The organism is Pseudomonas sp. 3MA1 (assembly GCF_029237275.1).
Taxonomy (GTDB): Bacteria; Pseudomonadota; Gammaproteobacteria; order Pseudomonadales; family Pseudomonadaceae; genus Aquipseudomonas; species Aquipseudomonas fluorescens_AP.
Genome location: NZ_JAACFX010000001.1, coordinates 1 through 113,842 on the forward strand (window position 1 = coordinate 1; position 113,842 = coordinate 113,842).

Annotated in this window: 97 protein-coding genes and 1 pseudogene (1 of these 98 cut by a window edge); 57 read left to right on the top strand and 41 right to left on the bottom strand. The window is 64.2% G+C overall.

Annotated elements, in window-relative coordinates; translation table 11 throughout:
- Positions 1-43: 43 nt before the first annotated feature.
- Entirely contained in the window at positions 44-1,504 is a 1,461-nt protein-coding gene (gene mltF / locus GWQ44_RS00005; protein ID WP_016967831.1) for a membrane-bound lytic murein transglycosylase MltF, read from the bottom strand.
- Between the two features lie 287 nt (positions 1,505-1,791).
- Between mltF and purL the strand changes: the two genes are divergently transcribed.
- Positions 1,792-5,688 (top strand): phosphoribosylformylglycinamidine synthase, encoded by a 3,897-nt coding sequence (gene purL, locus GWQ44_RS00010; RefSeq protein WP_275926384.1) that lies wholly within the window; start codon positions 1,792-1,794, stop codon positions 5,686-5,688.
- 5 nt (positions 5,689-5,693) lie between these two features.
- On the top strand, positions 5,694-6,005 hold the full coding sequence (locus GWQ44_RS00015) for a YqfO family protein (protein ID WP_016967836.1): 312 nt from the start codon (positions 5,694-5,696) through the stop codon (positions 6,003-6,005).
- 98 nt (positions 6,006-6,103) lie between these two features.
- Here GWQ44_RS00015 and nagE read toward each other — a convergent pair whose 3' ends face one another.
- The 7 genes from nagE to GWQ44_RS00050 form a co-directional block, all read right to left on the bottom strand.
- Positions 6,104-7,810 (bottom strand): N-acetylglucosamine-specific PTS transporter subunit IIBC, encoded by a 1,707-nt coding sequence (gene nagE, locus GWQ44_RS00020; RefSeq protein WP_275926385.1) that lies wholly within the window; start codon positions 7,808-7,810, stop codon positions 6,104-6,106.
- A 22-nt stretch (positions 7,811-7,832) separates the two neighbouring features.
- The gene (gene ptsP, locus GWQ44_RS00025; protein WP_275926386.1) at positions 7,833-10,358 is read right to left on the bottom strand and encodes a phosphoenolpyruvate--protein phosphotransferase; all 2,526 of its coding nucleotides are present in this window, start codon (positions 10,356-10,358) and stop codon (positions 7,833-7,835) included.
- 28 nt (positions 10,359-10,386) lie between these two features.
- On the bottom strand, positions 10,387-11,409 hold the full coding sequence (locus GWQ44_RS00030) for an SIS domain-containing protein (protein ID WP_275926387.1): 1,023 nt from the start codon (positions 11,407-11,409) through the stop codon (positions 10,387-10,389).
- Entirely contained in the window at positions 11,390-12,496 is a 1,107-nt protein-coding gene (gene nagA / locus GWQ44_RS00035) for an N-acetylglucosamine-6-phosphate deacetylase (protein ID WP_103741010.1), read from the bottom strand. The genes GWQ44_RS00030 and nagA overlap by 20 nt, the downstream gene beginning before the upstream one ends.
- Positions 12,497-12,525: 29 nt before the next feature.
- Positions 12,526-13,257, bottom strand: coding sequence for a GntR family transcriptional regulator (locus GWQ44_RS00040; RefSeq protein WP_016967538.1), 732 nt, complete (start codon positions 13,255-13,257; stop codon positions 12,526-12,528).
- Positions 13,258-13,531: 274 nt separating this feature from the next.
- A complete protein-coding gene (locus GWQ44_RS00045) occupies positions 13,532-14,035 on the bottom strand; it encodes a L,D-transpeptidase family protein (RefSeq protein ID WP_047301939.1) in 504 nt (167 codons plus the stop codon).
- A gap of 49 nt (positions 14,036-14,084) precedes the next feature.
- Entirely contained in the window at positions 14,085-14,636 is a 552-nt protein-coding gene (locus GWQ44_RS00050; RefSeq protein WP_016967537.1) for an NUDIX hydrolase, read from the bottom strand.
- Positions 14,637-14,782: 146 nt separating this feature from the next.
- Here GWQ44_RS00050 and GWQ44_RS00055 point away from each other — a divergent pair, with 146 nt between their 5' ends.
- The 5 genes from GWQ44_RS00055 to purT all read left to right on the top strand — a co-directional run bounded on the left by GWQ44_RS00055 (position 14,783) and on the right by purT (position 18,054).
- Positions 14,783-15,382: a CoA pyrophosphatase gene (locus tag GWQ44_RS00055; RefSeq protein WP_016967536.1), complete on the top strand. Its 600-nt coding sequence runs from the start codon at positions 14,783-14,785 to the stop codon at positions 15,380-15,382.
- Positions 15,383-15,438: 56 nt separating this feature from the next.
- Positions 15,439-15,963, top strand: a complete 525-nt coding sequence (locus GWQ44_RS00060) for a gamma carbonic anhydrase family protein (RefSeq protein ID WP_275926388.1) — start codon at positions 15,439-15,441, stop codon at positions 15,961-15,963.
- On the top strand, positions 15,960-16,175 hold the full coding sequence (locus GWQ44_RS00065; RefSeq protein ID WP_275926389.1) for a DUF1289 domain-containing protein: 216 nt from the start codon (positions 15,960-15,962) through the stop codon (positions 16,173-16,175). The genes GWQ44_RS00060 and GWQ44_RS00065 overlap by 4 nt, the downstream gene beginning before the upstream one ends.
- A gap of 130 nt (positions 16,176-16,305) precedes the next feature.
- Positions 16,306-16,773, top strand: a complete 468-nt coding sequence (locus GWQ44_RS00070; RefSeq protein ID WP_047301943.1) for a VUT family protein — start codon at positions 16,306-16,308, stop codon at positions 16,771-16,773.
- Between the two features lie 99 nt (positions 16,774-16,872).
- Positions 16,873-18,054 carry a formate-dependent phosphoribosylglycinamide formyltransferase gene (gene purT / locus GWQ44_RS00075; RefSeq protein ID WP_047302181.1) on the top strand — a complete coding sequence of 394 codons (1,182 nt, stop codon included), beginning with the start codon at positions 16,873-16,875 and terminating at the stop codon, positions 18,052-18,054.
- A gap of 77 nt (positions 18,055-18,131) precedes the next feature.
- On the opposite strand, the gene GWQ44_RS00080 is transcribed toward purT, so the two are convergent.
- The 3 genes from GWQ44_RS00080 to GWQ44_RS00090 form a co-directional block, all read right to left on the bottom strand.
- Positions 18,132-19,448 (bottom strand): MFS transporter, encoded by a 1,317-nt coding sequence (locus GWQ44_RS00080; protein WP_275926390.1) that lies wholly within the window; start codon positions 19,446-19,448, stop codon positions 18,132-18,134.
- A gap of 322 nt (positions 19,449-19,770) precedes the next feature.
- Positions 19,771-21,000, bottom strand: coding sequence for a transporter associated domain-containing protein (locus tag GWQ44_RS00085; protein WP_199009935.1), 1,230 nt, complete (start codon positions 20,998-21,000; stop codon positions 19,771-19,773).
- A gap of 9 nt (positions 21,001-21,009) precedes the next feature.
- On the bottom strand, positions 21,010-21,813 hold the full coding sequence (locus tag GWQ44_RS00090) for an inner membrane protein YpjD (RefSeq protein WP_199009933.1): 804 nt from the start codon (positions 21,811-21,813) through the stop codon (positions 21,010-21,012).
- 217 nt (positions 21,814-22,030) lie between these two features.
- Here GWQ44_RS00090 and ffh point away from each other — a divergent pair, with 217 nt between their 5' ends.
- The 6 genes from ffh (at position 22,031) to GWQ44_RS00120 (ending at position 26,106) form a co-directional block, all read left to right on the top strand.
- Positions 22,031-23,407, top strand: a complete 1,377-nt coding sequence (gene ffh, locus GWQ44_RS00095; protein WP_047301950.1) for a signal recognition particle protein — start codon at positions 22,031-22,033, stop codon at positions 23,405-23,407.
- Positions 23,408-23,656: 249 nt separating this feature from the next.
- A complete protein-coding gene (rpsP, locus tag GWQ44_RS00100) occupies positions 23,657-23,908 on the top strand; it encodes a 30S ribosomal protein S16 (protein ID WP_007927680.1) in 252 nt (83 codons plus the stop codon).
- Between the two features lie 5 nt (positions 23,909-23,913).
- Positions 23,914-24,450 (top strand): ribosome maturation factor RimM, encoded by a 537-nt coding sequence (gene rimM, locus GWQ44_RS00105; protein ID WP_016967527.1) that lies wholly within the window; start codon positions 23,914-23,916, stop codon positions 24,448-24,450.
- Positions 24,432-25,205 (top strand): tRNA (guanosine(37)-N1)-methyltransferase TrmD, encoded by a 774-nt coding sequence (gene trmD, locus GWQ44_RS00110; RefSeq protein ID WP_016967526.1) that lies wholly within the window; start codon positions 24,432-24,434, stop codon positions 25,203-25,205. Before rimM ends, trmD begins: the two co-directional genes overlap by 19 nt.
- Positions 25,206-25,250: 45 nt before the next feature.
- Positions 25,251-25,601 (top strand): 50S ribosomal protein L19, encoded by a 351-nt coding sequence (rplS, locus tag GWQ44_RS00115; RefSeq protein WP_009047143.1) that lies wholly within the window; start codon positions 25,251-25,253, stop codon positions 25,599-25,601.
- Between the two features lie 91 nt (positions 25,602-25,692).
- Positions 25,693-26,106 (top strand): acyl-CoA thioesterase, encoded by a 414-nt coding sequence (locus tag GWQ44_RS00120; RefSeq protein WP_275926391.1) that lies wholly within the window; start codon positions 25,693-25,695, stop codon positions 26,104-26,106.
- A 64-nt stretch (positions 26,107-26,170) separates the two neighbouring features.
- On the opposite strand, the gene GWQ44_RS00125 is transcribed toward GWQ44_RS00120, so the two are convergent.
- On the bottom strand, positions 26,171-27,973 hold the full coding sequence (locus GWQ44_RS00125; RefSeq protein ID WP_275926392.1) for a sodium:proton antiporter: 1,803 nt from the start codon (positions 27,971-27,973) through the stop codon (positions 26,171-26,173).
- A gap of 107 nt (positions 27,974-28,080) precedes the next feature.
- On the opposite strand from GWQ44_RS00125, the gene xerD reads away from it, so the two are divergent.
- The 5 genes from xerD to GWQ44_RS00150 all read left to right on the top strand — a co-directional run bounded on the left by xerD (position 28,081) and on the right by GWQ44_RS00150 (position 33,392).
- Positions 28,081-28,977: a site-specific tyrosine recombinase XerD gene (xerD, locus tag GWQ44_RS00130; protein ID WP_016967523.1), complete on the top strand. Its 897-nt coding sequence runs from the start codon at positions 28,081-28,083 to the stop codon at positions 28,975-28,977.
- Positions 28,978-29,127: 150 nt separating this feature from the next.
- Complete coding sequence (locus tag GWQ44_RS00135; protein ID WP_047301958.1) at positions 29,128-29,859, top strand: thioredoxin fold domain-containing protein; 732 nt, start codon at positions 29,128-29,130, stop codon at positions 29,857-29,859.
- Between the two features lie 135 nt (positions 29,860-29,994).
- Complete coding sequence (locus GWQ44_RS00140; RefSeq protein ID WP_275926393.1) at positions 29,995-31,299, top strand: homoserine dehydrogenase; 1,305 nt, start codon at positions 29,995-29,997, stop codon at positions 31,297-31,299.
- Positions 31,300-31,403: 104 nt separating this feature from the next.
- Complete coding sequence (gene thrC / locus GWQ44_RS00145; RefSeq protein WP_016967520.1) at positions 31,404-32,813, top strand: threonine synthase; 1,410 nt, start codon at positions 31,404-31,406, stop codon at positions 32,811-32,813.
- Between the two features lie 291 nt (positions 32,814-33,104).
- Entirely contained in the window at positions 33,105-33,392 is a 288-nt protein-coding gene (locus tag GWQ44_RS00150; protein WP_020372559.1) for a DUF3509 domain-containing protein, read from the top strand.
- Between the two features lie 168 nt (positions 33,393-33,560).
- On the opposite strand, the gene GWQ44_RS00155 is transcribed toward GWQ44_RS00150, so the two are convergent.
- The gene (locus GWQ44_RS00155; protein WP_275926394.1) at positions 33,561-34,412 is read right to left on the bottom strand and encodes a TIGR02285 family protein; all 852 of its coding nucleotides are present in this window, start codon (positions 34,410-34,412) and stop codon (positions 33,561-33,563) included.
- Between the two features lie 76 nt (positions 34,413-34,488).
- Positions 34,489-35,688, bottom strand: a complete 1,200-nt coding sequence (locus GWQ44_RS00160; protein WP_179597958.1) for a CaiB/BaiF CoA-transferase family protein — start codon at positions 35,686-35,688, stop codon at positions 34,489-34,491.
- 305 nt (positions 35,689-35,993) lie between these two features.
- Between GWQ44_RS00160 and GWQ44_RS00165 the strand changes: the two genes are divergently transcribed.
- The 6 genes from GWQ44_RS00165 to GWQ44_RS00190 all read left to right on the top strand — a co-directional run bounded on the left by GWQ44_RS00165 (position 35,994) and on the right by GWQ44_RS00190 (position 46,206).
- Positions 35,994-36,614 (top strand): YjfI family protein, encoded by a 621-nt coding sequence (locus GWQ44_RS00165; RefSeq protein ID WP_275926395.1) that lies wholly within the window; start codon positions 35,994-35,996, stop codon positions 36,612-36,614.
- 15 nt (positions 36,615-36,629) lie between these two features.
- On the top strand, positions 36,630-37,325 hold the full coding sequence (locus tag GWQ44_RS00170; protein WP_042940758.1) for a PspA/IM30 family protein: 696 nt from the start codon (positions 36,630-36,632) through the stop codon (positions 37,323-37,325).
- 66 nt (positions 37,326-37,391) lie between these two features.
- The gene (locus GWQ44_RS00175) at positions 37,392-38,033 is read left to right on the top strand and encodes an OB-fold-containig protein (RefSeq protein WP_275926396.1); all 642 of its coding nucleotides are present in this window, start codon (positions 37,392-37,394) and stop codon (positions 38,031-38,033) included.
- Positions 38,034-38,069: 36 nt separating this feature from the next.
- On the top strand, positions 38,070-40,145 hold the full coding sequence (locus GWQ44_RS00180; protein WP_016963965.1) for a flotillin family protein: 2,076 nt from the start codon (positions 38,070-38,072) through the stop codon (positions 40,143-40,145).
- A gap of 187 nt (positions 40,146-40,332) precedes the next feature.
- Positions 40,333-45,477 (top strand): DNA repair ATPase, encoded by a 5,145-nt coding sequence (locus GWQ44_RS00185; protein WP_275926397.1) that lies wholly within the window; start codon positions 40,333-40,335, stop codon positions 45,475-45,477.
- Positions 45,478-45,516: 39 nt separating this feature from the next.
- A complete protein-coding gene (locus GWQ44_RS00190) occupies positions 45,517-46,206 on the top strand; it encodes a phospholipase D-like domain-containing protein (RefSeq protein ID WP_275926398.1) in 690 nt (229 codons plus the stop codon).
- A gap of 706 nt (positions 46,207-46,912) precedes the next feature.
- Here the strand turns inward: GWQ44_RS00190 and GWQ44_RS00195 are convergent.
- On the bottom strand, positions 46,913-48,694 hold the full coding sequence (locus GWQ44_RS00195) for a hypothetical protein (protein WP_275926399.1): 1,782 nt from the start codon (positions 48,692-48,694) through the stop codon (positions 46,913-46,915).
- Positions 48,695-48,941: 247 nt separating this feature from the next.
- Between GWQ44_RS00195 and GWQ44_RS00200 the strand changes: the two genes are divergently transcribed.
- Positions 48,942-49,229, top strand: coding sequence for a hypothetical protein (locus GWQ44_RS00200; RefSeq protein ID WP_275926400.1), 288 nt, complete (start codon positions 48,942-48,944; stop codon positions 49,227-49,229).
- A gap of 95 nt (positions 49,230-49,324) precedes the next feature.
- A pseudogene (locus GWQ44_RS00205) lies at positions 49,325-49,927 on the top strand (phospholipase D-like domain-containing protein); the annotation flags it as partial.
- Between the two features lie 29 nt (positions 49,928-49,956).
- Here GWQ44_RS00205 and GWQ44_RS00210 read toward each other — a convergent pair.
- Positions 49,957-51,687 (bottom strand): hypothetical protein, encoded by a 1,731-nt coding sequence (locus GWQ44_RS00210; RefSeq protein ID WP_275926401.1) that lies wholly within the window; start codon positions 51,685-51,687, stop codon positions 49,957-49,959.
- Positions 51,688-51,774: 87 nt separating this feature from the next.
- Complete coding sequence (locus GWQ44_RS00215; protein WP_275926402.1) at positions 51,775-53,511, bottom strand: hypothetical protein; 1,737 nt, start codon at positions 53,509-53,511, stop codon at positions 51,775-51,777.
- 219 nt (positions 53,512-53,730) lie between these two features.
- Here GWQ44_RS00215 and GWQ44_RS00220 point away from each other — a divergent pair, with 219 nt between their 5' ends.
- From GWQ44_RS00220 to GWQ44_RS00235, 4 genes are all read left to right on the top strand, one after another.
- Positions 53,731-54,273 carry a YaeQ family protein gene (locus tag GWQ44_RS00220; protein ID WP_011059467.1) on the top strand — a complete coding sequence of 181 codons (543 nt, stop codon included), beginning with the start codon at positions 53,731-53,733 and terminating at the stop codon, positions 54,271-54,273.
- Positions 54,274-54,330: 57 nt separating this feature from the next.
- Complete coding sequence (gene recJ, locus GWQ44_RS00225; protein ID WP_016963971.1) at positions 54,331-56,040, top strand: single-stranded-DNA-specific exonuclease RecJ; 1,710 nt, start codon at positions 54,331-54,333, stop codon at positions 56,038-56,040.
- 537 nt (positions 56,041-56,577) lie between these two features.
- Complete coding sequence (locus GWQ44_RS00230) at positions 56,578-56,880, top strand: hypothetical protein (RefSeq protein ID WP_275926403.1); 303 nt, start codon at positions 56,578-56,580, stop codon at positions 56,878-56,880.
- Positions 56,881-56,894: 14 nt separating this feature from the next.
- On the top strand, positions 56,895-58,001 hold the full coding sequence (locus GWQ44_RS00235; protein WP_103741027.1) for an NADH:flavin oxidoreductase/NADH oxidase: 1,107 nt from the start codon (positions 56,895-56,897) through the stop codon (positions 57,999-58,001).
- Between the two features lie 224 nt (positions 58,002-58,225).
- Here the strand turns inward: GWQ44_RS00235 and GWQ44_RS00240 are convergent, their stop codons facing one another.
- A complete protein-coding gene (locus tag GWQ44_RS00240; protein ID WP_275926404.1) occupies positions 58,226-59,845 on the bottom strand; it encodes a glucan biosynthesis protein D in 1,620 nt (539 codons plus the stop codon).
- Between the two features lie 201 nt (positions 59,846-60,046).
- Here GWQ44_RS00240 and GWQ44_RS00245 point away from each other — a divergent pair, with 201 nt between their 5' ends.
- Entirely contained in the window at positions 60,047-60,580 is a 534-nt protein-coding gene (locus GWQ44_RS00245; protein WP_275926405.1) for a GNAT family N-acetyltransferase, read from the top strand.
- Here GWQ44_RS00245 and GWQ44_RS00250 read toward each other — a convergent pair.
- The 10 genes from GWQ44_RS00250 to GWQ44_RS00295 form a co-directional block, all read right to left on the bottom strand.
- Positions 60,577-61,770 carry a DUF418 domain-containing protein gene (locus GWQ44_RS00250; protein ID WP_179597936.1) on the bottom strand — a complete coding sequence of 398 codons (1,194 nt, stop codon included), beginning with the start codon at positions 61,768-61,770 and terminating at the stop codon, positions 60,577-60,579. The genes GWQ44_RS00245 and GWQ44_RS00250 overlap by 4 nt on opposite strands.
- A 184-nt stretch (positions 61,771-61,954) precedes the next feature.
- Positions 61,955-62,965: a hypothetical protein gene (locus tag GWQ44_RS00255; protein ID WP_275926406.1), complete on the bottom strand. Its 1,011-nt coding sequence runs from the start codon at positions 62,963-62,965 to the stop codon at positions 61,955-61,957.
- A 35-nt stretch (positions 62,966-63,000) separates the two neighbouring features.
- Positions 63,001-63,411, bottom strand: a complete 411-nt coding sequence (locus GWQ44_RS00260; protein ID WP_275926407.1) for a hypothetical protein — start codon at positions 63,409-63,411, stop codon at positions 63,001-63,003.
- Positions 63,412-63,609: 198 nt separating this feature from the next.
- Complete coding sequence (locus GWQ44_RS00265; protein WP_275926408.1) at positions 63,610-65,034, bottom strand: gamma-aminobutyraldehyde dehydrogenase; 1,425 nt, start codon at positions 65,032-65,034, stop codon at positions 63,610-63,612.
- Positions 65,035-65,073: 39 nt separating this feature from the next.
- Positions 65,074-65,883 (bottom strand): ABC transporter permease, encoded by an 810-nt coding sequence (locus GWQ44_RS00270; RefSeq protein ID WP_047301992.1) that lies wholly within the window; start codon positions 65,881-65,883, stop codon positions 65,074-65,076.
- On the bottom strand, positions 65,873-66,817 hold the full coding sequence (locus tag GWQ44_RS00275) for an ABC transporter permease (RefSeq protein ID WP_016963988.1): 945 nt from the start codon (positions 66,815-66,817) through the stop codon (positions 65,873-65,875). The genes GWQ44_RS00270 and GWQ44_RS00275 overlap by 11 nt, the downstream gene beginning before the upstream one ends.
- 1 nt (position 66,818) lies before the next feature.
- Positions 66,819-67,856: an ABC transporter ATP-binding protein gene (locus tag GWQ44_RS00280; RefSeq protein WP_016963989.1), complete on the bottom strand. Its 1,038-nt coding sequence runs from the start codon at positions 67,854-67,856 to the stop codon at positions 66,819-66,821.
- Between the two features lie 124 nt (positions 67,857-67,980).
- Positions 67,981-69,132 (bottom strand): putative ABC transporter substrate-binding protein YdcS, encoded by a 1,152-nt coding sequence (gene ydcS / locus GWQ44_RS00285; protein WP_275926409.1) that lies wholly within the window; start codon positions 69,130-69,132, stop codon positions 67,981-67,983.
- Between the two features lie 89 nt (positions 69,133-69,221).
- Positions 69,222-70,712 carry a gamma-aminobutyraldehyde dehydrogenase gene (locus GWQ44_RS00290; protein ID WP_275926410.1) on the bottom strand — a complete coding sequence of 497 codons (1,491 nt, stop codon included), beginning with the start codon at positions 70,710-70,712 and terminating at the stop codon, positions 69,222-69,224.
- Between the two features lie 106 nt (positions 70,713-70,818).
- Positions 70,819-71,733 (bottom strand): LysR family transcriptional regulator, encoded by a 915-nt coding sequence (locus GWQ44_RS00295; protein WP_016967741.1) that lies wholly within the window; start codon positions 71,731-71,733, stop codon positions 70,819-70,821.
- Positions 71,734-71,923: 190 nt separating this feature from the next.
- On the opposite strand from GWQ44_RS00295, the gene GWQ44_RS00300 reads away from it, so the two are divergent.
- The 8 genes from GWQ44_RS00300 to GWQ44_RS00335 all read left to right on the top strand — a co-directional run bounded on the left by GWQ44_RS00300 (position 71,924) and on the right by GWQ44_RS00335 (position 81,348).
- Positions 71,924-72,649, top strand: coding sequence for a tellurite resistance TerB family protein (locus GWQ44_RS00300; RefSeq protein WP_275926411.1), 726 nt, complete (start codon positions 71,924-71,926; stop codon positions 72,647-72,649).
- Between the two features lie 211 nt (positions 72,650-72,860).
- Positions 72,861-74,483 (top strand): methyl-accepting chemotaxis protein, encoded by a 1,623-nt coding sequence (locus tag GWQ44_RS00305; RefSeq protein ID WP_199010506.1) that lies wholly within the window; start codon positions 72,861-72,863, stop codon positions 74,481-74,483.
- Positions 74,483-75,019, top strand: a complete 537-nt coding sequence (locus GWQ44_RS00310) for a chemotaxis protein CheW (RefSeq protein ID WP_275926412.1) — start codon at positions 74,483-74,485, stop codon at positions 75,017-75,019. The genes GWQ44_RS00305 and GWQ44_RS00310 overlap by 1 nt, the downstream gene beginning before the upstream one ends.
- Positions 75,016-76,296 (top strand): CheR family methyltransferase, encoded by a 1,281-nt coding sequence (locus tag GWQ44_RS00315; RefSeq protein WP_275926413.1) that lies wholly within the window; start codon positions 75,016-75,018, stop codon positions 76,294-76,296. The genes GWQ44_RS00310 and GWQ44_RS00315 overlap by 4 nt, the downstream gene beginning before the upstream one ends.
- On the top strand, positions 76,293-76,982 hold the full coding sequence (locus GWQ44_RS00320; RefSeq protein WP_047302009.1) for a chemotaxis protein CheW: 690 nt from the start codon (positions 76,293-76,295) through the stop codon (positions 76,980-76,982). The genes GWQ44_RS00315 and GWQ44_RS00320 overlap by 4 nt, the downstream gene beginning before the upstream one ends.
- The gene (locus GWQ44_RS00325) at positions 76,979-79,291 is read left to right on the top strand and encodes a hybrid sensor histidine kinase/response regulator (protein WP_275926414.1); all 2,313 of its coding nucleotides are present in this window, start codon (positions 76,979-76,981) and stop codon (positions 79,289-79,291) included. The genes GWQ44_RS00320 and GWQ44_RS00325 overlap by 4 nt, the downstream gene beginning before the upstream one ends.
- The gene (locus GWQ44_RS00330) at positions 79,288-80,298 is read left to right on the top strand and encodes a chemotaxis response regulator protein-glutamate methylesterase (RefSeq protein ID WP_016967769.1); all 1,011 of its coding nucleotides are present in this window, start codon (positions 79,288-79,290) and stop codon (positions 80,296-80,298) included. Before GWQ44_RS00325 ends, GWQ44_RS00330 begins: the two co-directional genes overlap by 4 nt.
- 48 nt (positions 80,299-80,346) lie before the next feature.
- Positions 80,347-81,348 carry a PleD family two-component system response regulator gene (locus GWQ44_RS00335; RefSeq protein WP_016967768.1) on the top strand — a complete coding sequence of 334 codons (1,002 nt, stop codon included), beginning with the start codon at positions 80,347-80,349 and terminating at the stop codon, positions 81,346-81,348.
- Positions 81,349-81,366: 18 nt separating this feature from the next.
- Here the strand turns inward: GWQ44_RS00335 and GWQ44_RS00340 are convergent, their stop codons facing one another.
- On the bottom strand, positions 81,367-81,885 hold the full coding sequence (locus GWQ44_RS00340; RefSeq protein ID WP_275926415.1) for a hypothetical protein: 519 nt from the start codon (positions 81,883-81,885) through the stop codon (positions 81,367-81,369).
- 291 nt (positions 81,886-82,176) lie between these two features.
- On the opposite strand from GWQ44_RS00340, the gene prfB reads away from it, so the two are divergent.
- The 7 genes from prfB (at position 82,177) to GWQ44_RS00375 (ending at position 88,950) form a co-directional block, all read left to right on the top strand.
- A protein-coding gene (gene prfB / locus GWQ44_RS00345; protein ID WP_103741041.1) for a peptide chain release factor 2 occupies positions 82,177-83,272 on the top strand; the annotation gives its coding sequence in 2 pieces (ribosomal slippage) (positions 82,177-82,248 and positions 82,250-83,272; 1,095 coding nt in all).
- A 115-nt stretch (positions 83,273-83,387) separates the two neighbouring features.
- Positions 83,388-84,890, top strand: coding sequence for a lysine--tRNA ligase (lysS, locus tag GWQ44_RS00350; RefSeq protein WP_016967765.1), 1,503 nt, complete (start codon positions 83,388-83,390; stop codon positions 84,888-84,890).
- A 105-nt stretch (positions 84,891-84,995) separates the two neighbouring features.
- Entirely contained in the window at positions 84,996-85,712 is a 717-nt protein-coding gene (locus GWQ44_RS00355; protein ID WP_016967764.1) for a TetR family transcriptional regulator, read from the top strand.
- An 87-nt stretch (positions 85,713-85,799) separates the two neighbouring features.
- Positions 85,800-86,345, top strand: a complete 546-nt coding sequence (locus GWQ44_RS00360) for a hypothetical protein (protein ID WP_199010510.1) — start codon at positions 85,800-85,802, stop codon at positions 86,343-86,345.
- Positions 86,346-86,380: 35 nt separating this feature from the next.
- Positions 86,381-87,658 (top strand): flavohemoglobin expression-modulating QEGLA motif protein, encoded by a 1,278-nt coding sequence (locus GWQ44_RS00365; RefSeq protein WP_275926416.1) that lies wholly within the window; start codon positions 86,381-86,383, stop codon positions 87,656-87,658.
- Positions 87,659-87,712: 54 nt separating this feature from the next.
- The gene (locus tag GWQ44_RS00370) at positions 87,713-88,627 is read left to right on the top strand and encodes an alpha/beta hydrolase (RefSeq protein WP_275926787.1); all 915 of its coding nucleotides are present in this window, start codon (positions 87,713-87,715) and stop codon (positions 88,625-88,627) included.
- Positions 88,624-88,950 carry a hypothetical protein gene (locus GWQ44_RS00375; protein WP_016967760.1) on the top strand — a complete coding sequence of 109 codons (327 nt, stop codon included), beginning with the start codon at positions 88,624-88,626 and terminating at the stop codon, positions 88,948-88,950. The genes GWQ44_RS00370 and GWQ44_RS00375 overlap by 4 nt, the downstream gene beginning before the upstream one ends.
- 112 nt (positions 88,951-89,062) lie before the next feature.
- On the opposite strand, the gene GWQ44_RS00380 is transcribed toward GWQ44_RS00375, so the two are convergent.
- The 3 genes from GWQ44_RS00380 to GWQ44_RS00390 form a co-directional block, all read right to left on the bottom strand.
- Positions 89,063-89,851 (bottom strand): OmpA family protein, encoded by a 789-nt coding sequence (locus GWQ44_RS00380; RefSeq protein WP_016967759.1) that lies wholly within the window; start codon positions 89,849-89,851, stop codon positions 89,063-89,065.
- Between the two features lie 50 nt (positions 89,852-89,901).
- Positions 89,902-90,315 carry a DUF4398 domain-containing protein gene (locus GWQ44_RS00385; protein ID WP_016967758.1) on the bottom strand — a complete coding sequence of 138 codons (414 nt, stop codon included), beginning with the start codon at positions 90,313-90,315 and terminating at the stop codon, positions 89,902-89,904.
- A 285-nt stretch (positions 90,316-90,600) separates the two neighbouring features.
- Positions 90,601-90,945 carry a pilin assembly protein gene (locus GWQ44_RS00390; protein ID WP_275926417.1) on the bottom strand — a complete coding sequence of 115 codons (345 nt, stop codon included), beginning with the start codon at positions 90,943-90,945 and terminating at the stop codon, positions 90,601-90,603.
- A 204-nt stretch (positions 90,946-91,149) separates the two neighbouring features.
- Between GWQ44_RS00390 and ppc the strand changes: the two genes are divergently transcribed.
- From ppc to GWQ44_RS00425, 7 genes are all read left to right on the top strand, one after another.
- Complete coding sequence (gene ppc / locus GWQ44_RS00395; RefSeq protein WP_275926418.1) at positions 91,150-93,780, top strand: phosphoenolpyruvate carboxylase; 2,631 nt, start codon at positions 91,150-91,152, stop codon at positions 93,778-93,780.
- Between the two features lie 289 nt (positions 93,781-94,069).
- Positions 94,070-94,717 carry an adenylate kinase gene (gene adk / locus GWQ44_RS00400; RefSeq protein WP_016967755.1) on the top strand — a complete coding sequence of 216 codons (648 nt, stop codon included), beginning with the start codon at positions 94,070-94,072 and terminating at the stop codon, positions 94,715-94,717.
- Positions 94,718-94,807: 90 nt separating this feature from the next.
- Positions 94,808-95,482 carry a tRNA (adenosine(37)-N6)-threonylcarbamoyltransferase complex dimerization subunit type 1 TsaB gene (gene tsaB / locus GWQ44_RS00405; RefSeq protein WP_275926419.1) on the top strand — a complete coding sequence of 225 codons (675 nt, stop codon included), beginning with the start codon at positions 94,808-94,810 and terminating at the stop codon, positions 95,480-95,482.
- A gap of 186 nt (positions 95,483-95,668) precedes the next feature.
- Positions 95,669-95,965, top strand: a complete 297-nt coding sequence (locus GWQ44_RS00410; protein ID WP_275926420.1) for a hypothetical protein — start codon at positions 95,669-95,671, stop codon at positions 95,963-95,965.
- Positions 95,962-96,822 (top strand): DUF72 domain-containing protein, encoded by an 861-nt coding sequence (locus GWQ44_RS00415; RefSeq protein ID WP_047302186.1) that lies wholly within the window; start codon positions 95,962-95,964, stop codon positions 96,820-96,822. Before GWQ44_RS00410 ends, GWQ44_RS00415 begins: the two co-directional genes overlap by 4 nt.
- 33 nt (positions 96,823-96,855) lie before the next feature.
- A complete protein-coding gene (locus GWQ44_RS00420; protein ID WP_275926421.1) occupies positions 96,856-97,686 on the top strand; it encodes an isocitrate lyase/phosphoenolpyruvate mutase family protein in 831 nt (276 codons plus the stop codon).
- A 13-nt stretch (positions 97,687-97,699) separates the two neighbouring features.
- A complete protein-coding gene (locus GWQ44_RS00425) occupies positions 97,700-98,398 on the top strand; it encodes an extensin family protein (RefSeq protein ID WP_275926422.1) in 699 nt (232 codons plus the stop codon).
- Positions 98,399-98,406: 8 nt separating this feature from the next.
- On the opposite strand, the gene GWQ44_RS00430 is transcribed toward GWQ44_RS00425, so the two are convergent.
- A complete protein-coding gene (locus GWQ44_RS00430) occupies positions 98,407-99,024 on the bottom strand; it encodes an energy transducer TonB (protein WP_275926423.1) in 618 nt (205 codons plus the stop codon).
- A gap of 94 nt (positions 99,025-99,118) precedes the next feature.
- Between GWQ44_RS00430 and GWQ44_RS00435 the strand changes: the two genes are divergently transcribed.
- Entirely contained in the window at positions 99,119-99,901 is a 783-nt protein-coding gene (locus tag GWQ44_RS00435; protein ID WP_016967748.1) for a class I SAM-dependent methyltransferase, read from the top strand.
- 127 nt (positions 99,902-100,028) lie between these two features.
- Here GWQ44_RS00435 and GWQ44_RS00440 read toward each other — a convergent pair whose 3' ends face one another.
- Positions 100,029-100,664: a TetR/AcrR family transcriptional regulator gene (locus tag GWQ44_RS00440; protein ID WP_016967747.1), complete on the bottom strand. Its 636-nt coding sequence runs from the start codon at positions 100,662-100,664 to the stop codon at positions 100,029-100,031.
- 93 nt (positions 100,665-100,757) lie between these two features.
- On the opposite strand from GWQ44_RS00440, the gene GWQ44_RS00445 reads away from it, so the two are divergent.
- Together GWQ44_RS00445 and GWQ44_RS00450 are read left to right on the top strand one after the other, a co-directional pair.
- A complete protein-coding gene (locus GWQ44_RS00445) occupies positions 100,758-101,846 on the top strand; it encodes an efflux RND transporter periplasmic adaptor subunit (RefSeq protein WP_047302025.1) in 1,089 nt (362 codons plus the stop codon).
- A 5-nt stretch (positions 101,847-101,851) separates the two neighbouring features.
- A complete protein-coding gene (locus GWQ44_RS00450; RefSeq protein WP_275926424.1) occupies positions 101,852-104,908 on the top strand; it encodes an efflux RND transporter permease subunit in 3,057 nt (1,018 codons plus the stop codon).
- Positions 104,909-105,122: 214 nt separating this feature from the next.
- On the opposite strand, the gene GWQ44_RS00455 is transcribed toward GWQ44_RS00450, so the two are convergent.
- Genes GWQ44_RS00455 through plsB form a run of 3 tightly spaced genes read right to left on the bottom strand, consistent with a single transcriptional unit; the run spans position 105,123 to position 108,792 of the window.
- A complete protein-coding gene (locus GWQ44_RS00455; RefSeq protein ID WP_016967744.1) occupies positions 105,123-105,812 on the bottom strand; it encodes a DUF4197 domain-containing protein in 690 nt (229 codons plus the stop codon).
- Between the two features lie 24 nt (positions 105,813-105,836).
- A complete protein-coding gene (locus GWQ44_RS00460; protein ID WP_275926425.1) occupies positions 105,837-106,235 on the bottom strand; it encodes a YbaY family lipoprotein in 399 nt (132 codons plus the stop codon).
- 52 nt (positions 106,236-106,287) lie between these two features.
- A complete protein-coding gene (gene plsB / locus GWQ44_RS00465) occupies positions 106,288-108,792 on the bottom strand; it encodes a glycerol-3-phosphate 1-O-acyltransferase PlsB (RefSeq protein WP_103741050.1) in 2,505 nt (834 codons plus the stop codon).
- A 259-nt stretch (positions 108,793-109,051) separates the two neighbouring features.
- On the opposite strand from plsB, the gene GWQ44_RS00470 reads away from it, so the two are divergent.
- A complete protein-coding gene (locus tag GWQ44_RS00470; RefSeq protein ID WP_011059510.1) occupies positions 109,052-109,261 on the top strand; it encodes a cold-shock protein in 210 nt (69 codons plus the stop codon).
- Between the two features lie 97 nt (positions 109,262-109,358).
- Here the strand turns inward: GWQ44_RS00470 and GWQ44_RS00475 are convergent, their stop codons facing one another.
- From GWQ44_RS00475 to GWQ44_RS00490, 4 genes are all read right to left on the bottom strand, one after another.
- Positions 109,359-109,736: a hypothetical protein gene (locus GWQ44_RS00475; RefSeq protein WP_016962568.1), complete on the bottom strand. Its 378-nt coding sequence runs from the start codon at positions 109,734-109,736 to the stop codon at positions 109,359-109,361.
- Positions 109,737-109,823: 87 nt separating this feature from the next.
- Entirely contained in the window at positions 109,824-110,633 is an 810-nt protein-coding gene (locus tag GWQ44_RS00480; protein ID WP_016962569.1) for a putative RNA methyltransferase, read from the bottom strand.
- Entirely contained in the window at positions 110,633-111,784 is a 1,152-nt protein-coding gene (gene dapE / locus GWQ44_RS00485) for a succinyl-diaminopimelate desuccinylase (RefSeq protein ID WP_016962570.1), read from the bottom strand. The genes GWQ44_RS00480 and dapE overlap by 1 nt, the downstream gene beginning before the upstream one ends.
- A 234-nt stretch (positions 111,785-112,018) precedes the next feature.
- On the bottom strand, positions 112,019-113,842 hold the 3' portion of the coding sequence (locus GWQ44_RS00490) for a glycosyltransferase (protein ID WP_047302032.1). 768 nt of this gene lie beyond the right edge of the window; 1,824 of the gene's 2,592 nt are visible here — the last part of the coding sequence; its start codon lies beyond the right edge, outside the window — the gene reads right to left on this strand; the stop codon is at positions 112,019-112,021.

Below are 113,842 nucleotides of genomic sequence, written 5' to 3' on the forward strand. Positions count from 1 at the left end.
TCCTACGCAGTCTCTGTAGGAGCCGGCTGGCCGGCGAAGGCTTTTAGAGCGGTGGATTGTCTTCCGTCGGCTTGGTCTTGTTGACCCCGGGCACGTGCAGGTTGCCCTCGGCGACCTGATCGCCTTCCAGCTGCGGCTGGGTTACCCAGGTCAGGATGTCGTAGTAGCGGCGGATGTTGGCGACAAAGTGCACCGGCTCGCCGCCCCGGGCGTAGCCGTAGCGGGTCTTGCTGTACCACTGCTTCTGCGACAGCCGTGGCAGCATCTTCTTCACATCCAGCCATTTGTTCGGGTTCAGGCCTTCCCGTTCCGCCAGCTTGCGGGCGTCGTCCAGGTGGCCGGTGCCGACGTTGTAGGCGGCGAGGGCGAACCAGGTGCGGTCCGGCTCCTCGATCTTGTCGTCCAGCTGTTCCTTGATATACGCCAGGTACTTGGCCCCGCCGCTGATGCTCTGCTTGGGGTCCAGGCGGTTGGACACGCCCATGGCCTGGGCGGTGTTCTGGGTCAGCATCATCAGCCCGCGCACGCCGGTCTTGGAGGTGACCTCGGCCTGCCACATGGATTCCTGGTAGCCCACGGCCGCCAGCAGGCGCCAGTCGAGCTTCTCCTGCTTGGCCGAATTCTTGAAGTGTTTCTCGTACTTGGGCAGGCGCTGCTGCAGGTGTTGGGCGAAGGTGTAGGCACCGACATAACCGAGCACGTCCACGTGGCCGTAATAGCGGTCCTTGAGGCGTTGCAGGGTGCCGTTCTTCTCCACCTTGTCGAGGAAGCTGTTGATCTCGTTGAGCAGGCTGTTGTCATCGCCGGCGGCGACCGCCCAGCTCTGACTGCGGGCATCCCCCAGGTCGAAGGCGACCCGCACATTGGGGAAGTACACCTGGTTCATCGCCAGTTCGTTGGAGTCCACCAGAGTCAGGTCGATCTGGCCTTCGTCCACCATGCGCAGCAGGTCGACGACTTCGACGGCGTCCGACTCTTCGTATTCGATGCCGGGGTACTTGAGCTTGAGCTGTGCCAGTTGTTCGGCGTGGCTGCTGCCCTTGAGCACCATGATGTGCTTGCCCACCAGGTTCTGTTCACTGGTGGGGCGGGACTGGCCGTTGCGATAGATGATCTGCGGGGTGACTTCCAGATAAGGGTGGGAAAACCGCACCTGCTGCTTGCGCTGCTCGCTGCTCACCAGGCCGGCGGCAGCCAGCACCGGGCCTTTGGGCTGGCCCAACTGGTCGTACAGGTCGTCGAGATTGTCGGCCGTCTCGATCTTCAGCTCCACGCCCAGATCGTCGGCAAAGCGCTTCACCAGCTCGTATTCGAAGCCGGTTTCGCCGTTGCGGTCCTGAAAGTAGGTGGCGGGGCTGTTACGGGTGATCACCCGCAGCACACCATCCTCCTTTACGCGCTCAAGGGTGCTGGGTTTTTCAACGCAGGCGCCGAGCATCAGGAAGAGTCCGGTTACGATGAGCCACTTGGCGCAGCGCGGACGTAAAGCCATAGGGGAAAACATTGGCGCAGTATACGCAAAGGATAACGGCCGCCATATCTCGACAGCGAAGGGCTTGTCTGCTAGCCAGCGTCGGCCTGGGCTGGAGGCCTCAAGAATGGGGCCTCGGTGGTCAATGTGACGATTAAAATAACCCGCGGCAATGACCCTGATGAGCCTTTGTTACAGGGCGCCGGGGCCGGGCCGACGTCCGGGCGCCACCCGGGGTTGGGTTTCGAGTGCCGATGGCAACGGTTTACGTTAGAATGCACGGCCTCAAAGCACACCCCCTTCCCGAGGCTGTCCCGAAGATGTTGATCCTGCGCGGCGCTCCTGCCCTTTCTGCCTTTCGCCACAGCAAACTCCTTGAACAACTGAGCCAGAAGGTTCCAGCTGTCACTGGCCTGTATGCTGAATTCGCTCACTTCGCCGAGGTTACCGGCGTCCTGACCGGCGACGAACAGCAGGTGCTTGCGCGCCTTCTGAAGTACGGCCCCAGCGTTCCGGTACAAGAGCCGAGCGGTCGTCTGTTCCTGGTCCTGCCGCGTTTCGGCACCATCTCGCCCTGGTCGAGCAAGGCCAGCGACATCGCCCGTAACTGTGGCCTGGCCAAAGTCCAGCGCCTGGAGCGCGGTATCGCTTTCTACGTGACCGGCGAGTTCAGCGATGCCGACGCCCAGTCGATCGCCGATGCCCTGCACGACCGCATGACCCAGATCGTGGTGGCCAACCTGGAGCAGGCCGCCGGCCTGTTCAGCCACGCCGAACCCAAGCCACTGACCGCCATCGACATCCTCGGCGGTGGCCGTGCCGCGCTGGAAAAAGCCAACAGCGAACTGGGCCTGGCCCTGGCCGAAGACGAAATCGATTACCTGATGAACGCCTTCCAGGGCCTCAAGCGTAATCCCCACGACATCGAACTGATGATGTTCGCCCAGGCCAACTCCGAGCACTGCCGTCACAAGATCTTCAACGCCAGTTGGGACATCGACGGCCAGAGCCAGGAAAAAAGCCTGTTCGGCATGATCAAGAACACCTATCAGATGCACAGTGAAGGTGTGTTGTCCGCCTACAAGGACAACGCCGCGGTGATCGTCGGTTCGGTTGCCGGGCGTTTCTACCCGAACCCTGAAACCCGCCAGTACGGCGCGGTGCAGGAGCCGGTGCACATCCTGATGAAGGTCGAGACTCACAACCACCCGACCGCCATCGCGCCGTTCCCGGGGGCTTCCACCGGTTCCGGCGGCGAGATCCGCGACGAAGGCGCCACCGGCCGCGGCGCCAAGCCGAAAGCCGGCCTCACCGGCTTCACCGTGTCCAACCTGCAGATCCCGGGCTTCGAACAGCCGTGGGAAGTGCCCTACGGCAAGCCCGAGCGTATCGTCAACGCCCTCGACATCATGATCGAAGGCCCCCTGGGCGGCGCTGCGTTCAACAACGAATTCGGCCGTCCGGCCCTGACCGGTTATTTCCGTACCTTCGAGCAATCCATTACCACCCCGCGTGGCGATGAAGTTCGTGGTTACCACAAGCCGATCATGCTGGCCGGCGGCATGGGCAACATCCGTGACGAGCACGTGCAGAAAGGCGAGATCACCGTCGGCTCCAAGCTGATCGTGCTCGGCGGCCCGGCCATGCTTATCGGCCTGGGCGGCGGCGCCGCTTCCTCCATGGCCACCGGCACCAGCTCGGCGGACCTGGATTTCGCTTCGGTACAGCGTGAAAACCCTGAGATGGAGCGCCGTTGCCAGGAGGTCATCGACCGTTGCTGGCAGCTGGGCGAGAACAACCCCATCAGCTTCATCCACGACGTCGGCGCCGGCGGCCTGTCCAACGCCTTCCCGGAGCTGGTCAACGATGGCGGCCGCGGTGGTCGCTTCGAACTGCGCAACATCCCCAACGACGAGCCGGGCATGGCCCCGCACGAAATCTGGTCCAACGAATCCCAGGAGCGTTATGTCCTGGCGGTGGGCGCGGCGGATTTCGAACGCTTCAAGGCCATCTGCGAGCGCGAGCGCTGCCCGTTCGCGGTGGTCGGCGAAGCCACTGCCGAGCCACAGCTGACCGTGACCGACAGCCACTTCGGCAACAGCCCGGTGGACATGCCCCTGGAAGTGCTGCTGGGCAAGGCCCCGCGCATGCACCGTTCGGCGGTTCGTGAAACCGAGCTGGGCGACGATTTCGATCCAAGCACCCTGGACATCGCCGAGAGCATCGAGCGCGTTCTGCATCACCCGGCTGTGGCCAGCAAGAGCTTCCTGATCACCATCGGCGACCGCACCATCACCGGCCTCGTGGCCCGCGACCAGATGGTCGGCCCGTGGCAGGTGCCGGTGGCCGACGTGGCCGTGACCGCCACCAGCTTTGACGTCTACACCGGTGAAGCCATGGCCATGGGCGAGCGCACGCCGCTGGCCCTGCTGGATGCCCCGGCGTCCGGCCGCATGGCGATCGGCGAAACCCTGACCAACATTGCGGCCTCGCGGATCAACAAGATCAGCGACATCAAGCTCTCCGCCAACTGGATGTCCGCTGCCGGCCACCCGGGTGAAGACGCGCGCCTGTACGACACGGTCAAGGCGGTGGGCATGGAGCTGTGCCCCGAGCTGGGCATCACCATCCCGGTGGGCAAGGACTCGATGTCCATGGCCACCCGCTGGAACGAAGAGGGCGTGGACAAGAGCGTCACCTCGCCGCTGTCGCTGATCGTCACCGGCTTCGCGCCAGTGGCGGACATCCGTCAGACCCTGACCCCGCAACTGCGCATGGACAAGGGCACCACCGACCTGATCCTGATCGACCTCGGTCGCGGTCAGAACCGCATGGGCGCCTCGATCCTGGCCCAGACCCACGGCAAGCTCGGCAAGCAAGCGCCGGACGTCGATGACGCCGAAGACCTGAAAGCCTTCTTCGCGGTGATCCAGGGCCTCAACGCCGACGGTCACCTGCTGGCCTACCACGACCGTTCCGATGGCGGTCTGCTGGTCACCGCCCTGGAAATGGCCTTCGCCGGTCACTGCGGTCTGAACCTGAGCCTCGACGCCGTGGCGGAAAACGCCGCGGAAATCGCCGCCATCCTGTTCAACGAAGAACTGGGTGCGGTGATCCAGGTGCGTCAGGACGCGACCCCGGACGTGCTGGCCCAGTTCAGCGCTGCCGGCCTGGGCGACTGCGTGGCGGTGATCGGCCAGCCGATCAACAACGGTGAAGTAAGCATCTCCTACAACGGCGAAAGCGTGTTCGCCGGCCAGCGCCGTCTGCTGCAGCGTCAGTGGGCGGAAACCAGCTACCAGATCCAGCGCCTGCGGGACAACGCCGAGTGCGCCGAGCAGGAGTTCGACGTCCTGCTGGAAGAAGACAACCCGGGCCTGAGCGTCAAGCTGGGCTTTGACGTTAACCAGGACATCGCCGCGCCTTACATCAAGAAAGGCGTGCGTCCCCAGGTGGCGGTGCTGCGCGAGCAGGGCGTCAACGGCCAGGTGGAAATGGCCGCGGCTTTCGACCGCGCCGGCTTCAACGCCATCGACGTGCACATGAGCGACATCCTCGCCGGTCGTGTCGACCTCAACGACTTCAAGGGCATGGTTGCCTGCGGCGGCTTCTCCTACGGCGACGTACTGGGCGCCGGTGAAGGCTGGGCCAAGTCGGCGCTGTTCAACAGCCGCGCGCGGGATGCCTTCCAGAGCTTCTTCGAGCGGACCGACAGCTTCACCCTGGGTGTGTGCAACGGTTGCCAGATGATGTCCAACCTGCACGAGCTGATCCCGGGCAGCGAATACTGGCCGCACTTCGTGCGCAACCGCTCCGAGCAGTTCGAAGCCCGGGTGGCCATGGTCCAGGTCCAGGAGTCGAACTCGATCTTCCTGCAGGGCATGGCCGGTTCGCGGATGCCGATCGCCATCGCCCACGGCGAAGGCCATGCGGAATTCGAAAGCGAAGAGGCGCTGCTGGAAGCCGATCTGTCCGGCTGTGTGGCCCTGCGCTTCGTCGACAACCACGGCAAGGTCACCGAGCGTTACCCGGCCAACCCGAACGGCTCGCCGCGCGGGATCACCGGCCTCACCAGCCGCGACGGTCGCGTCACCATCATGATGCCGCACCCTGAGCGGGTATTCCGTGCCGTGCAGAACTCCTGGCGTCCGGATGACTGGAACGAAGACGCGGCGTGGATGCGCATGTTCCGCAACGCTCGCGCCTGGGTGAACTGAGGCCGATGTACAAGCTCAGCTTCTTCGTGCCTCCCAGCCATGTGGAGTTGGTCAAGAGCGCCGTATTTGCCGCCGGTGGCGGACGTATCGGCGCTTATGACCAATGCGCCTGGCAGGTGCTCGGCCAGGGCCAGTTTCGCCCGTTGGACGGCAGCCAGCCGTTTCTCGGGCAGACCGGTCAGGTGGAGCGAGTGGAGGAATGGAAGGTCGAGCTGGTGGTGGCCGATGAACTGATTGCTGATGCAGTGGCGGCCCTCAAGCAGAGCCACCCCTACGAGACGCCGGCTTATGAAGTCTGGCGCCTGGAAGCGTTCTGAGGTTATCCACCGATAAAAAGCCCGCTGCACCGGAGACGGTCAGCGGGTTTTTTTGTGGACCTTCGCCTGCAGGCGAAGGCTTGCCGGCGAAGGAGTCGTCAGACTCCCGCCTCCACCTTCCTGTGCAGCAGCGTTTGCAGAGCAGCCTGCAATCCCCCGGCCTTCTCGCCGATCAGCACGTGCCAGACATCCCCCTCCACGCGCCGCGCTCCCTGGCAGCCCAGGCCCTTGAGGGCCGACTCCGACAGGCTGCGGCTGTCGCTCAACTGCACCCGCAACCGGGTCAGGGCGACGCAATCGCTCTGCAACAGATTGTCCCGACCGCCCAGGGCGTTGAGCCATTGCTGGGCTTCCTGGGTGGAGACTTGGATCGACCGGGGCGCCTCGGCAGGTGCCGCTGGCGCCGCGGCTTGGGCGGCCGTCGGCAGCGCCAGACGAATCTGGTCGGCGATACTGTCGGCCATCGGTCCCACCACCACCTGCAAGCTGCCGCCCTTGCCGGGGCGCACCACGGCCAGGGCGCCCAGGGCTTTCAATTCGGCGTCCGCGGCCAGGTTGCGATCCGCCAGTTCCAGGCGCAGGCGCGTGGTGCAGGCGCCGACGGTGATCAGGTTGCGCGCGCCGCCCAGGGCCTTGATATAGGCCGCGGCGCGCTGATCGGCGTCGAGTTCGCTCTTCTCCCCGGTGGGGCTGTCTTCGCGCCCCGGGGTCTTGAGGTTGAAGCGGCGGATGCAGTAGTCGAACACCAGGTAGTACACCACCGCATACAGCAGCCCCACCGGAAACACTTTCCAGCCATTGGTGGAACGTCCCCAGCCTAGGGCCATGTCGATGGCGCCGCCGGAGAAGGTGAACCCCAGGTGGATGTTCAAGAGGTTGGTCAGGGCCATGGCCAGGCCGGTGAGCAGCGCATGCACCAGATACAGCAGCGGGGCGAGGAACATGAAGGCGAACTCGATCGGCTCGGTGACCCCGGTGAGGAACGAAGTCAGGGCCATGGACAGGAAGATCCCGCCCATCACCTTGCGCCGCTCCGGCAGGGTGTTGCGGTACATCGCCAGGCAGGCGGCGGGCAGGCCGAACAGCATCATCGGGAACATCCCGGTCATGAACTGGCCGCCTTTCGGGTCGCCGGCGAAGTAGCGGGTCAGGTCGCCGGTGACCACCGCGCCGGTGCTCGGGTCGGTGAAGCTGCCGAAGATGAACCAGGCCATGTTGTTGAGGATGTGGTGCAGGCCGGTGACGATCAGCAGGCGGTTGAACACGCCGAAGACAAAGGCGCCGAAGCTGCCGCTTTCCAGCAGCAACTGGCCGAAGCTGTTGATGCCGTGCTGGATCGGCGGCCAGATCAGGCCGAACACCAGCCCCAGGCCCACCGCGCTAAAGCCGGTGGCGATGGGCACGAAGCGCCGGCCGCCGAAGAACGCCAGGTATTCCGGCAGCTTGATGTCCTTGAAGCGGTTGTACAGCGCGCCGGCCATCAGCCCGCTGATGATCCCGGCCAGCATGCCCATGTTGATGCTGGCGTCCAGCACCTTGAGGGTCGAGATCATCACCAGGTAGCCGATGGCCCCGGCCAGCCCGGCGGTGCCGTTGTTGTCCCGGGCAAAGCCCACGGCGATGCCGATGGCAAAGATCAGCGCCAGGTTGCCGAAGATCGATTGCCCGGCATCGTGGATGATGGCGATGTTCAGCAGGTCGGTGTCGCCCAGGCGCAGCAGCAGGCCGGCAATCGGCAGGATGGCGATGGGCAGCATCAGGGCGCGGCCGAGGCGTTGCAGGCCCTCGATGAAGTACTGGTACATGGCGTCTCTCCTGGAGTTCTTGTTATGGGTTCAGGGGCCAGTGCCGAGCGCAGGCCTCGCGCACCGCGCCGGCACCCGGGAGGTCGAGCAGCGGCCGGCTCAGCCGGCGGCACGCGGCGGCATCCAGCTGGCGCACCCGGTCCTTGATTTCACCCACCTGCGGCGGGCTCACCGACAGTTCGTGCACGCCCAGGCCGATCAGCACCGGGGTGGCCAGGGGATCGGACGCCAGGGCGCCGCAGACGCCGACCCAGCGTCCATGGCGTTCGGCACCGGCGCAGGTCTGGGCGATCAGCCGCAGCAGGGCCGGGTGCAGGGCGTCGACCCGTGCTGCCAGTCCGGCGTGGTCACGGTCCATGGCCAGGGTGTACTGGGACAGGTCGTTGGTGCCGATGGACAGGAAGTCGGCGTGTTCCGCCAGTTGCTCGGCCATCAGGGCCGCGGCCGGCACCTCGATCATCACCCCCAGCTCCGGCTGCTGGGCAAGGCCCAGTTCGGCGGCGAGCTGATCCAGGCGCTGACGGATGTGCAGCAGCTCGGCCACTTCGGTGACCATCGGCAGCATCACCCGGCAGCGTTGCACCGGACTGACCTGCAGCAGTGCGCGCAGTTGCTGCTCCAGCAGTTCCGGCCTTGCCTGGGCCAGGCGGATGCCGCGCAGGCCCAGCACCGGGTTGGCTTCCACCGGCAATGGCAAGTAATCCAGCTGCTTGTCGCCGCCGACATCGATGGTGCGGATGATCACCGGCTTGTCGCCCATGGCGTCCAGAACTGCCTGATAGGCCTTTAGCTGCTCGGCTTCATCGGGGGCGGTCTGCCGATCGACGAACAGGAACTCGGTGCGCAGCAGGCCGACGCCATCGGCGCCACCCAGGTGGGCGTCCCGGGCTTCGGCGCTGGAGGCGACATTGGCCGCCACTTCGATCGGCTGGCCGTCCCGGGTCAGGGCCGGACCATGGGCTTGTTGCTGTTGCCGTTCGCGGCGTTGACGCCGGGCTTGCGCGGCTTGCCGCACCTGGGCGATGCGTTGCGGGTCTGGCGCCAGTTCCAGGCGGCCGCCATCGGCATCCAGCACCACGGTTTGCCCACCCTCGATTTCAAGCAGCTCCGGGCCCAGGGCCACCAGGCAGGGCAGGCCCTTGCCCCGGGCGAGGATGGCCACGTGGGAGGTGGCGCCACCGGCGGCCATGCACAGGCCGGCCACGCCCTGGGCGCTGAGTTGCAGCAGGTCGGACGGGGTCAGCTCCTCGGCGGCGACCAGAGCCCCGGGCGGCAGGTCGTAATGCCAGGCTTCGCCGAGCAAGGCCCGCAGCACCCGTTGTTGCAGGTCCCGCAGGTCGTTGGCGCGCTCGGCCAGCAGCGGATTGTCCAGTTGTTGCAGGACCTGGCACTGCTCGGCAATCGCCGCGCTCCAGGCATGGGTGGCGGCGCGTCCCTGGGCGATGGCCGCGTCGGCCGCGTCCAGCAGGGTCGGGTCTTCCAGCAGTCCCAGGTGGGCGTTGAAGATGTCCTGCTCCTGCTGGTCGTGGCGTTGCCGGGCCTGTTCCAGGGTGCGCAGGATTTCCCCGCGCACCTGCTCCAGGGCCGCGTTCAGGGCTTGTCGTTGCGGCTCGGGCTGATGCTGGCCGCGGTCCGGGGGGAGCTCCATGGCGTTGAGCCGCAGCAGGGGGCCGCAGACCAGCCCGGGTGCCGCGCACACGCCGTGCAACACGCCATCCTCGCGGGCCGGGCGCGGCACCTGGAGCGCCGCTGTGGGCGCAGCGGCGTGGACATCGTCCGCCAGGGCGCTGCCGAGGGTCTTGAGCAGCGCCTGCAAGGCGGCCTGGCAATCGTCGCCCTGGCAACTGACTTGCACTTCATCCTGTTCGCCGATGCCCAGGCCCATCAGGGCGATCAGGCTGGTGCAGGGCGCGCTTTTGTTCTTGAAGCTCAACTGCGAGTGGCTGCTGAATGCCGCCGCGGTCTGGCGCACCAGGGCGGCTGGGCGAGCGTGCAGCCCGCCGCGGTGGGCGACCCTGATCCGGGCGCTGGCCTGCTCGCCGGCGTCGGTCCGGGAAAGCTCCGGCCCGGCGGCATCCGTGCGGCGGCTGATATGCAGCAGCGGCTCGCCGACCTTGACCGAGGACAGGTCCAGGTGGCGCAGGTCGAAGTGTTCGCCGTTGGTCAGGATCATCAGGCTGATCAGGCTCCGGCAGTGCTGCGCCACATGGTCCAGGTCAACCCGCAGCAGGGGCTGGCCGGCGCTGACTTGCTGGCCTTGTTCCACCAGCAGGGCGAAGCCTTCGCCTTGCAGTTCAACGGTGTCCAGGCCCAGGTGCAGCAGCCACTCGGCACCGTTGGCGGCCCGCAGCGTCACGGCATGGCCGGTGCGCGCGATCTGGATCACTTGCCCGGCACAAGGGGCGTGCAGGGTGTCGTCGAGCGGGTCGATGGCAATCCCGTCACCCATGGCGCCACTGGCGAACACCGGGTCGGGGACGCTGTGCAGCGGCAGGACAGGCCCGCTGAGGGGGGCACTGAGCGTCAGGTCGTTATTGTTGTTGTGCATGGCGCAGTACTCATCGATCAAAGGTGGCTTAGTGCGTGCGGGTCACTTTGCTCAGGTGACGCGGCTGGTCCGGGTCCATGCTGCGGGCCTCGGCCAGGCCGGCGGCCATCACATAGAAGCTCTGGATCGCCAGGATCGGATCCAGCGCCGGGTGTTCGGCGCGGTTCAGGGTCAAGTCGCGCTCGCCGATGTCATCCGGCGCCGCCAGCAGCACCTTGGCGCCGCGCTGGCGCATGTCGGCGGCCAGGCTCAGCAGGCCGCCCTGTTCGGCGCCCCGGGGGGCGAACACCAGCAACGGGTAGTCGTGGTCGATCAGGGCCATCGGGCCATGGCGCACTTCGGCGCTGCTGAAGGCTTCGGCCTGGATCGCCGAGGTTTCCTTGAGCTTGAGCGCCGCTTCCTGGGCGATAGCGAAGCCGGCACCACGGCCGATCACCATCAGTCGCTGGCAATCGCGCAGGGCGTTGACCGCCAGGTTCCAGTCCTGGGTTGCGGCCTGCTGCAAGCCTTCGGGCAGGGCCAGGCCGGCCTCCAGCAGGTGGCTGTCCTCGTTCCAGTGACCGATCAGCCGGGCGCTGGCGCTGAGGGTGGCGATAAAGCTCTTGGTCGCGGCCACGCTCTGCTCGGTGCCGGCGAACAGCGGCAGGGAGAATTCGCTGGCGGCTTCCAGCGGGCTGTTTTGTGCGTTGACCATGGCCACGCTCAGGGCCCCGCGCTTGCGCAGCAGGCGCACGCTGTTCACCAGATCCGGGCTCTGGCCCGATTGCGAGAAGGCGAACACCGCCTGGCCGCTGACCCGCAAGGGCGCTTGCTGCATGGTCACCACCGACATCGGCAGCGAGGCCACCGGGATGCCCACCTGTTGCATGGTCAGGTAGGCGAAGTAGCTGGCGGCATGGTCGGAGCTGCCCCGGGCCACGGTCATGGCCACTTGTGGCGGCTGGCGTCGCAGGCGGCCGGCGACCTCGACCAGGAACGGGTCCAGGTGCTGCAACTGGCTGCTGACGGCGGTGTGCGAGGACAGGGCCTCTTCAAGCATTTTTGAAGTCAATGTCTTCTCCTTCGACCATGACGGCGGTCAGTGTGAGTGCGCGGTCCAGGCGCACGCTGTCGGCCCAGCTGCCGGGTTGCAGGCGGCCGCGTTCAGGGATGCCGAGGTAATCGGCGGGAAATTGCGACAGGCGCTGGGAGGCTTCGGCCAGGGGCAAGCCGATCTTCACCAGATTGCGCAGGGCCTGGTCCATGGTCAGGGTGCTGCCGGCCAGGGTGCCGTCGGCCAGGCGCACGCCGCCCAGGCACTTGGTCACGGTGTGGCTGCCCAGCTGGTACTCGCCGTCGGGCATGCCGGCGGCGGCGGTGGAGTCGGTGACGCAATACAGGCACGGGATCGAGCGCAGGGCCACGCGCATGGCGCCGGGGTGTACGTGCAGCAGGTCGGGGATCAGTTCGGCGTACTGGGCATGGGCCAGGGCCGCACCGACAATCCCGGGCTCGCGGTGATGCAGCGGGCTCATGGCGTTGTACAGGTGAGTGAAGCTGGTGGCGCCGGCGGCGAGGGCGGCCACGCCTTCTTCGTAGCTGCCCAGGGTGTGGCCGATCTGCATGCGCACGCCGCGGGCGCTGAGTTCACGGATCAGGGCGTCGTGGCCGGCGATTTCCGGGGCGATGGTGATCACCCGGATGGGCGCCAGTTGCAGGTACTTCTCCACTTCCGCCAGGAGCGCGGTGTGGGCGAAGTTGGGTTGGGCGCCGAGCTTGCCGGGGTTGATGTAGGGGCCTTCCAGGTGCACGCCGAGCACCCGGGCACAGCCCTTGGGGCGGTGTTCGGCGTAGACCCCGAGCTCGGCCAGGACCTGGCTGATTTCCGCGCTGGGGGCGGTCATGGTGGTGGCCAGCAGCGCGGTGGTGCCGAAACGCAGATGGGTGCGGGTGATGGTTTCGAAGGCCGGGCGGCCTTGCATGATGTCCTGGCCGCCACCGCCGTGGACGTGCAGGTCGATAAAGCCCGGCAGCAGGTAGGGCAGGTCATTGTCCGCCGGGTCGCAGGGGCTGCCTTCGATGGCGACGACCTTGCCGTGCTCATGGATCAGGCGGCCACGGACCCAGCCTTGGGGCGTGAGGATGTTGTCTTCGGACATGGGCGTTTCTCTGGCTCCAGGGGGCGGATTCAGCGTCGCAGTTCGGCGACGAAGTCGTAGTAGTCGTTGCGGCAATAGGTGTCGGTGACTTCGATCGGCGTGTTGTCTTCCAGGTAGCCGACCCGGGTCATCAGCAGCATGGCGGTGCCGGGGGCAATGCCCACCAGGGCGGCGAATTCGTCCGAGGCATTGATTGCCTGGATGTGCTGCAGGGCCCGGACCACCGGGCGGCCGATGCTGTCGAGGTACTCGTAGAGCGAGTCACCGACCGCCTCGGGCTGGGCAATGATGCTGGCCGGCAGGGTGCTCATCTCGATGGCCATGACCGCGTCGTCGGCTTTGCGCAGGCGCTTGAGCCGCGCCACCTTGTCGTTGGGCGACAGGCCGAGGCGGATCAGCTCTTCGTGGGTCGGCGGGGTGAGGGTGCGTTCCAGCCACTGCGAGCCGGGGACGAAGCCTTTGAGGCGCAGCATCTCGCTGAAGCCGGAAAGGCGCGACAGCGGTTGTTCGAGGCGTGGCGTGATGAAGGTGCCCGAGCCCTGGCTGCGACGAATCAGGCCTCGTTCGAGAAGCACTTCCAGGGCCTTGCGCGCAGTCACCCGGGAGATGCCCAGCAGTTCGCTGAGGTTGCGTTCCGAAGGCAGTGCCTGCTCGGCTTTCCATTGGCCGGAGTGGATCGCGGCTTCCAGGTTGCGGGCCAGTTGCAGGTACAGCGGGGTCGGCTGGGAATCGTCGGGACGCAGGGTCAGGAGGTGATTCATCTGTAGGTTTTCCGATGCGGTTATGAGGTTGTTGTCGCCCGGTAATGCCGAAAAACTAATACCACTTAAATACCATGTCAACGCCACCTATCCGGTGGAGGTGCAGTAAATCCGGCGCTTTCGGGGTGCTTGGGAGGATAAAGGATTGAAGTGGTATTAGGCAGGTCTGGCCGCGAAGGCTATAGGTCGAGGTGGCGACCCGCGGCAGGTCGCCAAGTGGTATGCGCGCCCGGGGAGGGCGGCGGGGGGAGAAATATTTTTTGCCGGGCGGCGGTTAAGGGCGGATTTCGATCAGCGTGCCGTCTTTCACCAGGCCCCAGACCTCGCGCATGTCGACGTTGCGCATGGCGATGCAGCCATCGGTCCAGTCCAGGGTGTGGAAGTACTGCTCGGGGAACTCTTCGGTGTCCGGGGTGCCGTGGATCATGATCATGCCGCCGGGATTGACCCCTTCGCGACGCGAGCGGGCGGCATCGGTGATGTTCGGGTAGGAGATGTGCATGGCCAGGTTGTAGCGGTCGCTGGTCTTGCGCCAGTCGAGCCAGTAGAGGCCTTCGGGAGTGCGTTTATCGCCTTCCATGAGCTTGGGCCCCTTGGGCTTCTTGCCCAGGGAGATCCGGTAGGTTTTCAGGGGCTTGCCGCCATTGATCAACTGCAGTTGATGGGCGGACTTGAGCACCAGGACCTTTTCGATGACCTTGCCGTCCAGGGTTTCCACCGTGGAGGCCTGAGACAGAGTGACGACGGAACAGCACAGCAGGGCAAGCAACCAGCGCATTGACACGATATCCCCAGGCGCGCACGGAGTCCGTGCACGTTTTTATTGTTTAACTGATGGCAGGCTGAGAGAGCGGCGGAATGGATTCGGAGCGAACGGCATAAGCCTGTGCCCGCCGGTCAGCGAAGAAGCATTCTAAGGTACGACCGACGGTGCGAAAAGCCAGCTCGGACCAAGGGATATCGGCTTCGTCGAACAACTGCACTTCCAGGCTCTCGGGGCCGGCGGCGAAGTCCAGGTCGGCCAGCTCGGCGCGAAAGAACACATGCACCTGGCTGATGTGCGGCACGTCGATCAGGGTGTAGATATTCAGGTTGCGCACCCGGGCGCAGGCTTCTTCGAAGGTTTCGCGGATGGCCGCCTGTTCCACCGTCTCGCCGTTTTCCATGAAGCCCGCCGGCAGGGTCCAGTAACCCAGGCGCGGTTCGATGGCGCGGCGGCAGAGCAATACCTTGCCCTCCCAGGTCGCCAGGCAGCCGGCAACGATGTTGGGGTTCTGGTAATGGATGGTCTGGCAGTGATCGCAGACAAAGCGCAGGCGTGAATCGCCGTCGGGAATGCGCTGGGTCACCGGGTTGCCGCACTGGCTGCAAAATTTCATGAGGGGTATCCGCAAAGGCTGGGGCTATCTTGGCGCGCCGCCCGGTTGTCGGCAAGTTGTCGTTAAGCGACATGCCCGGGAGCGGGGGTTGGGCCACCGATTGGATTGGTGCATGATGCACGGTAGCCAACAGATCGAGATGCCTCATGCTGGACGAGCTACTTCATCGGGTAAGCCATTACACGCCACGAACCCTGGAGACCGACCGACGTTTCCCCGAGGCTGCGGTGCTGGTGCCCATCACCCGCAGCGACGAACCGGAATTGGTGCTGACCCTGCGCGCCAGCGGGCTGTCGACCCATGGTGGTGAAGTGGCCTTTCCCGGTGGCCGGCGCGATCCGGAAGACCCGGACCTGATCTTCACCGCCCTGCGCGAGGCCGAAGAAGAGATCGGTCTGCCGCCCGGACTGGTGGAGGTCATCGGCCCCTTGAGCCCGCTGATTTCCCTGCACGGGATCAAGGTCACGCCCTATGTCGGGGTGATTCCCGACTACGTCGAATACCGGGCCAATGATGCCGAGATTGCCGCTGTTTTCAGCGTGCCTCTGGAATTCTTCCGCCAGGACCCTCGCGAACACACCCACCGTATCGACTATCAGGGCCGCAGCTGGTACGTCCCCAGCTACCGCTTCGGCGAGTACAAGATCTGGGGCCTGACCGCGATCATGGTGGTCGAACTGGTCAACCTGCTGTACGACGCCAACATCAGTCTGCATCACCCGCCGAAAACCTTTATCGACACGTGAGGCCATGGCTTGGCCTGGCATCACCCCGCGACTGCCTGAAGCATAAGGACAACAAGATGAAATACCGCCTGGGCGACGCCCGAGTCGACACCCATCCACAGAGCTGGGTGGCCCCGAATGCCACCTTGGTGGGCAAGGTCAAGCTGGAAGAGGGGGCCAGCGTGTGGTTCAACGCCGTGCTGCGTGGCGACAACGAACTGATCCTGATCGGCAAGCACAGCAACGTTCAGGACGGGGCCGTGATGCACACCGACATGGGCTTTCCACTGAGCCTGGGCACTGGCGTGACCATCGGCCACAACGCCATGCTGCATGGCTGCACCGTGGGCGATTACAGCCTGATCGGCATCAATGCGGTGGTGCTCAATGGCGCGAAGATCGGCAAGTACTGCATCATCGGCGCCAACGCGCTGATCGGTGAAGGCAAGGAAATACCCGACGGTTCGCTGGTCATGGGCTCGCCCGGCAAGGTGGTGCGCGAACTGACCGAGGCACAGAAGAAAATGCTCGAAGCCAGCGCTGCCCACTACGTTCATAATGGCCAGCGTTATGCCCGAGATCTGGTTGAGCAAGAACAATGACCACCCCTGAAAGACCCGTCGCCTCGCCTTGTGTGAGCATCTGTGCCCTGGATGAGCAGGACATCTGCACCGGTTGTCAGCGCACGGTGGATGAAATCACCCGCTGGAGCCGCATGGACAACAGCGAGCGCCGTGCAGTCCTGGCCCTGTGCCATGAGCGGGCCAAATCCAGTGGCTTGCTGTGGATGGTCGGCTCCAGCTCGACGAGCTGACCTGGCCAGTCGACGGCAAGCCGGTTCCTGCAATCCTGAGTAGGGGCCAGCTTGCCGGCGAAAGGGTTTCTTGGCCCAACCCCGGGGCTGCAGTAACCTGTGCGCCTTCCCGATAGGTACCCTTGGCCCCATGCTTTTCCTGATCACCTATATCAGCAGCGTCGTGCTGATCAACTACGCCTTTTCCGTCGCGCCGCAGCTGGATATCGTCTGGTCGGCCTGGGGCGGGCTGGTGTTTGTCCTGCGGGACATGGTGCAGACGCGCTTCGGTCATGGCGCCATCGTCGCCATGCTGGCGGCCCTGGTGTTGTCCTATGTCACCTCCGACCCGACCATCGCCCTGGCCAGCGCCACGGCGTTCGCCGTCTCGGAATGCATTGACTGGCTGGTGTTCAGCATCACCAAGCGGCCCCTGCATGATCGCCTGTGGATCAGTTCGGCCCTGAGCATTCCCCTGGATACCTTCATCTTCTACGGCATGATCGATGCCCTGACCCCTGGGGTCGTGTTGACCGCCCTGGGGTCGAAGTTCGCCGGGGTCACCGTGGTCTGGCTGGCCATGGCCTGGCGTTTGCGCAAAGCGGCGTGCGCCGGCTGAGCCAAAGGCCGCGGTTCATGTAAAATGCCGCGCTCTTTCCCCATGGGTCGCCCGCCTGGCGCTCGGCCCTCGATGATCCGCTCCTTTGAGGACCTTCAGATGACTCGTATCGGAACTCCATTGTCGCCAACCGCGACCCGCGTCTTGCTTTGTGGCTGTGGTGAGTTGGGCAAGGAAGTGGTGATCGAGCTGCAACGCCTGGGTGTCGAGGTGATTGCCGTGGACCGCTACGCCAACGCCCCGGCGATGCAGGTGGCCCATCGCAGCCACGTGATCAACATGCTCGACGGCGCGGCCCTGCGTGCAGTGATCGAGGCCGAGAAGCCGCACTTCATCGTTCCGGAAATCGAGGCCATCGCCACCGCGACCCTGGTGGAGCTGGAAGCCGAAGGCTTTACCGTGATCCCGACCGCCCGGGCCACTTCGCTGACCATGAACCGCGAAGGCATCCGCCGCCTGGCCGCCGAAGAGCTGGACCTGCCGACCTCGCCGTACCACTTCGCCGACACCTTCGAAGACTATTCCAAGGCCGTGCAAGACCTGGGCTTCCCGTGCGTGGTCAAGCCGGTGATGAGCTCTTCGGGCAAGGGCCAGAGCCTGCTGCGCAGCGCCGACGACGTGCAGAAAGCCTGGGACTACGCCCAGGAAGGCGGGCGTGCCGGCAAGGGCCGGGTGATCATCGAGGGCTTCATCGATTTTGACTACGAGATCACCCTGCTGACCGTGCGTCACGTGGGCGGCACCACTTTCTGCGCGCCGGTCGGCCATCGTCAGGAGAAGGGCGACTACCAGGAATCCTGGCAGCCGCAGGCCATGAGCCCCAAAGCCCTGGCCGAGTCCGAGCGCGTGGCCAAGGCCGTCACTGAAGCCCTGGGCGGCCGCGGCCTGTTCGGCGTGGAGCTGTTCATCAAGGGCGATCAGGTGTGGTTCAGCGAAGTGTCGCCGCGCCCTCACGACACCGGCCTGGTGACCCTGATTTCCCAGGATCTGTCGCAGTTCGCCCTGCATGCGCGGGCGATTCTCGGCCTGCCGATCCCGCAGATCCGCCAGTTCGGGCCTTCGGCCTCGGCGGTGATCCTGGTGGAAGGCAAATCCACCCAGACCGCCTTCGCCAACCTTGGCGCCGCCCTGAGCGAGCCGGACACCGCGCTGCGCCTGTTCGGCAAGCCGGAAGTCAACGGCCAGCGGCGCATGGGCGTGGCCCTGGCCCGTGATGAGTCGATCGAGGCTGCCCGGGCCAAGGCGACCCGTGCTGCGCAAGCGGTAGTGGTCGAGCTCTGAGAAGCATCGCGAGCAAGCTCGCTCCTACAAGGTTTGCGTTGAACCTGTAGGAGCGAGCTTGCTCGCGAAGCCCTTGTTCACGCGACCCGATTCAAATCGTTGTTCCGCGTTTCCTTCAAGCACAGCACCGCGATCAAACTCAGGATCGCCGCCCCCGACACATACCCCCCAACCCAGCTCAGCCCGCCCATCGCCACCAGCTTCTGGGCGAAGAAGGGCGCCGCCGAAGCACCGACAATGCCCCCCAGGTTGTAAGCCGCCGAAGCGCCGGTATAGCGCACGTGGGTCGGAAACAGTTCCGGCAGCAGCGCGCCCATCGGGGCGAAGGTGACCCCCATCAGAAACAGCTCGATGCACAGGAACAGCGCCACGCCGGCGGTGGAGCCCTGGGTCAGCAACGGTTCCATGGTGAAGCCGGACAGAATCGCCAGCACGCCGCCAACCACCAGCACCGGCTTGCGCCCGAAACGGTCGCTGGCCCAGGCCGACAGCGGGGTCGCCGCCGCCATGAACAGCACGGCAAAGCACAGCAGGCCGAGGAAGGTTTCCCGGCTGTAGCCCAGGGTGGCGACGCCGTAGCTCAGGGAAAACACCGTGGAGATGTAGAACAGGGCGTAGCACACCACCATCGAGGCCGCGCCCAGCAGCACCGGCATCCAGTATTGGCTGAAGAGTTCCACCAGCGGCATCTTCACTCGTTCCTGGCGCGCCACGGCGTTGGCGAACACCGGGGTTTCGTGCAGCTTCAGGCGCACGTAGAGCCCCACCATCACCAGCGCGGCGCTGAGCAGGAACGGAATGCGCCAGCCCCAGGCGCGGAACTGCGCGTCGTCCAGGCCCATGGCCAGGGCCAGGAACAGGCCGTTGGCGGCGAGAAAGCCGATGGAAGGCCCCAGTTGCGGGAACATGCCGAACCAGGCGCGTTTGCCGGCCGGAGCGTTTTCCGTGGCCAGCAGAGCGGCGCCGCCCCATTCACCGCCCAGTCCGAGGCCTTGGCCGAAGCGCAGCACGCAGAGCAGGATCGGCGCCCAGGCGCCAATGCTGTCATAGCCCGGCAACACGCCAATCAGGGTGGTGCAGACCCCCATCAGCAGCAGCGAAGCGACCAGGGTCGATTTGCGCCCGATGCGGTCGCCGAAATGGCCGAACAGCGCCGAACCCAGGGGGCGGGCGAGAAAGGCGATGCCGAAGGTCAAAAAGGCCGAGAGCATCTGTGCGGTGCCGGAGCTCTGGGGGAAGAACACCGGTCCGATCACCAGCGCGGCGGCGGTGGCGTAAACGTAGAAGTCGTAGAACTCGATGGCGGTGCCGATAAAGCTGGCGGTGGCCACCCGGGTCGCGGAATTGCTTGGTTGAGTGGGTACGGAGGCGCTGTAGGCGGTGTTGGTCGTCATGCGGGTATCCCTGACAGTCTGTGCTCCTGTGGAGCGAATTATTGTGGTCGAGCACCCAGGGATGTGGGTTTGGCGCGGTCGTCACTCGGGATGCAAGTGGCGTCGAACGGTGGCGGGTGATGCATGCAGGATCGTTCTCGGTGCGGGTAGCACGTGGATCTGCGGGGCTTGGGTAAGCAGCGCGATTATAGAAAGGTGGCTAACGATCCAACAAGGGCTGTGGCGGTTGCCGGGGTTGCGTGACTGCGCCGGGCCCCGAAAGCTCTTGGCACAGGTTCAAGGCCTGGTCATCAGCCTGTAGGGGGGGCGTATCGGTGACGAGTCAGGCCCGGGCGGGAGGGCTGCTGGTGTGCCAGAGCAGCACGCGGCTGACGCGGTTTTCCTCGGTTTCGAGGATCTCCAGGCGGTAGCGGCCGATCTTCAGGCACACGGCGCTGTCGGGAATGGTTTCCAGGGCTTCGGTGACCAGGCCGTTGAGGGTCTTGGGGCCGTCGCAAGGCAGGTGCCAGCCCAGGCTCTTGTTCAGTTCGCGAATCGAGGCTGCGCCTTCCACCACATAGCGCCCGTCGGCCTGGGGATGGATGTGGGGGTTGTCCAGGCTGTGCTCGCTTTCGAACTCGCCGACGATTTCTTCGAGGATGTCTTCCAGGGTGACGATGCCCAGCACTTCGCCGTATTCGTCCACCACCATGCCCAGGCGCCGTTGCTGCTTGTGGAAGTTGAGCAGTTGCAGCTGCAGCGGGGTGCTTTCCGGAACGAAGTAGGGCTCGTGGCAGGCGGCCAGCAGGGCTTCCTTGGTCAGGCTGGCGTCCGGCAGCAGGTGGCGGATCTGCCGGGTGTTGAGCACCGCTTCGACCTGATTGATATCGCTGTGGAACACCGGCAGCCGGGTGCGTTTGTTCGCGCGCAACTGAGCGATGATTTCCTCGATCGGGTCATCCAGGTTGATGCCGTCGACTTCGCTGCGGGGCACCAGGATGTCGTTGACCGTGATGTTGTCCAGGGCGTGGATGCCGGACAGCGCATGTGGTTCCTGGGGCGTGGGTTCGTCGTCAAGTAGTGCCGGATCGTCGTCGCTGTGCTTGACCGCGCTGGCCTTGGCAGCGAACGGGCGCAACAGCAGCTGGCCGATGGCGTTGAGCAGCCAGGCCAAGGGGTAGACAAGCTTCATGGGGATGGCCAGCAGGCTGTTGCCAAAGCTCAGGGTGCCTTCCGGATAGCGCAATGCCAGGGTACGGGGCAGGTACTCGGCCAGCACCAGCAAGCCGCTGGTGCTGATCAGACAGGCCAGCCAGGGGCCTTCTTCCGCCCAGTAGAACAGCGCCAGCAAGGTGCTGATGACCACCGCCAGGACCCGGCACAGGGTATTGCACAGAATCAGGCTTTCCTTGGGGAAGGCCAGTCGCGCTGTCGGCTTGTCGCCGGAGCGCGAGCCGTTGCGTTGGGTCAGCAGGTGCTGTTGCGCGGCATCGATGGCCGTGAACAGCCCCGACCAGACGATCAGCAGGGCGATTACCGCGAGCATGGGCCCGGAGGGCAGGGAGTCGGTCATGGCCGGTCGTCAGATGTGCAGGATGTATTCACGAACCAGCTTGCTGCCGAAGTACGCCAGCATCAGCAGGCAGAAACCCGCGAGGGTCCAGCGAATCGCCTTGTGCCCGCGCCAGCCCAGGCGGTTGCGGCCCCACAGCAGCACGCTGAACACCACCCAGGCCAGGCAAGCCAGCAGGGTCTTGTGCACCAGGTGCTGGGCGAACAGGTTTTCGACGAACAGCCAGCCGGAGATCAGCGACAGCGAGAGCAGGGTCCAGCCGGCCCAGAGAAAGCCGAACAGCAGGCTTTCCATGGTCTGCAGGGGCGGGAAGTTCCTGATCAGGCCGGACGGATGCTTGTTCTTCAACTGATGGTCCTGCACCAGCAGCAGCAAGGCCTGGAACACCGCGATGGTGAACATGCCGTAGGCCAGGATCGACAACAGGATGTGGGCGAGAATCCCCGGCTCCTCATCGATCACAGGCACGGTGCCGGTTGGCACGAACTGCGCCAGCAGGGCCGTCAGCGCGCCCAGGGGGAATAACAGCACCAGCAGGTTTTCCACCGGAATCCGCCAGCAGGCCAGCAGGGTCAGGGCGATGACCGCCGCGGCGATCAGGCTGGCGGCGCTGAAGAAGTCCAGGCCCAGGCCTGCCGGGGTCAGCAGATGGGTCAGCAGGCTGATGCCATGGGCGAGCAGGGCCAGGATGCCCAGCGTAACCAGCAGGCGCTTGTTTGCCTTGGCGCCGGAGGCCAGGCGAGAGCCTTGATAGAAGGTCGCAGCGGCATAAAGGACGGCGGCGGCGAGAGTGGGTAGCAAGCTGGGTGACAAGGGGAGCATAAATCCTGTTAGGCAGGCCCGAAAGTCGCTGAGTTTGGCATAGAACCCACAGCCCTGAAAGACCACGCAAGCAGACGGCGAGGTGTCCGCCACGCACAGTCTTCGCTATAATCCGCGACCTGCCCACGCCGCAGGCTCATCGAGCACTTGTTTATTACGCTCTGGGCCGCCATTACCCCGGTCTACCTTGGGCCTGAAAGGATCGAGCATGTTTGAAAACCTAACCGACCGTCTCTCGCAGACGCTGCGCCATGTCACCGGCAAGGCCAAGCTGACCGAGGACAACATCAAAGACACCCTGCGCGAAGTGCGCATGGCGCTGCTCGAAGCCGACGTTGCGTTGCCGGTGGTCAAGGACTTCGTCAACTCGGTGAAGGAGCGTGCGGTCGGCACCGAAGTGTCCCGCAGCCTGACCCCGGGCCAGGCCTTTGTGAAGATTGTCCAGGCCGAGCTGGAAAGCCTGATGGGCGCGGCCAACGAAGACCTCAACCTCAGCGCCGTGCCGCCAGCGGTGGTGCTGATGGCCGGTCTGCAAGGTGCGGGCAAGACCACCACCGCCGGCAAGCTTGCGCGCTTCCTTAAAGAGCGCAAGAAAAAGAGCGTGATGGTGGTGTCCGCCGACGTTTACCGCCCGGCGGCGATCAAGCAGCTGGAAACCCTGGCCAACGACATCGGCGTGACCTTCTTCCCGTCGGACCTGAGCCAGAAGCCGGTGGCCATCGCCGAAGCGGCTATTAAGGAAGCAAAACTCAAGTTCATCGACGTGGTGATCGTCGACACCGCCGGTCGCCTGCACGTCGACAGCGAGATGATGGACGAGATCCAGGCGCTGCACGCGGCGATCAAGCCGGTGGAAACCCTGTTCGTGGTCGACGCCATGACCGGTCAGGACGCCGCCAACACCGCCAAGGCCTTTGGCGACGCGCTGCCGCTGACCGGGGTGATCCTGACCAAGGTCGACGGCGACGCCCGTGGTGGTGCCGCGCTGTCGGTACGGGCCATCACCGGCAAGCCGATCAAGTTCATCGGCATGGGCGAGAAGTCCGAGGCCCTGGAGCCGTTCCACCCGGAACGTATCGCTTCGCGGATCCTCGGCATGGGCGACGTGCTCAGCCTGATCGAACAGGCCGAGCAGACCCTCGACAAGGAAAAGGCCGACAAGCTGGCCAAGAAGCTGAAGAAGGGCAAGGGCTTCGACCTCGAAGACTTCCGCGATCAGCTGCAACAGATGAAGAACATGGGCGGCCTGGGCGGCCTGATGGACAAGCTGCCGAACATCGGCGGCGTCAATCTGGCGCAGATGGGCAATGCACAGAGCGCTGCTGAAAAGCAGTTCAAGCAGATGGAAGCCATCATCAACTCCATGACCCCGGCCGAGCGCCGCGACCCTGAGCTGATCAGCGGTTCGCGCAAGCGTCGGATCGCCATGGGCTCTGGCACCCAGGTGCAGGATATCGGCCGCTTGATCAAGCAGCACAAGCAGATGCAGAAGATGATGAAGAAGTTCTCCGCCAAGGGCGGGATGGCCAAGATGATGCGCGGCATGGGCGGCATGTTGCCCGGCGGCGGCATGCCGAAGATCTGAAGAATCCGCGCCGGCAGTCATGCCGGCGCTTTTCCACGGGGACGTGGAATCTCGAGCAAACCCTCGATTGGGGCGCGCTCACTCGCTGTCGCTTGCGACGGCTCCATAGCAAATCTGAGTGGCAGCCGATAGGCGCCGGAAAAAGTCATTTGCAAAAGTCCGGATATTCCTTAGAATATGCGGCCTTTCGGGCACCCATGCCCGCTGTGCATTTAGATTTGCAGCACCGACTACAGGAACGATGTTCACATGCTAACAATCCGTCTTGCCCTTGGCGGCTCCAAAAAGCGCCCGTTTTACCACTTGACCGTGACCGACAGCCGTAACCCACGTGACGGTTCGCACAAAGAACAAGTTGGCTTCTTCAACCCGATCGCTCGTGGTCAAGAAGTCCGCCTGTCCGTGAACCAAGAGCGCGTAGCCTACTGGCTGAGCGTGGGTGCACAGCCTTCTGAGCGCGTTGCTCAGTTGCTGAAGGAATCGGCTAAGGCTGCAGCCTGAACCCTATGAACGCGACGCCAGCTCCTGCTGATGATTTGATCGTTATCGGCAAAATCTACTCTGTTCATGGCGTTCGCGGCGAAGTGAAGGTCTTTTCCTTTACTGATCCGATTAAAAACCTGTTGGACTACAAAACCTGGACGCTCAAGCGCGAAGGTAGCGTGAAGCAGGTTGAGCTGGTCAGCGGACGCGGGAACGACAAGTTCCTGGTCGCAAAGCTCAAGGGTCTTGATGATCGCGAAGAAGCTCGTCTTCTGGCCGGTTACGAGATCTGCGTGCCGCGCAGCCTGTTCCCTGAACTGACCGACGGCGAGTACTACTGGTACCAGCTGCAAGGTCTCAAGGTCATCGACACCCTCGGGCAACTGCTCGGGCAGATCGATCACCTGCTGGAGACCGGCTCGAACGATGTAATGGTGGTCAAGCCTTGCGCTGGCAGCCTGGATGATCGCGAACGCCTGTTGCCCTATACCGAGCAATGCGTGTTGGCCGTCGACCTGGCCGCGGGCGAGATGAAGGTGGAATGGGACGCGGATTTCTAAGCGTGGCTAACTTGCGCGTAGAAGTGATCAGCTTGTTTCCCGAGATGTTTTCCGCCATCAGCGAGTACGGCATAACCAGCCGCGCGGTGAAACAGGGGCTGTTGCAGCTGACCTGTTGGAATCCGCGAGACTACACCACGGATCGACATCACACTGTGGACGATCGCCCGTTTGGCGGTGGTCCGGGCATGGTGATGAAGATCAAGCCTCTGGAGGATGCACTGGTTCAGGCCAGAAACGCAGCCGGGGAGGGTGCGAAGGTGATCTACCTGTCGCCCCAAGGCCGTCAACTGAATCAGTCGGCGGTGCGCGAGTTGGCGAATGAGGATGCATTGATCCTGATTGCTGGTCGTTATGAAGGCATTGACGAGCGGTTTATTGAAGCTCATGTCGATGAAGAGTGGTCGATTGGCGACTATGTACTCTCCGGTGGCGAGCTGCCGGCGATGGTCCTGATTGATGCGGTTACGCGACTGCTGCCCGGAGCTTTAGGGCATGTGGATTCCGCGGAGGAAGATTCCTTCACGGACGGTCTGCTGGATTGCCCGCACTACACCCGACCGGAGGTGTATGCGGATCAGCGTGTTCCCGACGTATTGCTAAGTGGCAATCACGCACACATCCGGCGTTGGCGTTTACAGCAGTCCCTTGGTCGGACCTATGAACGACGCGCCGATCTTCTGGAAAGCCGCTCGCTTTCTGGAGAAGAGAAGAAGCTGCTCGAGGAATATCTCCGCGAGCGGGACGATAGTTAACAACGTATCGATGGTAGATCCGACGATTTACCTTAGGAGCACAGCATGACCAACAAAATCATCCTTGCACTCGAAGCAGAGCAGATGACCAAAGAGATCCCAGCCTTTGCCCCGGGCGACACCATTGTCGTTCAGGTGAAAGTGAAGGAAGGTGATCGTTCCCGTCTGCAGGCGTTCGAAGGCGTAGTGATCGCCAAGCGCAACCGCGGTGTGAACAGCGCGTTCACCGTACGTAAAATCTCCAACGGTGTTGGCGTAGAGCGTACTTTCCAGACCTACTCCCCGCAGATCGACAGCATGGCTGTCAAGCGTCGCGGTGACGTGCGTAAAGCCAAGCTGTACTACCTGCGCGACCTGTCGGGTAAAGCAGCTCGCATCAAGGAAAAACTGGCTTAAGTCCAGCTTCCGATGCAGAAAAAAGCAGCCTACGGGCTGCTTTTTTGTTGCCCGTCATTTATCCCTCTTCAGTGTTTCAGGCAGTTGATCCATGTCCCCTCGCGAGCAAGAAATCCAGCGCCGCACCGAACTCTCGGTGACCCGCGTGACCAAGGCGGTATTCCCGTCCACCACCAACCACCACAACACCCTGTTCGGCGGCACGGCCCTGGCCTGGATGGATGAGGTTTCGTTCATTGCGGCCACGCGTTTCTGTCGTTTGCCGCTGGTGACGGTGTCCACCGACCGCATTGATTTCAAGCATCCAATTGCCGCGGGTTCGATCGTCGAGTTGGTCGGGCGGGTGGTGACGGTGGGCAACACCAGCCTCAAGGTCGAAGTCGAGGTGTTTGTCGAAAGCATGAGCTGTGATGGGCGGGAGAAAGCCATCCATGGCCTGTTCAGCTTTGTTGCCATCGACGACGACAAGCGCCCGGTGCCGGTGCTTCCAGGGTTTTCCGCGTAGGAGCCGGCTTGCCGGCGAGCGGGGGCTCGGGCCTCTTCGCTGGCAAGCCAGGTGGGGAGCTCGGTTACAGGGATTCGGGTTGGATCAGCGCCAGCAGGGTCCAGTCCGGTGCCGGCTTGAGGGCGCTTTCTGGGGTGACGACGTGCACCCAGCCGTTGCTGTCGCGGGCGAACAGCAGGGTGGCGCGTTCGCCGTGCAGGGCCTGGTAATCGTCCCAGCCGAAGGCCTCGGTCAGGTTCGTGCTGTACAGCTCGGCACCCTGGGCCAGTAGGCTGGCCAGCTTGGTGTAGGTCAGGGCCTCACTGCCCAGTAGCTGGCCACGGTGCTCGTGACTGGCGCGGTGCTTGTCGGTGCGCCGGCTTTCCTGGCTGTTGGCCAGGGCGAACAGGCGCTGATGACCGAAGTCGTGACGAAAGCGCATGGCCGCCAGGGTGTTGAGCTCGCCGGAAGGCGAGAGCGCCAGCAGATGCCCCAGGCCCACCAGGTCCAGGTGCGCGTCGGCGTGCTGCGAGGCCGGGTTGCCGAAGTAGGTCGGCAGGCCTTCCATGCGCGCTGTCCGGATGTTCTCCCAGCTGGAGTCGGTCAGCAGCACCCGGCTGCCCAGTTGCTGCAGGGCCTTGCCCAGGGTACGGGCCGGGCCGTTGGCCCCGACTATCAGAAAGCCGCTGGGCGCCGGTTCGGCGACCTTCAGCAGGCGCGCCAGGGGACGAGCCGTGGCGCTTTGCAGCACCACGGTGCCGATGATCACGGCAAAGGTCAGCGGCACCAGCAGCAGCGCCCCCTGATGGCCGGCTTCGTCCAGGCGGATGGCGAAGATCGCCGACACCGCGGCGGCGACAATCCCCCGTGGCGCAATCCACGCCAGCAACGCCCGTTCGCGCCAGTTGAGGCTGGAGCCGGCGGTGGACAGCAGCACGTTCAGCGGGCGGGCGATGAACTGGATCACCAGCAGCAGAATCAGCACCAGCGGGCCCAGGGCGATCAGCGCCTTGAGGTCCAGGCGCGCTGCCAGCAGGATGAACAAGCCGGAGATCAGCAGCACGCTGAGGTTTTCCTTGAAGTGCAGGATGTGTCGCACGTCCACGCCCTTCATGTTGGCCATCCACATGCCCATCAGGGTCACCGCCAGCAGCCCGGATTCGTGCATCACCTGGTTGGCGGCAATGAAGATTCCCAGCACCCCGGCCAGGCTTGCCAGGTTGTGCAGGTATTCCGGCAGCCACTGGCGACGCATGATGCTGCCCAGGATCCAGCCGCCGGCGATACCGAACAGGCCGCCGCACAGCAGCACGCCGCCGAAGGTCAGCAGGCTGTGGCTCAGGCCATCGCCGGCGGCACTGGCAATGATGAAGCTGTAGACCACCACCGCCAGCAGGGCGCCGATGGGATCGATGACGATGCCTTCCCAGCGCAGGATATTGGCGATCGAGGCCTTGGGCCGCACCACGCGCAGCATGGGCACGATCACCGTCGGCCCGGTGACCAGGGTCAGGGTGCCGAACAGCAGGGCCAGCATCCAGTCGAAGCCCAGCAGCCAGTGGGTGGCCAGGGTGATTACCGCCCAGGTGGACAGCGCCCCGAGGGTCACCAGGCGGCGCACCACGCTGCCGATCTCGCGCCACTCCGAGAGGTGCAGGGTCAGGCTGCCTTCGAACAGGATCAGCGCCACCGCCAGCGACACCAGGGGCATCAGCAGCGGGCCGAACATTTCCTGCGGGTCGAGCCAGCCAAGCACGGGGCCGGCCAGGATGCCGCTGAGCAGCAGGAACAGAATGGCCGGCAGCTTCAGCCTCCAGGCCAGCCACTGGCAGCCCAGTGCCGCCGCGCCGATGCCGCCGAAGGCCAGCAGAATCTGTTGTTCGCTCATCAATGCACCCTGTTCCTTGAAATGGCTGGCTATGAAAGACTAGCGACCCTCCGTGCAGTTCACTATTTTTTTACCCGCGGCCCCTGGGCCGAGCCTTTCGAGTCCTTATGCCTGCCATCGACCACCCCCTGATCGACCGTTTTCTCGATGCCCTGTGGTTGGAGAAAGGCTTGTCCGACAACACCCGCGATGCCTATCGCAGCGATCTGGCGCTGTTCAACGGCTGGCTGCAGGAGCAGGGGCTGGAGCTGCCGCGAGCCGGTCGCGAGTTGATCCTCGATCACCTGGCCTGGCGCGTGGAGCAAGCCTACAAGCCCCGTTCGACGGCGCGGTTTCTCTCCGGCCTGCGCGGGTTCTATCGCTATCTGCTCAGGGAAAAGCTGATTGAGGTCGACCCGACCCTGCGGATCGACATGCCGCAACTGGGGCGGCCGCTGCCCAAGTCGCTGTCGGAAGCGGATGTCGAGGCGCTGCTGGCCGCCCCGGACCTGAGCGAGGCCATCGGCCAGCGCGACCGCGCCATGCTCGAAGTGCTCTATGCCTGCGGGTTGCGGGTCACCGAGCTGATCAGCCTGACCCTGGAGCAGGTCAACCTGCGCCAGGGCGTGTTGCGGGTCATGGGCAAGGGCAGCAAGGAACGCCTGGTGCCCATGGGCGAAGAGGCGATTGTCTGGGTCGAGCGCTACCTGCGCGATGGCCGTGCCGAGTTGCTGGGCGGGCGACCCAGCGACGTGCTGTTTCCCAGCCAGCGCGGCGAACAAATGACCCGGCAGACCTTCTGGCATCGGATCAAGCATCAGGCCAAGGTCGCCGGGATCGGCAAGGCGCTGTCGCCCCATACCCTGCGCCACGCGTTTGCAACGCACCTGCTCAACCACGGCGCCGATTTGCGGGTGGTACAGATGCTGCTGGGGCACAGCGACCTGTCCACCACCCAGATCTACACCCACGTGGCCCGCGCGCGGCTGCAGGATCTGCACGCCAAGCATCATCCAAGGGGTTGATTGGGCGTCCGTGCGGCGCTTTGCGTCGCCCGTAGTCGGTGCCGGCAAACAGATGTGATAGGCTTTGCCGGTTTGCAAAAAGGCTGTTTGCCCGCGTTTGGTCCCGACCCGCGCTGGCGCTTGCCCATTTGCCCGCCTTCAGGAGTTCCCATGCGTTTGACCCAGATTATTGCCGCCGCCTCCCTGGCGTTGCTCAGCACCTTCGCCGTGGCCGATGACAGTGCCGAGAAAGCCATCCGCAAGAGCCTCGAGACGCTGCAGCTCGAAGTGCCAGTGGAGAGCATCACCGCCAGCCCCCTGGCGGGCCTGTATGAGGTCAAGCTCAAGGGCAGCCGCGTGCTGTACGCCAGCGCCGACGGCCAGTTCGTGGTTCAGGGCTATCTGTTCCAGCTCAAGGACGGCAAGCCGGTCAACCTCACGGAAAAAACCGAGCGTCTGGGCATTTCCAAGTTGATCAACGGCATTCCGGTCGCAGAAACTGTGGTCTATCCGGCCATTGGCGAAACCAAGACCCACATCACCGTATTTACCGACACCACCTGCCCGTACTGCCACAAGCTGCACGCGGAAATCCCGGCGTTGAACAAGCAGGGCGTGGAAGTGCGCTACGTAGCGTTCCCGCGCCAGGGCCTGGGCTCGCCGGGTGACGAACAGCTGCAGGCGGTCTGGTGCTCGGCGGACAAGAAAGCCGCGATGGACAAGATGGTCGACGGCAAGGAAATCAAGGCCGCCAAGTGCGAAAACCCGGTTGCCAAGCAGTTCGCCCTGGGCCAGTCGATCGGTGTCAACGGCACCCCGGCCATCGTCCTTGCCGATGGCCAGGTCATTCCTGGTTATCAGCCAGCACCACAGATCGCCAAATTGGCCCTGGGTGCGAAATAATCCTGCATCGTCACGCTAGCCTTTGACGATCATGCCCCTCCGGGTGCAACCGGAGGGGCATTAATAGAGAGCCGCGCTGTTTGCGGTTGTTTTCCACGGCCGGCCTTGAGTCGGCCGTTTTATGGGGAGTTCAGAGTGAATCCGGTCAAAGTAGGCATCTGTGGGCTGGGTACTGTCGGTGGCGGTACCCTAAACGTACTTCAGCGCAACGCCGAGGAGATTGCCCGCCGTGCCGGGCGTGGAATCGAAGTAGCGCAAATTGCTACCCGTACGCCAAAGCCGCAGTTCCAAACGACCGGTATTGCGATGACCCACGATGTCTTCGCCGTGGCCACCAACCCCGAGATCGATATCGTCATCGAGCTGGTGGGCGGCTACACCGTGGCCCGTGACCTGGTGCTCAAGGCCATCGAGAACGGCAAGCACGTGGTTACCGCGAACAAGGCGCTGATCGCCGTGCACGGCAACGAAATCTTCGCCAAGGCCCAGGAGAAGGGCGTGATCGTGGCCTTCGAAGCCGCCGTGGCCGGTGGCATCCCGGTGATCAAGGCGATCCGCGAAGGGCTGTCGGCCAACCGCATCAACTGGCTGGCGGGGATCATCAACGGCACCGGCAACTTCATCCTCTCGGAAATGCGCGAGAAGGGCCGCACCTTCGAAGACGTGCTGGCCGAAGCCCAGGCCCTGGGTTACGCCGAAGCCGACCCGACCTTCGACGTTGAAGGTATCGATGCCGCGCACAAGCTGACCATCCTGGCGTCCATCGCCTTTGGTATCCCGCTGCAGTTCGACAAGGCCTACACCGAAGGCATCACCAAGCTGACCACCGCCGATGTGAACTACGCCGAAGCCCTGGGCTACCGCATCAAGCACCTGGGCGTGGCGCGCCGCACCGAGGCCGGCATCGAGCTGCGGGTGCACCCGACCCTGATCCCGGCCGACCGCCTGATCGCCAATGTCAACGGCGTGATGAACGCAGTCATGGTCAATGGCGATGCTGCCGGTTCGACCCTGTTCTACGGCGCCGGCGCCGGCATGGAGCCGACCGCTTCCTCGGTGGTGGCCGACCTGGTGGACGTGGTTCGCGCCATGACCAGCGACCCGGAAAACCGCGTGCCGCACCTGGCGTTCCAGCCTGATTCTCTGTCGGATCACCCGATCCTGCCGATCGAGTCCTGCGAGAGCGCCTACTACCTGCGCATCCAGGCCAAGGATCACCCGGGCGTATTGGCCCAGGTGGCGAGCATCCTCTCGGAGCGCGGCATCAACATCGAATCGATCATGCAGAAGGAAGTGGAAGAGCAGGACGGCCTGGTGCCGATGATCCTCCTGACCCACCGCGTTCTGGAGCAGCACATCAATGATGCGATCACCGCCCTGGAGGCCCTGCAGGGCGTCGTCGGCCCAGTGGTCCGTATCCGCGTCGAACATCTCAATTGAAGCAGCGGCAAGCTTCAAGTGCCAAGCGGCAAGCCAGAAGCGCAACTGCTCTGACTTGTCGCTTGTAGCTTGCAACTTGCAGCTCAAACCGAAGGTTTGTCCCCATGCGCTATATCAGTACTCGTGGCCAGGCACCGGCCCTGAATTTCGAAGATGTGCTGCTGGCCGGCCTGGCTAGCGACGGCGGTCTCTACGTGCCAGAGAACCTGCCGCGCTTTACCCAGGAAGAAATCGCTTCCTGGGCCGGCCTGCCGTATCACGAGCTGGCGTTCCGGGTCATGCGCCCGTTCGTCACCGGCAGCATTCCGGATGCCGACTTCAAGAAAATCCTCGAAGAAACCTACGCGGCCTTCTCCCACAACGCCATCGCGCCGCTGCGCCAGCTCAACGGCAATGAGTGGGTGCTGGAGCTGTTCCACGGCCCGACCCTGGCGTTCAAGGACTTCGCCCTGCAACTGCTGGGTCGCCTGCTGGATTACGTGCTGGAGAAGCGCGGCGAGCGCGTGGTGATCATCGGCGCCACCTCCGGTGACACCGGTTCGGCGGCCATCGAAGGTTGCAAGCGTTGCGACAACGTCGACATCTTCATCCTGCATCCGCACAACCGTGTATCGGAAGTGCAGCGCCGGCAGATGACCACCATCCTCGGCGAGAACATCCACAACATCGCCATCGAAGGCAACTTCGACGACTGCCAGGAAATGGTCAAGGCCAGCTTCGCCGACCAGGGCTTCCTCAAGGGCACGCGCCTGGTGGCGGTGAACTCGATCAACTGGGCGCGGATCATGGCCCAGATCGTCTACTACTTCCACGCGGCCCTGCAGCTGGGCGGTCCGGCGCGCTCCATCGCGTTCTCGGTGCCCACCGGCAACTTCGGTGACATCTTCGCCGGCTACCTGGCACGCAACATGGGCCTGCCGATCAGCCAGCTGATCGTCGCCACCAACCGCAACGACATCCTGCACCGCTTCATGAGCGGCAATCAGTACGTCAAGGAAACCCTGCACGCGACCCTGTCGCCGTCCATGGACATCATGGTGTCGTCGAACTTCGAACGCCTGCTGTTCGACCTGCACGGGCGCAATGGCGCGGCCCTGGCCGCGTTGATGGACAGCTTCAAGCAAGGCGGCGGTTTCAGCGTCGAAGAAGATCGCTGGACCGAAGCACGCAAGCTGTTCGATTCCCTGGCGGTGAACGACGAGCAGACCTGCGAAACCATCGCCGAAGTCTTCGCCCAGACCGGTGAAGTACTGGACCCGCACACCGCGATCGGCGTCAAGGCCGCCCGTGAATGCCGTCGCAGCCTGGACACGCCGATGGTGATCCTGGGCACCGCGCACCCGGTCAAGTTCCCGGACGCGGTGGAGAAAGCCGGTGTCGGCAAGGCCCTGGAACTGCCGGCGCACCTGTCCGACCTGTTCCAGCGCGAAGAACGCTGCACGGTCCTGGCCAACGACCTGAAAGCGGTGCAGGCTTTCGTCAGCCAGCACGGCAATCGTGGCAAGCCGCTCTGATACCGTGGCTTGACTGAAAAACAGCCCGTCTCCGGACGGGCTTTTTTATTGCCCGCAAGTAGGTGTCGCCGCTGCGCAAAACACTCAAGGCCGCGGCAAAGCCAAGAGGGGGGGAGGGCTCTGGCGATTGGCGGTCGTCGCCGTTTTATCCTTGTCATCTTGTCCGTGCATGCTCGAATACATACCGCGTAACAGGCTTTTTTACGGTGCGAACTTTCTTCTCGGGCCGGTGGTCATTTACTGTGGAAACGCCCTTGGGCACTTGTTTCGGACTATTGAGTGGTGATCGAGATGGAAAGTATCAGCCTATTGCTGGGTGAAGCTTTGAGCCCGTATCAAGTAACTCTTGCCCCATCGGGCGCCCACGGCGAATGCCTGGTGATCCTGAAGAACGCCGCTGGCGCGATTGTCGTGGAGCGTGAGGTCAATCAGGCCCAGCTCACTGACAAGCGCCTGCTGACCGATGTGGTCGATGGGCTGCATCGTGATGTGCTGATCGCCGAAGGGCGGCTGGAGCCTTGTGTGATCGCAGCCTTGCGCCACGCCGCCGAAGGCAAGGTGTTCGATCAGCACCGCTGATGCACATTTTTACGGAACCTTCCCGCCCGTGTATCAGTCAGACTCAGTATCAGCAGGATCAGGCATTGTGCTCCGGTGCTTGTAGCCGGCTGATACCGGTCGTCAAAGACCGCGTTTAACCCCGAGTCGTCTCCCCACTTCTCGGGGTTTCTTTTTGCCCGGGATTTGTCAGTGCTCCTGCAGGTTCTGGAAGTAGGCGCGGGCGTCAGCGCGGTATTCGTCGCGCATCCCGGGGTCCAGCCAGGCGGCGTACAACTCCACCAACTGCTCTTCGCGCAGCTTGAGCAGGGCCTGGTTGATCCGGGTGATGGCCTGCCTGCCCTGCGGGGTGTCGGAGCAGCCGATGTGGATTTCCTGATACTTGCTGGTGCCTTCGATCGGATAGAACTCCAGATCCTGCGGGTCGATCCCCTGCTGCACGGCTTGATAGCGGATTTCCGGCCAGTAGCCCAGGAGCAGTTGCAGGCGGCCCAGGCGCTGCATCTGCAGCAGGCTGCCCAGGGCATCGTTGCCATAGTGGGCGCGAATCTGCTGCGGCGACACTTGCTGTAGCAGGTTGTCGAGCTGTTGCCCGTAGCTGCGCTCGGCTACCACGCCAATCAGTTCCTTGCTGCTCTCGAGCAGGCCACGCAGGTCGACCTTGCCATCGTGGAGGAAGTGCGCGAGTTGCGCGCGGTCGGCGCGACGGATCGCCAGGCCATTGCTCAATACGCGAAAGCTGGTGATGGAGAAGGCGACCCACTGCGCGCGCTCCTTGCTCCAGATCAGCGCCGGGTCGCAGGTGAAGCTGGGCTCGCGCAGCATCTGCATGCCCCGGGCGCGATTGACCCGCACCAGTTCGTGCTGGTACTCGGGCAGGCTGGCGATCAGTTGCGGCATCAGCAGGTCGACGACCCCGCGGCCCTTCTGCTGGCCTTCGAACACATTCAGCGGTGGCAGGTCGCGCAACAGCCAGGTGAGCATTTCCCCGGCGTGGCCGGGTGTGCAGGGCAACCACAGCAGGCACGCCGCGAGCGCCATCGTCAGTCGGCCAGGGCCGGGGTTCGAGCGTCGATGTGCCGGTTGTGGAGCGTCGGTGTGAGACGGCTGTTTCAGGTTAGATTGCCCCAGAGTTGCGCAAGTGTTGGATCTGTTCGCTGCTGTAGCCCAGGCCTGCCAGGACCTCGGCCGAATGTTCGCCGAGCTCGGGCCCGACCCAGTCCGCGGAGCCGGGCGTCTCAGAGAGTTTCGGCACGATGCCGGGCATCTTGAAGGCCTTGCCGTCCGGCAGCTTGGCCTGGAGGAACATTTCCCGGGCCAGAAATTGCGGATCGTTGAACATGTCTTCGGCGCTGAAGATCCGGCTGGCCGGGACTTCGGCCTGATTCAGTTGCTCCAGCACCCGTTCCAGGGGCAGGGACGCCACCCAGCGATCGATCACCCCGTACAGCTCGTCGCGGCGGGTGTCGCGTCCGTCGTTGCTGGCCAGGGCGGGATCGTTGGCCAGGTCGTCGCGGCCGATAAGCAGCATGAAGCGCTTGAAGATCGCGTCGCCGTTGGCGCCGATCTGTACATGCTTGCCGTCCAGGCTGGTGTGGATCGAAGACGGGGTGATGCCGGGCATGATGTTGCCGCTGCGCTCGCGGATAAAGCCGAACACGTCGAACTCCGGAACCATGCTTTCCATCATGGCGAAGATCGCCTCGTACAGCGCCACGTCCACCACTTGCCCCTGGCCGCCGTTGACCTCGCGATGACGCAGGGCCATCAGGGCGCCGATCACGCCCCACAGGGCCGCGATGGAGTCGCCGATGGAGATCCCGGTACGCACCGGCGGACGATCCTCGAAGCCAGTGATGTAACGCAGGCCGCCCATGGATTCGCCTACGGCGCCGAACCCCGGCTGGTCCTTCATCGGTCCCGTCTGGCCGAAGCCCGACAGGCGCACCATCACCAGTTTCGGGTTCAGGGCGTGCAGCACGTCCCAGCCCAGGCCGAGTTTCTCCAGCACGCCGGGGCGGAAGTTCTCGATCAGGATGTCCGCTTCGCCCAGCAGCTGCTTGAGCACTGCCAGGCCTTCGGGGTGCTTGAGGTTCAGGGTCAGGGATTTCTTGTTGCGGGCCTGGACGAACCACCACAGCGAAGTGCCTTCATACAGCTTGCGCCACTTGCGCAACGGATCGCCGCCGTCCGGGGACTCGACCTTGATCACCTCGGCACCGAACTCGGCGCAGATGCGCGAGGCGAAGGGGCCGGCGATCAGGGTGCCGAGTTCGATCACTTTCAATCCGGCGAGGGGCTTGCTGAGACTGTTCATGGGGCATCCGCTGGGCAGGAAAATCCGCCTAGCCTAGACCATTGGTTGCCATTAAGGCAGCGCCCGGCGTTGGCCTTTATTCATTATTTGCAGGTGGGTGAAGGGATAATTGTGCTTCTCATTCCCTTTCGTGACGGGTTTAATGACGCCGTTCGAGAAAAAGCCCTTGCAAAGGACGCAATCTGGTCTATGCCCGTGACGCTTACCTGAGTGGCATTTCTGATAAATCTCGTTACAAATACCCGGTCAAAAACTTACATGTAATGAATTGAACTCCTTACATGTGATGCTCTAGTCTGTGCGCCATGGAAAACAAATCCTCAGCCCATTACCAACGTTTATTCCGCCAGCGCCTGCGTGATCAGGGCCTGGTGAAAAAGGAAGTCTGGATACTGCCGGAGAACGCCCAGGCGTTGCTGGCGGTTGAACGCAAACTGCGTCAGCCCTTCGAAGGGCTGGCTCCTGTGGAAAAGGATGGAGAAATGAGCATGCCGCAGATCTGGAATGCCCGATCGCTGTGCCAGGCACTGATGGCCACCGAGTTGTTCAGCAGCGGCGAAGCCAGCGTTGAACTGCTTGAAGGCGCCGAGCCGAGCTTGCACGTGACCATGCGCGAATACGGCGACCTGCCGCTGTTCGTCGCCCTGTCCGGCGAGCAGATTCTGGTCGAAGCCCTGCTCTGGCCGCAAAGCGAAGTCACCGATGTGCAGGTTTTCAACGAAGAAGTGCTGCTCAGCCGCCAGTTGTTCCCGCTGTCGAGCATCGGCCTGGAAACCGGCTTGGGCGGCGAGCGCTTCTACATGATGTTCGGTGCGCTCAGCGCCACCTCGATCCTCTCCAACGTGCTGTATGAGATCGAAACCCTGGCCAGCAACGTGATCAGGGCTACCGAGGCCTACGAAGGCTACCTGAAGGCTCAGGCCTGACCTGGAGGAATGCACATGAACGTATGGAGCAAGTTGCTCACCGCGCTGCGCGGTGGTGCCAATGAGGCGGGCGAGGCCCTGGTGGACAGTCAGGCGCTGAGGATTCTCGATCAGGAAATCCGCGACGCCGACCAGGAACTGCGCAAGTCCAAGGAAGCCCTGGCCGAGATCATGGCCCGGCAGAAACTCGCCGCCGAGCGCGCCAATGGCAGCGCGGCGAAGATCGCCGAGTATGAAAGCTATGCCCTCAAGGCCCTGGAAGCGGGTAATGAAAATCTTGCCCAGGAAGTGGCGCAGAAAATCGCCAACCTGGAAAACGACCTGGCCGTGGAGCGCGAGCAGGCCGACGGTTTCGCCGCCAGCGTGGCCCAGTTGCGCAAGGCCGTGACCCAGGCCGAAGGCAATATCAAACATCTGAAACAACAGGTGGATACCGTCAAGGCCACCGAAAGCGTGCAGAAGGCCCAGCAGGCCGTGGCCCAGCGCTACGGCGGCTCACAGAGCAAGCTGCACACCGCGGTGGAGTCCCTGGAGCGGATCAAGCAGAAGCAGGCCGAGCGTGCGGCGAAGATGGAAGCCGCAGCGGAACTGGCCAGCACCAGCAACCCCGACGATGCCCTGGACGCCAAGTTGCGCGAAGCCGGGATCGTCGCCGGCAGCACCAGCGCCGACAGCGTGCTGGCGCGCCTCAAGGACCGTAGCAAGTCCTGATTCACCGTTGTGTTGTAGGGGCGGGGCCGATGGGCCTTGCCCGGCTTTTTCAGGGATAGGAAAGCAATGGAAATCTTCCTGCAGACAGTGTTGTCGTTCCCCACAGTGCTGTTCAGCTTCATGCTCTGCCTGGCGGTGATCTACTGGGCCGTGGTGGCCATGGGCATGCTTGAAGTCGATCTGCTGGACTTCGAGGCCGATTCGCTGCTCGACAGCGCCCACGCCGGCGAAGGCCTGGCCGGGCTGCTGATCAAGTTCAAGCTCAACGGGGTGCCGGTCACCCTGGTGCTGACCCTGCTGATGTTCTTCAGCTGGTTCCTGACCTACTTCGCCGAACTCTACGTCCTCAGCCACCTGCCCCTGGGTTGGCTGCGCTATCCCCTGGGCCTGTTGCTGGCAGTGCTTGCGCTGTTCCTGGCGGCGCCCATCAGTGCGGCCATCTGTCGCCCGCTGCGTTCGCTGTTTCACAAGATGGAAGCCACCAGCAGCCAGTCGGTGCTGGGGCAGACCGCCGTGGTACGCAGCGGCAGAGTCACCCTGGAACACGGCGAAGCCGTGCTCGAGAACGGCGGCGCGGGCCTGATCCTGCGTGTGCGTGCCGATGAGGCACGAGCTTTCAAACGCGGCGATCGCGTCGTGTTACTGGAGTATCTGGAGGCGCAACACGCCTATCGGGTCATTACCGAGGACGAGTTTCGCGGCCTCTGAGCCCGGGCTTCCTCAGAATCAAAGGAGATTGATTGCATGAATTTACCGTCGCTGCTGCCCATCCTGCTCGGGATCGGCCTCGTCGTCCTGGTGGTCTTCGGCCTGCTGGCCCTGTTCAAGGCCTTCTACATCAAGGTCCCCCAAGGCACGGCGCTGATCGTCAACGACATGTCCTCGACGCCCAAGGTGCACTTCACCGGCGCCCTGGTGTACCCGGTCATCCACCTCAAGGAGTTCATGCGCATCTCGCTGATCACCCTGGAAGTCGACCGTCGGGCCAAGGATGGTCTGATCTGCCGCGACAACATGCGCGCCGACATCACCGTGGCCTTCTACCTGCGGGTCAATGAAACCCAGGAAGACGTGCTCAAGGTGGCCAAGGCCATCGGTGTCGACCGTGCCTCCGACCGCGCGGCGGTCAACGAGTTGTTCAACGCCAAGTTCTCCGAAGCGCTGAAGACCGTGGGCAAGCAGTTCGACTTCGTGCAGCTGTTCGAGAACCGCCAGGACTTCCGCGACCGCATCATCGAGATCATCGGCAACGATCTCAACGGCTATGTGCTGGAAGACGTGGCCATCGACTACCTGGAACAGACCGCCAAGCATTCCCTGGACCCGAGCAACATTCTCGACGCCGAGGGTATCCGCAAGATCACCGAGCTGACCGCGGCGCAGAACGTCATCACCAACGAACTGGAGCGCAACCAGGAACTGGCGATCCAGAAAAAGAACGTCGAGACTCGCGAAGCCTCGCTGTCCCTCGAGCGCCAGCAGGCCGATGCCGAAGCCCGGCAGAAGCGCGAGATCGAAACCATCCGCGCCCGCGAAGAAGCCGAGACCGCCAAGGTCAAGGAAGAAGAGCGGCTGAAGGCCGAACAGGCGCGCATTCAGGCGCAGCAGGAAATCGACGTGCGCACCGAGAACCATCAGCGCGAAGTCGAAGTGGCCCAGCAGAACCGCCAGCGCGCGGTGGTCATCGAAGTGGAGAAAGTCACCCGCGCCAAGGACCTGGAAGTGGTGGCCCGCGAGCGTGAAGTGGAACTGCAGCGCATCGAGAAAGAAAAGGCCCTGGAAGAGCAGCGCAAGAACATCGCCACGGTGATCCGTGAGCGGGTCGCGGTAGAGAAGACCGTGGCCCAGGAAGAAGAGCGGATCAAGGAAGTACGCGAAGTCTCCGAAGCCGAGCGCGCCAAGCAAGTGGTGGTGATCCAGGCCCAGGCCGAAGCCGAGCAGGATCTGGTGCGCCAGGTCAAACAGGCCGAAGCCGACGAAACCCGCTCCAAGCACAAGGCGGTGGAAATCAACAACCTGGCCCAGGCCGAACTGGAAGCGGCGGCCAAGCAGGCCGAAGCCAAGAAGCGCCTGGCCGAAGGCCTGGAAGCCGAGCGTGCCGCGCCTGGCCTGGCCGATGCCCGGGTGCTGGAAATCACCGCGGCGGCCCAGGAAAAAGAAGGCCTGGCCCAGGCTCGCGTGCGCACCGAGCAGTTGATTGCCGAAGCCCGTGGCGAGCAGGAAAAAGGCCTGGCCGACGCCCGCATCATGGAAGCCCAGGCGGCTGCCAAAGAGAAGGACGGCCTGGCCGAAGCCAAGGTCATGGAAGAGAAACTCGGGGCTCAGGCCCGTGGCGAAGAGCAACTGGGCGCGGCCAAGGCCAAGGCCACCAAGGACCTGGGTTCGGCCGAAGCCGAAGTGCTGCTGCAACGCCTGAACGCCGAAGCCGAAGGCCTGGGCAAGAAGTTCGGTGCCCTGGATTCCCTTAGCGACAGCGCGCGTCAGCACGAAGAGTTCCGCATGCAACTGGAGAAGAACTTCGAGGAAGCGATGGCCGCCATCGCCGCCAACAAGGACATCGCCAAGGACCAGGCCGAAGTGCTCTCGGCCGCCCTCAGCAAGGCCAAGATCGAGATCGTCGGCGGCGAAGGCGACTTCTTCAATTCCTTCGCCAAGTCGCTGTCGGTGGGCAAGGCCATCGAGGGCGTGGTGGGCAAGAGCCCGGTGGTCCAGGACGTCCTGGCACGCCTGCTCAATGGCAAGGGCGCCCCGGCGGTTGCCGCTGAACTGGCGGCCGCTGCCGTCTCGCGCAAGGCCGACGCGCCGTCTGCCGAAGCCTGACCCACACCTGACACACCTGTAGCCGCTGCCGAAGGCTGCGAACGACTCCGCAGGAGGCGCAGCCCTTGAGGGCCTGATGGTCCTCAAGTGTCTGGCGCAGCTCCGCTGCAGGTCCGTGTCGGGCACCGGGCTCCAGGTTTGAGGAGCCCGCTTTTTTGCACACCGCCGTAGATCCAGGAAGGCCACGATGTCGGACGCTCAAGTCGCAACTCCCCCGCAGGACGTATTGGACAAGGCTGTCGCCGAAGGCGGCGCCTATGAGGTGCTGCACAAGCGCCTGCTGGACCAGGGCCAGCGCCTGCGGGCCACCACCGACGACCTCAACCAGAGGCGTCTCGACGAGTTCGGCAACAGCCGCATGGAAGTGGTCGGGCGGGTGCGCATCCGCACCGAGAACAACTGCATCGCCCGGGACATCGTCCAGGTCGGCGACTGCCTGTTGTTCGGCTACAACGTGTTTATCGGCCTGAAGAAGGAAACCAGCGTCGCCGACGTGTTTTCCCTCTACCGGCTGGTGGAAGAGGGTGAAGGCTACGAAGCCGAACCCGTGCCCCTGGACGGCAGCTTCCTTTCTGCCCAGGGCTTCCTCAACGATTTCAACGAGCTCTACACCTATTACAAGAACACCCGCCTGCTGCAACTGGCGATCCGTGACGGCAAGCTGCTGGCGAGTTTCCAGATCGGCGAGCGCGTCACCGATGTGCGGGTGTTCCGCTGGTCGATCTCGGTGGACGGGCGTGAAGTCCGTTACATCGACAACCGTGGCGAGCGGGACATCGCCCTGCCGGCGCCCTTCGACTTCGAATGGAAGAAAGCCACCCGCGAGATGGTGGTCGAAGGCCGCTTCCCGCACCTGAACATCCTCGACACGGTGTTCGTCGAAACCATCGGCGGCGACCTGACCATCAAGGTCGAGAACAACACCGAATCGGGCCTGGGCATCTACCGTGAAGAGGTGCTGGACAAGACCCAGTCCCTGGACGACTCGCAGATCGAATTCGCCCGCCTGGGCAGCCTGATCCTGCTCAAGGTCCTGCCGTACCGCGAAGAGCAGTGGCGCTATCTGGTGTTCAACAGCCTGACTCGCCAGGTGGAGCGCATCGACGCCATCGGCCTGGCCTGCGTGCAACTGCCGGAAGACCACGGGATCATCTTCCCCGGCGGCTATTACCTGCAAAGCGGCGAGTACAAGACCTTCGAACAGTCCATGGACGGCATGCGCTTCAAGCGCTCGGTGCGCTCGCCCAATGGTGAAGATGTGCAATACATCTTCTACCACCCGGAGCAGGGCCGCTCGGTGCTGCTGACCTACAACATGATCAACCGCCAGTTGCAGAACCCGCTGTTCGGCCACGGCTACGCGCGCCTGGAAGACGGGCGCATGGTGATCTTCGCCGCCGAAGGCGACGAGCCGACCCGGGTCCACCCGATGCAGGTCTGGCAGACGCCGTTCTTCACCGAGGAATACGCCGCGCGGCAACCGACCCGCAGCGGTTTTCTCGGACGCATCGGCAATGCCGAACTGGTGCGCAGCGTTTCCGATCTCTATGACCTGTGCCGCGAGATCGACACCCCGGCGGTGTCGGTGCAGCGCTATTCGCTGCTGTGCCAGAACACCCGGCGGCTGTTCGATGTGTACCACTGGCTGGGCAGCGCCGAGCTCGACGGCCTGGCGCCGCTGCTGCGGGAAGTGGCTTCCACCTCGGAGCTGGTGCTGGATGAGTACGAGAAAGTCGAAAGCATCCGCCGCCAGTCGGACCAGGCCATGGGGGCCGCCGAGGTCAAGCAGAAAACCCTGCTCGACAGCCTGCTGGTGGACAGCTGGGATCAGGTGCAGAGCTTCGTCGATGCGCTGAACGGCATCACCGCCCAGCGCGGCCTGCTGCTGACCATTCGCGACTACCGCTACATCGACGTGGCGCGCATCGACGCCATGGAAGCCGAGCTGCTCAAGGCCCAGGAACGCACCGCCGCCGGCACCGCGACCTTCCTCGCCAGCGACCAGGCCCTGCAACCCTTCGTCAGCCAGCTGGAAACCCTCGACGCCCAGGCGCAGAAAGCCGAAACCGTGGCCCAGCTCAGTGAGCCCCTGGGCGCCCTGCAAGCCATGGCCGGCGACCTGGACATGCTGTCGAGCCTGATGGCCTCGCTACAGATCGACGACGCCACCCAGCGCACCCGGATCATCGAATCCATCTCGCAGATCTACGCCCGCCTGAACCAGGCCAAGGCCCGCGCCGAGCAACGGCGCAAGGGCCTGGGCTCGACCGAGACCGTCGCGCAGTTCGGCGCCCAGTTCAAACTCTTCAGCCAGGGCATCACCAACGCCCTGGCCCAGGCCCAGGACCCCGAGCGTTGCGACGAGCAACTGTCGCGCTTGCTGGTGCAACTGGAGGAGCTGGAAAGCCGCTTTGGCGATCACGAACAGTTCCTCGGCGACATCCTCGGCAAGCGCGAGGAGCTGCTGGAAACCTTCGAGGCCCACAAGCAATCGCTGCTCGACGAGCGCCAGCGCAAGGCCCAGGGCCTGCTGGACGCGGCGCGGCGGATTCTCGACAGCCTCGGCCGGCGCACCGCCAAGTTCACCCAGGCCGAGGAGCTCAATGCGTTCTTCGCCGCCGACCCACTGATCCTCAAGCTGCGGGAACTGGCCGAGCGCCTGCGCGAGCTCAAGGACAGCGTCAAGGCCGACGATGTCGAGTCGCGCCTCAAGGGCGCCCGGGATCAGGCGGTGCGCGCCCTGCGCGACAAGACCGAACTGTTCGAAGAGGGCGGCAACGTCATCAAGCTGGGGCCGCGCCACCGCTTCAGCGTCAACACCCAGGAGCTGGACCTGACCCTGATGCCCCGGGGCGACGAACTGCACCTGCACCTGACCGGCACGGATTTCCTCGAACCCCTGCGCGACCCCGAGCTGGAAGCCCTGCGCGACTTCTGGCAGGTGGCCCTGGAGTCGGAATCGGCCCAGCTGTACCGCGCCGAATACCTGGCCGGGCAAGTGCTGGACGCCGCCGACCAGGGCCAGGAGGGCCTGAGCCTGGAAAGCCTGAAACCCTTGCTGGCGCAGCCCGAGGAACTGGCGCGGGTGATCCGCGACTTCGCCGCGCCGCGTTACAAGGAAGGCTACGAGAAGGGCATTCACGACCACGACGCGGCGGCGATCCTGCTGCAACTGCTACCGCTGCGCGACAGCGCCGGCCTGCTGCGCTTCGGCGCGGCGGCGCGGGCCTTCGCCGCGCTGTTCTGGGACCGCCAGCAGCACTCGCCGCAACCGCAGCAATGGGCCGAACGGGCTCGCACCAGCCGGCATATCCAGCAACTGTTCGGCCGTCGTGAAGGCTTGCTGCAATTGCAGGAAGAAATCTTCCTGGCGCTGCAGGACTGGCGCCAGCAGCAGGCCTTCAGCCTGCCGGCGGAACTGCTGCCGGAAGCCGCCGAATACCTGGTGCAGGAGCTGGCGGCGGAGCGCATCGAATTCACCTTCAGCAAATACGCCAAGCAACTGCAGGAAGCCCTGACCCTGCGCCTGCAAGGCGCACGCATGTGGGACGACTACCAGCAGGCCCTGGCCCAGCTGGCCGAGCGCCCCGCCGCGCAGTGGGCGCTGGCCGACAACTGGCTCTCGGCCTTATGTGCCGAAGGTGAGTTCGCCGAGTGGGCCGACTACGTGCCCGAGGCCGTGGCCCTGTCGCTGCTGCGGGAGGACTTTGCCAAGCGCATCACCGAAGTCGACCTGCGATTCAAGGTCGACAACCTGATGGGCGAACACCCGCGCATCCAGGAGCGCAGCCTGCCCCTCACCGTGGACGGTTTCTTTGCCCGCCTGCGGGCCCACCGCGAGCAGTTCCTGCCCGGCCTGCAGCGCTACCAGACGCTGCGCCAGGGCATCATCAGCCGTGAGCGCTCGGCCCTGCGCCTGAGCGAATTCAAGCCGCGGCCGCTGAGTTCGTTCGTGCGCAACAAGCTGATCAACGATGTGTACCTGGGCTTTATCGGCGACAACCTGGCCAAGCAGATGGGCACCGTGGGCGAGAACAAGCGCACCGACCTGATGGGCCTCTTGATGCTGATTTCGCCACCGGGCTACGGCAAGACCACCCTGATGGAATACGTGGCGCACCGCCTGGGCTTGATCTTCATGAAGATCAACGGCCCGGCCCTGGGCCATCAGGTGCGCTCCCTGGACCCGGCCCAGGCGCCGGACGCTACCTCGCGCCAGGAACTGGAGAAACTCAACCTGGCCCTGGAGATGGGCAACAACGTGATGCTCTATGTCGACGACATCCAGCACACCCACCCGGAATTCCTGCAGAAATTCATCTCGCTGTGCGACGGCACCCGGCGCATCGAAGGCGTGTGGAAAGGCCGCACCAAGACCTACGACATGCGCGGCAAGAAGTTCTGCGTGGTGATGTCGGGCAACCCGTACACCGAGTCCGGCGAAGTGTTCAAGATCCCCGACATGCTGGCCAACCGGGCCGACATCTATAACCTCGGCGACACCCTGGGCGGCATGCAGGAAGCCTTCGCCCTGAGTTACATCGAGAACGGCCTGACCTCCAACCCGGTGCTGGCGCCATTGGCCACCCGCGACATGGCGGACGTCTACCGCTTCGTCGCCAAGGCCGAAGGCAAGGCCTTCTCCAGCAACGAGCTGAGCCACAGCTACAGCGGCGCCGAGATCAACGAGATCACCACCACCCTGCAACGCCTGATGCAGGTGCGCGACGTGGTGCTGCGGGTCAACCAGCAGTACATCGCCAGCGCCGCCCAGGCCGACCAGTACCGCAGCGAGCCACCGTTCAAGCTGCAAGGCAGCTACCGCAACATGAACAAGATGGCCGAGAAGATCTCGGCGGTGATGAACGACGCCGAGCTGCTGCAACTCTTGGCCGACCACTACCAGGGCGAATCCCAGTTGCTGACCACCGGCGCCGAGGAAAACCTGCTCAAGCTCGCCGAACTGCGGGGTAACCAGACCCCGGAGCAGAGCGAGCGCTGGGCCCAGATCAAGCGCGACTTCGTGCGCAACCGCTCCATGGGCGGCAGCGACAGCGATGTCGGCACCCGGGTCGTGGCCCAGCTCAACGATCTGGTGGAAGGCGTGCGCGGCCTGGCCCGGCCTGCGCAGCAGCATGACCTGCGCGAAGTGCTGGAAAACCTCTCCGAGCACCTGGAGAACAGCTTCCTGCCGCTGATCAAGGTCATGCACAAGAAGATCGACGTCGACCTGCACAGCCACCAGCGCATCGGCGACATCGCCACGCGTGTGGACGAATTGAGCCGCATGCTCAGCCACGGCGATGTGCCCACCCTCAAGGACCCCCAATAGCCGCTGCCGGCTTGCCGGCGCACAGCCAAGGATCACGACATGGATTTTGCCCACCTGGACCAGCAACTGCGCGACAGCCTGCTGGACCTGAAACTGAGCAACGAAGAACGCGACGAACTGCGCCAGCTGGGCAGCGAACTGGGCAGCGACCAGGTGCGCTACCTGCGCAACCGGGCCTTTGATCTGGTGCGCGAGCTGGCGCTGACAGACAGCGCCAATGTGCTGCCGGCGCTGAAATGGCTGGAGCAGGTGATCAAGACCCTGGACACCCAGAGCGCCCCGGTGCGCGACATGGCCAGCGCCCACTTCAGCCCGGGCGAGGATTGCCGGCGCAAGATCCGTGACCTGTGCCGCCAGGCGCGAGTCTCGGTGGATATCTGCGTGTTCACCATTTCCGACGATCAACTGAGCGACGAAATCCGCGCCTGCCACCAGCGCGGCGTGGCCGTGCGGGTGATCAGCGACAGCGAAAAACAGTACGACGTCGGCAGCGATATCGCCGCGCTACGCGAAGCCGGGGTGCCGGTGCGGATCGACGACACGCCGTTCCACATGCACCACAAGTTCGCCGTGTTCGATGGCCGAACCTTGCTCAACGGCAGCTTCAACTGGACCCGCAGCGCCACCACCGGCAATGAGGAAAACCTGCTGGTGATCGACCACCCGCAACTGGTGGCCAGTTACCTCAAGGAGTTCAACGAGCTCTGGGCCCGCTACGCGCCGCGTTGAGGGGGGAATCTCACACCAATGCCTGATGACCCCGAGCTTCTGGACTGTCTATGCCGTTGATCAAAAAGCGCCTGCCGCCTCAGATGACTGGTAGGTCGCTTCACAACAGAACATCGGAAAGTTTGTCCAGAAGTCGTTGTTTCATCTCACCGACGCGTTCGGAATCGGTGCCCTGTTGGCTGTTGAGCGCTTTGTGCAGTCGCTGCTGGGGGGGCGTTTGTAAGGCACACGACGTTGAGCTTGAGTATGTCGATGGCCGCCTCGGGTTTTCCTTGTAGGAACAGGGAATCGAGTATTGAACCCAGTACCTGGTCTTGGTGGGCTGGGCTGAGCTCGTTGAGGATGAGCATGGCTCTGTCAGATTGACCATTCACAAACATGGCAACGACGATGTCGCTGAGTAGCCTGGGCCGGGCTGTCCGGCCCAGGCGTTGAGAAAAGCAAAACGCTGTAGCCTACGCACCTCCTCTTTTGTCAGGTCGGGTGCACCGGCGGGAGGCGAATCGCTGTGATCATTGGCTGGGAATGTCAAAAAGATAACCAACAGCATGAAGATGATGACAAGTAATAAACGATACTCATGGAATTTCGTTTTATGGCCTCCGTTTATTAGTGGGATAAGTGGAACGGTCAACGTTTAGCCTGCTACGCACGGCGTTGAAACGCGGTGCGTTACTAGAGGAGGAGGCGCACTACGATTATGTGATCAGTAAAGCCTTGGCGGTTCGTTCCAGAACGGTTCGCTATCAAGCTTATCCAGTAGCTGTTGTTTCAGCCTACGGATGCGTTCGGGGGCTGTGCTTTGCAGATTATTGAGGGCTTCGTTTAGTCGTGACAGAGGGTTGCTCTCGTTGCACATACTATGCAGGGTGAGTATGTCGACCGCTTCTTCAAGGCGGAGCTGCTCTATGTAGTTATTCAGCAACTCGCGTTCGAGAGGCACAGTGGCATATGTCTTTTGGCCCAGTTGAGTGTAAATAGCTTCGGATTTTTCCAAATGTCCGATGTCCAGGTAGTTTCTCGCAATGAAAGCCCGATGGTAGATGTGATGGATTTCGCTGAACTCCGGGTCGTTCTGTTCTTCCAGCAGCTTCAAGGCTTTGTCCAGCAGTTGTTCGGCTTGCTGCGTTTCACCCAACTGGTGTAGCAGAGAGGCTTGTACACGGTACTTGTCGAGTCGATCCGAGGCTTGCAGTTGCTCATTGAGTCGGGCCATTTCGTCCAGGCAGTTACGTATCAGCCAGCTGTCCCGTTGCAGGGACGGCAGGCGGACCTGAACCTGTACCTGGATCTCCAGTGCGGTCATTCTGAGTAATGGCCAAGTTTCATCTGCGCGCAGTCGTTCCAACTCGTCCATGGCTTGAGTAAAGAGAGAGGTGCGCCATGGTGCATGCGCAGCAACATTTGCCCACAGGTTGAGCAGCAGGTAGTAACGTCTCTCATGGGACATTGCGTGGCTATCGAGCAAGGCCTGCGCTTCGACGGTCGCGTTGCGTTCGGCATGCCACAGTAACAACAGCAGCAGGAGATGATCAGCTATCTCGCTTGGTGCAGATTCGAGCAGACGCCGAGCGACAGTGCTCTGGTTTTTTTCCAGGATCGACTGCATCAGATCAACGTAGGTCTGATGTGAGTTTGTATCGTCAGCCTGCGCAAGCAAGTCAAAGGCCAATTCAGGTTGTTCGGCTTCAAGCAGTACTGCACCTGCAGTGACTTGGTTGGCAGGTTGCAGTTGCGCAGTCAGTCCAGGAATCTCCTGAGTTCGTCCCTGTGTCAGGTATTCAAGCAGGACGGCCCGCATTTCACCGGGGAAGGTTTGATGTTGGACTACCCAGGCCCAGGCATTTTGGAGGCTGACGGCCGCTTCCTCTTTGAGTCCCGAGGCATATTGCAGCCTGGCCAGCAGCAGATTGTCAGGGCCGCTCAAAGTATGGGCACTGGACTGCTTCGACAATGCACCGAGTTCTGTCATCAATCGTCGGACACTCTCTGAATCGCCGCGGGCTTGATAAATCTGCAGGGTTGATATGGGGGGCAAAAATTCTGGGTTGTCGGTGTGCTCAAGCAAGGCCAGGGCAGCCTCCGGCAAGTTTTGCCTGAACAATAAAGTGAGCATGTTAGCCAGCGCGATCTCTTTTTGCGGTGGGTTGAGCTCTTTCAGAATGACCAATGCTCTGTCGCGCTGACCTGCGTTGAGCAATGCAGGAACGACATGGTGCATGACCAGAGGCCTCGCTACCGGGCTCAGGCGCTGTGCGAGGATACAAGTCAGTTCAGTGTCATAAGTATTGAGCAGCAGCAGGCGCTCTATTTTTTGGCGCTCGTCCTCTGTCGGTGTTTCGGTGTTGTGTATCGGTATTTCGGTGTTGTGTATCGGTGTTTCGGTGTTGCGTAGCGGAGGCTTGCTGTCACCGTTGTCGCGAAAAAACATGAAGGCCATGATGATGACTAATACGACGAACAGAACAAGACTAATAACAGCATCCATGGAGTTCCTCTCCGCTACTTCGTTTATGCGGCTGTGCGTCATGCATTGCCTATTTAGGATGTGGCTTATAAGGACCTGGGCGGTAGCTGGCAAGTCGAGATCTGTCAATCCGAGTGGTTTTGGGATTGATCTGAGATGCCCGACGGCGTGTTAGCAGTCGAGCAGGGCGGAAGCTTTCGGATTAGACTTGCCGCCTTTTCGCACACTCAAGAAGCCCGCACATGGCCCAGCCGTCCACCACCGCAACATGAACAAGATGGCCGAGAAGATCTCGGCGGTGATGAACGACGCCGAGCTGCTGCAACTGTTGGCCGACCACTACCAGGGCGAGTCCCAGCTGCTGACCACCGGTGCCGAGGAAAACCTGCTCAAGCTCGCCGAACTGCGCGGCAACCAGACCCCGGAGCAGAGCGAGCGCTGGACCCAGATCAAGCGCGACTTCGTGTGCAACCGCTCCATGGGCGGCAGCGACAGCGATGTCGGCACCCGCGTCGTGGCCCAGCTCAACGACCTGGTGGAAGGGGGACGCGGCTAGGCCCGGCCCGAGCAGCATGACCTGCGCGAAGGGCTGGAAAACCTTTCCGAGCACCTGTAGAACAGCTTCCTGCCGCTGATCAAGGTCATGCACAAGAAGATCGTCAACTGGGCAGCGACCAGGTGCGCTACCTGCGCAACCGGGCCTTTGATCTGGTGCGCGAGCTGGCGCTGACAGACAGCGCCAATGTGCTGCCGGCGCTGAAATGGCTGGAGCAGGTGATCAAGACCCTGGACACCCAGAGCGCCCCGGTGCGCGACATGGCCAGCGCCCACTTCAGCCCGGGCGAGGATTGCCGGCGCAAGATCCGTGACCTGTGCCGTCAGGCGCGAGTCTCGGTGGATATCTGCGTGTTCACCATTTCCGACGATCAACTGAGCGACGAAATCCGCGCCTGCCACCGGCGCGGCGTGGCCGTGCGGGTGATCAGCGACAGTGAAAAGCAGTTCGATGTCGGCAGCGACATCGCCGTGCTGCGCGAGGCCGGCGTGCCGGTGCGGATCGACGACACGCCGTTCCACATGCACCACAAGTTCGCCGTGTTCGATGGCCGGACCCTGCTCAACGGCAGCTTCAACTGGACCCGCAGCGCCACCACCGGCAATGAGGAAAACCTGCTGGTGATCGACCACCCGCAACTGGTGGCCAGTTACCTCAAGGAGTTCAACGAACTCTGGGCCCGCTACGCGCCGCGTTAAGTCGTGCCGCGGCGGGCCAGCACCCCGCCTCAGGCGGCGTTCGGCTGACTCCAGAGGCTGTCGTCGGCCAGCCTGTCGAGGAGTTTCTGGCGCAACCTATGGGTCTGTTCCGGGGCGCTCTGGCTCAGGGTTTCCAGGGCCAGGTGCAACTGCTGCAGCGGGTTTTCGCTGCTAAACAGGCTGCCCAGTTCCAAGCCGGCAATGGCTTCTTCGAAACGTTGCTGGCGGATATGGTTCAGCAGCGTGGCGTGGCTTAACTGGCTGGCATAGGAAATGTTCTGTTCCAGGCGGCTCTTGAGCTCGGCGGCCTTTGCCTGCTCGTCGATGTACAGGTAGACCAGTGCCAGCTGTGCCAGGTGGTAGTTTTTTTCCGCTGGGTCCAGCGCCGCATTCTGAGCTTCGTCGTCGAGCGCTTGCACGGTCTGGTCCAGCCGTTCGATGGCTTGCCGGGTCTGTTCCAGGTCGTGCAGCAATTTGGCCTGTGCTGCCTGTTTCACCGGGCGATCGGCATATTCGAGCTGGGTGTTGAGGAGCGCCACTTCCTCAAGACCGTTGCGGATCAGCTCGCTGTCGCGGCGCTGGGGCGCCAGGGCCGCCTGCACCCACAACTGGGTTTCCACGATCAGCAGGCGATGCCACGGCCATTGCTCAGCGCCACGCCAGGTCTCCAGTGTCAGCAGGGCCTGCTCCAGCAGGTGGGCGCACCAATGCGGGTGCTCCTCAAGGTAGGTGCGCCACAGAGAGAGCAGGCACCAGAGACGCTGCGAGGGCGCGACCGCGCAGGCCTGCAAGGCCGCCTCGGCCTCGGCCACCTCATGGCGCGCGACATGCCAGTGCAACAGGCTCAGCAGCATCTCGCTGGCGTGTCTCACCGGCACCTGGGCGATCAGCTGTGCCGCCAGGTCCGGGCGGCTGGCGTCCAGGATCAGCTTGAGCAGCGCTGGGTAGCCGCAGTAGTCCTCGGGCTCGGGGTTCTGCGCCAGCAGTTCGAACCCGGCGTCGAATTCCCCGGCTTGCATCAGCAAGACCACGACGATGATCTGGGCCGATACGGGCAATTGCGCGGCCATGGCCGGGAACTGCGCGTCCTGCCCTTGGGCACGGTATTCGCGCAGGGTCTGTTCCAGTTCATACGGGTCCAGTTCGTCGGCCGGCTGTTTGAGCAGCAGTTGCCAGGCCAGGCCGAGGCTGATGGCAGCTTGCTCGGCCTGTCCCACACTGCGTTGCAGGGTCGCCAACTTCCGGTGCTCACTGGCACAGCCCTGGTTCAACTGCGCGACACCGAAGGTCACCAGCAAGGCGCGGGCCTGCTCAAGTTCACCGCGAGCCACCAACAGTGGGATGCGCAGCAGGGGTGCTGACGGCAGGGGCTGGTGCAGGCGCTCCAACAGGCTCAGCACCGCCTGCGGGCCGTCCTTGTCGAGCAGGGTTTCGAGCAGTCGGTACAGCGCCATGGGCTGGTAGGTTTCGTCGAGCTCGGCCAGGACTTCCAGAGCCTGGGCCTGGTTGCCTTGCCGGTACAGCGCGGCGGGTATCTGCAGCAGCCCCTGTTGCCGGGCTTTGCCCGTCAGGCGCTGGGCCAGTTGCAGGGCCACCTGCGGTTCGACAGCGCTCAGGTACGCGGCGCGATTGATCTGCGCCTCCTCGTCCAGGTTGATGCCCGGGCTGCTGCCCTGGTCATTGCTGCTGCCCTTGTGGGCATAGACCACCAGCAGCGAGATCACGCCGGTGATGAGCAGCAGGATGATAAGCACTTCCATGATTCGGCTTTCCTTGGGGGCGAGAACGGCTCAAGACTCTGGACGCCAACACAGCGCCCCGTTGGGGGCGCGCAAAAGGCCGCTGAGTCAATTCGCTTGAGAGGTGCGCCAGGCCTGCCCGCTGCTGAACCGCTCCATCAGTTGTTGCTGAAGTTCGGCGGCGCGCTCGGGGGCGCGCTGGTGCAGCTCCTCCAGGGCCTGATACAGGCGTGATAGCGGCTTCTTGTCGCTGAGCAGGACGCTCAGGTTCAGGGCTTCGATGGCCTGGGCGAAGCGCTGGTGCTGGATGTGATTGAGCAGCAGGTCCTCTTCCAGGTCGCGACTACCGGCCTCCAGGCTGTGCAACCGATCCTGCAGGACCTGGGCTTGCTGCGCCTCGTCGATGCTCAGGTAGGCGCTGGCGATGTCCTCCAGGTAGAAGGTTTTGTCCATTTCATCGACCTCCGGCAGGCGGTCGCTGTCCAGCAACTCCAGGGCCTGCTCCAGCAGGGTCCTGGCCTGGGCGGTCTGCCCCAGGTCGTGCAGCAGCCTGGTCTGCTCGCGAATGCACAGCAATTGCTGTTCGCCGTCTTGCTGCTGATGCAAGCGCTGCCATTCCTCAAGGCTGCTGCGCACCAGCCAACTGTCCCGGCGATGGGCCGGCAGTCGGCTTTGCAGCTGTAGTTGGGTGTACAGGGCCTGCATGCGCATGCCGCTCCAGAACTCCTGGTCATTCTTGTAACCGTCGATCTGTTGCAGCGCCTTGGCCAGCAGTGCCTCGGCCCATTGCGGCTGGGTGGCGTGGTGCTGCTCACAGAGACTGAGCATCAGCCCCGGATGCTGGCTCGGTTCAGGTTCCAGGCTCAGCAGCAACGCTTCGGCCTCTGCGGTCCGGCCTTGTGTCGCCAGGTGGCTCAGCAGGCTCAGCAGCAGGCTGTAGCGATGCAGGTCGGGGGCCTTCTCCAGCAGGCGCAGGGCGTTGTCGATGGGAGGCCGCGCCAGGGCCAGGTCCATCAGTTCGCTGTGGGTGGTGGAGTAGAGGTCTTCGCTGATGGGGGCCAGCAGGTTGAGGGCAGCGTCCAGCTGAGCGGCCTGGATCAGGGCGGCGACTGCCTGGGCCCGTTCTTCTGCCGGCAGGGGCGCGGCCCGGGTGAGGATCGTGTCGAACTGACCCAGGGTTGCGCAGGCTTCGAACAGGCTGCGCAGCGTTGACTGGCGATGGCCGTCCTCGGATTGGTCAAACGCCGACCAGGCGAGCTCGACGCTGGCCAGCGCCGCGTCCTGCATCCCGGCCTGATGCTGCAGGCGCGCCAGGATCAGCAGGTTGCCGATGCTCTGGCGTTCATGGGCGGCCGCTTGGCGCGGGTCGCTCAGTTCGCCCAGCACGGCCAGGGCCCGCTCCTGTTCGCCACGGGCCTGGAGGATACGTACTTGCAGCAGCGGCCAGCTGGGCAGGGATTCCCCCCAGTTCTCCAGGAGTTCCAGGCAGGCCTGGGTGTCGTCGCTGTCGAGCAGGGTTTCGATCAGGGTATTGAGCACGTAGTCCCGGGCGTGAGGCGGCAGTTGCTGGTACAGCTCCCGGGCCTGGGTTTTGTGGCCTGCCAGGTAGAGCTCGCTGGCCACCAGTTGCAAGGCCAGTTCCCGGGCTTCGCCGGGTAGCGTCTCTGCCAGTTTCAGCGCCAGCAGCGGTTCGGCCTTGCTCAGCAGCAGGGTCTGATTGATCTGCGCGGTGAGGTTGCTGGTCAGCTCCAGGTCCTCGTTTCGATCGGCGGTTTTCTGGCGGGAGTACAAAATCAGTGCGATGAACAGCAGCACGATGACAAGCAGGGTGACAAAGAGGGTCATGGACGTCCTTTTCTATTGAACTGCGGCTTAGGCGCGATGCGCGCCAGCCGATTCGCGCGGGGGTTATAAAACCCGGGCGGCAGGCTGGCAACCGACTTTACCGAGGCAATGCATTTCAGCGGATTTCAGCGCCAGGGCCGCTGGCCGGTCAGCGGTCGGGCAGGGCGGCAGGTTTCGGGTTAGACTTGCCGCCTTTTCGCACACTCAAGAAGCCCGCACATGGCCCAGCCGTCCACCACCTACAAATTCGAACTGAACCTGACCGACCTCGACCGTGGGGTCTACGAAAGCGTCAAGCAGACCATCGCCCGTCACCCTTCGGAAACCGAAGAGCGCATGACCGTGCGGCTGCTGGCCTACGCCTTCTGGTACAACGAGCACCTGTCGTTCGGTCGGGGTCTGTCGGATGTGGACGAGCCGGCACTGTGGGAAAAGAGCCTGGACGACCGCGTGCTGCACTGGATCGAAGTCGGCCAGCCGGACGCCGATCGCCTGACCTGGTGCTCGCGCCGCACCGAGCGCACCAGCCTGCTGGCCTACGGCAGCCTGCGGGTCTGGCAGACCCGGGTGCTGGACGCGGTGAAGAACCTGAAGAACCTCAACATCGCCGGCGTGCCCCAGGAGGTTCTCGAAACCCTGGCCAAGGACATGCCACGCGTCATCAAGTGGGACGTGATGATCAGCGAAGGCACGATCTTCGTCACCGATGATCGCGGCCAGCACGAAGTGCAGCTGGAATGGCTGCTGGGCGAGCGCGGCTGATTGCCCGCTCCGCCCCTGAACGATCCACCGTCCCCCCAGAGAAGTTGCTGTTAGCCCATGCGTATCGAACCCCGTGAGTTGCCCGCCGTCCTGCCCTTTCTCGGCGATCTGCCGCCACTGCTGACCCGCCTTTATGCCGCCCGTGGCGTGCAGTCGGTGGAGGAGCTGGACAAGAGCCTGGCGCGGCTGATCCCGTATCAGCAGCTCAAGGGCATCGACGCCGCGGTGGACCTGCTGGTGACCGCCCTGGACCAGCGCCAGCGCATTCTCATCGTCGGCGACTTCGATGCCGACGGCGCCACCGCCAGCACCGTGGGTGTGCTGGGCCTGCGCCTGCTGGGCGCGGCCCATGTCGATTACCTGGTGCCCAACCGCTTCGAATACGGCTACGGCCTGACCCCGGAAATCGTTGCCGTGGCCCTGCAGCGCGAGCCGCAGTTGCTGATCACCGTGGACAACGGCATCTCCAGCGTCGAAGGCGTGGCGGCGGCCAAGGCGGCGGGGTTGCAAGTACTGGTCACCGACCACCACTTGCCCGGCCATGAACTGCCCGCGGCGGACGCCATCGTCAACCCCAACCAGCCGGGCTGCGAGTTCCCGAGCAAGGCCCTGGCCGGGGTCGGGGTGATCTTCTACGTGCTGATGGCCCTGCGCGCCCGTTTGCGCAGCCTGGGTCGCTATGAAAACCGGCCGCAGCCGAACATCGGCGAGCTGCTGGACCTGGTGGCCCTGGGCAGCGTGGCGGACGTGGTGCCCCTGGACGCCAACAACCGCATCCTGGTGCACCAGGGCCTGGAGCGGATTCGCGCCGGTCGCGCGCGGCCGGGGCTCAAGGCGATTCTCGAAGTGGCCAAGCGCGATCATTCGCGCATCACCTCCACCGACCTGGGCTTTATCCTCGGCCCGCGGCTCAACGCCGCCGGGCGCCTGGACGACATGAGCCTGGGCATCGAATGCCTGCTCAGCGACGACGTTTCCGCCGCCCGGGCCATGGCCGCCCAGCTGGATGAGCTGAACCAGGACCGCAAATCCATCGAGCAGGGCATGCAGCGCGAAGCCCTGGCCCAGCTCAAGGAGCTGCCGGTGGAGTCGATGCCGTTCGGCCTGTGCCTGTTCGACGCCGACTGGCACCAGGGGGTGATCGGGATTCTCGCTTCGCGCCTGAAAGAGCGTTACCACCGTCCGACCATCGCCTTTGCCGACGCTGGCGAGGGCATGCTCAAGGGCTCGGCCCGTTCGGTGCCGGGCTTCCACATCCGTGACGCCCTGGACGCCGTAGCCGCGCGCCATCCGCAACTGATCAGCAAGTTCGGCGGCCACGCCATGGCCGCCGGCCTGTCGCTGCCGGAGCAGAACTTCCCGGCCTTTGCCGAGGCCTTCGACGAAGAAGTGCGGCGCCAGCTGCGCGAAGAAGACCTCACCGGGCGCCTGCTGTCGGACGGCACCCTGGCGGTGGAAGAGTTCCACCTGGAACTGGCCCGCGCCCTGCGCCATGCCGGCCCCTGGGGCCAGCACTTCCCCGAGCCGATGTTCCACGGGGTGTTCGAACTGGTGGAGCAACGCATCGTCGGCGAGCGTCACCTGAAAGTGGTGCTACGCAGCGAATGCGGCTCGCTGAAGCTGGACGGCATCGCCTTCGGCATCGACCGTGAAGTCTGGCCCAACCCGACCATTCGCTGGGTGGAACTGGCCTACAAGCTCGACCTTAACGAGTTCCGTGGCCAGGAAACCGTGCAGTTGATGATTGCCCATATCGAACCGCGTTGAGGCGGGTACTGCCGATCGGCTCAACGCCAGAGCGAGCAATAAATAAACTGTGGCGAGGGAGCTTGCTCCCGTGGGGCCGGCCAGCGCTCCGGGGCGTAGCAGTTCCATTTTTAGGGCCGCTGCGCGCCCCAGCGGGAGCAAGCTCCCTCGCCACAAGTGCAGTGTTTGTCCTCGACTGGCAGTAGGCGACGCGGGTGGTTTTGCCAGACTTTTGGAAAGCGGGATGGGGGGATGTCTCTTTCTTTTGTAAGGGGGGGCCGAGCGCACTCCCGGCGCTTGTGGCGATCTACTCCGCTGACTAGTCTCGGTTCAATCACTGCCCGTCAGTGATTGGTAATAGCCGCCCGGGTCGAGCGCAAGCGATGCCATCAGCACTGCAATTCAGATTTGCAGTGTGCTGTTATGGCGGCTGTGCGTGGGGGCGCTTTCGGGCGCACCGGTTCCTCGACCCGGTCTGCTAGCCGGCGTACAGCCGCCACCCTTTTCAAACGTCTAGCAGCTTTAGGTATGGAGGCTTCATCGTCGAGGAGCTACACCATGAAAAAGATCGTTCCCGATCCGCCTGTTTCCCCTCCTTCTTCCCGTCGTAATCCTGCCCACGATCTGGCCAATGAAAGGGTTCGCCATGCCCTGGCCGCTGCCGCTGGCAGCGGCCAGGGCAACAGTTTTTTGCCCGGCACCCATCAGGAACCCTGCCAGCGGCAGTGTTGTCGACTAGTCTCTAAGCACTGTCTGATTGGCCTTGTGACCTTTTGTCATCCATCTTCCCGCGGGGGCGGGCGCTTCACTTCGCAGTCACTCGTCGACCGTTCAAACAGAACCCTGGAGCCTGACCATTGATCGAGAGGTGCCCCATGAGTCTGCTGCTTGAACCCTATACCTTGCGTCAACTGACCCTGCTCAACCGCATCGCCGTGTCGCCCATGTGCCAGTACTCGTCGGTGGACGGGCTGGCCAACGACTGGCATCTGGTGCACCTGGGCAGCCGCGCCGTCGGCGGCGCCGGGTTGATTTTCACCGAGGCCACGGCGGTCACCGCCGACGGCCGGATCACCGCCCAGGACCTGGGCCTGTGGAACGACGCGCAGATCGAACCCTTGCAGCGCATCACCCGTTTCATCACCGCCCAGGGCGCGGTGGCCGGCATTCAGCTGGCCCATGCCGGGCGCAAGGCCAGTACCCACCGGCCCTGGCTCGGCAAGTCCGGCAGCGTCAAGCCCGAGGACGGTGGCTGGGTGCCGGTGGGGCCCTCGCGAATTGCCTTCGACCCGCAGCACACGCCGCCCACCCAGCTGGACGAGGGGCAGATCGGCGAGATCATCCAGGCCTTCGTTGAGGCGGCCAAACGCGCGCTGGAGGCCGGTTTCAAAGTGGTGGAAGTGCATGCCGCCCATGGCTACCTGTTGCATCAGTTCCTCTCGCCCCTGAGCAACCAGCGCCAGGATCAATACGGCGGCTCGTTCGAAAACCGCATTCGCCTGGTGTTGCAGGTGACCGAGGCGGTACGCGGGGTGTGGCCCGAGGAGCTGCCGCTGTTCGTGCGGGTGTCGGCCACCGATTGGGTGGAAGACGGCTGGAACCCCGACGAAACCGTGGAGCTGGCGCGGCGCCTCAAGGACCTGGGGGTGGATTTGATCGATGTGTCGTCCGGCGGCACCGCGGCCAATGCCGAGATTCCCACCGGGCCGGGTTATCAGACGCGCTTTGCCGAGCGGGTGCGCAAGGAATCGGGAATGGCCACCGGCACCGTGGGCTTGATCACCGAACCGGCTCAGGCCGAGCACATTCTGCGCACCTGCCAGGCGGACATCATCTTCCTGGCCCGGGAGCTGCTGCGCGACCCTTACTGGCCGCTGCACGCCGATGACGACCTGGGCGGGCGCAAGGCAATCTGGCCGGCGCAGTATCAGCGGGCGACCCACAGGGACCAGCCGATTCATGAGTCGGACTTGCGCGAGTAGCCATCGGGAAATGAAAAAACGCCGCTTTATCGTGAGATAACGCGGCGTTTTTTTTGCTATCAGTGGCGAGGGAGCTTGCTCCCGCTCGGTCGCGCAGCGGCCGTAGAGCCTGAGGGCGGGGTGTGCGCTGGGCCCCCGGTGGTGGTGGCCATGGGGGGCGACAGGTCGCCCCAGCGGGAGCAAGCTCCCTCGCCACGATCAGCGGTTGGCTCCTCAGGCCTGGATCAGGGGTATTTGCGCTTGTCCGGCGCCGGTGGGAAGTACTGGTACAGCCAGGTTTCGCTCAGGGTGCGATCGTGGGTGCGGATGAACAGCCGCAGTTCCACCGGATCGACGCTGTCGTTGGTTGGGTACCAGTCGAAGAGGATGCGGTAGCCCTTGATCTCGTCCAGTACCAGGATGCTGAAGTCCTTGACCTCGCCGTTGGAAGCGGTGACCACCGGCTCGATGCCGGTGCCGGCGGGCAGGCGGTCGAGGCCGCCGCCGGTGAAGTCCACGGCAAAGCGTCGGGCCCAGACTGGCGGGTAATGCTCGCCCGGGGCCCAGCCCTCGACGAAGCCGCCCATGCCGGAGCGGGTGGCATGCACTCGCGCCAACGGCGTGCCCACCGGCGGCAGGGCGCTCCAGTAGAGCTTGTAGCCGTAGTTCAGCGAGTCGCCGGCGGCCACGGGTTGTTTCGGGGTCCAGAAGGCCACGATGTTGTCCATGGTTTCGCCGGTGGTGGGGATTTCCAGCAGGTCGATGCTGCCTTCGCCCCAGGCGGTGGTGGGCTCGACCCACAGGCTCGGGCGGCGGCTGTACCAGTCCACGGTGTCCTGGTAGCTGGCGAATTCATGGTCGGTCTGCACCAGGCCGAAGCCTTTCGGGTTGGTGTCGGCGAAGGCGTTGAATTGCAGGGTCGCCGGGTTGTTCAGCGGGCGGCAGATCCACTCGCCATTGCCGCGCCACATGGCCAGGCGGTCGGAGTCGTGGATCTGTGGGTGGATGGTGTCGCACATGCGCCGTTCATGGGTGCCGCAGCTGAACATGCTGGTCATCGGTGCGATACCCAGTTGTTCGATGGCGGTGCGGGCGTTGATGTGGGCGTCGATCTCCATCACCACGCGCTCGGCCTGGCAGTCGATGTCGAAGCGGTAGGCACCGGTGGCGCTCGGCGAATCCAGCAGGGCGTAGACCACGAAACGGGTGCTGTCCTTGTCCGGGGTCTCGAACCAGAACTGGGTGAAGTCGGGGAATTCCTCGCGGCGCTTGGCGTAGGTGTCGATGGCCAGGCCCCGGGCCGAGAGGCCGTACTGGCCGGTGGCGTCCACCGCCCGGAAGTAGCTGGCGCCGAGGAAGGACACCACGTCGTGCTTGTCCAGCTCCGGGGCCTTGAACAGCTTGAACCCGGCAAAGCCCAGGTCGCCCTTGAGCTGGGCAGTGTCGACGCGGGTGTTCTGGTAGTTGAACAGCGACGGGCGGAAGTGCACCTCCCGGGCCAGGCGGGTCTTGGGGTCGACGCTGTGCATGCGCACCGGTTGCTTGAAGCCCATACCGACGTGGAAGAACTGCACGTTCAGCTGGCCATTCAGGTCATTCCACAGCGAGTGCTGGCTGTCGTACTGGATGGCGTTGAAGTGCTGCGGCGTCATCTGCGCCAGGGTCGGTGGCAGCACCTGCTTGGTGTCCAGGTATTGCTTGGCGGCCAATTGCTTGGCCTGGGCCTTGAGGCGCTCGAAATCGAAGGCCTGGGCCTCGCCATCAGCGGCGCCGGCCCAGGCTCGGGCGGCCAGCAGCCCGCTGGCCGAGAGGCCGGTGTAGGCCGCCAGGGCCATGGAAGCTTTGAGGAGGTGCCTGCGGTGCATAGATGAACCTTGTGGGGGGCTGGGATCGTCAGCCGCTCCTGGCTGACTGGGGGGATCGCAAGGTGAGGTCCGGCCATGCCATTGGCCAGACGCAGCGGACGATAAATAGAGGGTCGGTAGAATAAACGGTTCGCCCCGGGCAGAAAAATGCTTAGCTTGTGTCCATTGGTAACCACTTGAATCGCCTCAGGAACCGGCCTCATGTTGCACCTGCGTGCCCTTACCGCAAACGATATTCCGCAGCTCAAATGGATCGACCGCGCCGAAGTCATCAACGGCTTCTACCGGGTGCAGGCTGGCCGTCTGATCGGCTATGCCCAGCACGAGGTGGTGACGGGGTGGCCGGAGGGCGAGGCCGAGCATGACGCGCTGATCTTGCAGCAGTGTTACCAGCGTGGCGGCTGGTTGCATGGGGTCTTCGACGGTGAGGTCTTGGTGGCGGCAGCGGTGGTCGATTGCCTGGCGATCGAGTGCGCCGGGCTGGATTTGCGGCAGTTGAAATTCCTCCATGTGAGCCAGGCTTATCGCGGCCTCGGCCTGGGCCGCCAGCTGTTCGCCCTGGCCCGGGAGCAGGCCCTGGCCATGGGCGCCCAGGGCCTGTACGTGTCGGCCACGCCGTCGCGGCACACCGTGGATTTTTATACTGGCCTGGGCTGTGAGCTGCTGGCCGTCCCGGACCCGGAGCTGCTGCGCATCGAGCCCGAGGATATCCACCTCTGTCTGCGGCTGGTTTAAGCCGGCGCGCGCTTGCGCCAGTGCGGCCAGGCACCGAGGGTCACCGCGCGCAGCAGCCACTCGCAAGGGCCGTACTGATGAGTGCGCAGCCACAGGGCGCTGAGTTGCATCTGCAACAGGTAGATGGCGATCACCAGCAGGGGAATCCACAGCGGCGACAGGTGGTTGATCAGCCCCAGTCCATAGCCGGTGAACAGCAGGCAGAGGATCAGCGATTGCAGCAGGTAGTTGCTCAATGACATGCGTCCCAGTGGCGCCAGGCATTGGCACAGGCGCTGGCCCAGAGGCGAGTCGAAGGCCCGGAGCAGCAGCATGGCGTAGCTGGCCGAGAGCAGCGGTGCGCTGATCTGGCTGATGCCGTAGCCGATGACTTCCAGCCCGCCACCGGGTGCGTAGGCGCTGCAGTAACCGTAGAGCAGGGCGCCCCCCAGGCCGATGGGCAGGGTCAGGGCCAGCAGCCGGGGCACCCGCGTGGCAAAGCGCTCGGGCGCCACCAGCAGGCCTTTGCGTCCGGCCACATAACCCAGGAGGAACATCGCCAGGGTGCTGGGCCCTTGCAGCAGCCACAGGGCCGAGGCGGTTTCCAGCAAATGCGCCGCGTTGTAGCTGAGGGTGTCCAGCGCATCGGCGCCCAGGGCCCGCTCCTTGAGCAGCGGCTGGCCGTCGGCGGCCCCGGTAGAGAGGCCGGCGTTCAGCAGCTCGATGCCGAACAGCAGAATCAGCAGCGCCGTGGTGCCGATCAACAGGATCGCCAGGATGGCCGCGACCCGCGCCGTCAGCCCGCGCAAGGCCAGCAGCACCAGGCCCAGCAAGGCGTACAGGGTGAGGATCTCGCCATAGAACAACAGCGCACCATGCACCAGGCCGATGGCCAGCAAGGCCAGCTGCCGGCGCAGCATGCGCGGCACGAAAGGTTCGCCCGCCCGCTCGGCGGAAGCCATCTGCAGGGTGAAGCTGTAGCCGAACAGGAAGGAGAACAGCAGGTAGAACTTGGCCTCGAACAGCACCGACACCAGCCAGCGGATCAGGTGGTCGAGGTCGCTGGCGTAGGCCGGGTTGCTGACCGGCGAGGCGTAGTAGGGATCGGCGAACGACCAGATGTTCACCGCCAGGATGCCCAGTAGCGCGAAGCCGCGCAGGGCGTCCACCTGCTGCAGGCGCGCCACCTGGCGCGGCAATGGCGCGTTCATTTTCGGGACCCGGTCAACAGGGCGTGTTGCAGGGGGACGAGGGGCATGGGCTGGCCTGTCGGTTAAAGGAGTGAAGGCTCAATTAACGCGATCAGGCGGCGAGGGGGCAATCAAACTCTTGTGAAAAAAAGTCAATGGGCCTGCGCCGCCCTGTCCGCCCCAGGGCTGGCACGCCGCTCCGGGTTCAGCTCTGCGCCGGCAGGCACTGGGCTCCGGCGGCGGGCGTTTCGCCTTTTTTGGTCCACCAGGTCAGGGGCCGGAGGCTGTTCAGGTCGCCGCGCTTGATCGCTTCCCGATAGCAGGCCAGGGCCCGGGGGGCATCGGTGGTGCCCCACTTGCCCTCGGCGTAGCCGCTGCCCAGGTAGTAGTAGGCGTCGGCCGAGTCCAGTTCCCGGGCGGTGCGCAGCACCAGCTCTTCGGACTTGCGTGGTTGCTGGCATTCATTGACCGAGCCATCGCCGAGCGGATCGCAGTAGTACATCGACAGCATCAACGCCGCCTCGGCATCGGTCGCCGTGTAAGGCAGCAGCAGTTCTTCCGGCTCCCCGGGCTTGAGCTCCGGCGCCATGCCCGAGTAACCCAGGCTCACTGCCTGCACGGCCGCCTTGGCCGAGCCATGGCGGGCGGCGTCCAGCAGAAGCTGCTGGCCCAGCTCGAAGAAGTACTTGGTCAACAGGTACTGCTCCCGACCTCCGTAGCCCAGGAACAGATCGGCCTTGCGCATCTGCCGCTGCAGGGCGGTTTCATTGGCCGGGGCGTCCTGGTTGAGCAGGCCGTCCATGGACCACTGCTCCACCCGCACCAGTTGCCAGCAGGCGCCCTGTTGAAAGACGAAGGCCTGGAGCACGTCGCCCTGCGGGTCATGCACCACCAGGGTCTGGCTCTCCCAGAAAGTTTGCAGTCCGGCCCGGGCCTGGGCCTGTGGATCGAGTAGGGTCAGCAGGTGCCGAGTATCGCCCGTCAGCTTGTGCCGGGTGGTGATCTCGCGTCCGTATTCGTCACGGCCCGGGCGCTGTTCGATCAGCGGCGAATCGGTGAACGCCTGCTGCAGCTGCGGGCTGCTGGCAAAGGCCTGGAGGAAGGTCGGCAGGTCGCTGGACGGGCAGGCGGGGGCAGCAGCCTGGGCCACTTGAGCGGCAGCACCGAGCAACAGGGCGGCGCACAGTGGGCGCAACAGATGACGAAGGGCGGGCATCGGCGAACTCGTAGAGGTGGAAGACGGAGCGGCGGTCATGGGGTGTCCGGGGCCGGCGCGGGCACGAAGCGGCGGCACAGCCACTGCGCCAGAGCGATCGCCAGCAGCGGTGGCACGCTCATCAGCAGGCAATAGACGTAGCCGCGGATCGGATGGTCGGGAAACATCGCCCAAGCGGTGAACAGCACCAGAGCGCCGACCAGGCCCAGCTTGGCCTTCAGGTTGGGCACCAGGGCCACCAGCACGCTGACGATGATCAGCAGATAAAACAGTAGATCCACCATCACCCCCAGGCCAAAGCCCTTGGCCAGGGCGCCGAAGTGGCTGCGATACAGCGGTACGCCCCAGACATGCGCCAGATAGAACAGCGGCGCCGGCAGCGCCAGCGGCACCAGGCTGGTGCAAATGCGCAGCAGGTGATAGCGGCTTGAGGCGTCCAGGCTCATGGACGGCACTTGCGGGCGGTGGCGGGGCGGGGCATGGGCGCATCCTTGCTGCCTGAAGGCGTTCGGCGATTGCGGTCGCGGGTAGCGGGGTTTTCAGGCGGCGGATAGTGCCGCAACTGGGGGCGCTTATCCAGTCTGGCAGCGCAGGACCGATCTGCAGGCGCTGGTCAGCCAGCGCCTGCCGGTGGCGAGGGGCGGTCAGTGCTTGAACATGACGTGACGCACTGTGGTGTAGTCCTCCAGGCCATACAGGGACATGTCCTTGCCGTAGCCGGAGAGTTTCTGGCCGCCGTGGGGCATTTCGCTGACCAGCATGAAGTGAGTGTTGACCCAGGTGCAGCCGTATTGCAGGCGTGCCGACAAGCGATGGGCGCGGCCGACGTCGGCGGTCCACACCGAGGAGGCCAGGCCGTAGTCCGAGTCGTTGGCCCACCCCAGGACCTGGGCTTCATCCTCGAAGCGGGTCACCGACACCACCGGGCCGAAGACTTCGCGGCGGACGATTTCGTCGTCCTGCCGGGCGTCGGCCAGCACCGTGGGTTCGAAGAAGTAGCCGTCTCCCGGCACCGCCTTGCCCCCGGTGACCAGGCGTATGTGCGGCTGGGCGAGGGCGCGCTCGACAAAGCCGGCCACGCGCTCGCGATGCGCGGCAGTGATCAGTGGCCCCAGCTCGGTCGCCGGGTCGTCCTGCAGGCCGTGGCGGATGCTGCCGACGGCGGCGCCGAGCTGCTCGACGAAGCGTTCGTAGACCCCGTCCTGCACGTAGATCCGGCAAGCGGCGGTGCAGTCCTGGCCGGCGTTGTAGAAGCCGAAGGCGCGGATGCCTTCCACCGCGGCGTCGATATCGGCGTCGTCGAAGATGATCACCGGGGCCTTGCCCCCCAGTTCCATGTGCATGCGTTTGACGCTGTCGGCGGTGCTGGAAATGATGTTCGCGCCGGTGGCGATCGAACCGGTGAGCGACACCATGCGGACCTTGGGATGGCTCACCAGCGGCTGGCCGACGCTCGGGCCACGGCCGAACACCAGGTTGAGCACGCCGGCCGGGAAAATCTCGCTGGCCAACTGGGCCAGGCGCAGGGCGGTCAGCGGGGTCTGCTCCGAGGGCTTGAGCACCACGGTGTTGCCGGCGGCCAGGGCCGGGGCGATCTTCCAGGCGACCATCATCAGCGGGTAGTTCCAGGGGGCGATGGAGGCGATCACCCCCACCGGGTCGCGGCGGATCATCGAGGTGTGCCCGGGCAGGTATTCCCCCGCCGCCGAGCCGCCCAGGCAGCGGCTGGCGCCGGCGAAGAAGCGGAACACGTCGGCGATCGCCGGGATTTCGTCATTCAGGGCCGCGCTCAGGGGCTTGCCGCAGTTGTCCGATTCCAGCCTGGCCAGCTCGGCGCCGTGGGCCTCGATGGTGTCGGCGAGCTTGAGCAACAGCAGCGAGCGGTCCTTGGGCGGGGTCTGCGACCAGCCGGCGAAGGCGCTGTCGGCGGCCTGCACCGCAGCATCCACCTGGGCCTGGCTGGCCTCGTTGATCTCAACCAGCACGCGGCCCAGGGCCGGGTTGTACACCGGCTGGGCCGGCCCCTCGCCGGCCACCAGTTGGCCGTTGATCAGCAATTTGGTCTGCATGTTCATCTCCTTTCTTGGCGCTTGGGGTAGGGACGCGGATCATTTGCCGCCGCTGCCGGCCACGCTCTCGCCGCCACGGGTCAGGTAGTAGGCGCCGAGGATCGGCAGCATGGTCACCAGCATCACCAGCATGGCTACCACGTTGGTCACCGGCACGTCCCGGGGCCGGCTCAACTGGTTGAGCAGCCACAGCGGCAGGGTGCGTTCATGGCCGGCGGTGAAGGTGGTGACGATGATTTCATCGAACGACAGGGCGAACGCCAGCATGCCCCCGGCCAGCAAGGCCGAACCGAGGTTGGGCAGGATGATGTAGCGGAAGGTCTGCCAGCCGTCGGCGCCCAGGTCCATGGAGGCTTCGATCAGGCTGTGGGAGGTGCGCCGCAGCCGGGCGATCACGTTGTTGTGGACGATCACCACGCAGAAGGTGGCGTGGCCGACGACGATGGTGAACAGGCCCGGCTCGATGCCCAGGGTCTTGAAGGTCGCCAGCAGGGCGATGCCGGTGATGATGCCCGGCAGGGCGATGGGCAGGATCAGCATCAGCGAGATGCCCTGCTTGCCGAAGAACTCGCGGCGGTACAGGGCCGCCGACGCCAGGGTGCCGAGGACCAGGGCGATCAGGGTGGCGATGGCGGCGATCTGCAGCGACAGCTGGATGGCGTCCAGCACGTCGGGGCGGCTGAAGGCCACGCTGAACCACTTCAGGGTCAGGCCCCGGGGTGGAAAGCTGAAGGCCGCGTCTTCGGTGTTGAAGGCGTAGAGGAAGATGATCAGGATCGGGAAGTGCAGGAACACCAGCCCGCCCCAGGCCGCCAGGCGCAGGCCCAGGGATGCTTGTTCAGAGTGCATCGAAGGCCCCCAGGCGTTTGACGATGGACAGGTAGATGGCGATCAGCACGATGGGCACCAGGGTGAAGGCGGCGGCCATCGGCAGGTTGCCGATGGCGCCTTGCTGGGCGTAGACCATGCTGCCGACGAAGTAGCCCGGCGGGCCCACCAGTTGCGGCACGATGAAGTCCCCCAGGGTCAGGGAGAAGGTGAAGATCGAGCCGGCGGCGATGCCCGGCACCGCCAGCGGCAGGATCACCAGCATGAAGGTCTGGCGCGGCGTCGCCCCGAGGTCCGCCGAGGCCTGCAGCAGCGAGGGCGGCAGGCGCTCCAGGGACGCCTGGATCGGCAGGATCATGAACGGCAGCCAGATGTAGACGAACACCAGGAAGCGCCCCAGGTGCGAGGTCGACAGGGTGCTGCCGCCGACCCCGGGAACGCCCAGCAGCCATTGCAGCGGCGCCTCCAGCCCCAGGTGCTGGATGAACCACTGGGCCACGCCGCCCTTGGCCAGCAGCAGGGTCCAGGCATAGGCCTTGACGATGTAGCTGGCCCACATCGGCAGCATCACCGCGATGTAGAAGAACGCCTTGGTCTTGCCGCTGGTGTAACGGGCCATGTAGTAGGCGATGGGAAAGGCGACGATGGCGCTGGCGATGGACACCGCCACGGCCATGCCCAGGGTGCGCAGGATGATGTCGGCGTTCGACGGCTGCAGCAGCGCGGCGAAGTTGCCCAGGGTCAGCTCCGGGGTGACCGCCATGGTGAAGTCGTCGAAGGTGTAGAAACCCTGCCACAGCAGGGTCAGCAGGGAGCCGAGGTAGATCGCGCCGAACCAGATCAGCGGCGGCACCAGCAGCAGCGTCAGGTACAGGTTGGGGCGCCGGTACAGCAGGTTGGACAAGCGCCGCAGGGGCGAGTCGCCGCTGCCTTGGACGAGGGCCTGGGTGCTCATTTCAGACCTCGTCCGTCACGCTGTCGGTCAGCGGGATCATCGCCTCCCGGGCCCAGCGGGCGCTGATGCGTTGTCCGGTGCAGTGGCTGCTGCCGGTGTCCTGCCACTGGTTGTTGGCCTGGCTGATGTTCAGGGTCTGGCCGTTGTCCAGTTTCACTTCGAAGCGGGTGGCGCTGCCCTGGTACTGGATATCGTGGAGCAGGCCGCTGATTTCGATCTCCGAGGCCGCCAGCGGACCTTGGGCGAAACGCACGTGTTCCGGGCGGATGGAAAAGGGCTGCGGGCTGCCGCTGAGCTGTTGCGCCAGCTCGCCGCGAATCACGTTGGAGGTGCCGACGAACTCGGCGACGAAGGAGGTGGCGGGTTTCATGTACAGGTTGCGCGGGCTGTCCACCTGTTCGATGCGGCCCTTGTTGAATACCGCCACCCGGTCGGACATCGACAGGGCCTCGGTCTGATCGTGGGTGACGAAGATGAAGGTGATGCCCAGCTGGCGTTGGAGCTTCTTCAGTTCGCCCTGCATCTGCTCCCGCAGTTTCAGGTCCAGGGCCCCCAGGGGTTCGTCCAGCAGCAATACCCGTGGCCGGTTGACCAGGGCCCGGGCCAGGGCCACCCGCTGGCGCTGGCCACCGGACAGTTGCGCCGGCTTGCGCTCGCCATAGCCGCCCAGGGCCACCATCTCCAGGGCCGCCTCGGCGCGCTCCAGGCGTTCGTGGCGGGCCACGCCCTTGACCTTCAGGCCGTAGGCGACGTTGTCCCGCACGTTCATGTGGGGGAACAGCGCGTAGTCCTGGAACACCGTGTTGACGTCCCGTTGATAGGGCGGCAAGCCCGCGGCCTCGGCGCCGTGGATGCGGATCGAACCGGCGCTGGGCTGCTCGAAGCCGGCAATCAGCCGCAGGCAGGTGGTCTTGCCCGAACCGGACGGGCCGAGCATGGAGAAGAATTCACCGTCGTGGATATCGATGGACACCCGGTCGACGGCCTTGACCTCGCCGAACTGCCGGGAAACCTGGGTGAACTGGACTGCAAGGGTCATGGTGCACTGCTCCGAGAAGGCGCGGCCTGTCGCAGGCGCTGCCTGGGTCTTGCTCGATGGGTGGGGGCACCGGCAAGCCGGCTCCTGGGGATGGGTTCAGGAGCCGGTTTGCTGGCGCAGGCGCTTAACGACCGCCCATGATCGCGATGTAGTCCTGGGTCCAGCGGCTGTAGGGCACGAACTTGCCGCCCTCGGCCTGCGGGGTTTTCCAGAAGGCGATCTTGTCGAACTGGTCGAAACCGTTGGTCTTGCAACCCTCGGCCCCCAGCAGCTCGCTCTCTTTGCAGGCCGCTGGCACCGCCGGCAGCGAGCCGAACCAGGCAGCGACATCGCCCTGGACCTTGGGCTTGAGCGACCAGTCCATCCATTTGTAGGCGCAGTTGGGGTGCTTGGCCTCGGCGTGCAGCATGGTGGTGTCGGCCCAGCCGGTGGCGCCTTCCTTGGGAATGGTCGAGGCAATCGGCTGTTTCTCGTTGACCAGGCCATTGACCTGATAGGGCCAGGCGCTGGAGGCCACCACGCCCTCGTTCTTGAAGTCGCTCATCTGCACCGTGGTGTCGTGCCAGTAGCGGTGGATCAGCGGTTGCTGGGCGCGCAGCAGATCGAGCACCGCCTGGTACTGGGCCTCGGTCAGTTCATAGGGGCTCTGGATCCCCAGTTCCGGCCGTGCGCTCTTCAGGTACAGCGCCGCGTCGGCGATGTAGATCGGGCCGTCATAGGCCTGCACGCGGCCTTTGTTGGGCTTGCCGTCCGGCAGGTTCTGCGCCTTGAACACCACGTCCCAGCTGGTGGGTGCCTGCTTGAACACCTGGGTTTTGTACATCAGCACGTTGGGGCCCCATTGGTAGGGCGTGCCGTAGGTCTTTTGCTCGACCACGTACCAGGGGCCGTCCTTGAGGCGCGGGTCGAGGTTCTTCCAGTTGCCGATCAGCGCGGTGTTGATCGGTTGCACGCGCTTGCCGGCGATCAATCGCAGGGAGGCGTCGCCGGAAGCGGTCACCAGGTCGTAGCCGCCCTTGGCCATGAGGCTGACCATCTCGTCGGAGGTGGCGGCGGTCTTGACGTTGACCTTGCAGCCGGTTTCCTGCTCGAAGCCGGTGACCCAGTCGTAACTCTTGTCGCTCTCGCCCCGTTCGATGTACCCCGGCCAGGCGACGATATCCAGTTGGCCTTCGCCGGGACCCACGGCCTTGAGCGGTTCGGCGGCCTGCAGGCTGGCGCTGGCCAGCAGGGCGGTGGTGAGAGCACTGAGGATTGCGGTCTTGTGCGCGGACATGGGGATTGCCTCTGCTTTTATTAGGATTGGGGCAGTGGTTGACGATGGGGTGCTGCGGCCGCGGACGGCTTGTTATTAGCGTAGTGGTGTTATTTCAGCTCGTTGCCGTGGCGCGCCATGATGTGGCGCACCACGCTGTAGTCCTGCAGTGAATCGCTGGACAGGTCCTTGCCGTAGCCGGAGCGCTTGAGGCCGCCGTGGGGCATTTCACTGGCCAGCATGAAATGGCTGTTGATCCAGGTGCAGCCGTATTGCAGGCGCGCCGCCACTTGCATGGCCTTGTCCAGGTTTTGCGTCCAGACCGAGGAGGCCAGGCCGTATTCCGAGTCGTTGGCCCAGTCCACCGCCTGCTCCAGTTGTTCGAAGCGGGTAACGGTGACCACCGGGCCGAACACCTCGCGCTGGACGATCTCGTCGTTCTGCCGGCAGCCGGCCAGCAGGGTCGGCTGGTAGTAGAAGCCGGCGCCGGAGTGCACCGCCGCGCCGGTGATGCGTTCGATGTGGGGCTGGCTCAGGGCGCGCTCGACGAAGCTGGCCACCCGATCGCGCTGGCGGGTGCTGATCAGCGGACCGATTTCGTTGTCGGCGTCGCGCTTGCTGGCAAAGCGCAGGCTGCCGACGGCGCTGCCCAGCTCGGCCACCAGGCGCTCGTGGATACCGGCCTGGGCGTAGACCCGGCAAGCGGCGGTGCAGTCCTGGCCGGCGTTGTAGTAGCCGTAGCTGCGCACGCCCTCGACCACGGCCTCCAGGTCGGCATCGTCGCAGACGATCACCGGTGCCTTGCCCCCCAGTTCCAGGTGGGTGCGCTTGAGGGTTTTGGCCGCGGCCTGGAGGATTTTCTGGCCGGTGACTATGTCGCCGGTGAGGGACACCATGCGCACTTTCGGATGGCTGACCAGATGGCTGCCGACCCCTTCGCCGCCACCGCAGACGATGTTGATCACGCCCCGGGGCAGCAACTGCGCCAGGCTCGGGGCCAGGGCCAGGATCGACAGCGGGGTGTGTTCCGAGGGCTTGAACACCAGGGTGTTGCCCGCCGCCAGGGCCGGGGCGATCTTCCAGGCGGCCATCATGATCGGGTAGTTCCAGGGCGCGATCGAGGCCACCACGCCCAGGGGGTCGCGGCGCACCATGCTGGTGTAGCCCGGCAGGTACTCACCGCTCAACTGGCCGTTCTGGCAGCGCACCGCGCCGGCGAAGAAACGGAACACATCGATGCTGGCGCCGAGGTCGTCCTGGCGCGCCAGGTGCAGCGGTTTGCCGCAGTTCAGGGCTTCCAGGCGGGCCAGGTAGTCGGCCTGTTTTTCCAGGCTGTCGGCAATCGCCAGGAGCAGGTTCGCGCGTTGCTGCGGGGTGGTCCGCGACCAGCTGGAGAACGCCCGGTGGGCGGCGAGGATCGCGCTTTCCACCTGTTCGCTGCTGGCTTCGGCGATCTGCGTCAGCACCTCGCCGGTGGCCGGGTTGAGAATCGGCTCGACCCGGCCCTGGCCGCTTACCAGTTCGCCATCGATCAGCAACGCCGTGCACAGCGGAGTCTGTGGGCCAGCCATTTTGCGGGTTCTCTTTTCTGCTAGGGCCATGGGGCTCCCCTGGGGTGAGGGCCCGGCCTGCTCTTGTCGGGAATGCCCAGAGACTAGTGGCGGGGCCTGAGGTCGACAAATTCTTAATACTCAAGGGGGCGTTCGATTAAATAGATGGCTTGCGCCCGCCCGGAGGCTGCTCCCGGGCCACGGTGAGGAAGGGGTCCACCAGGGCCGGGCGCGCGGTGCCCCGGCGCCAGGCCAGGCCGACATCCAGGGTCTGGTTGAGATCGGCCAGGGGCCGGGCCTCGATGATGTCGCCCTCCAGGGACCAGGGACGGTAGGTCATGTCCGGCTGGATCGACAGGCCGAGCCCGGCGGCCACCAGGCTGCGCACCGCTTCGGTGGAGGCGGTGCGCAGGCTGATCCGTGGCTGCAGCCCGGCCAGGCTCCACAGGCGCTGGGCGTTGCGTTCCATTTCGTCGACGTTGAGCTGGATCAGCGGCTCCCGGGCCACGTCCGCCAGGTTGATGCTGTCGTGTTCCAGCAAGGGGTGCTGGGGCGGCAGCCAGAGGCGGTGCGGCGAGTGGGTCAGGACTTCGGTCTGCAGGGCGTGGCGGTCTTCGAGGTTGGACAGGATCAGCACCCCGACGTCGATTTCGCCGCTGACCAGCAGGTGCTCGATATAGGGGCGTTCGTCCTCCATGACGCGGATGTCGACATTGGGGTAGGCGCGCTGGAAACGGGTCAGCAGGTCGGCCAGGTAATAGCCGGCCACCAGGCTGGTCACCCCCACGGTCAACTGCCCGGCCACCGGGTCGCTGTTCTGTTGCAGGCTGCGCTTGGCGTTGTCCACCGTGGCCAGGATCAGGTGCGCCTGACGCAGGAACTGATGCCCCTGGTGGGTCAGGGTCATGCCCTTGGCATGGCGGTTGAAGAGGGTGACGCCGATTTCCTGCTCCAGTTGCTGGATGGCCAGGGTCAGGGTCGACTGGGAAATGAACACCGCCTGGGCGGCGGCGGAGATCGAGCCGGTTTCGGCCACGGCGATAAAGTGACGGATCTGGCGCAAGGTCATCATGGCGGGGCTACCGGGCGGCTTTTTAGAAGTATTGGGCGCTGTATTGGTAAAACCGATGCCTTGTTTAGCACCTTTCCCTGATCCGGCGAAAGCAACATTCAGAAGCACTATCGTCCCCTGGCCCCCGGCACTTCTCTCTAGGCTTGCGGCCTTACGTGTCGACATGACACTGACTGTGCGGAGGCGGCAGATGAACACCCGTGGATTGCTCGATCAATTGCTCAGGTCCGGCCAGGAACTGTTGCAGAACCAGACCGGCAGCGCCTCAGGCGAGCGCGGCAAGGCCCAGCAGGGCGGCCTTGGCGGTTTGCTCGGGGGCAAGTCCGGCGGTCTTGGCGCATTGCTCGGCGGCGCTGGCGGCGGGGCCCTGGCCGCCGGGGCCATGGGCTTGCTGCTGGGCAACAAGAAGGCCCGCAAGTTCGGCGGCAAGGCCCTGACCTATGGTGGCCTCGCGGCCCTCGGCGTGCTGGCCTACAAGGCCTATGGCAACTGGCAGGCGCAACAGGGCGCGGCCCCGGGCCATGAGCCGCGGACCCTCGACCGGTTGCCGGCGCAGCAGGTCGAGCAGCACAGCCAGGCGATCCTCAAGGCCCTGGTGGCGGCGGCCAAGGCCGACGGCCATGTCGACGAGCGCGAGCGGGCGCTGATCGAGGAACAGCTGCGCAAGCTCGACAACGACCCGCAACTGCAGCAGTGGCTGCACAGCGAGTTGCACAAGCCGCTGGACCCGGCGGACGTGGCCCGCGCCGCCAGCACCCCGGAGATGGCCGCCGAGATGTACCTGGCCAGCGTGATGCTGGTGGATGAAGAGCACTTCATGGAGAAGGCCTACCTGGATGAGCTGGCGCGCCAGCTGCAACTGCCAGCGGGGCTCAAGGCCGAACTGGAAAACCAGGTGCGCCAGAGCGCTGGCTGACGTTCGCGGTCGCTCCCTTGGCCATGGATGGCGGTTCTGCCCGGGGGATTTGCCGATATGCCTTGCGGGTCGAGAAAGGCCCGCTAAACCGCGAGCCAGAGCGGGCGCGCAAATTTGCCCAAAGTGCTGCCTGTGTCGTTAAACCACCCGTAAAACCGCTATCGTCCTCGGCTATACTCCCTCCATTTTCGAATGGCCCCGAGGACTGACTGTGAAGAACTGGACGTTGCGCCAACGCATTTTGGCGAGCTTTGCGGTGATTATCGCCATCATGCTGCTGATGGTCGTCGTCTCGTACTCGCGCCTGTTGAAGATCGAAGCCGGTGAAAACAGCATGCGTGACGATGCGATCCCCGGGGTCTATTTCAGTTCGATGATCCGCAGCGCCTGGGTCGACACCTACCTGCAGACTCAGGAGATCATCGGCCTCAAGCAGAATCAGGACATCAGTTCCGAAGACAAGGCCGACTTCAAGGCATTTGAAGAGCGCCTGCAGGCGCAGATGAACAACTACAAGCAGACCATCAACAGTCGCGAGGATCAGACCGAGTTCGATGCCTTCGAGAAAGACCATCAGGATTTCAATCGCATCCAGGCCGCGGTGCTCGATCTGCATTCCAAGCGTCAGGAAGCCGAGGCGATTCGCCTGTTCAACGAGCAACTGACGCCGGCCTGGGTGGCCGGACGGATGAAGCTCAATGACATCATCCGCGAGAACAAGGCCGTGGCCGATGCCGCCAGCGACGCCATCGACGAGGCGGTGGCGACGGCCAAGGTCAGCATGGGCGTGTCGTTGCTGGTGGCCATTCTTGCCGCCGGTCTGTGTGGCCTGCTGCTGATGCGGGCGATCATGGCGCCGATGAACCGCATCGTGAGCATTCTGGATGTGATGCGCACCGGCGACTTGAGCGGCCGCCTGAACCTGGACCGCAAGGACGAGTTCGGCGCCGTGGAAACCGGCTTCAACGACATGATGACCGAGCTCACCGCCCTGGTGTCCCAGGCCCAGCGTTCGTCGGTGCAGGTGACCACCTCGGTGACCGAAATTGCCGCCACGTCCAAGCAGCAACAGGCCACCGCCACCGAGACGGCGGCCACTACCACGGAAATCGGCGCCACTTCGCGGGAGATCGCTGCGACCTCCCGGGATCTGGTGCGCACCATGACCGAAGTGTCCAGTGCCGCCGACCAGGCCTCGGTGCTCGCCGGGTCGGGCCAGCAGGGCCTGGCGCGGATGGAAGACACCATGCACTCGGTGATGGGCGCCGCGGACCTGGTGAACGCCAAGCTGGCGATCCTCAACGAGAAGGCCGGCAACATCAATCAGGTGGTGGTGACCATCGTCAAGGTGGCCGACCAGACCAACCTGTTGTCGCTCAACGCCGCCATCGAGGCGGAAAAGGCCGGGGAATACGGCCGCGGCTTCGCCGTGGTGGCCACCGAGGTGCGACGCCTGGCGGACCAGACCGCCGTCGCCACCTACGACATTGAACAGATGGTCCGCGAGATCCAGTCGGCGGTGTCGGCGGGGGTCATGGGCATGGACAAGTTCTCCGAGGAGGTGCGTCGCGGCATGGCCGAAGTGCAGCAGGTGGGCGAGCAACTGTCGCAGATCATCCATCAGGTCCAGGCCCTGGCGCCGCGGGTGCTGATGGTCAACGAAGGCATGCAGGCCCAGGCCACCGGTGCCGAGCAGATCAACCACGCCCTGGTGCAATTGGGCGATGCCAGCAGCCAGACCGTCGAGTCCCTGCGCCAGGCCAGCTTTGCCATCGATGAGCTGAGCCAGGTGGCGGTAGGCCTGCGCAGCGGCGTTTCGCGTTTCAAAGTCTGATGGACGAACTGGCGCACAAGCGCAGTGGCGCTGCCGGGGCGAAAACCGCTCTGTTCCTGATGTTTCGCATCGGTCAGGAGCGCTATGCCTTGCAGGCCGTGGATGTGGTGGAGGTGCTGCCGCGCCTGCAGCTCAAGCCCATTGCCCGGGCGCCGTCCTGGGTCGCTGGGGTGTTTGCCTACCGCGGCGTGGTGGTGCCGGTGATTGATCTGTGCGAGCTGACCTTCGGCCGTCCGGCGCAGTTGCGCACCAGTACCCGGCTGGTGCTGGTGCACTACCGCAGCGATGCCCAGCGGCCGCCACGGGTGCTGGGGCTGTTGCTGGAGCAGGCCAATGACACCCTGCGCTGCGATCCGCGGGAATTTCAGCCTTACGGCCTGGACAACCGCCAGGCCCCTTATCTGGGGCCGGTGCGGGAGGATGCACAGGGGCTGCTGCAATGGGTGCGGGTCGACGACTTGCTGGCGGCCGAGGTGCGCGAGCTGCTGTTTCCCGAGGAGCCTCTGGACCCGGCGTCGCTTGAGGAGTCTCGATGAGTGACGAGCAACGGTTTTTCGATTTTCTCAAGGAGCGCATCGGCCTGGATGTGGCGTCGGTCGGCCCGGCGATCATCGAGCGCGCGGTGCGCCAGCGCTGCAATGCGCTGTACGCCCACAGCAGCGACGAATACTGGCAGAAACTGCAGGGCTCCCGGGAAGAGCAGCAGGCCCTGATCGAGGCGGTGATCGTTCCGGAAACCTGGTTTTTCCGCTACCCGGAATCCTTCGCCACCCTGGTCAAGCTGGCCAAGGCCCGTCTGGGACAGATCAACGGCATGCGCGCCCTGCGCCTGCTGAGCCTGCCGTGCTCCACCGGCGAAGAACCCTATTCGATCGCCATGGCCCTGCTCGACGGCGGCCTGGCACCCCATCAATTCAAGGTCGACGGCCTGGATGTGAGTCCGCTGTCGGTGGAGCGGGCCCGGGCCGCCCGCTATGGCAAGAACTCCTTTCGCGGCCAGCACACCGAGTTTCGTGAGCGGCACTTTCATGTCGAGGGCGATCGGTATTGCCTCAGCGAGCGGGTGCGCGAGCAGGTGCGGCTGCAGGTGGGCAATGTCCTGGACCCCGGATTGCTGGCCGCCGAGCCGCCTTTCGACTTTGTCTTCTGCCGCAACCTGCTGATCTATTTCGACCAGCCGACCCAGCGCCAGGTGTTCGAGGTGCTCAAGCGCCTGACCCATGAAGAGGGCGTACTGTTCATCGGCCCCGCCGAGGGCAGTCTGCTGGGGCGCCTGGGCATGCGTTCGATCGGCATTCCCCAGTCCTTTGCCTTCAGCCGGCAGCAGGAACCGGAGCCGGCGCCGCTGCCGGTGAGCTTGCCCAAGCCCCCGCCCTTGCCGCTGCGAGCGCCGCATCCGCCAGCCCCGGCGCCGCGGCCACGGCCCTTTGCCAGCCGCACGGCCCCGGCCCCCGCTCCAGCGCTGGACAACCCGCCGCCCAGCGATGCGGCGAGCCTGCTGGCCAGCATTGCCACCCTGGCCAACGAGGGCAAGAGCGCCGAGGCCCGTGCCGCCTGTGAGCGCTACCTGCAGCAGCATGAGCCGGTGGCCCAGGTGTTCTACTGGCTGGGCCTGCTCAGCGACGTGGCCGGCAATGCCATGGAGGCCCAGGGCTTTTACCGCAAGGCCTTGTACCTGGCGCCCCAGCACCCCGAGGCCCTGGCGCACCTGGCGGCGCTGCTGGCGTCCCAGGGCGATGTGGCCGGCGCCCAACGATTGCAGGCGCGGGCGGTGCGCAGCACCCGCGCTGCCGACAGTGAGTTGAAACGATGAGCCATTCCCTCTCATTGGACCTGACCCGTGAAGATGCCCAGGCCATCGACGATTGCTGGAACCGCATCGGCATCCACGGCGACAAGTCCTGCCCGTTGCTGGCCGAGCACATTCATTGCCGCAACTGTTCGGTGTACTCCGCCGCCGCCACGCGCCTGCTGGATCGCTATTCGTTGCGCCAGGAGGACCGCGAGCAATCGGTGGCCCTTTCACCCGACAGCGATGTGGTCACCCGCTCGCTGCTGATCCTGCGTCTGGGCGAGGAGTGGCTGGGGCTGGCCACTCGCTGCCTGCTGGAAGTGGCGCCGCTGCAGGCGATCCATTCCTTGCCTCACCAGCGTTCGCGGGCGCTGCTGGGGGTGGCCAACGTGCGCGGGGCGCTGGTGGCCTGCCTGTCGTTGAGCGAGCTGCTGGGGCTCGATGGCGCGCCAGCCGGCGCCGCCCCTTCGGCACGGGTCATGCCGCGGATGCTGATCATTGGCGCCGAGGGCGGCCCGGTGGTGGTGCCGGTGGATGAGGTGGACGGTATCCATGCCATCGACGAGCGCATTCTTGCGGGCGCGGCGCTGTCCGGCGAGCAGGCCAACGCCAAGTACACCCGTGGCGTGTTGCAATGGCGGGGCCGCAGCCTGCGCTTGCTGGATGAAGAGCAGTTGCTCTTGGCCGTGACCCGGAGCCTGACATGACCCCCGATCAAATGCGCGATGCCTCGTTGCTGGAGCTGTTCAGCCTGGAAGCCGAGGCCCAGACCCAGGTGCTCAGTGCCGGACTGCTGGCGCTGGAACGCAATCCGACCCAGGCCGACCAGCTGGAAGCCTGCATGCGCGCGGCCCACTCCCTCAAGGGCGCGGCGCGGATTGTCGGGGTCGATGCCGGGGTCAGCGTCGCCCACGTGATGGAGGACTGCCTGGTCAGCGCCCAGGAGGGGCGACTGTACCTGCAGCCTGAGCACATCGATGCGCTGTTGCAGGGCACCGACCTGCTGATGCGGATTGCCACGCCCGGAGGCGCCGAACAGGCCGCCCCGGACGTGCTTGCCTACGTGGCGCTGATGGAGCGCCTGCTGAGCCATGGCCCGGCGCTGCCGGACGCGCCCTTGCCCGCGGTGCCGGAGCCCGCGCCGCCCACGCCGCTGGACGCCATGCCGGAGGCCTTCAGCGAGCCCGAATCCCAGGTGTTGTCGAATGAGCCGGCGCTGGAATCGAATCTGAACCCGGCGCGTCCGGGCAGGCGCATGACCGAGGGCGGCGAGCGGGTGCTGCGGGTCACCGCCGAGCGTCTCAACAGCCTGCTGGACCTGTCGAGCAAGTCCCTGGTGGAAACCCAGCGGCTCAAGCCCTATCTGGCGACCCTGCAGCGTCTGCGGCGGATTCAGAGCAACAGCCTCACCGCCCTGGAAAACCTCAACCTGCACCTCAAGGAACACAGCCTGAGCCTGGAGGCCCAGGAAGCCCTGGGGGATGCGCGGCGGCTGCTGGCCGAGTCGCAGCAACTGCTGGCGGAAAAGACCGCCGAGCTGGACGAGTTCGGCTGGCAGGCCAGCCAGCGGGCCCAGGTGCTGTATGACACGGCCCTGGCCTGTCGCATGCGGCCCTTTGCCGATGTGCTCAGCGGTCAGGCGCGCATGGTCCGTGACCTGGGACGCAGCCTGGGCAAGCAGGTGCGGCTGGAGATCGAGGGTGAGAAGACCCAGGTCGATCGCGACGTGCTGGAGAAACTCGAAGCGCCGCTGACCCATCTGCTGCGCAACGCCGTCGACCATGGCATCGAATTGCCCGAGCAGCGCTTGCTGGCGGGCAAGCCGGCAGAAGGGGTGATCCGCCTGCGGGCTTCGCACCAGGCCGGCCTGCTGGTGCTGGAGCTGGGCGACGACGGCAACGGCGTCGATCTTGAGCGCCTGCGCCAGAGCATTGTCGAGCGCCAGCTGTCACCGGCGCAGACCGCCGCCCAGCTCAGCGAGGAAGAGTTGCTGACGTTCCTGTTTCTCCCGGGCTTCAGCCTGCGGGACAAGGTCACCGAAGTGTCCGGGCGCGGCGTCGGCCTGGATGCGGTGCAGCACATGGTGCGGCAGTTGCGCGGGGCGGTGCTGCTGGAGCAGACCAGCGGCCAGGGCAGTCGCTTCCACCTGGAGGTGCCGCTGACCCTGTCGGTGGTGCGCAGTCTGGTGGTGGAAGTCGGCGACGAGGCCTATGCCTTTCCCCTGGCGCACATCGAGCGCATGTGCGATCTGCAGCCGGAGGAGATCGTCCAGGTCGAAGGGCGCCAGCATTTCTGGCACGAGGGGCAGCATGTCGGCCTGGTGGCGGCCAGTCAGCTGTTGCAGCGCCCGGCGACCCAGAGCAGCACGCCCACCCTCAAGGTGGTGGTGATCCGTGAGCGCGACGCGGTGTACGGCATCGCCGTGGAGCGCTTCATTGGCGAGCGCACCCTGGTGGTGCTGCCCCTGGACGACCGCTTGGGCAAGATTCAGGACATTTCCGCCGGAGCCCTGCTCGATGATGGCCGGGTGGCGCTGATCGTGGATGTCGAGGACATGCTGCGTTCGGTGGACAAGCTGCTCAATACCGGGCGCCTGGAGCGCATCGCGGGCAATCATCCGTTGCACGCACAGGCCGCGCGCAAGCGTATTCTGGTGGTCGACGACTCACTCACGGTGCGTGAGTTGCAACGCAAGCTGTTGATCAACCGCGGCTACGACGTGGCCGTGGCGGTGGATGGCATGGACGGCTGGAATGCCTTGCGTTCGGAAAGCTTCGACTTGCTGATCACCGATATCGACATGCCGCGAATGGACGGAATTGAATTGGTCACACTCTTGCGTCGCGACAATCGCCTGCAATCCCTGCCGGTGATGGTGGTGTCCTACAAGGATCGTGAGGAGGACCGGCGCCGTGGCCTGGACGCCGGCGCCGACTACTATCTTGCCAAGGCCAGCTTCCATGACGACGCGCTGCTGGATGCGGTGGTGGAACTGATTGGAGGCGCACGGGCATGAAGATCGCCATAGTCAACGACATGCCCATGGCGGTGGAGGCCCTGCGCCGGGCACTGGCCTTCGACCCCAGCCATGAAGTGGTGTGGGTCGCCACCAATGGCGCCGAAGCGGTGAAGTACTGCGCCGAGCTGACCCCGGACCTGATTCTCATGGACCTGATCATGCCGGTGATGGACGGCGTCGAGGCCACGCGGCGGATCATGGCCGAGTCGCCGTGCGCCATCGTGATCGTTACCGTCGACCGCCAGCAGAATGTCCACAGAGTGTTCGAGGCCATGGGCCACGGCGCGCTGGACGTGGTCGATACCCCGGCCCTGGGAGCCGGCAATGCCCAGGAGGCGGCGGCGCCGCTCTTGCGCAAGATCCTCAATATCGGCTGGCTGATCGGCCAGCGTGGCAGCCGGGTACGGTCGGCACCGGTGCCCTTGCGCAGCGGCGCTCCCCGCCAGGGCCTGGTGGCCATTGGCTCCTCCGCCGGAGGCCCGGCCGCCCTGGAGGTGTTGCTCAAAGCCTTGCCAAAGGACTTCCCCGCCGCCATCGTGCTGGTCCAGCATGTCGATCAGGTGTTTGCCGCGGGCATGGCCGAATGGCTCAGCAGCGCCTCCGGCCTGCGGGTGCGCCTGGCCCGGGAGGGCGAGCCGCCGCAAAGTGGCACGGTATTGCTGGCGGGCACCAACCATCACATCCGTTTGCTGAAGAACGGCACCCTGGCCTACACCGCCGAGCCGGTGAACGAGATCTACCGGCCCTCCATCGACGTGTTTTTCGAAAGCGTCGCCAGCTACTGGAATGGCGATGCGGTGGGGGTGCTGCTGACCGGCATGGGCCGTGACGGCGCCCAGGGCTTGAAACTGATGCGCGACCAGGGATTTTTGACCATCGCTCAGGACCAGAACAGTAGCGCGGTGTATGGCATGCCCAAGGCGGCGGCTGCCATCGGCGCCGCCACAGAGATTCGCCCACTGGACAAGATCGCTCCACGTTTGCTGGAGATATTTGCCAAATGACTGATAAACGCAGCTGTCCTGGCCAGGTAGCAACTCAGGTGACAACCCATGAATGATTTACAGCTCGACGAATTCAAGACCGATGAAAATGCCGCCATGGTGTTGCTGGTGGACGACCAGGCCATGATCGGCGAAGCGGTTCGGCGTGGGTTGGCGAATGAGGAAAACATCGATTTCCACTTTTGCGCCGATCCGCACCAGGCCATTGCCCAGGCGATCCGCATCAAGCCCACGGTGATTCTCCAGGACCTGGTGATGCCGGGGCTGGACGGCCTGACCCTGGTGCGTGAGTACCGCAACCATCCGGCGACCCAGAACATCCCGATCATCGTCCTCTCCACTAAGGAAGACCCGCTGATCAAGAGCGCGGCCTTTGCCGCCGGGGCCAACGACTACCTGGTCAAGCTGCCGGACAACATCGAGCTGGTAGCGCGGATCCGCTATCACTCGCGCTCCTACATGACCCTGCTGCAACGCGACGCCGCCTATCGGGCGCTGCGGGTCAGCCAGCAGCAGTTGCTGGACACCAACCTGGTGTTGCAGCGGCTGATGAACTCCGACGGCCTGACCGGACTGTCCAACCGCCGGCACTTCGACGAATACCTGGAGCTGGAATGGCGCCGGGCGATGCGCGAGCAGAGTCAGCTGTCGTTGCTGATGATCGACGTCGACTACTTCAAGATCTACAACGACACCTTTGGCCACCTGGAGGGCGATGAAGCCCTGCGCAAGGTCGCCACGGCGATTCGCGAGGCCAGCAGCCGGCCCTCGGACCTGCCGGCGCGCTATGGCGGCGAGGAGTTCGTGCTGGTGCTGCCCAACACTTCGCCGGGAGGGGCGCGGCTGGTGGCCGAGAAACTGCGGCAGACCGTCGAAGCCCTGAAAATTCCCCATAACGCCCCGGTGGAAGGCTCCAGCCTGACCATCAGCATCGGTCTTTCCACCATCACCCCGCAGCCCAACAGCCATTGCCGGCAGTTGATTTCGGCGGCGGACAAGGGGCTGTACCTGGCGAAAAACAACGGTCGCAATCAGGTCGGGATCGAGTAGGCAGTTTCCGCTTGTCCTCTAGGCGTCAGCCATTTCCGTGGTCGGCGCCTGATCCTGTGCAACCTCCACCAGGGTGTCTCTGAACAGGTAGTAGCTGTGGCTCGCGGTGTGCCGACACGTGAGCTTTACCGCTTCGATGCGATAGGTGGTGTAGGTGTTGAGTGTCTTATCGATGAACCAGTTGTTCAGCAGGTTGCCAGGGGCGATCGGATAGTCGCCAAAGCTGTAGTCCATGTAGCCGCCCCTGTAAACGTGGACCCAGCGACAGCTGAACCTGGCCTGCAGCCATTGGGTTCGCTCACCGACCTCATCCGCCAGCATTCTTGTGCGGTAGTAGATCCACCACCACAAAAAGATCAGCCAGGGCACTACCAGGGCGCAGGCCAGTGCCGGTGAGACCATCAGCCAGATTCCCATCAATGGCATAAAGGCCAGTGCGCTGAAGAGCGCAGCGAAAAACGCCTGGACGCCTCTCCAGTTTCGGCGCTCCCTGCGCTGGATGTTTTCTATTTCTGCGCTGTTGAGTGTGCGTCCCATGAGCCTGATGCTTCCTTGTCATTTCGGCTGGGATTGTATAGCGCTGGCCGGTCTCAAGAGCTCCGTGGTTGCACATTGCAGCCCGTGAGCATCGAAGGCGGTGTGTCTTGCCGAGCAGGGCTTGCAGGTAAGTGATGAGAATAAAATTCAGTGTGCACTTGGATTTCAGTGGGGCTGTCACTGAAATTAGATGGCCGATTCGCCGCTAAAGCCGCTAAGCGGGCTGCCGTGATTCGGTGATTCCGTTATAATCGCCGGCTTTCAAAAGTTCGCCAACGAGTGCCGCCCCCCATGGAAATCAACCCGATCCTGAACACCATCAAGGACCTGTCCGAGCGCTCCGAAACTATTCGGGGGTATCTTTGACTACGATCAAAAGCATGAGCGTCTGACCGAGGTCAATCGCGAGCTTGAAGATCCGAGTGTCTGGAACAAACCCGAATACGCCCAGGAGCTGGGCCGCGAGCGCGCTGCGCTGGCACAGATCGTCGAGACCCTGGACGAGCTGAACAGCGGTCTGGCCGATTGCCGCGACCTGCTGGACATGGCGGTCGAGGAAGAAGATGAAGGCGCAGTGGGCGATGTGGTCGCCGAGCTGGCCCGGCTTGAGGAAAACCTCGCCAAGCTGGAATTTCGCCGCATGTTCAGCCATGAAATGGACCCGAACAACGCCTACCTGGACATCCAGGCCGGTTCCGGCGGCACCGAAGCCCAGGACTGGGCCAACATCCTGCTGCGCATGTACCTGCGCTGGGCCGACAAGCGCGGTTTCGAAGCGACCATCATGGAGCTGTCGGCCGGTGAAGTGGCCGGGATCAAGGGCGCGACCGTGCACATCAAGGGCGAGTACGCCTTCGGTTGGCTGCGTACCGAAATCGGCGTGCATCGTCTGGTGCGCAAGAGCCCGTTCGACTCCGGCAACCGTCGCCACACCTCGTTCTCCGCGGTGTTCGTCTCGCCCGAGATCGACGACAAGGTGGAAATCGAGATCAACCCGGCCGACCTGCGGATCGACACCTACCGTTCCTCCGGTGCCGGTGGTCAGCACGTAAACACCACCGACTCGGCGGTGCGTATCACCCACGTACCGACCAACACCGTGGTCAGCTGCCAGAACGAACGTTCCCAGCACGCCAACAAGGACACCGCCATGAAAATGCTGCGGGCCAAGTTGTACGAGCAGGAAATGCAGAAGCGCAACGCGGCGTCCCAGGCCCTGGAAGACACCAAGTCGGACATCGGCTGGGGTCACCAGATCCGCTCCTACGTGCTCGACGCGTCGCGGATCAAGGACCTGCGCACCAACATCGAACGCAGCGACTGCGACAAGGTGCTCGACGGCGACATCGACGAATACCTGGAAGCCAGCCTGAAATCCGGACTGTAAACAGACGCGATACAGGATCGGCTGACTCAACGCGATCCCTGTAGGAGCCAGCTCTGCTGGCGATCCCCGGGCCGCAAGGCCCGGGGGCAACGAACCTGATGGAATATCTAAAGACATGAGCGACCAACAACTCGACCCGCAAGCCCTGCAACAGGAAGAGAACTCCCTGATCGCCCTGCGCAAGGAAAAGCTTGCTGCCGAGCGCGCCAAGGGCAATGCCTTCCCGAACGACTTCCGCCGCGAAAACTACTGCCAGGACCTGCAGAAGCAGTACGCCGACAAGACCAAGGAAGAGCTCGCAGAGGCGGCGATCCCGGTCAAGGTCGCCGGTCGCATCATGCTCAACCGTGGCTCGTTCATGGTGATCCAGGACATGACCGGGCGCATCCAGGTCTACGTCAACCGCAAGACCCTGTCCGAAGAAACCCTGGCCGCGGTGAAAACCTGGGACATGGGCGACATCATTGCCGCCGAAGGCACCCTGGCCCGTTCCGGCAAGGGTGACCTGTACGTTGAAATGACTCACGTGCGCCTGCTGACCAAGTCCCTGCGCCCGCTGCCGGACAAGCACCACGGCCTGACCGATACCGAACAGCGCTACCGCCAGCGCTACGTCGACCTGATCGTCAACGAAGAGGTACGCCAGACTTTCCGCGTGCGTTCGCAAGTGATCGCGCACATCCGCAGCTTCCTGATGAAGCGCGACTTCCTCGAAGTCGAAACGCCGATGCTGCAGACCATTCCGGGCGGCGCCGCGGCCAAGCCGTTCGAAACCCACCATAACGCCCTGGACATGGAAATGTTCCTGCGTATCGCGCCTGAGCTGTACCTCAAGCGTCTGGTGGTCGGTGGTTTCGAGAAGGTGTTCGAGATCAACCGCAACTTCCGTAACGAAGGCGTTTCGACCCGGCACAACCCTGAATTCACCATGTTGGAGTTCTACCAGGCTTACGCCGACTACGAAGACAACATGGACCTGACCGAAGAACTGTTCCGTGAACTGGCGCAGCTGGTACTGGGCAGCACCGACGTGCCGTATGGCGACAAGGTGTTCCACTTCGGCGAGCCGTTCGCCCGCCTGTCGGTGTTCGACTCGATCCTCAAGTACAACCCCGAGCTGACCGCAGATGATCTGAACGACATCGACAAGGCCCGCGCCATCGCCAAGAAAGCCGGGGCCAAGGTGCTGGGCTTCGAAGGCCTGGGCAAGCTGCAGGTGATGATTTTCGAAGAGCTGGTGGAGCACAAGCTGGAGCAGCCGCACTTCATCACCCAGTACCCGTTCGAAGTGTCGCCGCTGGCCCGTCGCAACGACGACAACCCCAACGTCACCGACCGTTTCGAGCTGTTCATTGGCGGCCGCGAAATCGCCAACGCCTACTCCGAGCTCAATGACGCGGAAGACCAGGCCGAGCGTTTCATGGCCCAGGTGGCGGACAAGGACGCCGGCGACGACGAAGCCATGCACTACGACGCCGACTTCGTCCGCGCCCTGGAGTACGGCATGCCGCCCACGGCCGGTGAAGGTATCGGCATCGACCGCCTGGTGATGCTGCTGACCAACTCGCCGTCGATCCGCGACGTGATCCTGTTCCCGCACATGCGGCCGCAAGCTTAAGCGTTGTGAACAAGAAGCCGCCTTCAACAGGCGGCTTTTTATTGTCTGGCTGGAACTGACGTACCGCTTCTAATTCTGTGTGATTTTTCAGAGGGAATACCTGTCGTGAACCGCGCAATTGCTCAAGAAGGTGCAGCTGGCATCGCCACTGCGGTGGCTGAAAGTGTTCAGTACCAGGGGCGCAAGGCCAGCCGACAGGGCAGTGAACAGCGCAGACAGGAGATTCTCGACGCCGCCATGCGCATTGTCGTGCGTGACGGTGTGCGGGCCGTGCGTCACCGCGCGGTGGCCGCCGAAGCCGGTGTGCCCTTGTCGGCCACCACTTATTACTTCAAGGACATCGATGACCTGCTCACCGATACCTTCGCCCAGTACGTCGAGCGCAGCGCGGCGTTCATGGCCAAGCTGTGGGCCAGCAACGAAGGGTTGCTGCGCGAGATGGTCGCCTACGGTGATGGCAGCCCGGCGTCGCGCTCGCAATTGGCCGATGACATTGCCCGCCTGACCGCCGACTACGTCCAGCGTCAGTTGCACACCCGTCGCGAGCACCTGATGGCCGAGCAGGCGTTCCGCCAGGAGGCGCTGCTCAACCCGCGCCTGGCGCAGCTGGTGCGCTCGCACCAGCAGATCCTGCTCCAGGGCACCTGCCAGTTCTTCCAGGTCCTGGGCTCGCGGGAGCCGCAGCAGGATGCCAAGGTGTTGACGTCTATAATCGGCCGGATGGAATATCAGGGCCTGCTCAACGACAGCGAGCCACAGGCGGAGGAGGAGATGCTGGGCATCCTCACCCGCTACATGCACCTGGTGCTGGCATCGGTCTGATTCATCCGTCCCGGGCTGGCGCCGCGATTCAGGCGGTGCAGCCGGCGTCAGCGGCTACAGTGATTCTGGTGTTCAAGGGAGAGTGGCATGCAAGCCTGTCGGGTCCTGATGGCTCTGGCGTTTCTTCTGCTCAGTGGTTGCCTGGTGGTCTTCAAGGAGCCGCTGCCGGCCGAGCAGGCAGCGCCTGCCGCGTTGCTGGGCAAATGGGCCAGCCACAATGCCTGGGGCGAGCCGCTGAACATCGAGGTGCGCCAGATCGGCGCCAACCGCTATCGGGCCGCGAGCTTCCCCGGCGGCACGGCGCGCCCGCGCGACACCTACGAGTTCACGGTGTCGCAACATGGCAATCGCTGGTACCTGTCGGCCGCGGTGCCCCAGGCCTTCGGCGGGCACTACAGCATTGCCGGGTTCGAACTGACGGCCAGGCACGAGCTGGTGCTCTACACCCTGGACCTGGAACAGATTCGCCAGTCCCTGGGTCAAAAGGCCCTGAGCGGGGAGCCCATGCCCACGGCCGAGGGCGAGGGGCTGCTGATCAGCAGTCCGTTGCCCGAGGTCTTCGCTTACCTTGACGATCCCGCCAACTCCGACCTGTTCGTCGAGACGGCACGTTTCAAGCGCGTGGCCCGCTGAGCCTGCGCCACAGACCCAATCAATAGGAACTTCCGGTGGACGATTACCAGCAGACGATACGCACTTTGTCCGATCGCATAGTGCTGGCACAGACCCCGATCCGCGTACTGGATGCGGTGAAGTGGGACGAGAACATCCGCAAGGGCTTTCTCAAGGCCAAGGGCAAGGAGATGCCCGCCGTGGATCGCGCCTATTACGAAGGACGGCCGCTGTCCTTCGATTCCGGAGCGGTAAAGCTGGAATTCCAGAACATCGAGCGCGACATCACCCGGCAGTTGGGGCAGTTCAGCCCGGTGGGGCAGATCATGCGCCGCATGTGCAAGGAATACCGCATGGTGGTGCGCATGCTCGAAGCCCGCGGCACCGGCGACTTCGGGCTGATTTCCCAGGAGCTCTACGGCGCCGCCTCCGATGCCTTCCACGCCGGCGACCCGACCCTGGCGGACCTCGGGCTGATGATGTCCGACTACCTGAACAACATCGACGGGCGTGGCGATCTCAAGGACGAACCCAAGGTGCTCAGTGCCAAGCAGGCGGTCAGCCTGTTGCAGAGCCGGCTGAACAAGGTGTTCGGCGAGGCCGAGGAAACCATCCGCGTGTTCGAGTCCGACGGTATCGTCGCCGACGCCGCGGCGGGCGCCGACTACATCAAGATCCGCAGCGACGCGATGTTCAACGAGCGCGATGTGCGGGCCCTGGAAGTCCATGAGGGGCTGGTGCATGTGGGCACCACCCTCAACGGCCTGAACCAGCCGATCTGCACCTTCCTGGCCAAGGGCCCGCCGTCGTCCACGGTGACCCAGGAAGGCCTGGCGATCCTGATGGAGATCATCACCTTCGCCTCCTACCCCAGCCGCCTGCGCAAGCTGACCAACCGCACCCGGGCCATCCACATGGTGGAGGAGGGCGCGGACTTCCTGCAGGTGTTCGAGTTCTTCCGCGAACAGGGTTTTGAGATGGCCGAGAGCTACGGCAATGCCAGCCGGGTGTTCCGCGGTTCGGTGCCCAACGGGCTGCCGTTTACCAAAGACTTGTCCTATCTCAAGGGCTTCATCATGGTTTACAACTACATTCAGCTGGCTGTGCGCAAGGGCAAGCTGGAGCAGATCCCCTTGCTGTTCTGCGGCAAGACCACTCTGGAAGACATGCGCACCTTGCGCCAACTGGTGGATGAAGGCCTGGTGGTGCCACCCAAGTACCTGCCGGACCAGTTCCGTGACCTGAATGCCCTGTCGGCCTGGATGTGTTTCTCCAACTTCCTCAACCACTTGAGCCTGGACCGGATCGAGGCGGACTACTCCAATATCCTTTGAATCGTTCCGGGGGGCACACATGGACGTATTGATAGCTGCACGGAGTGGCCGATGATGCGCATCCTGGCCGCACTGACCCTGTTGCTGTGCCTCAATGGCTGCAGCTCGCTGCTGTTCTATCCCGAACCCGGGCTGCCCTTCACCCCCGAACGGGCCAAGCTTGAATACCGTGACGTGACCCTGACCAGCGCCGATGGCCTCAAGCTGCATGGCTGGTGGCTGCCGGCCAAGCCGGGAGTGGCGGTCAAGGGAACGGTGCTGCACCTGCATGGCAACGGCGGCAATATGGCCTGGCACCTGGGGGGCAGTTGGTGGCTGCCGGAGCAGGGCTATCAGGTGCTGCTGCTGGACTATCGCGGTTATGGCCTGTCCGAAGGGGCGCCGAGCCTGCCGGCGATCTACCAGGACGTCGATGCCGCGTTCAAGTGGTTGGACCAGGCGCCTGAGGTGCAGGGCAAACCCTTGATCGTGCTCGGACAAAGCCTGGGTGGCGCCCTGGCCATTCACTATCTGGTGGAGCACCCCGAGCGTCAGGCCCGGCTCAAGGCCATCGTCCTCGATGGCGTGCCGGCCAGTTATCGCGATGTCGGGCGTTATGCCCTGAGCACCTCCTGGCTGACCTGGCCGCTGCAGGTGCCGCTGTCGTGGCTGGTGCCGGACGCCGACAGCGCGATCAACTCGCTGCCGCGCCTGACCGGGGTGCCGAAACTCATCTACCACAGCATCGACGATCCGATCGTGCCCCTTTCCAATGGCATCCGCGTGTATCAAGCTGCGCCCCCGCCCAGGGTCCTGCAACTGACCCGCGGCGGCCATGTGCAAACCTTTGCCGATCCGACCTGGCGCAGCGTGATGCTGCGCTACCTCGATGATCCGCAGCATTTCGACGGGTTGCGTCGCCTGGGGGAAATCCCCAATTACCCGACGCCCCCGAATTCAGCCGTTGAACCTCCAGAGAGTCCGCAATGAGTGAAGAACGCAACGCCATTCCAATGATCATCACCGGTATCTGCAGCATCATCGTTACCGTGGGCAGCCTGTGGTACTACGGCTACCTGCACTTCGCCAAACCGGAAGACGCGCTGCTGCTCAGCGACTTCACCATGCTCAAGACCGTGCCGGGCGAGGACTACAAGATCTCCCTGCAACCGGCCGATGAAGTGGCCCAGTGCATCGATGGCGTGCTGGTGCTGTTCGACACCCAGCAGAAGGGCCTGACCGGGGTCCTGGTGAACAAGAAGAAGCAGGCCGTGCGCTGCATGGGCCAGGAGACTCCGCAACTGCAGCAGTGATAGGTTCGCCGGCAAGCCGGCTGCTCAAGGGATAACCGCACACAAAAACGCCGCCGACCTGAAGAGGTCGGCGGCGTTGCGTTTCACCTGCCTATATAAGGCAGGAGCGGCATCAGTTGCGGCTGATGGCCGAACGTGGCGCCACCGGCTGGTTGTCGTTGGAAATGGTCACTTCCACCCGACGGTTCATGGCGCGACCGGACACGCTGCCGTTATCGGCCACCGGATATTCCTTGCCATACCCCTGGCTGACGATGCGCGATGGGTCGACGCCCATGCGGATCAGGGCCATCTGTACCGAGCCGGCACGGCGCTCGGACAGGGACTGGTTGTAGGAATCGCTGCCGGTGCTGTCGGTGTAGCCTTCGACGATCACCTTGCGGTCCGGGTTCTGCTGGAGAAATTGCGCCAGCTTGTTGATGTTCACCAGGCCGCTGGACTTCAGGTCGGACTTGTTGGTGGCGAACAACACGTCACCAAAGGTCACCAGGGTGCCGCGATCGGTCTGCTTGGCGTTGAGGCTGTCCTGCAGCTGCTTGATCTGCGCGTCACGGGCTTCGAGGATCGCGCGGGCACGCTGGTCGCCGGCGTCCTTGAGCTTGGCTTCGGCGGTGCGCAGGGCGATGGTTTCCTTGGCCACTTCAACCCGCTGGTTGGTCAGGTAGGCCAGTTGGTCGACCTTCTTCTCGTCTTCCTTGTTCAGGTAGGCCTTGTCGGCCTTGTCCATCCAGTCGGCGGCGTCCTTGGTTTCCAGGGCCGCGACTTTGCTCGCCTGCGGGTTGGCTTGCAGGCCGGAGAAGTTGGTCCGGGCGTTTTCCAGGTTGGCGTTGGGCGGGGTGGAGCAGGCCGCCAGGGCTACGCTCATGGCCAACAGGGCAGGGATCATCAGTTGTTTGCGCATAATGGTTCGTCCTTTCAATCAAATACGAGTACGTGGGAATCGGCGGCGGCTTACTGCACGCTGCGCATACCTTCCTGACGCAGTTCCTGAACGCCTTTCTGCGAGTCTTTCAGCGCCTGCTCGGCCTTGGCGGCCTGGGCCTTGCGTTCGGCGACGCGGGCGTCCCACTCGGCTTGTTCGGCCAGGCGACGGGCTTCGTCGTACTTCTTGTCGTGCATGGCGATCTCGGCTTGCTTGAGCTTGTCCTGGGCCGACTTCATTTCCACGGCGGCGAACTCGGTGCCGCCTGCGCTCACTGCGCTATTGACCGCAGATTGCGTGACCGCGTACTGCTCGGAAGGCGGGTTACCGGCACAACCGGCCAGTACCATGCTGCTACCGAGGGCCAGCGCGGCCAGCTTCAGCCCGCGCAGAGAGGTGAACGAGGATTTGGCAGTGCTGATCTTCATGGTCTTCAACTCCATTGGGTAACTCCTGAAAAACATCAATATCCATCCCGGTCCTGGCGCCGTGACGCTTAAGTGACGGGCGCTGATGGCAAAATTTGAAACGGCCGTTCCAGTGATGGCTACTGGGTGTGACCCGAGGCTTTTTTGAATAGTTCAGAGAAAGATGGCGATTGGCCGGAAAAAAACTGACGGCTCGGACAAGGCTCTAAATCGGGAACTTTTGCCGTGCAGCGGGGTATGCCCGGCCCTGTTCAGGGCCGGGGAGGATGACGTTCAACAGGCTTTGGAGAAGGCGCCGACTCAGTGCTTCGGCTTGTCGGACTGGCTGGCCATGAGCTGCAGATGCTGGCGTGACAGGGCCAGAAAACGCGGGGTCGGACCGATATCTTCGTACAGCGGATCGCCCTCTTCATCGGTGGCCACGACGTGCTGGCCCTGGATGTAGGGGAAGCTCGCCTCCAGCTCTTCCAGGGCGGCGCCGATCAGTTCGCCGAGCAATTCCTCGGTCTGGCGTTTGGGGTACATCTCGGAGAGGGCGGCCAGGCGCGCGGCGGCTTCCACGTCCAGGTGAATCCGGTAGGCGGTCTTGCTCAGGCGCCCCTTGGCGTTTTCTTCCCAGTGTTGTGCGAGTTCACGGATTTTCATGCTGACCTCGATGAACGCCTGCTCGTGGCAGGTTGGGTTGAGTGACCGGCCGGGGCCGGTGCGTGGCCCTTGTGCGGCCTACCCTTGAGATTAGCCCCTGCGGCCAGGGTTGCCCGGGATCAGCTCGCAGGCTTGCTAAGGCAGGCGTGCAGGCGGCACTCTTGAGCCTTCCGTGCCGCCTTGAGTCTGCTGGAGAACACCTCGATGACCGATATTGATGCGCGCTTGCGCGAAGACGTTCACCTCTTGGGCGAACTGTTGGGCAATACCATCCGTGATCAGTACGGGGAGGCTTTCCTCGACAAGATCGAGCAGATCCGCAAGGGCGCCAAGGCCGATCGCCGGGGCTCGCCCGGGGCCGAATTGAGCGCCAGTCTCGACTCGCTGAGCGAAGACGAATTGCTGCCGGTGGCGCGGGCCTTCAACCAGTTCCTCAACCTGGCGAACATCGCCGAGCAATATCAGTTGATTCACCGCCGCGACGAGTCGCAACCGGCGCCCTTCGAAGCCCGGGTGCTGCCGGAGCTGCTGGCGCGGTTGCGGGCCGAGGGGCACTCCGCCGACGCCCTGGCCCGGCAGTTGGCGCGTCTGGACATCGAGCTGGTGCTCACCGCCCACCCCACCGAAGTGGCGCGCCGCACCCTGATCCAGAAGTACGATGCGATTGCCGCGCAGTTGGCGGCCCAGGACCATCGCGATCTGACCAGCGCCGAGCGCGGGCAGATCCAGGAACGCCTGCAACGACTGATCGCCGAAGCCTGGCACACCGAGGAAATCCGCCGTACCCGGCCGACCCCGGTGGATGAGGCCAAGTGGGGCTTTGCGGTGATCGAGCATTCGCTGTGGCAAGCGATCCCCAATTACCTGCGCAAGGCCGACAAGGCGCTGTTTGAAGCCACCGGCCTGCGTTTGCCCCTGGAGTCGGCGCCGATCCGTTTCGCTTCGTGGATGGGCGGCGACCGCGACGGCAACCCCAATGTCACCGCCAGCGTGACCCGCGAAGTGTTGCTGCTGGCGCGCTGGATGGCCGCCGATCTGTATCTGCGTGACGTCGATCACCTGGCTGCCGAGTTGTCCATGCAGCAGGCCAGCCCGGCCCTGCTGGCCAAGGTCGGGGACAGTGCCGAACCCTATCGCACGCTGCTCAAGCAACTGCGCGAGCGCCTGCGGGCCACCCGCAACTGGGCCCAGGCGGCGCTGGGCGCGGCGGTGCCGGCCGGGCCCGAGGTGTTGCAGAACAATCGCGATCTGCTGGAGCCCTTGCAGCTGTGCTACCAGTCGCTGCACGAATGCGGCATGGGCGTGATTGCCGACGGTCCGTTGCTTGACTGTTTGCGCCGGGCGGTGACGTTCGGCCTGTTCCTGGTGCGCCTGGATGTGCGTCAGGACTCCAGTCGGCATACCTCGGCCATGACCGAGATCACCGATTACCTGGGCCTGGGTCGCTATGCCGACTGGAGCGAAGAGGACCGCATCACGTTCCTCAATCGTGAACTGGCCAGTCGGCGGCCGTTGTTGCCGGGCTACTTCAAGCCATCGGCGGACACTGCCGAAGTGCTCGCCACCTGTCGCGAGATCGCCCAGGCGCCGGCGGCGTCCCTGGGGTCCTACGTGATTTCCATGGCCGGAGCGGCCTCCGATGTGCTGGCGGTGCAATTGCTGCTCAAGGAGTCCGGGGTGCTGCGGCCGATGCGCGTGGTGCCGCTGTTCGAAACCTTGGCGGACCTGGACAACGCCGGCCCGGTGATGGAGACGCTGCTGCACTTGCCGGGCTATCGCTCACGGCTGCAGGGGCCTCAGGAGGTGATGATCGGCTACTCGGATTCGGCCAAGGATGCCGGGACCACCGCTGCCGCCTGGGCGCAGTATCGGGCGCAGGAGCGGCTGGTGGATATCTGCCGTGAACAACAGGTGGAACTGCTGCTGTTCCACGGTCGCGGCGGTACGGTGGGGCGCGGCGGCGGTCCGGCCCACGCGGCGATCCTGTCGCAGCCGCCGGGTTCGGTGGCGGGGCGCTTCCGCACCACCGAGCAGGGGGAAATGATCCGTTTCAAATTCGGCCTGCCGGACATCGCCGAGCAGAACCTCAACCTCTACCTGGCGGCGGTGCTGGAGGCGACCCTGCTGCCACCACCACCACCGGAGCCGGCCTGGCGTCACCTGATGGACGAGCTGGCCAGCGATGGGGTCCAGGCCTATCGCGCGGTGGTGCGGGACAATCCGCAATTCGTCGAGTACTTCCGCCAGTCCACCCCGGAGCAGGAGTTGGGTCGCCTGCCCCTGGGCAGTCGACCGGCCAAGCGCCGGGCGGGTGGGATTGAAAGCCTGCGGGCGATCCCGTGGATCTTCGGCTGGACCCAGACCCGCCTGATGCTGCCGGCGTGGCTCGGCTGGGAGGCCGCCTTGAGCAAGGCGCTGGCCCGGGGCGAGGGTGAGTTGCTGGGGCAGATGCGCGAGCGATGGCCGTTCTTCCGCACCCGCATCGATATGCTGGAAATGGTGCTGGCCAAGGCCGATGCGGACATTGCCCGCTCCTATGACGAGCGCCTGGTGGAGGCGGAACTGCTGCCATTGGGGGCGCATTTACGCGACCTATTGTCGCAGGCCTGCGCGGTGGTCCTGGGGTTGACCGGACAGTCGCAATTGCTGGCCCACAGCCCCGATACCCTGGAGTTCATCCGCCTGCGCAATACCTACCTGGATCCGCTGCACCTGCTGCAGGCGGAGCTGCTGGCGCGCTCGCGCAAGCAGGAGGCGCCGCAAGGAAGCCCCGTGGAACAGGCGTTGCTGGTCTCCGTGGCCGGTATCGCCGCCGGTTTGCGCAATACCGGCTGAGGTGGCAGGGGGCTGTTTGCCTGCTCTGGCGCAGCCCCGATCAGGACAAACCCAAGGTGTCGCTCAGATTCATCTGGCGACACTTTGTTATGGGGTTGCGACTTGTTCTACCCGGCCAAAGTGGCACAAAAAGGCCGGGTTCCTCCGACTTTCGACTGCTTGTGCGGGCTGTGTCGGCTGTGTATCTTGATCAGCCTTTGGCCGTTTGGGCGGTCATCACCCTATTTTTGAGATTGGCCCCACGAGGCGAATCCGAGCGTTTCTAAATAAAAAATTGAGGAGCACATCGATGCGCGTAATTCTGCTGGGAGCTCCCGGGGCCGGTAAAGGTACTCAGGCAAAGTTCATCACCGAAAAGTTCGGCATTCCACAGATCTCCACCGGCGACATGCTGCGTGCCGCGGTCAAGGCCGGCACCGAGCTGGGCCTGAAGGCCAAGAGCGTGATGGACAGCGGTGGCCTGGTGTCCGACGACCTGATCATCAACCTGGTCAAGGAGCGCATCAGCCAGCCTGACTGTGCCAAGGGTTTCCTGTTCGACGGTTTCCCGCGCACCATTCCTCAGGCCGAAGCACTGGTCAAGGCCGGTGTAGAGCTGGATAACGTGGTGGAAATCGCGGTCGACGACGAAGAGATCGTCCAGCGTATCGCCGGTCGCCGTGTACACGAGGCCTCGGGCCGTGTGTACCACACCGTCTACAACCCGCCGAAGACCGCCGGCAAGGACGACATCACCGGTGAAGACCTGGTGCAGCGCAAGGACGATACCGAAGAAACCGTGCGTCATCGTCTGTCGGTCTACCACTCCCAGACCAAGCCGCTGGTGGAGTTCTACCAGCAACTGGCCTCGACCCAGGGCAAGCCGAAGTACAGCCACATCCCAGGTGTTGGCTCGGTGGAAGTGATCACTGCCAAGGTACTTGAAGCCCTGAGCTGAATTGCCTGATCGTTTGATCGTTCAACGGCCCGCTTGCGGGCCGTTGCTGTTTATAATGCGTCACTTTTTTCAATGCCGATGGAACCCCGAATGAGCACCTTGCTGGCCCTGGACACCGCGACTGAAGCTTGCTCCGTTGCTTTGCTGCATGACGGCAAGGTCACGAGTCATTACGAGGTGATCCCGCGCCTGCATGCGCAGAAGCTGTTGCCGATGATCAAGGAACTGCTGGCCAATGCCGGTACCACCCTGCAGGCGGTGGATGCCATCGCCTTTGGCCGTGGCCCGGGCGCTTTCACCGGCGTGCGGATCGCCATTGGCGTGGTGCAGGGACTGGCCTTCGCCCTGGAGCGTCCGGTGCTGCCGGTGTCCAACCTGGCGGTGCTGGCCCAGCGCGCGTTGCGTGAGCACGGTGCGACCCAGGTGGCTGCGGCCATCGATGCGCGCATGGATGAAGTCTATTGGGGCTGCTATCGGGAAACGGCCGGCGAGATGCGTCTGGTGGGTGCCGAGGCGGTATTGCCGCCGGAAGTCGCGGCCTTGCCGGAAGACGCCGTCGGCGACTGGTTTGGCGCGGGCACGGGCTGGGGGTATGGCGAGCGCATTGCCGTGCCGCTCAGCGCTCAGGACGCGGGCATGCTGCCCCATGCCGAAGACCTGCTGACCCTGGCGAAATTTGCCTGGGAGCGGGGCGAGGCGATCGTCGCCGATGAGGCACAACCGGTCTATCTGCGGGATAAGGTGGCCACGCCCAAAGCCCGTTGAGGGCTGTCCAAGTGGTTGCGGTTGTTCAGATTTATGCTGCTGGCAGCCGCCAATCGTCTGGTTTTGTGCATCGCTCTTGCCCGGTTTTAAACCTTTTGGCTTTTCTGTGTTCTAGTTATCACTCGGGCATTTGCTAAGTCGCAGCGGTGCCGCTAAATTGCCATCATTGACCCCGGGCTTTTCAGTATGCGCATAGACGGCATCTCCTCGCAGTCCTACCCCATCAAGCGCAAGCCTCGCAAAGGCCCGGTGCTGGTAGATGAGTCCCTGGATGATGCCGACGCCGTCGACGTCCAGCCCGAACCCCAAAGCCGTTCCCAGGCTTCTGCCCCCCGCACCGGTAATCTCCCCGCCCGTCCACAGGACATGATCTTCCAGCGCGCGATGAAAAAGAGCGTGGCCAATGCCCTGGCCAGCTACTTGACCACCGCCGGCTTTGTCGATTGGGATCTGGAAGTGGTAGGGCTCGACCTGCACATCTGATGCTGCCTTATTTCCTCGGTTGTCCTTCCTGGAGCGAAAACGCCTGGCGTGAGTACCTGTATCCGCAAGACGCCCGGGCGAATGATTTTCTCGGTCTGTATTCGCAGGTCTTCAACGCCGTCGAAGGCAACACCACCTTCTATGCCCGCCCCGCGCCGACGACGGTGCAGCGCTGGGCCGAGATCATGCCCGAGCACTTTCGTTTCACCGCCAAGTTTCCCGGCGATATCAGTCACGGCGGTGACCTGCGCCAGCAGTTGAGCGCGGCCGAGAGCTTCATTCAATTGCTCAGCCCCCTGGGTGACCGGGTATCGCCCCTGTGGTTGCAACTGCCGGCCAGCTTCGCGCCTCAGCGACTGGCGGAGTTGGCGGGTTTTATCGAGGGCCTGCAGCGGCCACTGGCGGTGGAGGTCCGGCACCCGGAGTTCTTTGCCAAGGGCGATGCCGAGCGCATGCTCAACCGATTGTTGCGTGAGCGGGGTGTCGAGCGTATCTGCCTGGATCCGCGGGCCTTGTTCAGTTGCACCTCCAGCGCTCCGGCGGTGCTGCATGCGCAGTCGAAAAAGCCCCGGGTGCCGCCACGTCCGGCGGCTTTCACGCAGTTTCCCCAGGTGCGTTTCATCGGCCATCCGGAGCTGGAGGCCAATGATCCGTTTCTGCTGCCCTGGATCGACAAGGTGGCCACCTGGATCGAGGAAGGGCGCACGCCCTATGTGTTCCTGCACACTTCCGACAACCGCTTGGCCGCTGAACTGGCCCGGCGCTTTCACGCTCGGCTGATGCAACGTTTGCCTGGCTTGCCCGCGTTGCCTGAGTTATACAGAGAGCCCGCCGCGGAGCAGCTCGGCCTGCTCTGAGGCGCCTTCATGGCCTTCTTCAGGAGCGAGCAAATGGACGCGCAATCCCTTCGAGCCAACGCTTTCAAGGCCCTGCACGAGCGTGCCGGTGCCTTTGTCATTCCCAATCCCTGGGATGCCGGTTCCGCGAGGATGCTGGCCGGCCTTGGTTTCGAGGCGCTGGCCACCACCAGCGCGGGCTATGCCTTCTCTCTGGGGCGTCCGGACGCCGAGGGCGCGGTGAGCCTGGAAGACACCTTGAACAACGTCCGCGGGATTGTCGGCGCCAGCAGCTTGCCGGTGGCGGTGGACCTGGAAAACGGTTTTTCCGACACTCCTGAAGGCTGTGCCCAGGCCTTGTTGCTGGCGGCGGCCAGTGGCGTGGTGGGCGGTTCGATCGAGGATGCCAGTGGACGTGCCGACCAGCCCATTTATGACTTCAATCTGGCCGTGGAACGTATCGAGGCCTGTGTGGCTGCAGCCCGCAGCCTGCCATTTCCCTTCACCCTGACGGCTCGGGCAGAGAATCTGCTCCACGGCCGCGACGATCTGCCTGACACCATCCGCCGGCTGCAGGCCTTTGCCGAAGCCGGGGCCGATGTGCTCTACGCACCGGGGTTGCGCAGTGCCGAGGAAATCCTGCAAGTGGTGCGGGCCGTGGCCCCCTGGCCGGTGAACGTGCTGATGGCCGGCGGCCTCAACCTGAGCGTGACGCAACTGGCGGAGCTGGGGGTCAAGCGCATCAGCGTCGGTTCGGCCATGGCTCGCGCGGCCTATGGGGCGTTCTACCGCGCGGCTGAGGACATTCGCGATCACGGTCGCTTCGATTTCGCCGAACGGGCGATGCCGTTCCAACAGATCAATCAATTGTTCAAGCAGCCATGAATAGGGAGTTTGTGTGCGGAGGCTGAAAGTGCTGGGCGCCCTGTTGCTGCTGGGCGTCCTGTTGTTGATCGGCATCCGTCTGGGCTGGTTGCCGGTGGCTGATGCGTGGAACCCCTGGGCGCCATTGGATGTGCAGGCCAAGCCCAATCTGCTGACCCGTTTCAAGCTGGCGCGGCTGCGGGACGATCCGCAGCTGTGCGATCAGGTGTTGGCGCGCTCCGGTTTGCGTACCAGCCGCCAACCCGACAGTCGTGGCGATGTGGCCTGTCCGCTGAGCAATACCTTGCGGGTGCAAGGTGGTGCGGTTGGGTTGAGCAGCAGCTTTCTCGCCAGTTGCCCGCTGGCCGTGGCTTTTGCCCTGTATGAGCGTCATGGGCTGCAGCCGGCGGCGCAGGCGGTGTATGGGCAGTCGGTGGCGCGGGTCGATCACCTGGGCAGCTTTGCCTGCCGCAATATGTATAGCCGCGAAAAGGCGGCGCGCAGTCAGCATGCCAGCGCCAATGCCCTGGATATCGCCGGCTTTCGTTTGAGCGATGGACGCAGTATCAGCGTGCTGCGGGACTGGCCCAGGGACAGCAACGAAGGGCGCTTTTTGCGCTTGGCCCGGGACGGCGCCTGCGATGCGTTCAATGTGGTGCTGGGGCCGGACTACAACAGCGCGCACCGCAACCATTTCCATCTGGATGTGGGGCCTTGGTGGGTGTGTCGCTAAAGCGCGGCTCAGGCGGCGATGCGCAGGTTCTGCAGGATCAGCGGGCGTGCCCAGCCGATGTCGAAGTCCATCTGCCGTTGCTGTTCGATGAGTTCTTCCGGCGGGAACGGTTCGGCCGGCTTATCCAGCAGATCCAGCTCGAATTCGGCAATTGGCAGGTGCAGAGGGCGCGGCTCCGGCGCAGGGCCGGGAGCGGGCACTGGCTGGTCGGCATTGAGCACGAGCGGCCGCACCCAGCCACTTTCGAAGTCCTGCTGGCGTTGCTGGGCGATGAGTTCTTCCGGCGGGAAAGGCGCAGCGGGTTTGTCCAGCAGATCCAGTTCGAATTCGGCAATCGGCAGGAACAGCGGCTCGGGAGGGCGGACTTCGGTGTCCTGCACGTCGCAGTGGCGCTGATTGACGATCTGCGTCAGCACATCGCTGCCGCCCGCCGGTTCTACCGGGCCGTCGACGGCAACTGCCGGCAGCCCTTCAACGCTCGCGCCATCTCCCCGTTGCTCGGCCAGGGCCTGGGCAAAGAAGTCCTGCCACAGATGGCTGACGCCGCTCAGTGCCTGGGAGTTGCGTAGGCCATAGTCGCCGTGGCGAGAGATATAACCTATCGATGTGCGTTGAATGTCTGACATTGCTCTCGGTCGACGCTTGAGCTCTGGCAAAATGGCCGATAGTTCTGTTATCGGCAGTTTTTGCCGATCATTAATTTTTTGAGTGTGGTTTCAGATGAATGAGCAACCCGCGGCCTGCCGCATCCACGTCGAGGCCCTGGGCGCTGGCTTCGAGCCCCTGGCGCGGCAATGGGCCGAGCGCCTGGGGCTGCCCTTGCAGATCGACGAGCCGGAGTTCGCCCTGCAGGTCGGTGAGCAGGGCCTGCAATTGCAGCAACTGGGGGCCGATGCGCCGGGGCCGGTACGGGTCGACTTCGTGGAAGGCGGCGCGGCCCATCGACGCCTGTATGGCGGTGGCAGCGGACAGATGATCGCCAAGGCGGTGGGGGTGGCGCAAGGCGTGCGGCCCCGAGTGCTGGATGCCACGGCGGGGTTGGGCAAGGACGGTTTTGTCCTGGCCACCCTTGGGTGCGAGATGAGCCTGATCGAACGCCAGCCGTTGATTGGCGCGCTGCTGGAAGACGGCCTGGCCCGTGCCGCGCTGGACGCCGAAGTGGCGCCGATCGTGGCTCGCATGCAGTTGCTCAAGGGCAACTCCATCGAGCTGATGCGCAACTGGGAGGGCGAGCCGCCCCAGGTGATCTACCTCGATCCGATGTTTCCCCATCGGGAAAAAAGCGCCTTGGTGAAAAAGGAAATGCGCCTGTTCCGCCCGCTGGTGGGGGATGACAACGATGCGCCAGCGCTGCTGGCCGCAGCCCTGGCCCTGGCCAGCCATCGGGTGGTGGTCAAGCGTCCGCGCAAGGCACCGTGCATTGACGGACCCAAACCGAGTCACGGGCTGGAGGGCAAGTCCAGCCGCTATGACATCTATCCGAAGAAGGCCCTCAAGGCCTGAATCCGATCTAGGCGGTTTCAGGGGAGGGCTCCTGGTTGTAGGCGCCGGCTTGCCGGCGAAGGCGATTCTGGGCCTCTTCGCTGGCAAGCCAGCTCCTACGCCAGCCTGCTCCTGCACATGCCGGTTTTTATGGCCGGTAGGCGCGGATGAACAGCGCCACCACTTCCTGCACGTGCTCTTCCGCCGCGGCGCCCTTCAACGGCTCGCCGCAGCCATAGAGCAGGCGGAAGTTGGCCCCGCCCTTGAGCATGCAGAAGAAGTGTTCGGCGGCATTGCGCGGCTTGTCGATGTGCAAGGTGCCCAACTCATTGATTCGCCTCAGCAGCCGTTCCATGCCTTGCAACACGCGCTCCGGGCCGGCCTCGATGAACATCTGCGAGAGCTTGGGATCCTGGTTGCCCAGGGCCATGATCAGGCGATGCAGGTTCACCGACTCGTCGCTGTTGATCAGTTGGTGAAAGCCTCGGGCGATGTTCAGCAGGACGCCTTCCACCGACGTGTCGGGCGTCAGTTCGTAGATCAGCGTCGGCAGCTGTTCTTCGCACTTGGCCACCACCGCGGCGGTGAACAGGGTCTCCTTGTCATTGAAGTGGCTATACACCGTGAGCTTTGAAACGCCGGCTTCGGCGGCGACCGCATCCATGCTGGTACTGGCGTAGCCATTGCTCAGAAACAGGTTTTTCGCTGCTTCGAGGATGGCCTGGCGCTTGGCCAGATCCTTGGGCCTGCCTGGCCCAACGTTTGCGGAGAGATTGTCGGACATTTTTCGCTGTTAATACTGGACTGGTGAGTTTGCTATTAATAACATACCGGCCAGTATAATTATTCAAAGCACCATTAGCGAAGGGTCGCCGCCATGTTCCGCTATGCCTTGCCAGTCAGCCTGGCTTTTTTTCTGTCTGCTTGTGGGCACGAAGAGCCCGTTCAAATGGGTATCCGGCCGGCCATGGTGGTCCAGCCAGAGCCTTCGGCGCAGGCTGCGGACAGTTATCCCGGCGAGGTGCGTGCCCGTTACGAGCCCGAGCTGGCATTCCGCATTGGCGGCAAGGTCAGTCGACGACTGGTCGAGGAGGGCGAGCGGGTCAAGGCCAATCAGCCCCTGGCCGAGCTCGATCCTCAGGACGTGCGCCTGCAGCTTGAAGCCACCCGGGCCCAGGTCACGGCGGCCACCGCCAACCTCAACCTGGTGCGTGCCGAGCGCGATCGCTACAAGACCCTGCTGGAGCGGCAGATGGTCAGCCGTTCCCAGTACGACAATGCCGAAAACCTCTACCGCGCCGGTGAAGCGCGGCTGAAGCAGATCAAGGCCGAGTTCGACGTGGCCAACAACCAGGCCGGTTATGCCGTGCTGCGGGCCCCCCAGGATGGCGTGGTGGCCAAGCGCGCCGTGGAAGTCGGGCAAGTGGTGGCGGCAGGGCAGACGGTGTTCACCCTGGCCACGGACGGTGAGCGTGAAGTGCTGATCAGCTTCCCCGAGCAGAACTACGCTCGCTTCAAGATTGGCCAGCCGGTGTCGGTGGAGCTCTGGACCCAGCCGGGCCAGCGTTTCGACGGTCGCATCCGCGAGCTGTCGCCAGCGGCCGATCCCAAGTCCCGAACCTTTGCCGCACGCATCGCTTTCATGGCCGGCAAGGTTCCGGCGGAGCTGGGCCAGAGTGCCCGGGTGTTTATCCAGCACACCGATGCGCAGTCGCTGTCGGTGCCGTTGTCGGCCCTGTCTGCCGAAGGTGGCGCGACCTACGTCTGGCGTGTCGACGCCAACAACACCCTGCACAAGACGCCGGTGCGGGTCGGTGCCTTTGGCGAGAAGAGCGTGCCGGTGCTCGAAGGCTTGAGTGCCAGTGATTGGGTGGTGGCCGCCGGGGTGCATGTGCTCCATGAGGGCTTGCAGGTACGCCCGGTGGATCGCTCCAATCGTGTGGTCAACCTGGCGGCCAAGGAGTAGTCCCGATGGGTTTCAACCTTTCCGCCTGGGCGTTGCGCAATCGCCAGATCGTCCTGTTCCTGATGCTATTGCTAGCCATTGTCGGCGCCTTGTCCTACACCAAGCTGGGCCAGAGCGAAGACCCGCCTTTCACCTTCAAGGCCATGGTGATCCGCACCAACTGGCCGGGGGCCACGGCCCAGGAAGTGTCGCGCCAGGTCACCGAGCGCATTGAAAAGAAACTGATGGAAACCGGTGAATACGATCGCATCGTGTCCTTCTCCCGCCCCGGGGAATCCCAGGTGACCTTCATTGCCCGGGACTCGATGCATTCCAACGAGATTCCCGATCTCTGGTACCAGGTCCGCAAGAAGATCAGCGACATCCGCCATACCTTGCCGCCGGGCATCCAGGGGCCGTTCTTCAACGATGAGTTCGGCACCACCTTCGGCAATATCTATGCGCTGACGGGCAAGGGCTTCGACTACGCCGTGCTCAAGGATTACGCCGACCGCATCCAGATCCAGCTGCAGCGGGTCAAGGACGTGGGCAAGGTCGACCTGCTGGGCCTGCAGGACGAGAAGATCTGGATCGAACTGTCCAACGTCAAGCTGGCGACCCTGGGTCTGCCGCTGGCCGCGGTGCAGCAGGCGCTGGAGGAACAGAACGCCGTCTCCACCGCCGGGTTCTTCGAGACCCCCAGCGAGCGGGTGCAATTGCGGGTATCGGGCAATTTCCAGACGGTGGAGCAGATTCGCAATTTCCCGATCCGCATCGCTGACCGCACCTTCCGCATCGGTGATGTGGCGGATGTGCGCCGGGGCTTCAATGATCCACCGGCCCCCCGCATGCGCTTCATGGGCGAGGACGCCATCGGCCTGGCGGTGGCGATGAAGGAGGGCGGCGACATCCTGGTGCTGGGCAAGGCCCTGGAAGGCGAGTTCTCCCGCCTGCAGAACAGCCTGCCGGCAGGGATGGAGCTGCGCAAGGTGTCCGACCAGCCGGCGGCGGTGAAGACCGGGGTCGGCGAGTTCGTGCGGGTGCTGGCCGAGGCGTTGATCATCGTCCTGCTGGTGAGCTTCTTCTCGCTGGGCGTGCGCACCGGGATGGTGGTGGCCCTGGCGATTCCCCTGGTGCTGGCGATGACGTTCGCCACCATGTACTACCTGGGGATCGGCCTGCACAAGATTTCCCTCGGCGCGCTGGTGCTGGCCCTGGGGCTGTTGGTGGACGACGCGATCATCGCGGTGGAGATGATGGCGATCAAGATGGAACAGGGCTTTGACCGGATCAAGGCCGCCAGCTTTGCCTGGACCAGCACCGCTTTCCCCATGCTCACCGGCACCCTGATCACCGCTGCAGGCTTCTTGCCGATTGCCACGGCCCAGTCCGGCACTGGCGAGTACACCCGCTCGATCTTTCAGGTGGTGACCATTGCCCTGGTGGCGTCGTGGATCGCCGCCGTGGTGTTCGTTCCCTACCTGGGGGAGAAGCTCCTTCCGGATCTGGCCAAGATCCATGCCGCCAAGCACGGCGCCGAGTCCAATCCCCATGGCACGCCTTTCTACCAGCGCGTGCGCCGGGTGGTGGGCTGGTGCGTGGAGCGGCGCAAGACCGTGATCGTTCTGACCCTCCTGGCGTTTGTCGGCTCGGTCATGCTGTTCCGCTTCGTTCCGCAGCAGTTCTTCCCGGCCTCGGGACGCCTGGAGCTGATGGTCGACCTGAAGCTGGCGGAGGGCGCGTCCCTGAGCAATACCGCCGACGAGGTCAAGCGCCTGGAGGCGATGCTCAAGGATCACCCGGGCATCGATAACTACGTGGCCTATGTGGGCACCGGTTCGCCGCGTTTCTACCTGCCGCTGGATCAGCAGCTGCCGGCCACCAGCTTTGCCCAGTTCGTGGTGCTGGCCAAGTCCATCGAGGAGCGCGAAAGCCTGCGGGGCTGGCTGATCTCGACCCTCAATGAACAGTTCCCGGCCTTGCGCTCGCGGGTCACGCGGCTGGAAAACGGTCCGCCCGTGGGTTACCCGGTGCAGTTCCGGGTCACCGGCGAGCACATCGAGGAAGTTCGCGCCCTGGCCCGCAAGGTGGCGGCCAAGGTGCGGGAGAACCCCCATGTGGTCAACGTGCATCTGGACTGGGAGGAGCCGAGCAAGGTGGTCTACCTGAACGTCGATCAGGACCGGGCCCGGGCTCTGGGCGTCAGCACCGCCAACCTGTCGAAGTTCCTGCAGAGCTCGCTGATCGGCTCCACCGTCAGCCAGTACCGCGAGGACAACGAGCTGATCGAGATCCTCCTGCGGGGCACCCGGCAGGAACGCACCGAGCTGGCACTGCTGCCGAGCTTGGCGGTGCCCACCGACAACGGCAAGAGCGTGTCGCTGTCCCAGGTGGCGACCCTGGAATACGGCTTTGAGGAAGGGGTGATCTGGCACCGCAACCGCCTGCCCAACGTCACGGTGCGAGCCGATATCTACGGCAAGGAGCAGCCGGCGACCCTGGTGCAGCAGATTCTGCCGACCCTGGAGCCGGTCCGCGCCGAACTGCCGGATGGCTACCTGCTGGAGGTGGGCGGCACCGTCGAGGACTCGACCCGTGGCCAGAACTCGGTGAAGGCTGGCGTGCCGCTGTTCATCGTGGTGGTGCTGACCTTGCTGATGATCCAGCTGCGCAGTTTCTCGCGCACGGCCATGGTGTTTCTCACCGCGCCCCTGGGGCTGATCGGGGTTACCCTGTTCCTGCTGGTGTTCCGCCAGCCGTTCGGCTTCGTGGCGATGCTCGGGACCATTGCCCTGTCGGGGATGATCATGCGCAACTCGGTGATCCTGGTGGATCAGATCGAGCAGGACATCAAGGCCGGGCAGCAGCCCTGGGACGCGATCATCGAAGCCACGGTGCGGCGTTTCCGGCCTATCGTGCTGACGGCCCTGGCGGCGGTGCTGGCGATGATTCCGCTGTCACGCAGCGTGTTCTTCGGGCCGATGGCGGTGGCCATCATGGGCGGGCTGATCGTGGCGACGGCGTTGACCCTGCTGTTCCTGCCGGCCCTTTACGCGGCCTGGTTCCGCGTCAAGAAGTCGTAGGGGCCGGTTTGCTGGCGAACAGGCCCCTGAGGCGGACGCCTGTCCTGGCGACGCCTTCGCTGGCAAGCCAGCTTTTGCGGTGCGGGTGTGATCAAGGGGCGCGCATTGCACCTGGCGTAGGAGCCGGCTTGCCGGCGAACAGGCCCTTGAGGCCGGCGTCTGCCTACAGACGCCTTCGCCAGCCAGCTGGCTCCTACCGCTGAGGGGAAGGTCTTTACAGGGTGCCGAAGACTTTCTTGGCCAGGCTGGTGGCCGCGGCCGCCGGGTTCTGGCGAATGGCTTCTTCCTGCTTGCCGATCATTTCGAACAGGCCATTGAGGGCTTGCTCGGTCACGTAGCTTTCGATGTTGGCGCTCTTGGCATCCAGTACACCCAGGGTCGCGGCCTGGCCGGCGAAGGAGTTGTACTGCTTGGCCAGGCCCACCTGGTCGGTGGCCTGCTTGACGATCGGCAGGAACTTGGCGCGGATCTGCTCGCGGCTGCTCTTGTCCAGGTACTGGGTGGCAGAGTCCTTGCCACCGGCGAGAATGCCCTTGGCGTCCGCCACGGTCATTTTCTTCACCGCATCCACCAGCAGCGCCTGGGCTTGCGGCACTGCCGCCTCGGCGGCCTTGTTCATGCTGGTTTCCAGCTGATCGACCTGATCACCCATGCCGAACTGCTTCATCTTCTTCGCCACTTTGCCCAGGTTGCCCGGCAGTTCGATGCGCACATCGGGGTTGTTGCTGAAACCGCCAGGGGTCCCCAGCTGTTTCACGGCGATCTGCGCGCCCTGGGTCAGGGCGTCCTTGAGGCCGCCGCTGGCGTCACCCTGGGACAGGTCGCTGAGGGACAGGGCCAGGGCGCTGGCGGAGATCAACAGACCAGCGCACAGGCTGGTGAAGCGGAGCGAAGTACGGAGCATGGCGGCTTCCTTGGACAATGAGAGTTAACGTACAGCGTCGACACGGAGTCTCAGCGGCTGGGGATCCTTGCCGTCGAGATTGACCCCGTTGTGTTCGGTGGTGATGAACATCAGCTTGCCGTCCAGCTCGATCCGCGCGCTGACCGCGTAGCGGTGGCCGGGCTTGACCTGGGCCGGGTCGTAGCTGAGGTGGAACGGCAGCGGCACCTGGCCCTTGATCGGACCGCTCTGCTCGGCCAGGACTTGCGCCGGCGCGTCCGCCAGGGATACGTCCTGCAGGCTCACGCTCAGGGTGGCGGCCGGTGGCAGGGCGATGCGCTGCAGGTAGAAGACTTCACCATCGAGGCTGGCCTTGGCCGCAGGCTGCATGGCTTGGCAGGCGCCGAGCAGCGCGGTGGCCGCCAGCAGGGTGAGTTGTTTCATTGGGGATCTCCGTATCGGGGGGCGCCGCAGATCCTGCGGCGCCGATAAGAATCTAGTCGCTTTGCACCGGCGCCGCGAGCTGCTCGGCGGCATCTTCGCTGCGGTGCAGGGCGACCTGACGGATCGACAGGCGAATCTCCGCCGGCAGCACGCGCTTGGCCGCGCCTTCGGCCAGTTCCCCCAGCAGAGGGTGGTAGCTCAGCTTGCCGGCGTCGTCGCGGCGCAACACGCCCTGGTCCAGCAGGGTCTGGATGAAGTGGCGGAACAGGCTCTTGTCGAAGAACTCCGGGGCATTGAGGCCATGCAGGATCGACAGGCGCTGGGCCATGACCGTGCACAGGTCTTCCAGCTCTTCGGCGCTGATGCTGTTCTGGCCGCTGTTGAGCAGCAGGGAAATGGCCATGTAGAAGCGTTGCAGGGTCTGGGCAATGCTCTTGGACAGCAGGGTCAGCAGGACAAAATGCCGCGAGCTGGGGGCCGGACGCAGGTACAGGTCTTTCTCGAAGCGCAGCAGGCCCTGTTCGACAAAGGCCTCCAGCCATTGATCCACCACCGCATCCAGCTCTTCCAGCGACCAGCGAATGAACAGCTCCGCCTGCAGGTAGGGATACAGCGCCCGGGTGTAGCGCAGGATCTGTTCGCGGCTCATGCGCGACGAACTCTGGAAGAAGCTCGCCAGCAGCGCCGGCAGGGCGAAGATGTGCAGCACGTTGTTGCGGTAGTAGGTCATCAGGACGGCGTTCTGCTCGTCCAGGTAGAGGATCTTGCCCAGAGCGTCGCTTTGCTCGGCCAGCAGGTCCATGTCCTTGACGTGCTGGATCAGCGCCCGGCCATCGCCTTCCGGCAACGTGGTGTGGGGCGAGTAGGGCACGCGGCGCAACAGTGCCAGGTACAGGTCCAGGACCCGGGCCATGGCGCGTTCGTCCAGGGCCAGGCGGCTGGTGGAGAGCAGGGCCAGGGCCACCAGATTCACCGGGTTGATCGCCGCGGCTTCATTGAGGTGCTGGGCCACCCGTTCGCCCAGGCGATTAGTGGTTTCGTTGAGCCAGGCCGGGCGGTACTGCGGGCCCAGTTCCTGAGTGCGCCAGTCCGGCTGCTCCTGGTCGAGGAATTGCGCCAGCTTGATCGGCTCGCCGAAGTTCACCGCCACCTGGCCGAAGCGCTGTTTGAGGGCGCCGATGACCTTGAAGATGTCGAAGATCGACTCCTTCTTCTTGCTCGCGCCGCGCAGTTCGCCCAGGTAGGTACGGCCTTCCAGCACTCGCTCGTAGCCGATGTACACCGGCACGAAAACGATCGGCATGCGCGAATTGCGCAGGAAGCTGCGCAGGGTGATGGCCAGCATCCCGGTCTTGGGTTGCAGCATGCGTCCGGTGCGCGAGCGACCGCCTTCGACGAAGTACTCCACCGGGAAACCCTTGGTGAACAGGGTGTGCAGGTATTCGTTGAACACCGAGGTGTACAGCGGGTTGCCCTTGAAGGTGCGGCGCATGAAAAAGGCCCCGCCGCGGCGCAGCAGGCCACCGATCACCGGCATGTTGAGGTTGATCCCGGCGGCGATGTGCGGCGGGGTCAGGCCGTTGCGGAACAGCAGGTAGGAGAGCAACAGGTAGTCGATATGGCTGCGGTGGCAGGGCACGTAGATCACTTCGTGACCCTGGGCGATCTTCTGCACGCCTTCGAGGTGGTTGACCTTGATCCCGTCGTAGATCTTGTTCCAGAACCAGCTGAGTACCACTTCCAGGAAGCGGATCGCGGTGTAGGTGTAGTCCGAGGCGATCTCGTTGCCGTAGCGCAGGGCCTGGGCCTTGGCCTTTTCCGGGGAGATCTTCTCGCGCTCGGCCTCATCCAGAATCGCCTGTTTCACCAGGGGCTGGTTGAGCAGGCCCTTGACCAGGTTGCGCCGGTGGGAAATGTCCGGGCCGATGACCGCCGCCTTGAGGTTGCGAAAGTGCACCCGCAGGATGCGCTGGGCCATGCGCACGGTGCGCTCGTGGCCCTTGTTGTGTTCGATCAGTTCGCGCAGGTTGATCGGCGCGGAGAACTGCACCCGGGTCTTGCGCCCCAGGATCATGATGCTCAGCAGCCGGCGCAGGCGCCCGGTGACCGCCCAGCTGTCGGCGAACAGCAGTTTCCACGGGCTGGACTCGCTGTCCGGAGACTGGCCCCAGAACACGCTGACCGGAATGATCTGCGCATCTTCGGCGGCGTTCTGGGTCAGGGCGCTGACCAGCCGGGTCAGGGTCGGTGGCGCCCCGCGCTTGTCCTGCCGGCCGAGCCAGTCGGGCTCCGGGGTCAGGTAGAAGAAGGCCGCGGGCTCCAGCAGATTGCCCACCGACACCGGCAGTACCGGGCGTGGCAGCCCGGCCTTGGTGCATTCAGTATCGACCACCGCCAGATCAGTCAGGGACGGGTTTTGCAGGACGTAGAACACCGGCCGGCTGCGGTCGAGGTCGAGGGTGAAGGACGACTGGTTGATGGTTTCCGAGCGCACCCAGAGGTACAGCAGGCGGCGCAAGGTGCCAAACACGAGACGGCGGATCGGGGAGCGGGTCATACGGCTTCTGCGTGAGTGAATATGTGGATGAACACAAAACCGAGCACCTGCTCGGGGCCGGTAGTGTGCCGGATTCGTCGAAAATCGGCAAAAAAGCGCCGAAACAAGATTGAGTTGAGAGTTTTTACGCCTGTCATATACTCGGCCGACTCTCCAGCGGCCGTGTTGCCTCCTGTCATAGAGAGGCAGGTCGAGGGAAAGTTCTCAAGGCTGGGTGGCAGTGCATCCGGCCAATAATAAAAAAATGAGGTATGGATTCATGACTACTCGTGAGACCGGCAATGTGAAGTGGTTCAACGACGCCAAGGGCTACGGCTTTATTCAGCGGGAAGGTGGGGCGGACGTGTTTGTCCACTATCGGGCGATCCGTGGCGAAGGCCACCGCTCCCTGACCGAAGGCCAGCAGGTGGAGTACGCCGTGGTTGAAGGCCAGAAAGGTCTGCAGGCCGAAGACGTCGTCGGCCTGTAACCAACCTTGTAGGAGCTGGCTTGCCAGCGAAGGCGCCCGTCTATCGAACGCAAGTCTTGACGGCCTCTTCGCCGGCAAGCCGGCTCCTACCGGATCGTCAGGCGGTGCGCCAGGTAATCTCTTCTTCACCGTCGGCGCTGATGCGAATCCAGCGATCGGCGGACTCTTCACCTTCTTCCTCGACCCAGCTGCCCGGTGCGCAGCGCACTTCCACGTTCAAGGCGGCAAAGGCGGCGCGGGCGCAGGCGATGTCGTCATCCCACGGGGTCTGGTCGCTTTCCAGGTACAGGCTGTTCCACTTGCCCACCGCTTTGGGCAGCCAGGTCACGGGTACCGAGCCTGCGGTGCATTTGTAGGTCTGGCCCTTTTGCACCCAGTCGCTGCAAGGGCCGAGCACGGCGCCGAGCCAGGCGGCGATGGCCTTGTAGTCGACGTCGGCGTCTTTCAGGTAAATCTCGATATCGGGCTGGCGCATGGATGTCCTCATTGCCGGTCTGAAAAATCCATTCGCGGATTTCTTCGACCCCGGGCCGATGCCCGAAGTCGTGGGTTCTAGTGGGGGTTATTGCAGCACGAAGTAATCGTAGCGCATCGACACGCTGACCTCGAAAGGCTCGGTTTGCTCGATCACCGCGGCCCGGCGTTCGGCGCTGGCGCGCCAGCCGTGAGGGGTCATGGCCAGCAGGTTGGCGCGATCTTCCGGGCGCTCCAGGCGCAGCTTGAACTCCAGGGTTTCGCTGTGGGCCTGGGTCATGCCCTCAGGCACCAGGGCCAGGTGCTTGTCGTCGGTGTACTCGCGCACTTCGTCGTACAGGCGCTCGCGCAGCTCCATCAGGTGGCCGCTGGTCGGGCCGACTTTCATCAGGCCGCCGCCGGGACTCAACAGGCGCTTGGCCTCCAGCCAGTCCAGGGGGCTGAAGACGCTGGCGAGAAACTGGCAGCTGGCATCGGCCAGGGGGATGCGCGCCATGCTGGCGACCATCCAGGTCAGTTGCGGCGCGCGGCGGCAGGCGCGTTTCACCGCTTCCCGGGAAATATCCAGTGCGTAGCCGTCGGCACCGGGCAGGGCCTCGGCCAGCTGCGCGGTGTAGTAACCCTCGCCACAGCCGATGTCGACCCAGCGCTGGGGCGCGCGTTCGGCCGCCAGCTCGGCCAGGCGCCGGGCCACCGGGGCGTAGTGCCCGGCGTTGAGGAAGTCGCGGCGGGCCTCGACCATGGCCTGGTTGTCGCCCGGGTCACGGCTGTTCTTGTGCTGCACCGGCAGCAGGTTCAGGTAGCCCTGGCGTGCGCGGTCGAAGCGATGCCCGGCCGGGCAGACCACGCCGTTGTCCACGGCATTCAGCGGGGCGCTGCAAAGAGGACAGGCCAGCATCAGGCAAGCAACTTGACGAGCGTCTGGTAGTAGATCTCGGTCAGCACATCCAGGTCGCTGGCCAGGATCCGCTCGTTGACCTGGTGGATCGTGGCGTTGACCGGGCCCAACTCCACCACCTGGGTGCCCAGGGTGGCGATGAAACGCCCGTCGGACGTACCGCCGCTGGTGGACGCCTTGGTTTCGCGGCCGGTGACCTGCTTGATGCTGGCCGAAACCGCGTCCAGCAGGGCGCCGGGCTCGGTGAGGAACGGCAGCCCGGACAGGGCCCAGTCCACGTGCCAGTCCAGGCCGTGCTTGTCGAGGATCGCGGCAACTCGTTGCTGCAGGCCTTCCACGGTGGATTCGGTGGAGAAGCGGAAGTTGAACACCGCCACCAGATCACCGGGGATCACGTTGGTGGCGCCGGTGCCGGAATTGAGGTTGGAGATCTGGAAGCTGGTGGGCGGGAAGAAGGCATTGCCGTCGTCCCAGTGCTCGGCCGCCAGTTCCGCCAGGGCCGGCGCCGCCAGGTGGATCGGGTTCTTCGCCAGGTGCGGGTAGGCCACATGGCCCTGTACCCCGCGCACCGTGAGCTTGGCGCCGAGGGAGCCGCGGCGGCCGTTCTTGACCACGTCGCCCACCAGGCTGGTGCTCGAAGGCTCGCCGACGATGCACCAGTCCAGACGCTCCTTGCGCGCCGCCAGGCGTTCCACCACGGCCTTGGTGCCGTGGTGCGCCGGACCTTCTTCGTCGCTGGTGATGAGGAAGGCCACCGAGCCCTTGTGGTCCGGGTAGTCGGCGACAAAGCGCTCGGCGGCCACCAGCATGGCCGCCAGGCTGCCTTTCATGTCCGCCGCGCCACGGCCGCAGAGCATGCCGTGTTCATCGATCAGGGCTTCGAACGGGTCGTTCTGCCAGGCCTGGACCGGGCCGGTGGGCACCACGTCGGTGTGCCCGGCAAAGCACAGCACCGGGCCTTCATGCTGGCCATGGGTGGCCCAGAAGTTGTCCACGTCCTCGATGCGCATTGGTTCCAGCTTGAAGCCGGCATCGCCCAGGCGCTGCATCATCAGCTTCTGGCAATCGGCGTCGACCGGCGTCACCGAGGGGCGACGGATCAGATCACAGGCAAGTTGCAGGGTCGGCGAAAGCTCGGCGTGGGCCGTCATGGGGAACTCCGGTGCAAGGCAAGATCAGGCGCGGCTCTTTTCTTGTTGTAGGAGCGAGCGTGCTCGCGATGGACTCAAGAGCGGCGCAGAGCATCAGGTGCTGGCGTCATTCTTGACCTCTATCGCGAGCACGCTCGCTCCTACAGGGAGAGCTGCGGGGCTAGGCGCGCAAAATGGCGGATATCTTAAAGCAAAACGGCGGCCTGAGGCCGCCGTTTAGTACTTTGCGTCGATTTAGGCGGCTGGAGCCGGCTCGGGGTGTTCCGCCGGTTTTGGCAACGACGAAAGGAAGGCCATGACCAGCGCCGCCACATAGGGCAGCGACTGCACCAGGAGCATGGTCACCCAGAAGCGCATGTCGTTGCTCGGCAGGCCCTGCACCAGGAAGATCCCCAGCGCCGCGCCCCACAACAGCAGCATGATGAACAGCTCTTCCCGGGCTTCCGAGATCGCTACCCAGAAGCCGTGGTTGTCGGCGTTCTTCGGCGTGCGGAAGAACGGGATGCTGCTGGTGAAGAAGCCGTACAGCACCGCCTTGGCGATGGTGTGGGACAACGCCAGGCCGGCCAGGGCCGCGCAGAACGCGTCCTTGAGGTTGACCCCCACCGCCCGACGGTAGAGGAAGATGATCTTGCCGACCTTGAACACGAACAGCGCCAGCGGCGGGATGGCGAAGATCAGCAGCGGCGGGTCGACCCGTTGCGGCACGATGATCATCGCCGCCGACCACAGCAGGGCGCCGACGGTGAAGAAGATGTTCATGCCATCGGCCACCCACGGCAGCCAGCCCGCGAGGAAGTGGTAGCGCTGGCCACGGGTCAGCTCGGTGTCCTTGCCGCGCAGCAGGCTGGCGGTGTGGCGCTTGATGATCTGGATCGCGCCATAGGCCCAGCGGAAGCGCTGCTTCTTGAAGTCGATGAAGGTGTCGGGCATCAGGCCCTTGCCGTAGCTTTCGTGGTGGTAGGCCGCCGACAGGCCTTTCTCGAACACCCGCAGGCCCAGCTCGGCGTCTTCGCAGATGCACCAGTCGGCCCAGCCCAATTCTTCCAGCACCGAGCGCCGGGTCATGGTCATGGTGCCGTGCTGGATGATCGCGTCGCGGTCGTTGCGGGTGACCATGCCGATATGGAAGAAGCCCTTGTATTCCGCGTAGCAGAGCTTCTTGAAGGTGCTTTCGTTCTGGTCGCGGTAGTCCTGGGGCGACTGCACGATGGCGATCTTCGGATCGGCGAAGTGCGGCACCATGTGCTTGAGCCAGTTGCGGTCGACGCAGTAGTCGGAGTCGATCACCGCGATCACTTCGGCATCCTTGGCGGTGTGCGGCAGCAGGTAGTTCAGCGCGCCGCCCTTGAAGCCGGCCAAGGGCGCGACGTGGAAGAACTTGAAGCGCGGCCCTAAGGTTTCGCAATAGGCCTGCACCGGCTCCCAGACCGCCGGGTCCTTGGTGTTGTTGTCGATGATCAGGACTTCGAAGTCCGGGTAATCGAGGTTGGCCAGGGCATTGAGGGTCTGTTTGACCATCTCCGGCGGCTCGTTGTAGCAAGGCACGTGGATCGAGACTTTCGGCCGGTAGTTGGAGTCGCCTTCCACCGGCAGGAACTCGCGCCGGCGCTTGTGGATCCACACCGCCTCGGCCAGCTCATGGGCCTCGGTCAGCAGCACGATGAACACCCCCAGCGCACCGAGCGCGAGCAAAAAGCCCACGGTCAGGCTGAACCAGGTGCTGTATTGCTGGCTGTAGTCGTAGCCGATCCACACCAGCACCGAACCGCAGAGAAACGCGATGAAGGTCAGGAAGGTCCGGCCACGCTGGCGCAGGGCCGAGCCGTCGATCATCAGCAGGGTCAGCGACAGCAGCGCCAGCACCACCGAACCGATGGCCAGCACCCGCCATTGCGGGATCGCCACCACCGGGCCTTCGAAGTTGAATTTCTGTTGGCGCGCGGCGTTGAACACGCCCCAGTAGGCGCCCACCGAACCTTCGTCGCTGGCCTTCCACGGCTGGTCGAAGGCTTCGATGACAAAGTAGTTGTAGCCCTGGCGGTTGAGCTTGTTGAC

What these genes read in the sequence shown, in the direction of transcription:
- GWQ44_RS00210 (WP_275926401.1), bottom strand. Translation starts at nt 51,687, where the DNA reads ATGGAAGTGCTTATCATCCTGCTGCTCATCACCGGCGTGATCTCGCTG.
- GWQ44_RS00390 (WP_275926417.1), bottom strand. Translation starts at nt 90,945, where the DNA reads ATGAAAATCCGTGAACTCGCACAACACTGGGAAGAAAACGCCAAGGGG.
- GWQ44_RS00055 (WP_016967536.1), top strand. Translation starts at nt 14,783, where the DNA reads ATGCTGGACGAGCTACTTCATCGGGTAAGCCATTACACGCCACGAACC.
- GWQ44_RS00135 (WP_047301958.1), top strand. Translation starts at nt 29,128, where the DNA reads ATGCGTTTGACCCAGATTATTGCCGCCGCCTCCCTGGCGTTGCTCAGC.
- GWQ44_RS00250 (WP_179597936.1), bottom strand. Translation starts at nt 61,770, where the DNA reads ATGAACGCGCCATTGCCGCGCCAGGTGGCGCGCCTGCAGCAGGTGGAC.
- GWQ44_RS00430 (WP_275926423.1), bottom strand. Translation starts at nt 99,024, where the DNA reads ATGTCAGACATTCAACGCACATCGATAGGTTATATCTCTCGCCACGGC.
- ppc (WP_275926418.1), top strand. Translation starts at nt 91,150, where the DNA reads ATGACCGATATTGATGCGCGCTTGCGCGAAGACGTTCACCTCTTGGGC.
- xerD (WP_016967523.1), top strand. Translation starts at nt 28,081, where the DNA reads ATGCCTGCCATCGACCACCCCCTGATCGACCGTTTTCTCGATGCCCTG.
- GWQ44_RS00200 (WP_275926400.1), top strand. Translation starts at nt 48,942, where the DNA reads ATGAACAAGATGGCCGAGAAGATCTCGGCGGTGATGAACGACGCCGAG.
- GWQ44_RS00120 (WP_275926391.1), top strand. Translation starts at nt 25,693, where the DNA reads ATGTCCCCTCGCGAGCAAGAAATCCAGCGCCGCACCGAACTCTCGGTG.
- GWQ44_RS00335 (WP_016967768.1), top strand. Translation starts at nt 80,347, where the DNA reads ATGAATGATTTACAGCTCGACGAATTCAAGACCGATGAAAATGCCGCC.
- GWQ44_RS00245 (WP_275926405.1), top strand. Translation starts at nt 60,047, where the DNA reads ATGTTGCACCTGCGTGCCCTTACCGCAAACGATATTCCGCAGCTCAAA.
- nagA (WP_103741010.1), bottom strand. Translation starts at nt 12,496, where the DNA reads ATGTCCGAAGACAACATCCTCACGCCCCAAGGCTGGGTCCGTGGCCGC.
- lysS (WP_016967765.1), top strand. Translation starts at nt 83,388, where the DNA reads ATGAGCGACCAACAACTCGACCCGCAAGCCCTGCAACAGGAAGAGAAC.
- GWQ44_RS00480 (WP_016962569.1), bottom strand. Translation starts at nt 110,633, where the DNA reads ATGCTGGCCTGTCCTCTTTGCAGCGCCCCGCTGAATGCCGTGGACAAC.
- GWQ44_RS00260 (WP_275926407.1), bottom strand. Translation starts at nt 63,411, where the DNA reads ATGAGCCTGGACGCCTCAAGCCGCTATCACCTGCTGCGCATTTGCACC.
- GWQ44_RS00375 (WP_016967760.1), top strand. Translation starts at nt 88,624, where the DNA reads ATGAGTGAAGAACGCAACGCCATTCCAATGATCATCACCGGTATCTGC.
- GWQ44_RS00235 (WP_103741027.1), top strand. Translation starts at nt 56,895, where the DNA reads ATGAGTCTGCTGCTTGAACCCTATACCTTGCGTCAACTGACCCTGCTC.
- GWQ44_RS00155 (WP_275926394.1), bottom strand. Translation starts at nt 34,412, where the DNA reads ATGGCGCTCGCGGCGTGCCTGCTGTGGTTGCCCTGCACACCCGGCCAC.
- GWQ44_RS00270 (WP_047301992.1), bottom strand. Translation starts at nt 65,883, where the DNA reads ATGCACTCTGAACAAGCATCCCTGGGCCTGCGCCTGGCGGCCTGGGGC.
- GWQ44_RS00275 (WP_016963988.1), bottom strand. Translation starts at nt 66,817, where the DNA reads ATGAGCACCCAGGCCCTCGTCCAAGGCAGCGGCGACTCGCCCCTGCGG.
- GWQ44_RS00125 (WP_275926392.1), bottom strand. Translation starts at nt 27,973, where the DNA reads ATGAGCGAACAACAGATTCTGCTGGCCTTCGGCGGCATCGGCGCGGCG.
- rplS (WP_009047143.1), top strand. Translation starts at nt 25,251, where the DNA reads ATGACCAACAAAATCATCCTTGCACTCGAAGCAGAGCAGATGACCAAA.
- GWQ44_RS00440 (WP_016967747.1), bottom strand. Translation starts at nt 100,664, where the DNA reads ATGTCCGACAATCTCTCCGCAAACGTTGGGCCAGGCAGGCCCAAGGAT.
- ptsP (WP_275926386.1), bottom strand. Translation starts at nt 10,358, where the DNA reads ATGCACAACAACAATAACGACCTGACGCTCAGTGCCCCCCTCAGCGGG.
- GWQ44_RS00380 (WP_016967759.1), bottom strand. Translation starts at nt 89,851, where the DNA reads ATGCGCAAACAACTGATGATCCCTGCCCTGTTGGCCATGAGCGTAGCC.
- GWQ44_RS00290 (WP_275926410.1), bottom strand. Translation starts at nt 70,712, where the DNA reads ATGGCCCTAGCAGAAAAGAGAACCCGCAAAATGGCTGGCCCACAGACT.
- GWQ44_RS00050 (WP_016967537.1), bottom strand. Translation starts at nt 14,636, where the DNA reads ATGAAATTTTGCAGCCAGTGCGGCAACCCGGTGACCCAGCGCATTCCC.
- GWQ44_RS00185 (WP_275926397.1), top strand. Translation starts at nt 40,333, where the DNA reads ATGTCGGACGCTCAAGTCGCAACTCCCCCGCAGGACGTATTGGACAAG.
- GWQ44_RS00015 (WP_016967836.1), top strand. Translation starts at nt 5,694, where the DNA reads ATGTACAAGCTCAGCTTCTTCGTGCCTCCCAGCCATGTGGAGTTGGTC.
- GWQ44_RS00085 (WP_199009935.1), bottom strand. Translation starts at nt 21,000, where the DNA reads ATGACCGACTCCCTGCCCTCCGGGCCCATGCTCGCGGTAATCGCCCTG.
- thrC (WP_016967520.1), top strand. Translation starts at nt 31,404, where the DNA reads ATGCGCTATATCAGTACTCGTGGCCAGGCACCGGCCCTGAATTTCGAA.
- plsB (WP_103741050.1), bottom strand. Translation starts at nt 108,792, where the DNA reads ATGACCCGCTCCCCGATCCGCCGTCTCGTGTTTGGCACCTTGCGCCGC.
- GWQ44_RS00170 (WP_042940758.1), top strand. Translation starts at nt 36,630, where the DNA reads ATGAACGTATGGAGCAAGTTGCTCACCGCGCTGCGCGGTGGTGCCAAT.
- dapE (WP_016962570.1), bottom strand. Translation starts at nt 111,784, where the DNA reads ATGACGGCCCACGCCGAGCTTTCGCCGACCCTGCAACTTGCCTGTGAT.
- nagE (WP_275926385.1), bottom strand. Translation starts at nt 7,810, where the DNA reads ATGTACCAGTACTTCATCGAGGGCCTGCAACGCCTCGGCCGCGCCCTG.
- purL (WP_275926384.1), top strand. Translation starts at nt 1,792, where the DNA reads ATGTTGATCCTGCGCGGCGCTCCTGCCCTTTCTGCCTTTCGCCACAGC.
- GWQ44_RS00315 (WP_275926413.1), top strand. Translation starts at nt 75,016, where the DNA reads ATGAGTGACGAGCAACGGTTTTTCGATTTTCTCAAGGAGCGCATCGGC.
- rimM (WP_016967527.1), top strand. Translation starts at nt 23,914, where the DNA reads ATGAACGCGACGCCAGCTCCTGCTGATGATTTGATCGTTATCGGCAAA.
- GWQ44_RS00040 (WP_016967538.1), bottom strand. Translation starts at nt 13,257, where the DNA reads ATGAATCACCTCCTGACCCTGCGTCCCGACGATTCCCAGCCGACCCCG.
- tsaB (WP_275926419.1), top strand. Translation starts at nt 94,808, where the DNA reads ATGAGCACCTTGCTGGCCCTGGACACCGCGACTGAAGCTTGCTCCGTT.
- GWQ44_RS00460 (WP_275926425.1), bottom strand. Translation starts at nt 106,235, where the DNA reads ATGAAACAACTCACCCTGCTGGCGGCCACCGCGCTGCTCGGCGCCTGC.
- GWQ44_RS00370 (WP_275926787.1), top strand. Translation starts at nt 87,713, where the DNA reads ATGCGCATCCTGGCCGCACTGACCCTGTTGCTGTGCCTCAATGGCTGC.
- GWQ44_RS00230 (WP_275926403.1), top strand. Translation starts at nt 56,578, where the DNA reads ATGAAAAAGATCGTTCCCGATCCGCCTGTTTCCCCTCCTTCTTCCCGT.
- GWQ44_RS00320 (WP_047302009.1), top strand. Translation starts at nt 76,293, where the DNA reads ATGAGCCATTCCCTCTCATTGGACCTGACCCGTGAAGATGCCCAGGCC.
- GWQ44_RS00215 (WP_275926402.1), bottom strand. Translation starts at nt 53,511, where the DNA reads ATGACCCTCTTTGTCACCCTGCTTGTCATCGTGCTGCTGTTCATCGCA.
- GWQ44_RS00310 (WP_275926412.1), top strand. Translation starts at nt 74,483, where the DNA reads ATGGACGAACTGGCGCACAAGCGCAGTGGCGCTGCCGGGGCGAAAACC.
- mltF (WP_016967831.1), bottom strand. Translation starts at nt 1,504, where the DNA reads ATGTTTTCCCCTATGGCTTTACGTCCGCGCTGCGCCAAGTGGCTCATC.
- GWQ44_RS00385 (WP_016967758.1), bottom strand. Translation starts at nt 90,315, where the DNA reads ATGGAGTTGAAGACCATGAAGATCAGCACTGCCAAATCCTCGTTCACC.
- GWQ44_RS00175 (WP_275926396.1), top strand. Translation starts at nt 37,392, where the DNA reads ATGGAAATCTTCCTGCAGACAGTGTTGTCGTTCCCCACAGTGCTGTTC.
- GWQ44_RS00255 (WP_275926406.1), bottom strand. Translation starts at nt 62,965, where the DNA reads ATGCCCGCCCTTCGTCATCTGTTGCGCCCACTGTGCGCCGCCCTGTTG.
- GWQ44_RS00300 (WP_275926411.1), top strand. Translation starts at nt 71,924, where the DNA reads ATGAACACCCGTGGATTGCTCGATCAATTGCTCAGGTCCGGCCAGGAA.
- GWQ44_RS00475 (WP_016962568.1), bottom strand. Translation starts at nt 109,736, where the DNA reads ATGCGCCAGCCCGATATCGAGATTTACCTGAAAGACGCCGACGTCGAC.
- adk (WP_016967755.1), top strand. Translation starts at nt 94,070, where the DNA reads ATGCGCGTAATTCTGCTGGGAGCTCCCGGGGCCGGTAAAGGTACTCAG.
- GWQ44_RS00340 (WP_275926415.1), bottom strand. Translation starts at nt 81,885, where the DNA reads ATGGGACGCACACTCAACAGCGCAGAAATAGAAAACATCCAGCGCAGG.
- GWQ44_RS00410 (WP_275926420.1), top strand. Translation starts at nt 95,669, where the DNA reads ATGCGCATAGACGGCATCTCCTCGCAGTCCTACCCCATCAAGCGCAAG.
- purT (WP_047302181.1), top strand. Translation starts at nt 16,873, where the DNA reads ATGACTCGTATCGGAACTCCATTGTCGCCAACCGCGACCCGCGTCTTG.
- GWQ44_RS00280 (WP_016963989.1), bottom strand. Translation starts at nt 67,856, where the DNA reads ATGACCCTTGCAGTCCAGTTCACCCAGGTTTCCCGGCAGTTCGGCGAG.
- GWQ44_RS00190 (WP_275926398.1), top strand. Translation starts at nt 45,517, where the DNA reads ATGGATTTTGCCCACCTGGACCAGCAACTGCGCGACAGCCTGCTGGAC.
- GWQ44_RS00330 (WP_016967769.1), top strand. Translation starts at nt 79,288, where the DNA reads ATGAAGATCGCCATAGTCAACGACATGCCCATGGCGGTGGAGGCCCTG.
- GWQ44_RS00160 (WP_179597958.1), bottom strand. Translation starts at nt 35,688, where the DNA reads ATGAACAGTCTCAGCAAGCCCCTCGCCGGATTGAAAGTGATCGAACTC.
- ffh (WP_047301950.1), top strand. Translation starts at nt 22,031, where the DNA reads ATGTTTGAAAACCTAACCGACCGTCTCTCGCAGACGCTGCGCCATGTC.
- GWQ44_RS00450 (WP_275926424.1), top strand. Translation starts at nt 101,852, where the DNA reads ATGGGTTTCAACCTTTCCGCCTGGGCGTTGCGCAATCGCCAGATCGTC.
- GWQ44_RS00470 (WP_011059510.1), top strand. Translation starts at nt 109,052, where the DNA reads ATGACTACTCGTGAGACCGGCAATGTGAAGTGGTTCAACGACGCCAAG.
- GWQ44_RS00065 (WP_275926389.1), top strand. Translation starts at nt 15,960, where the DNA reads ATGACCACCCCTGAAAGACCCGTCGCCTCGCCTTGTGTGAGCATCTGT.
- GWQ44_RS00265 (WP_275926408.1), bottom strand. Translation starts at nt 65,034, where the DNA reads ATGCAGACCAAATTGCTGATCAACGGCCAACTGGTGGCCGGCGAGGGG.
- trmD (WP_016967526.1), top strand. Translation starts at nt 24,432, where the DNA reads ATGGGACGCGGATTTCTAAGCGTGGCTAACTTGCGCGTAGAAGTGATC.
- GWQ44_RS00165 (WP_275926395.1), top strand. Translation starts at nt 35,994, where the DNA reads ATGGAAAACAAATCCTCAGCCCATTACCAACGTTTATTCCGCCAGCGC.
- GWQ44_RS00060 (WP_275926388.1), top strand. Translation starts at nt 15,439, where the DNA reads ATGAAATACCGCCTGGGCGACGCCCGAGTCGACACCCATCCACAGAGC.
- GWQ44_RS00180 (WP_016963965.1), top strand. Translation starts at nt 38,070, where the DNA reads ATGAATTTACCGTCGCTGCTGCCCATCCTGCTCGGGATCGGCCTCGTC.
- GWQ44_RS00420 (WP_275926421.1), top strand. Translation starts at nt 96,856, where the DNA reads ATGGACGCGCAATCCCTTCGAGCCAACGCTTTCAAGGCCCTGCACGAG.
- GWQ44_RS00070 (WP_047301943.1), top strand. Translation starts at nt 16,306, where the DNA reads ATGCTTTTCCTGATCACCTATATCAGCAGCGTCGTGCTGATCAACTAC.
- rpsP (WP_007927680.1), top strand. Translation starts at nt 23,657, where the DNA reads ATGCTAACAATCCGTCTTGCCCTTGGCGGCTCCAAAAAGCGCCCGTTT.
- GWQ44_RS00325 (WP_275926414.1), top strand. Translation starts at nt 76,979, where the DNA reads ATGACCCCCGATCAAATGCGCGATGCCTCGTTGCTGGAGCTGTTCAGC.
- GWQ44_RS00080 (WP_275926390.1), bottom strand. Translation starts at nt 19,448, where the DNA reads ATGACGACCAACACCGCCTACAGCGCCTCCGTACCCACTCAACCAAGC.
- recJ (WP_016963971.1), top strand. Translation starts at nt 54,331, where the DNA reads ATGCGTATCGAACCCCGTGAGTTGCCCGCCGTCCTGCCCTTTCTCGGC.
- GWQ44_RS00295 (WP_016967741.1), bottom strand. Translation starts at nt 71,733, where the DNA reads ATGATGACCTTGCGCCAGATCCGTCACTTTATCGCCGTGGCCGAAACC.
- GWQ44_RS00360 (WP_199010510.1), top strand. Translation starts at nt 85,800, where the DNA reads ATGCAAGCCTGTCGGGTCCTGATGGCTCTGGCGTTTCTTCTGCTCAGT.
- GWQ44_RS00150 (WP_020372559.1), top strand. Translation starts at nt 33,105, where the DNA reads ATGGAAAGTATCAGCCTATTGCTGGGTGAAGCTTTGAGCCCGTATCAA.
- GWQ44_RS00240 (WP_275926404.1), bottom strand. Translation starts at nt 59,845, where the DNA reads ATGCACCGCAGGCACCTCCTCAAAGCTTCCATGGCCCTGGCGGCCTAC.
- GWQ44_RS00435 (WP_016967748.1), top strand. Translation starts at nt 99,119, where the DNA reads ATGAATGAGCAACCCGCGGCCTGCCGCATCCACGTCGAGGCCCTGGGC.
- GWQ44_RS00045 (WP_047301939.1), bottom strand. Translation starts at nt 14,035, where the DNA reads ATGCGCTGGTTGCTTGCCCTGCTGTGCTGTTCCGTCGTCACTCTGTCT.
- GWQ44_RS00445 (WP_047302025.1), top strand. Translation starts at nt 100,758, where the DNA reads ATGTTCCGCTATGCCTTGCCAGTCAGCCTGGCTTTTTTTCTGTCTGCT.
- GWQ44_RS00220 (WP_011059467.1), top strand. Translation starts at nt 53,731, where the DNA reads ATGGCCCAGCCGTCCACCACCTACAAATTCGAACTGAACCTGACCGAC.
- ydcS (WP_275926409.1), bottom strand. Translation starts at nt 69,132, where the DNA reads ATGTCCGCGCACAAGACCGCAATCCTCAGTGCTCTCACCACCGCCCTG.
- GWQ44_RS00195 (WP_275926399.1), bottom strand. Translation starts at nt 48,694, where the DNA reads ATGGATGCTGTTATTAGTCTTGTTCTGTTCGTCGTATTAGTCATCATC.
- GWQ44_RS00455 (WP_016967744.1), bottom strand. Translation starts at nt 105,812, where the DNA reads ATGCTCCGTACTTCGCTCCGCTTCACCAGCCTGTGCGCTGGTCTGTTG.